Origin of the sequence: Mesorhizobium sp. AR07 (assembly GCF_024746815.1) — a bacterium.
GTDB lineage: Bacteria > Pseudomonadota > Alphaproteobacteria > Rhizobiales > Rhizobiaceae > Mesorhizobium.
Window position 1 is genome coordinate 1 of sequence record NZ_CP080525.1, and the last position, 110,183, is coordinate 110,183.

At 63.6% G+C, this 110,183-nt stretch carries 116 protein-coding genes (1 of these 116 running past the window's edge); 69 read left to right on the top strand and 47 right to left on the bottom strand.

The features are described from left to right. From lepB to BPNPMPFG_RS00090, 18 genes are all read left to right on the top strand, one after another. Nucleotides 1–750, top strand: a complete 750-nt coding sequence (gene lepB, locus BPNPMPFG_RS00005) for a signal peptidase I (RefSeq protein ID WP_258592650.1) — start codon at nt 1–3, stop codon at nt 748–750. Further along, nucleotides 750–1,496: a ribonuclease III gene (rnc, locus tag BPNPMPFG_RS00010; protein ID WP_258592651.1), complete on the top strand. Its 747-nt coding sequence runs from the start codon at nt 750–752 to the stop codon at nt 1,494–1,496. Before lepB ends, rnc begins: the two co-directional genes overlap by 1 nt. 171 nt (nt 1,497–1,667) lie before the next feature. Beyond that, nucleotides 1,668–2,594, top strand: coding sequence for a GTPase Era (era, locus tag BPNPMPFG_RS00015; protein WP_258592652.1), 927 nt, complete (start codon nt 1,668–1,670; stop codon nt 2,592–2,594). Nucleotides 2,595–2,679: 85 nt separating this feature from the next. Further along, nucleotides 2,680–3,447 (top strand): substrate-binding domain-containing protein, encoded by a 768-nt coding sequence (locus BPNPMPFG_RS00020; protein ID WP_258592653.1) that lies wholly within the window; start codon nt 2,680–2,682, stop codon nt 3,445–3,447. Between the two features lie 138 nt (nt 3,448–3,585). Further along, nucleotides 3,586–4,641, top strand: coding sequence for an ABC transporter substrate-binding protein (locus tag BPNPMPFG_RS00025; protein WP_258592654.1), 1,056 nt, complete (start codon nt 3,586–3,588; stop codon nt 4,639–4,641). A 3-nt stretch (nt 4,642–4,644) separates the two neighbouring features. Next, nucleotides 4,645–5,679 carry a FecCD family ABC transporter permease gene (locus BPNPMPFG_RS00030; RefSeq protein ID WP_258592655.1) on the top strand — a complete coding sequence of 345 codons (1,035 nt, stop codon included), beginning with the start codon at nt 4,645–4,647 and terminating at the stop codon, nt 5,677–5,679. After that, on the top strand, nt 5,670–6,449 hold the full coding sequence (locus BPNPMPFG_RS00035) for an ABC transporter ATP-binding protein (protein WP_258592656.1): 780 nt from the start codon (nt 5,670–5,672) through the stop codon (nt 6,447–6,449). Before BPNPMPFG_RS00030 ends, BPNPMPFG_RS00035 begins: the two co-directional genes overlap by 10 nt. Nucleotides 6,450–7,141: 692 nt before the next feature. Next, nucleotides 7,142–8,317 carry a porin gene (locus BPNPMPFG_RS00040; RefSeq protein WP_258592657.1) on the top strand — a complete coding sequence of 392 codons (1,176 nt, stop codon included), beginning with the start codon at nt 7,142–7,144 and terminating at the stop codon, nt 8,315–8,317. A 138-nt stretch (nt 8,318–8,455) separates the two neighbouring features. Then, a complete protein-coding gene (gene recO, locus BPNPMPFG_RS00045; protein ID WP_258592658.1) occupies nt 8,456–9,232 on the top strand; it encodes a DNA repair protein RecO in 777 nt (258 codons plus the stop codon). Next, complete coding sequence (locus tag BPNPMPFG_RS00050) at nt 9,229–9,747, top strand: PaaI family thioesterase (RefSeq protein WP_258592659.1); 519 nt, start codon at nt 9,229–9,231, stop codon at nt 9,745–9,747. Before recO ends, BPNPMPFG_RS00050 begins: the two co-directional genes overlap by 4 nt. Nucleotides 9,748–9,829: 82 nt before the next feature. Beyond that, the gene (locus tag BPNPMPFG_RS00055; RefSeq protein ID WP_258592660.1) at nt 9,830–12,577 is read left to right on the top strand and encodes a DUF2339 domain-containing protein; all 2,748 of its coding nucleotides are present in this window, start codon (nt 9,830–9,832) and stop codon (nt 12,575–12,577) included. A gap of 27 nt (nt 12,578–12,604) precedes the next feature. After that, nucleotides 12,605–12,850, top strand: coding sequence for a type II toxin-antitoxin system VapB family antitoxin (locus BPNPMPFG_RS00060; protein ID WP_319945967.1), 246 nt, complete (start codon nt 12,605–12,607; stop codon nt 12,848–12,850). 288 nt (nt 12,851–13,138) lie between these two features. Beyond that, nucleotides 13,139–13,657 (top strand): RNA polymerase sigma factor, encoded by a 519-nt coding sequence (locus tag BPNPMPFG_RS00065; protein WP_258592661.1) that lies wholly within the window; start codon nt 13,139–13,141, stop codon nt 13,655–13,657. Beyond that, a complete protein-coding gene (locus tag BPNPMPFG_RS00070) occupies nt 13,654–14,445 on the top strand; it encodes an anti-sigma factor family protein (RefSeq protein ID WP_258592662.1) in 792 nt (263 codons plus the stop codon). Before BPNPMPFG_RS00065 ends, BPNPMPFG_RS00070 begins: the two co-directional genes overlap by 4 nt. Next, nucleotides 14,442–14,591 (top strand): hypothetical protein, encoded by a 150-nt coding sequence (locus BPNPMPFG_RS00075; protein WP_258592663.1) that lies wholly within the window; start codon nt 14,442–14,444, stop codon nt 14,589–14,591. The genes BPNPMPFG_RS00070 and BPNPMPFG_RS00075 overlap by 4 nt, the downstream gene beginning before the upstream one ends. A 60-nt stretch (nt 14,592–14,651) precedes the next feature. Continuing rightward, nucleotides 14,652–15,749, top strand: coding sequence for a peptidase C39 family protein (locus BPNPMPFG_RS00080; RefSeq protein ID WP_258592664.1), 1,098 nt, complete (start codon nt 14,652–14,654; stop codon nt 15,747–15,749). 5 nt (nt 15,750–15,754) lie between these two features. Further along, the gene (locus tag BPNPMPFG_RS00085) at nt 15,755–17,218 is read left to right on the top strand and encodes a RimK family ATP-grasp domain-containing protein (protein ID WP_258592665.1); all 1,464 of its coding nucleotides are present in this window, start codon (nt 15,755–15,757) and stop codon (nt 17,216–17,218) included. 17 nt (nt 17,219–17,235) lie between these two features. Continuing rightward, nucleotides 17,236–17,508, top strand: a complete 273-nt coding sequence (locus tag BPNPMPFG_RS00090; protein ID WP_258592666.1) for a DUF3303 domain-containing protein — start codon at nt 17,236–17,238, stop codon at nt 17,506–17,508. Nucleotides 17,509–17,520: 12 nt separating this feature from the next. On the opposite strand, the gene BPNPMPFG_RS00095 is transcribed toward BPNPMPFG_RS00090, so the two are convergent. Beyond that, on the bottom strand, nt 17,521–18,444 hold the full coding sequence (locus BPNPMPFG_RS00095) for a LysR substrate-binding domain-containing protein (protein WP_258592667.1): 924 nt from the start codon (nt 18,442–18,444) through the stop codon (nt 17,521–17,523). Nucleotides 18,445–18,553: 109 nt separating this feature from the next. Here BPNPMPFG_RS00095 and BPNPMPFG_RS00100 point away from each other — a divergent pair, with 109 nt between their 5' ends. Next, nucleotides 18,554–19,444, top strand: coding sequence for a fatty acid desaturase family protein (locus tag BPNPMPFG_RS00100; protein ID WP_319945968.1), 891 nt, complete (start codon nt 18,554–18,556; stop codon nt 19,442–19,444). Between the two features lie 11 nt (nt 19,445–19,455). On the opposite strand, the gene BPNPMPFG_RS00105 is transcribed toward BPNPMPFG_RS00100, so the two are convergent. The 3 genes from BPNPMPFG_RS00105 to ygfZ all read right to left on the bottom strand — a co-directional run bounded on the left by BPNPMPFG_RS00105 (nt 19,456) and on the right by ygfZ (nt 23,173). Then, entirely contained in the window at nt 19,456–21,597 is a 2,142-nt protein-coding gene (locus BPNPMPFG_RS00105) for a putative bifunctional diguanylate cyclase/phosphodiesterase (protein WP_258592669.1), read from the bottom strand. Nucleotides 21,598–21,662: 65 nt separating this feature from the next. Then, complete coding sequence (locus BPNPMPFG_RS00110; RefSeq protein ID WP_258592670.1) at nt 21,663–22,298, bottom strand: HD family hydrolase; 636 nt, start codon at nt 22,296–22,298, stop codon at nt 21,663–21,665. Continuing rightward, entirely contained in the window at nt 22,298–23,173 is an 876-nt protein-coding gene (gene ygfZ / locus BPNPMPFG_RS00115; RefSeq protein ID WP_258592671.1) for a CAF17-like 4Fe-4S cluster assembly/insertion protein YgfZ, read from the bottom strand. The genes BPNPMPFG_RS00110 and ygfZ overlap by 1 nt, the downstream gene beginning before the upstream one ends. Before the next feature lie 73 nt (nt 23,174–23,246). Here ygfZ and BPNPMPFG_RS00120 point away from each other — a divergent pair, with 73 nt between their 5' ends. Beyond that, nucleotides 23,247–24,578, top strand: a complete 1,332-nt coding sequence (locus BPNPMPFG_RS00120) for a dihydroorotase (RefSeq protein ID WP_258592672.1) — start codon at nt 23,247–23,249, stop codon at nt 24,576–24,578. A gap of 117 nt (nt 24,579–24,695) precedes the next feature. Here BPNPMPFG_RS00120 and BPNPMPFG_RS00125 read toward each other — a convergent pair whose 3' ends face one another. The 4 genes from BPNPMPFG_RS00125 to BPNPMPFG_RS00140 all read right to left on the bottom strand — a co-directional run bounded on the left by BPNPMPFG_RS00125 (nt 24,696) and on the right by BPNPMPFG_RS00140 (nt 27,108). Continuing rightward, nucleotides 24,696–25,484, bottom strand: coding sequence for a hypothetical protein (locus BPNPMPFG_RS00125; protein ID WP_258592673.1), 789 nt, complete (start codon nt 25,482–25,484; stop codon nt 24,696–24,698). Between the two features lie 67 nt (nt 25,485–25,551). Continuing rightward, entirely contained in the window at nt 25,552–25,809 is a 258-nt protein-coding gene (locus BPNPMPFG_RS00130; RefSeq protein ID WP_008874920.1) for a hypothetical protein, read from the bottom strand. A 366-nt stretch (nt 25,810–26,175) separates the two neighbouring features. After that, entirely contained in the window at nt 26,176–26,553 is a 378-nt protein-coding gene (locus BPNPMPFG_RS00135) for a TIGR02301 family protein (protein WP_258592674.1), read from the bottom strand. Nucleotides 26,554–26,673: 120 nt separating this feature from the next. Next, the gene (locus BPNPMPFG_RS00140; protein WP_258592675.1) at nt 26,674–27,108 is read right to left on the bottom strand and encodes an NUDIX hydrolase; all 435 of its coding nucleotides are present in this window, start codon (nt 27,106–27,108) and stop codon (nt 26,674–26,676) included. Between the two features lie 132 nt (nt 27,109–27,240). Between BPNPMPFG_RS00140 and BPNPMPFG_RS00145 the strand changes: the two genes are divergently transcribed. Further along, nucleotides 27,241–28,002 carry an SOS response-associated peptidase gene (locus BPNPMPFG_RS00145; protein WP_258592676.1) on the top strand — a complete coding sequence of 254 codons (762 nt, stop codon included), beginning with the start codon at nt 27,241–27,243 and terminating at the stop codon, nt 28,000–28,002. A gap of 127 nt (nt 28,003–28,129) precedes the next feature. On the opposite strand, the gene BPNPMPFG_RS00150 is transcribed toward BPNPMPFG_RS00145, so the two are convergent. Further along, complete coding sequence (locus BPNPMPFG_RS00150; RefSeq protein ID WP_023812894.1) at nt 28,130–28,285, bottom strand: hypothetical protein; 156 nt, start codon at nt 28,283–28,285, stop codon at nt 28,130–28,132. Nucleotides 28,286–28,747: 462 nt separating this feature from the next. Here BPNPMPFG_RS00150 and cysS point away from each other — a divergent pair, with 462 nt between their 5' ends. From cysS to BPNPMPFG_RS00195, 9 genes are all read left to right on the top strand, one after another. Further along, on the top strand, nt 28,748–30,184 hold the full coding sequence (gene cysS / locus BPNPMPFG_RS00155; RefSeq protein WP_258592677.1) for a cysteine--tRNA ligase: 1,437 nt from the start codon (nt 28,748–28,750) through the stop codon (nt 30,182–30,184). A gap of 178 nt (nt 30,185–30,362) precedes the next feature. After that, nucleotides 30,363–30,770, top strand: a complete 408-nt coding sequence (locus BPNPMPFG_RS00160; RefSeq protein WP_258592678.1) for an endonuclease domain-containing protein — start codon at nt 30,363–30,365, stop codon at nt 30,768–30,770. Continuing rightward, on the top strand, nt 30,767–31,153 hold the full coding sequence (locus tag BPNPMPFG_RS00165) for a VOC family protein (RefSeq protein ID WP_258592679.1): 387 nt from the start codon (nt 30,767–30,769) through the stop codon (nt 31,151–31,153). Before BPNPMPFG_RS00160 ends, BPNPMPFG_RS00165 begins: the two co-directional genes overlap by 4 nt. A 6-nt stretch (nt 31,154–31,159) precedes the next feature. Then, complete coding sequence (locus BPNPMPFG_RS00170) at nt 31,160–31,651, top strand: GFA family protein (RefSeq protein ID WP_258592680.1); 492 nt, start codon at nt 31,160–31,162, stop codon at nt 31,649–31,651. Next, a complete protein-coding gene (locus BPNPMPFG_RS00175; protein WP_258592681.1) occupies nt 31,648–32,124 on the top strand; it encodes a GFA family protein in 477 nt (158 codons plus the stop codon). Before BPNPMPFG_RS00170 ends, BPNPMPFG_RS00175 begins: the two co-directional genes overlap by 4 nt. Continuing rightward, the gene (pip, locus tag BPNPMPFG_RS00180) at nt 32,121–33,080 is read left to right on the top strand and encodes a prolyl aminopeptidase (protein ID WP_258592682.1); all 960 of its coding nucleotides are present in this window, start codon (nt 32,121–32,123) and stop codon (nt 33,078–33,080) included. The genes BPNPMPFG_RS00175 and pip overlap by 4 nt, the downstream gene beginning before the upstream one ends. Nucleotides 33,081–33,277: 197 nt before the next feature. Continuing rightward, a complete protein-coding gene (cimA, locus tag BPNPMPFG_RS00185) occupies nt 33,278–34,894 on the top strand; it encodes a citramalate synthase (protein ID WP_258592683.1) in 1,617 nt (538 codons plus the stop codon). A 365-nt stretch (nt 34,895–35,259) separates the two neighbouring features. Next, the gene (gene rarD, locus BPNPMPFG_RS00190; RefSeq protein WP_258592684.1) at nt 35,260–36,177 is read left to right on the top strand and encodes an EamA family transporter RarD; all 918 of its coding nucleotides are present in this window, start codon (nt 35,260–35,262) and stop codon (nt 36,175–36,177) included. Nucleotides 36,178–36,186: 9 nt separating this feature from the next. Beyond that, entirely contained in the window at nt 36,187–36,888 is a 702-nt protein-coding gene (locus tag BPNPMPFG_RS00195) for a glutathione S-transferase family protein (protein WP_258592685.1), read from the top strand. Between the two features lie 17 nt (nt 36,889–36,905). On the opposite strand, the gene BPNPMPFG_RS00200 is transcribed toward BPNPMPFG_RS00195, so the two are convergent. Both BPNPMPFG_RS00200 and BPNPMPFG_RS00205 read right to left on the bottom strand, forming a co-directional pair. Further along, entirely contained in the window at nt 36,906–37,904 is a 999-nt protein-coding gene (locus tag BPNPMPFG_RS00200) for a transporter (RefSeq protein WP_258592686.1), read from the bottom strand. 250 nt (nt 37,905–38,154) lie between these two features. Then, a complete protein-coding gene (locus tag BPNPMPFG_RS00205; RefSeq protein ID WP_258592687.1) occupies nt 38,155–38,766 on the bottom strand; it encodes an LOG family protein in 612 nt (203 codons plus the stop codon). A 115-nt stretch (nt 38,767–38,881) separates the two neighbouring features. Here BPNPMPFG_RS00205 and BPNPMPFG_RS00210 point away from each other — a divergent pair, with 115 nt between their 5' ends. From BPNPMPFG_RS00210 to BPNPMPFG_RS00225, 4 genes are all read left to right on the top strand, one after another. Then, a complete protein-coding gene (locus BPNPMPFG_RS00210; RefSeq protein ID WP_258592688.1) occupies nt 38,882–40,414 on the top strand; it encodes a LysM peptidoglycan-binding domain-containing protein in 1,533 nt (510 codons plus the stop codon). Nucleotides 40,415–40,817: 403 nt separating this feature from the next. Further along, a complete protein-coding gene (locus BPNPMPFG_RS00215; RefSeq protein WP_413776820.1) occupies nt 40,818–41,165 on the top strand; it encodes an ArsR/SmtB family transcription factor in 348 nt (115 codons plus the stop codon). Between the two features lie 23 nt (nt 41,166–41,188). After that, a complete protein-coding gene (locus tag BPNPMPFG_RS00220) occupies nt 41,189–43,069 on the top strand; it encodes an ABCB family ABC transporter ATP-binding protein/permease (RefSeq protein ID WP_258592690.1) in 1,881 nt (626 codons plus the stop codon). 253 nt (nt 43,070–43,322) lie between these two features. After that, the gene (locus BPNPMPFG_RS00225) at nt 43,323–43,670 is read left to right on the top strand and encodes an antibiotic biosynthesis monooxygenase (RefSeq protein ID WP_258592691.1); all 348 of its coding nucleotides are present in this window, start codon (nt 43,323–43,325) and stop codon (nt 43,668–43,670) included. A 100-nt stretch (nt 43,671–43,770) separates the two neighbouring features. On the opposite strand, the gene BPNPMPFG_RS00230 is transcribed toward BPNPMPFG_RS00225, so the two are convergent. Further along, entirely contained in the window at nt 43,771–44,637 is an 867-nt protein-coding gene (locus BPNPMPFG_RS00230; protein ID WP_258592692.1) for an SMP-30/gluconolactonase/LRE family protein, read from the bottom strand. 89 nt (nt 44,638–44,726) lie between these two features. On the opposite strand from BPNPMPFG_RS00230, the gene BPNPMPFG_RS00235 reads away from it, so the two are divergent. The 3 genes from BPNPMPFG_RS00235 to BPNPMPFG_RS00245 all read left to right on the top strand — a co-directional run bounded on the left by BPNPMPFG_RS00235 (nt 44,727) and on the right by BPNPMPFG_RS00245 (nt 46,558). Next, complete coding sequence (locus tag BPNPMPFG_RS00235) at nt 44,727–44,897, top strand: hypothetical protein (protein WP_258592693.1); 171 nt, start codon at nt 44,727–44,729, stop codon at nt 44,895–44,897. 143 nt (nt 44,898–45,040) lie between these two features. Beyond that, complete coding sequence (locus BPNPMPFG_RS00240) at nt 45,041–45,739, top strand: phosphatidylserine decarboxylase (RefSeq protein ID WP_258592694.1); 699 nt, start codon at nt 45,041–45,043, stop codon at nt 45,737–45,739. Nucleotides 45,740–45,742: 3 nt separating this feature from the next. Beyond that, the gene (locus tag BPNPMPFG_RS00245) at nt 45,743–46,558 is read left to right on the top strand and encodes a CDP-alcohol phosphatidyltransferase family protein (RefSeq protein WP_413776821.1); all 816 of its coding nucleotides are present in this window, start codon (nt 45,743–45,745) and stop codon (nt 46,556–46,558) included. A gap of 67 nt (nt 46,559–46,625) precedes the next feature. Here the strand turns inward: BPNPMPFG_RS00245 and BPNPMPFG_RS00250 are convergent, their stop codons facing one another. Both BPNPMPFG_RS00250 and BPNPMPFG_RS00255 read right to left on the bottom strand, forming a co-directional pair. Beyond that, the gene (locus BPNPMPFG_RS00250) at nt 46,626–48,848 is read right to left on the bottom strand and encodes an AMP-binding protein (protein WP_258592695.1); all 2,223 of its coding nucleotides are present in this window, start codon (nt 48,846–48,848) and stop codon (nt 46,626–46,628) included. Between the two features lie 301 nt (nt 48,849–49,149). Continuing rightward, nucleotides 49,150–49,557, bottom strand: a complete 408-nt coding sequence (locus BPNPMPFG_RS00255; RefSeq protein ID WP_258592696.1) for a tautomerase family protein — start codon at nt 49,555–49,557, stop codon at nt 49,150–49,152. Between the two features lie 112 nt (nt 49,558–49,669). On the opposite strand from BPNPMPFG_RS00255, the gene BPNPMPFG_RS00260 reads away from it, so the two are divergent. Beyond that, nucleotides 49,670–50,533, top strand: a complete 864-nt coding sequence (locus BPNPMPFG_RS00260) for a LysR substrate-binding domain-containing protein (RefSeq protein WP_258592697.1) — start codon at nt 49,670–49,672, stop codon at nt 50,531–50,533. A gap of 131 nt (nt 50,534–50,664) precedes the next feature. On the opposite strand, the gene BPNPMPFG_RS00265 is transcribed toward BPNPMPFG_RS00260, so the two are convergent. Both BPNPMPFG_RS00265 and BPNPMPFG_RS00270 read right to left on the bottom strand, forming a co-directional pair. Continuing rightward, on the bottom strand, nt 50,665–51,573 hold the full coding sequence (locus BPNPMPFG_RS00265) for a DMT family transporter (protein WP_258592698.1): 909 nt from the start codon (nt 51,571–51,573) through the stop codon (nt 50,665–50,667). 60 nt (nt 51,574–51,633) lie between these two features. Continuing rightward, nucleotides 51,634–52,521, bottom strand: a complete 888-nt coding sequence (locus BPNPMPFG_RS00270) for a DMT family transporter (RefSeq protein WP_258592699.1) — start codon at nt 52,519–52,521, stop codon at nt 51,634–51,636. 229 nt (nt 52,522–52,750) lie between these two features. Here BPNPMPFG_RS00270 and BPNPMPFG_RS00275 point away from each other — a divergent pair, with 229 nt between their 5' ends. Further along, nucleotides 52,751–53,257 carry an OsmC family protein gene (locus tag BPNPMPFG_RS00275; RefSeq protein ID WP_258592700.1) on the top strand — a complete coding sequence of 169 codons (507 nt, stop codon included), beginning with the start codon at nt 52,751–52,753 and terminating at the stop codon, nt 53,255–53,257. A gap of 289 nt (nt 53,258–53,546) precedes the next feature. Here BPNPMPFG_RS00275 and BPNPMPFG_RS00280 read toward each other — a convergent pair whose 3' ends face one another. The 16 genes from BPNPMPFG_RS00280 to rpsF form a co-directional block, all read right to left on the bottom strand. After that, a complete protein-coding gene (locus tag BPNPMPFG_RS00280) occupies nt 53,547–53,765 on the bottom strand; it encodes a hypothetical protein (RefSeq protein WP_184871167.1) in 219 nt (72 codons plus the stop codon). Between the two features lie 169 nt (nt 53,766–53,934). Further along, a complete protein-coding gene (locus BPNPMPFG_RS00285; protein ID WP_258592701.1) occupies nt 53,935–54,564 on the bottom strand; it encodes a hypothetical protein in 630 nt (209 codons plus the stop codon). Nucleotides 54,565–54,645: 81 nt separating this feature from the next. After that, nucleotides 54,646–55,392, bottom strand: coding sequence for an SDR family NAD(P)-dependent oxidoreductase (locus BPNPMPFG_RS00290; RefSeq protein WP_258592702.1), 747 nt, complete (start codon nt 55,390–55,392; stop codon nt 54,646–54,648). 359 nt (nt 55,393–55,751) lie between these two features. Further along, complete coding sequence (gene purF, locus BPNPMPFG_RS00295; protein WP_258592703.1) at nt 55,752–57,221, bottom strand: amidophosphoribosyltransferase; 1,470 nt, start codon at nt 57,219–57,221, stop codon at nt 55,752–55,754. A 103-nt stretch (nt 57,222–57,324) separates the two neighbouring features. Beyond that, nucleotides 57,325–57,996 carry a CvpA family protein gene (locus BPNPMPFG_RS00300; protein WP_258592704.1) on the bottom strand — a complete coding sequence of 224 codons (672 nt, stop codon included), beginning with the start codon at nt 57,994–57,996 and terminating at the stop codon, nt 57,325–57,327. Between the two features lie 85 nt (nt 57,997–58,081). After that, a complete protein-coding gene (gene radA / locus BPNPMPFG_RS00305) occupies nt 58,082–59,485 on the bottom strand; it encodes a DNA repair protein RadA (RefSeq protein ID WP_258592705.1) in 1,404 nt (467 codons plus the stop codon). Nucleotides 59,486–59,737: 252 nt separating this feature from the next. Next, complete coding sequence (locus BPNPMPFG_RS00310; protein ID WP_258592706.1) at nt 59,738–61,228, bottom strand: replicative DNA helicase; 1,491 nt, start codon at nt 61,226–61,228, stop codon at nt 59,738–59,740. Between the two features lie 220 nt (nt 61,229–61,448). Next, the gene (locus BPNPMPFG_RS00315) at nt 61,449–62,678 is read right to left on the bottom strand and encodes an RNA polymerase sigma factor (protein ID WP_258592707.1); all 1,230 of its coding nucleotides are present in this window, start codon (nt 62,676–62,678) and stop codon (nt 61,449–61,451) included. Then, on the bottom strand, nt 62,675–63,040 hold the full coding sequence (locus tag BPNPMPFG_RS00320) for a YciI family protein (RefSeq protein ID WP_183453872.1): 366 nt from the start codon (nt 63,038–63,040) through the stop codon (nt 62,675–62,677). The genes BPNPMPFG_RS00315 and BPNPMPFG_RS00320 overlap by 4 nt, the downstream gene beginning before the upstream one ends. 28 nt (nt 63,041–63,068) lie before the next feature. Beyond that, the gene (locus tag BPNPMPFG_RS00325; protein WP_258592708.1) at nt 63,069–63,782 is read right to left on the bottom strand and encodes a DUF1428 domain-containing protein; all 714 of its coding nucleotides are present in this window, start codon (nt 63,780–63,782) and stop codon (nt 63,069–63,071) included. 145 nt (nt 63,783–63,927) lie between these two features. Further along, nucleotides 63,928–64,899 (bottom strand): small ribosomal subunit Rsm22 family protein, encoded by a 972-nt coding sequence (locus tag BPNPMPFG_RS00330; RefSeq protein WP_258592709.1) that lies wholly within the window; start codon nt 64,897–64,899, stop codon nt 63,928–63,930. A 2-nt stretch (nt 64,900–64,901) separates the two neighbouring features. After that, on the bottom strand, nt 64,902–65,225 hold the full coding sequence (locus tag BPNPMPFG_RS00335; protein WP_258592710.1) for a YnfA family protein: 324 nt from the start codon (nt 65,223–65,225) through the stop codon (nt 64,902–64,904). A gap of 175 nt (nt 65,226–65,400) precedes the next feature. Then, nucleotides 65,401–66,699 (bottom strand): cyclopropane fatty acid synthase, encoded by a 1,299-nt coding sequence (locus BPNPMPFG_RS00340; RefSeq protein ID WP_258592711.1) that lies wholly within the window; start codon nt 66,697–66,699, stop codon nt 65,401–65,403. Between the two features lie 287 nt (nt 66,700–66,986). Further along, nucleotides 66,987–67,571 (bottom strand): 50S ribosomal protein L9, encoded by a 585-nt coding sequence (gene rplI / locus BPNPMPFG_RS00345; RefSeq protein WP_258592712.1) that lies wholly within the window; start codon nt 67,569–67,571, stop codon nt 66,987–66,989. Between the two features lie 214 nt (nt 67,572–67,785). Continuing rightward, nucleotides 67,786–68,034 carry a 30S ribosomal protein S18 gene (rpsR, locus tag BPNPMPFG_RS00350; RefSeq protein ID WP_006203718.1) on the bottom strand — a complete coding sequence of 83 codons (249 nt, stop codon included), beginning with the start codon at nt 68,032–68,034 and terminating at the stop codon, nt 67,786–67,788. Then, nucleotides 68,034–68,534: a 30S ribosomal protein S6 gene (gene rpsF, locus BPNPMPFG_RS00355; protein WP_023761609.1), complete on the bottom strand. Its 501-nt coding sequence runs from the start codon at nt 68,532–68,534 to the stop codon at nt 68,034–68,036. The genes rpsR and rpsF overlap by 1 nt, the downstream gene beginning before the upstream one ends. On the opposite strand from rpsF, the gene BPNPMPFG_RS00360 reads away from it, so the two are divergent. Further along, a complete protein-coding gene (locus tag BPNPMPFG_RS00360; protein ID WP_258592713.1) occupies nt 68,517–68,984 on the top strand; it encodes a hypothetical protein in 468 nt (155 codons plus the stop codon). The genes rpsF and BPNPMPFG_RS00360 overlap by 18 nt on opposite strands. A gap of 47 nt (nt 68,985–69,031) precedes the next feature. On the opposite strand, the gene BPNPMPFG_RS00365 is transcribed toward BPNPMPFG_RS00360, so the two are convergent. Further along, complete coding sequence (locus BPNPMPFG_RS00365) at nt 69,032–70,960, bottom strand: LTA synthase family protein (RefSeq protein ID WP_258592714.1); 1,929 nt, start codon at nt 70,958–70,960, stop codon at nt 69,032–69,034. Between the two features lie 274 nt (nt 70,961–71,234). Between BPNPMPFG_RS00365 and fabD the strand changes: the two genes are divergently transcribed. The 8 genes from fabD (at nt 71,235) to gmk (ending at nt 78,055) form a co-directional block, all read left to right on the top strand. Beyond that, a complete protein-coding gene (fabD, locus tag BPNPMPFG_RS00370; protein ID WP_258592715.1) occupies nt 71,235–72,200 on the top strand; it encodes an ACP S-malonyltransferase in 966 nt (321 codons plus the stop codon). A gap of 150 nt (nt 72,201–72,350) precedes the next feature. Continuing rightward, the gene (locus tag BPNPMPFG_RS43080; RefSeq protein ID WP_413776822.1) at nt 72,351–72,488 is read left to right on the top strand and encodes a hypothetical protein; all 138 of its coding nucleotides are present in this window, start codon (nt 72,351–72,353) and stop codon (nt 72,486–72,488) included. Nucleotides 72,489–72,517: 29 nt separating this feature from the next. Next, nucleotides 72,518–73,255: a 3-oxoacyl-[acyl-carrier-protein] reductase gene (fabG, locus tag BPNPMPFG_RS00380; RefSeq protein ID WP_258592716.1), complete on the top strand. Its 738-nt coding sequence runs from the start codon at nt 72,518–72,520 to the stop codon at nt 73,253–73,255. Nucleotides 73,256–73,467: 212 nt separating this feature from the next. Further along, nucleotides 73,468–73,704: an acyl carrier protein gene (locus BPNPMPFG_RS00385; protein ID WP_006203723.1), complete on the top strand. Its 237-nt coding sequence runs from the start codon at nt 73,468–73,470 to the stop codon at nt 73,702–73,704. Nucleotides 73,705–73,738: 34 nt separating this feature from the next. Then, on the top strand, nt 73,739–75,001 hold the full coding sequence (fabF, locus tag BPNPMPFG_RS00390; protein WP_258592717.1) for a beta-ketoacyl-ACP synthase II: 1,263 nt from the start codon (nt 73,739–73,741) through the stop codon (nt 74,999–75,001). A gap of 102 nt (nt 75,002–75,103) precedes the next feature. Next, nucleotides 75,104–76,345 (top strand): endolytic transglycosylase MltG, encoded by a 1,242-nt coding sequence (gene mltG / locus BPNPMPFG_RS00395; protein ID WP_258592718.1) that lies wholly within the window; start codon nt 75,104–75,106, stop codon nt 76,343–76,345. A gap of 159 nt (nt 76,346–76,504) precedes the next feature. Further along, entirely contained in the window at nt 76,505–77,395 is an 891-nt protein-coding gene (locus tag BPNPMPFG_RS00400; RefSeq protein ID WP_258592719.1) for a YicC/YloC family endoribonuclease, read from the top strand. A gap of 3 nt (nt 77,396–77,398) precedes the next feature. Continuing rightward, nucleotides 77,399–78,055, top strand: a complete 657-nt coding sequence (gmk, locus tag BPNPMPFG_RS00405) for a guanylate kinase (protein ID WP_258592720.1) — start codon at nt 77,399–77,401, stop codon at nt 78,053–78,055. A 37-nt stretch (nt 78,056–78,092) separates the two neighbouring features. Here gmk and rsmA read toward each other — a convergent pair whose 3' ends face one another. The 7 genes from rsmA to BPNPMPFG_RS00440 all read right to left on the bottom strand — a co-directional run bounded on the left by rsmA (nt 78,093) and on the right by BPNPMPFG_RS00440 (nt 86,037). Further along, the gene (rsmA, locus tag BPNPMPFG_RS00410; protein ID WP_258592721.1) at nt 78,093–78,932 is read right to left on the bottom strand and encodes a 16S rRNA (adenine(1518)-N(6)/adenine(1519)-N(6))-dimethyltransferase RsmA; all 840 of its coding nucleotides are present in this window, start codon (nt 78,930–78,932) and stop codon (nt 78,093–78,095) included. Beyond that, nucleotides 78,929–79,975 (bottom strand): 4-hydroxythreonine-4-phosphate dehydrogenase PdxA, encoded by a 1,047-nt coding sequence (pdxA, locus tag BPNPMPFG_RS00415; protein WP_413776823.1) that lies wholly within the window; start codon nt 79,973–79,975, stop codon nt 78,929–78,931. The genes rsmA and pdxA overlap by 4 nt, the downstream gene beginning before the upstream one ends. 13 nt (nt 79,976–79,988) lie before the next feature. Continuing rightward, complete coding sequence (locus BPNPMPFG_RS00420; protein ID WP_258592723.1) at nt 79,989–80,924, bottom strand: peptidylprolyl isomerase; 936 nt, start codon at nt 80,922–80,924, stop codon at nt 79,989–79,991. A gap of 92 nt (nt 80,925–81,016) precedes the next feature. Then, complete coding sequence (locus BPNPMPFG_RS00425) at nt 81,017–83,452, bottom strand: LPS-assembly protein LptD (protein WP_258592724.1); 2,436 nt, start codon at nt 83,450–83,452, stop codon at nt 81,017–81,019. Then, nucleotides 83,452–84,537: an LPS export ABC transporter permease LptG gene (lptG, locus tag BPNPMPFG_RS00430; protein ID WP_258597023.1), complete on the bottom strand. Its 1,086-nt coding sequence runs from the start codon at nt 84,535–84,537 to the stop codon at nt 83,452–83,454. The genes BPNPMPFG_RS00425 and lptG overlap by 1 nt, the downstream gene beginning before the upstream one ends. Then, complete coding sequence (gene lptF, locus BPNPMPFG_RS00435) at nt 84,534–85,736, bottom strand: LPS export ABC transporter permease LptF (protein ID WP_258592725.1); 1,203 nt, start codon at nt 85,734–85,736, stop codon at nt 84,534–84,536. Before lptF ends, lptG begins: the two co-directional genes overlap by 4 nt. Nucleotides 85,737–85,848: 112 nt before the next feature. Then, the gene (locus BPNPMPFG_RS00440; protein WP_258592726.1) at nt 85,849–86,037 is read right to left on the bottom strand and encodes a hypothetical protein; all 189 of its coding nucleotides are present in this window, start codon (nt 86,035–86,037) and stop codon (nt 85,849–85,851) included. Nucleotides 86,038–86,088: 51 nt separating this feature from the next. Between BPNPMPFG_RS00440 and BPNPMPFG_RS00445 the strand changes: the two genes are divergently transcribed. The 8 genes from BPNPMPFG_RS00445 (at nt 86,089) to BPNPMPFG_RS00480 (ending at nt 94,370) form a co-directional block, all read left to right on the top strand. Beyond that, the gene (locus BPNPMPFG_RS00445; RefSeq protein ID WP_258597025.1) at nt 86,089–87,585 is read left to right on the top strand and encodes a leucyl aminopeptidase; all 1,497 of its coding nucleotides are present in this window, start codon (nt 86,089–86,091) and stop codon (nt 87,583–87,585) included. A 28-nt stretch (nt 87,586–87,613) separates the two neighbouring features. Next, on the top strand, nt 87,614–88,063 hold the full coding sequence (locus tag BPNPMPFG_RS00450) for a DNA polymerase III subunit chi (protein WP_258592727.1): 450 nt from the start codon (nt 87,614–87,616) through the stop codon (nt 88,061–88,063). Nucleotides 88,064–88,159: 96 nt separating this feature from the next. Then, nucleotides 88,160–89,149 carry a 3-oxoacyl-ACP synthase III family protein gene (locus BPNPMPFG_RS00455; protein WP_258592728.1) on the top strand — a complete coding sequence of 330 codons (990 nt, stop codon included), beginning with the start codon at nt 88,160–88,162 and terminating at the stop codon, nt 89,147–89,149. Continuing rightward, complete coding sequence (locus tag BPNPMPFG_RS00460; RefSeq protein ID WP_258592729.1) at nt 89,146–90,153, top strand: NAD-dependent epimerase/dehydratase family protein; 1,008 nt, start codon at nt 89,146–89,148, stop codon at nt 90,151–90,153. The genes BPNPMPFG_RS00455 and BPNPMPFG_RS00460 overlap by 4 nt, the downstream gene beginning before the upstream one ends. Next, entirely contained in the window at nt 90,150–90,974 is an 825-nt protein-coding gene (locus tag BPNPMPFG_RS00465; RefSeq protein WP_258592730.1) for an MBL fold metallo-hydrolase, read from the top strand. The genes BPNPMPFG_RS00460 and BPNPMPFG_RS00465 overlap by 4 nt, the downstream gene beginning before the upstream one ends. Beyond that, the gene (locus BPNPMPFG_RS00470; protein WP_258592731.1) at nt 90,971–92,233 is read left to right on the top strand and encodes a F390 synthetase-related protein; all 1,263 of its coding nucleotides are present in this window, start codon (nt 90,971–90,973) and stop codon (nt 92,231–92,233) included. The genes BPNPMPFG_RS00465 and BPNPMPFG_RS00470 overlap by 4 nt, the downstream gene beginning before the upstream one ends. Continuing rightward, complete coding sequence (locus tag BPNPMPFG_RS00475; RefSeq protein ID WP_258592732.1) at nt 92,230–93,366, top strand: GNAT family N-acetyltransferase; 1,137 nt, start codon at nt 92,230–92,232, stop codon at nt 93,364–93,366. The genes BPNPMPFG_RS00470 and BPNPMPFG_RS00475 overlap by 4 nt, the downstream gene beginning before the upstream one ends. Continuing rightward, nucleotides 93,363–94,370 carry a Rieske 2Fe-2S domain-containing protein gene (locus tag BPNPMPFG_RS00480; protein ID WP_258592733.1) on the top strand — a complete coding sequence of 336 codons (1,008 nt, stop codon included), beginning with the start codon at nt 93,363–93,365 and terminating at the stop codon, nt 94,368–94,370. The genes BPNPMPFG_RS00475 and BPNPMPFG_RS00480 overlap by 4 nt, the downstream gene beginning before the upstream one ends. A gap of 13 nt (nt 94,371–94,383) precedes the next feature. On the opposite strand, the gene BPNPMPFG_RS00485 is transcribed toward BPNPMPFG_RS00480, so the two are convergent. After that, nucleotides 94,384–95,541 (bottom strand): ATP-grasp domain-containing protein, encoded by a 1,158-nt coding sequence (locus tag BPNPMPFG_RS00485; RefSeq protein ID WP_258592734.1) that lies wholly within the window; start codon nt 95,539–95,541, stop codon nt 94,384–94,386. A 155-nt stretch (nt 95,542–95,696) separates the two neighbouring features. Here BPNPMPFG_RS00485 and BPNPMPFG_RS00490 point away from each other — a divergent pair, with 155 nt between their 5' ends. From BPNPMPFG_RS00490 to BPNPMPFG_RS00500, 3 genes are all read left to right on the top strand, one after another. Then, on the top strand, nt 95,697–96,308 hold the full coding sequence (locus tag BPNPMPFG_RS00490) for a hypothetical protein (protein ID WP_258592735.1): 612 nt from the start codon (nt 95,697–95,699) through the stop codon (nt 96,306–96,308). Continuing rightward, complete coding sequence (locus BPNPMPFG_RS00495; protein ID WP_258592736.1) at nt 96,305–97,159, top strand: 23S rRNA (adenine(2030)-N(6))-methyltransferase RlmJ; 855 nt, start codon at nt 96,305–96,307, stop codon at nt 97,157–97,159. Before BPNPMPFG_RS00490 ends, BPNPMPFG_RS00495 begins: the two co-directional genes overlap by 4 nt. A gap of 152 nt (nt 97,160–97,311) precedes the next feature. Further along, nucleotides 97,312–97,764: a hypothetical protein gene (locus BPNPMPFG_RS00500; protein ID WP_258592737.1), complete on the top strand. Its 453-nt coding sequence runs from the start codon at nt 97,312–97,314 to the stop codon at nt 97,762–97,764. Between the two features lie 164 nt (nt 97,765–97,928). On the opposite strand, the gene BPNPMPFG_RS00505 is transcribed toward BPNPMPFG_RS00500, so the two are convergent. Beyond that, entirely contained in the window at nt 97,929–98,240 is a 312-nt protein-coding gene (locus BPNPMPFG_RS00505; RefSeq protein ID WP_258592738.1) for a transcriptional regulator, read from the bottom strand. 386 nt (nt 98,241–98,626) lie between these two features. On the opposite strand from BPNPMPFG_RS00505, the gene BPNPMPFG_RS00510 reads away from it, so the two are divergent. Together BPNPMPFG_RS00510 and BPNPMPFG_RS00515 are read left to right on the top strand one after the other, a co-directional pair. Beyond that, nucleotides 98,627–99,103: a hypothetical protein gene (locus BPNPMPFG_RS00510; RefSeq protein ID WP_258592739.1), complete on the top strand. Its 477-nt coding sequence runs from the start codon at nt 98,627–98,629 to the stop codon at nt 99,101–99,103. Nucleotides 99,104–99,549: 446 nt separating this feature from the next. After that, a complete protein-coding gene (locus BPNPMPFG_RS00515) occupies nt 99,550–100,146 on the top strand; it encodes a glutathione S-transferase family protein (RefSeq protein WP_258592740.1) in 597 nt (198 codons plus the stop codon). Nucleotides 100,147–100,252: 106 nt separating this feature from the next. Here the strand turns inward: BPNPMPFG_RS00515 and BPNPMPFG_RS00520 are convergent, their stop codons facing one another. Then, nucleotides 100,253–100,912 (bottom strand): outer membrane protein, encoded by a 660-nt coding sequence (locus BPNPMPFG_RS00520; RefSeq protein WP_258592741.1) that lies wholly within the window; start codon nt 100,910–100,912, stop codon nt 100,253–100,255. Nucleotides 100,913–101,325: 413 nt separating this feature from the next. Here BPNPMPFG_RS00520 and BPNPMPFG_RS00525 point away from each other — a divergent pair, with 413 nt between their 5' ends. From BPNPMPFG_RS00525 to BPNPMPFG_RS00550, 6 genes are all read left to right on the top strand, one after another. Beyond that, nucleotides 101,326–102,090 (top strand): SDR family oxidoreductase, encoded by a 765-nt coding sequence (locus tag BPNPMPFG_RS00525; RefSeq protein ID WP_258592742.1) that lies wholly within the window; start codon nt 101,326–101,328, stop codon nt 102,088–102,090. Further along, entirely contained in the window at nt 102,087–104,153 is a 2,067-nt protein-coding gene (gene uvrC, locus BPNPMPFG_RS00530; RefSeq protein ID WP_258592743.1) for an excinuclease ABC subunit UvrC, read from the top strand. Before BPNPMPFG_RS00525 ends, uvrC begins: the two co-directional genes overlap by 4 nt. 499 nt (nt 104,154–104,652) lie before the next feature. Continuing rightward, the gene (gene pgsA / locus BPNPMPFG_RS00535) at nt 104,653–105,249 is read left to right on the top strand and encodes a CDP-diacylglycerol--glycerol-3-phosphate 3-phosphatidyltransferase (RefSeq protein WP_023673449.1); all 597 of its coding nucleotides are present in this window, start codon (nt 104,653–104,655) and stop codon (nt 105,247–105,249) included. A 1-nt stretch (nt 105,250) separates the two neighbouring features. Further along, nucleotides 105,251–105,508 carry a molybdopterin converting factor subunit 1 gene (gene moaD, locus BPNPMPFG_RS00540; protein ID WP_258592744.1) on the top strand — a complete coding sequence of 86 codons (258 nt, stop codon included), beginning with the start codon at nt 105,251–105,253 and terminating at the stop codon, nt 105,506–105,508. A 5-nt stretch (nt 105,509–105,513) separates the two neighbouring features. Then, on the top strand, nt 105,514–105,990 hold the full coding sequence (locus BPNPMPFG_RS00545; protein WP_258592745.1) for a molybdenum cofactor biosynthesis protein MoaE: 477 nt from the start codon (nt 105,514–105,516) through the stop codon (nt 105,988–105,990). A 97-nt stretch (nt 105,991–106,087) separates the two neighbouring features. Beyond that, on the top strand, nt 106,088–106,852 hold the full coding sequence (locus tag BPNPMPFG_RS00550) for a YbaY family lipoprotein (RefSeq protein WP_258592746.1): 765 nt from the start codon (nt 106,088–106,090) through the stop codon (nt 106,850–106,852). 73 nt (nt 106,853–106,925) lie between these two features. On the opposite strand, the gene BPNPMPFG_RS00555 is transcribed toward BPNPMPFG_RS00550, so the two are convergent. Together BPNPMPFG_RS00555 and ndk are read right to left on the bottom strand one after the other, a co-directional pair. Next, nucleotides 106,926–107,558: a class I SAM-dependent methyltransferase gene (locus tag BPNPMPFG_RS00555; protein ID WP_319945969.1), complete on the bottom strand. Its 633-nt coding sequence runs from the start codon at nt 107,556–107,558 to the stop codon at nt 106,926–106,928. A gap of 154 nt (nt 107,559–107,712) precedes the next feature. Then, the gene (gene ndk, locus BPNPMPFG_RS00560) at nt 107,713–108,135 is read right to left on the bottom strand and encodes a nucleoside-diphosphate kinase (RefSeq protein ID WP_027048827.1); all 423 of its coding nucleotides are present in this window, start codon (nt 108,133–108,135) and stop codon (nt 107,713–107,715) included. Between the two features lie 306 nt (nt 108,136–108,441). Here ndk and BPNPMPFG_RS00565 point away from each other — a divergent pair, with 306 nt between their 5' ends. Then, the gene (locus BPNPMPFG_RS00565; protein ID WP_258592747.1) at nt 108,442–108,702 is read left to right on the top strand and encodes a DUF2934 domain-containing protein; all 261 of its coding nucleotides are present in this window, start codon (nt 108,442–108,444) and stop codon (nt 108,700–108,702) included. 84 nt (nt 108,703–108,786) lie between these two features. Here BPNPMPFG_RS00565 and BPNPMPFG_RS00570 read toward each other — a convergent pair whose 3' ends face one another. Beyond that, on the bottom strand, nt 108,787–109,479 hold the full coding sequence (locus BPNPMPFG_RS00570; RefSeq protein WP_258592748.1) for a glutathione S-transferase family protein: 693 nt from the start codon (nt 109,477–109,479) through the stop codon (nt 108,787–108,789). Nucleotides 109,480–109,540: 61 nt separating this feature from the next. On the opposite strand from BPNPMPFG_RS00570, the gene BPNPMPFG_RS00575 reads away from it, so the two are divergent. After that, a complete protein-coding gene (locus BPNPMPFG_RS00575) occupies nt 109,541–110,053 on the top strand; it encodes a DinB family protein (RefSeq protein ID WP_258592749.1) in 513 nt (170 codons plus the stop codon). Between the two features lie 49 nt (nt 110,054–110,102). Here the strand turns inward: BPNPMPFG_RS00575 and BPNPMPFG_RS00580 are convergent, their stop codons facing one another. Continuing rightward, nucleotides 110,103–110,183, bottom strand: the end of a protein-coding gene (locus BPNPMPFG_RS00580) for a GNAT family N-acetyltransferase (protein ID WP_258592750.1). 516 nt of this gene lie beyond the right edge of the window; only the last 81 of its 597 coding nucleotides appear in the window; its start codon lies beyond the right edge, outside the window; it ends in the stop codon at nt 110,103–110,105.

Sequence of the window (110,183 nt, forward strand, 5' to 3'; positions counted from 1 at the left end):
ATGAGCGTGGCTGAAAAATCTGAGAAGAAATCCGGCGGCCTTGGCGAGACCGTCAGCGTCATCGTCCAGGCGCTTTTGCTCGCCCTGGTCATCCGCACGCTGTTGTTCCAACCCTTTTCGATCCCGTCGGGATCGATGCGGCCGACGCTTCTGGAAGGCGACTATCTGTTCGTCACCAAATGGTCCTACGGCTATTCCCGCTACTCGCTGCCTTTCGGCCCCGACATATTTTCGGGCCGCATCTGGGGCTCCGAGCCGAAGCGCGGCGACGTGGTGGTGTTCAAGTTCCCGCCTGATCCGTCTGTCGACTACATCAAGCGCGTGGTCGGCCTGCCGGGCGACAAGATCCAGGTCAAGGACGGCCAGCTGTTCATCAACGACGTCGGCGTGCCGCGCGTGAAAACCGGCCAGATCGACAATCCCGACATCACCGAGGAATCGCGCCCTATCGATGTCTATAGGGAGACCTTGCCCAACGGCGTCAGCTACGACACGCTCGACTTGAATCCGAACTCGATCGGCGACAACACCAAGGAATTCAACGTGCCGCCCGGTCATTATTTCATGATGGGCGACAACAGGGACAATTCCGCCGACAGCCGCTTCACCGTCGGCTACGTTCCCGCGGAAAATCTGGTTGGCCGCGCCAATCTTGTTTTCTTCTCGATCGCCGGCAAGGCGAGCCCGCTCGAAATCTGGAAATGGCCGTCGCTGATGCGCGCTTCGCGCCTCTTCCATTTCGTCAATTGATGGCTTTGAAGCGCCCGACAGGCGAAACACTGGCCGGTTTGGTGAAGGCCAAGACCGGCCATGTCTTCAAGGATATCCGCTTGCTTGAGACCGCGTTGACTCATTCCAGCGCGGTCAAGGCGGCCAGCAACAATCAGCGTCTCGAATTCCTTGGCGACCGCGTGCTTGGCCTTGTCGTCGCCGACATGCTTTTCGCAAAGTTCCCCGACGCGCCGGAAGGTGAAATCGCGCCCCGCTTCAATGCGCTGGTCGATGCCAAAACATGCTCCGAGATCGGCATCGAAATGCAGCTGGAGGATCTGGTTCGGGCCGACGCTGCCTTGAAGACGCGGTCGCGTGGCTCGGGCGGAAACTATCTGGCGGATGCGGTCGAAGCGCTGATCGCAGCGGTTTACGTTGACGGTGGCATCGACGCCGCGCGGCGGTTCGTCCTGCGTTACTGGGAGCCGCGCTCGCGCACGGTCGTGGCAAAGCCACTCAATCCGAAATCCGATTTGCAGGAATGGATTGCCAAGACCAGCGACGCGCGCCCCGAATATGTCATCGAAAAACGTGAGGGACCCGACCACCAGCCGGTCTTCACTGTATCCTTGCAAGTCAGCGGCTTTGCGCCTTCTATCGGAACCGGCGGCTCCCGCAGGACCGCGGAAGAGGCGGCGGCTTCGGCATTTCTTTTGCGCGAAGGCGTCTGGGCCACCGCATCGGCCCAAAAATCGGAGCCGATTTTTGGAAAGCACGATGCGTAGTTTCAAAGTTCCAGAGCGTCCTTTGCGCGTCCAAGAGGAGGCGCGGCGCTCTAGAGCAATTCCAGGAAAAGTGTGGAACGGTTTTCCGTCCGGAATTGCGTCGAAACAAAGAGATGGAGCGGTTCTGCGTTTCCGTGAAACGATGAACCGCTCTAATGAAGGGAGCGCGGCATGACCGCCACCGAAGAGCCGGCAGCCGAAGCTGCCGCCACGCATTCCGGCTTCGTCGCGCTGATCGGGGCGCCCAATGCGGGCAAGTCGACACTGGTCAACCAGCTGGTCGGCGCCAAGGTGTCGATCGTCACCCACAAGGTGCAGACGACGCGCGCAATCGTGCGCGGCATTGCCACCCATGACAATGCGCAGATCGTCTTTGTCGACACGCCCGGCATCTTCAAGCCCAAGCGGCGGCTCGACACGGCGATGGTGACCACCGCCTGGGGCGGCGCCAAGGACGCCGATATCGTGCTGCTTTTGATCGACGCCGAGCGCGGCATCAGGGGCGATGCCGATGCCATCCTCGAACGGCTGAAGGATGTGCGCCAGCCGATGGTGCTGATCCTCAACAAGGTCGACCGGGTCAAGCACGAGGCGCTGCTGGCTTTGGCCGCGGCGGCGAACGAAAAGGTGCCGTTCAAGCGCACCTTCATGATCTCGGCGCTGACCGGTTCCGGCTGCAAGGACCTGCTCGATTATCTCGCCGAAGCCTTGCCGGCTGGTCCCTGGTATTATCCGGAAGACCAGATCTCAGACCTGCCGATGCGCCAGCTCGCGGCCGAGATCACCCGCGAAAAACTCTATCTAAGGCTGCATCAGGAACTGCCCTATTCCTCCCATATCGAGACCGAGAAATGGGAAGAAAAGCCGGACGGCTCGGTGCGCATCGACCAGACCATCTTTGTCGAGCGCGACAGCCAGAAGAAGATCGTGCTCGGCCACAAGGGCGAGACCATCCGCGCCATCGGCCAGGCGGCGCGCATGGAGATAGCAGGCATCCTCGAACAGAAGGTGCACCTGTTCCTGTTCGTCAAGGTGCGCGAGAACTGGGGTGACGATCCCGAGCGGTACCGCGAGATGGGGCTGGAGTTTCCCCGTTAGGATCGATCAGTGCTTGCCGACCACGCGCGGACGACGTGATGTGGCCTCGGATGATCGGGTTTGAACTCTTGCTGAGATGACAGCCATGGCGACCCCGTCCGATTCGCCCGCGATCGAGATCTATGCCGCGGGCAGCTTGCGTCATGTGCTGCCGGCGCTGGTCTCGGCGTTTTCCGAGATGACGGGCGTTGCGGTGGAAACCCGCCATGGCCCCGCCGGCCTGCTGCGCGAACGCATCGAACAGGGCGATCGGCCCGACCTGTTCCTGTCCGCCAGCATCGATCATCCGGCGCGGCTTGCCGAGCTTGGCCTGTCCGGTCCGCCGGTGGTCTTTGCGCGCAACACCATGGCGGCAGTGGCTCGTCGCGCCGCAAATATGACATCAGGCAATTTCGTCGACCGGCTGCTTGATCCCGCGATCAGGATCGGCACATCGACGCCGCTCAAGGATCCGTCCGGCGACTATGCCTGGGCGATCTTTCGCCGCGTCGAACAGGTCGTGCCGGGCGCGTTCGACGTTCTCGACGCCAAGGCGATGAAGCTGGTCGGCGCCTCCGAGACGGCGCCAACGCCCAGGCCCTATGATCCGGTTGCCAATGGGTTGGCGGACGGATCGATCGATGTCTTTCTCGGCTATCTCACCGGACTGATGGGGCTCGTCGCCGAACTGCCTGATGTCGAGATCGTCGACATTCCGCAGGTGGTGAATGTCATGCCGGAATATGGCCTCGCGGCGATCGAGAATTGCCGCGCGGAGGCCTTGTCCTTTGCGCTGTTCGTGATGTCCGCCGCTGGCCAGCTTCTGTTGCGGCAGTTCGGCTTCACGCCGGTCGCCTTGCCGCAACAGGCCTGATCCCGACCCAACTCGAAAACATCGCTGTCGGTTTTTTCCGTCGGCCACGTCGCATTGCCGAGCGCCACCCAACGTTATATGCGTAAAAATATATCGATGGCGCGGGTCTTGCGCGTTTCCAGGAATCCGGGAGGTCTGATGTCTTTTCACCGCAGAATGGTCATGGCGTTGTGTCTGGCCCTGGCGTTCTGGCCGCTATCGGCCGCGACAGCGTTCTCGCGCACCGTCACCGACCAGCTCAACCGCAGCGTCACTGTTCCCGACAAGGTCGAACGGATCGTCGTGCTGCAGCACCAGACGCTTGATCTTCTGGTCGAGCTCGGCGCCGCCGACAGGATCGTCGGCGTGCTGCAAAAATGGCCGAGCCTCATTCCCGGTATCGACAAATACGCGCCGCGGCTCAAGGGCCTGCCGATGCCGGGGGACCTTTCCACCGTCAATGTCGAGGAAGTGCTGAGCCTCAAGCCCGATGTTGTCTTCGTCACCAACTATGCGCCGCCGGCGATGATCGACCAGCTTTCGAAGGCGGGACTGGCCGTGGTCGCCATTTCGCTGTCGAAGGGCGAGGGGGTCGAGGCGCCGAAGCTCAACCCGACCTTCGCCGACGACGACTATGCCTATTCCGAAGGCCTGAAGAATGGCGTCAAACTGATCGGTGAGATCGTTGGCGAAAGCGCACGCGCCGACAAGCTGATCGACTATGCCTTCGCCAAGCGCAAGATGGTCGAGGAGCGTGTCGGAGCGATCGGCGATGCAGACAGGGTGCGCCTCTATATGGCCAATGCCGACATGGGCACGTACGGTTCCGGCAAATATACCGGCGTCATCATGAAACGCTCGGGTGGCGTCAACGTCGCCGCCGGCGTGCGCGGCGCAACCAAGGTGTCGATGGAGCAGGTGCTGGCCTGGAATCCGCAGGTCATCTTCGTGCAGGATCGCTACGCGCCGGTGGCCGACGAAATCCGCAACGGTGCAGCTTGGCAGCATATCGACGCGGTGACCAAGGACCAGATCTACATCACCCCGGAATACGTCAAACCGTGGGGCTATCCGCTGCCCGAGGCTTTTGCGCTCGGCGAATTGTGGATGGCGAAAAAACTCTATCCCGACCGCTTCGCCGATATCGACATGCAGAAGGAAGTCGACGCCTACTACCAGCAATTCTATGGCCAGGCTTACACCGGTCCGAACTAGGGCATGAGCACCACCGAGATGGCTGAGCGGGCGCCTGCGAGCCGTTTGATGACGGTCGTCCTGATCGTGCTGCCGGTGCTTTTGTTCCTGCTGTCGTTTCTCATCGGCCGCTTCCCGGTGCCGCCGCTGACGGTCATCAAGGTGATTGCGGCGCAGATAGTCCCGATCACGGCCGATTGGCCGGCGGTCGTCGAGTCCGTGGTTTTCGATGTCCGGCTGCCGCGCATCCTGGCCGCCATGGTCGTCGGCGGCGGGCTGGCGATGTCAGGCGCCTGCTACCAGGGCGTCTTTCGCAATCCGCTGGTGTCGCCGTTCACGCTTGGCGTCTCGGCGGGCGCAGGTTTCGGCGCCGCCATCGCCATTCTCCTGTTCGGCCAACGCTACGCCACGCAGCTCTCGGCTTTCATCTTCGGGTTGGTTGCGGTGGCGTTCTGTCTCGGCATGAGCCGGCTCTACCGGCTGAACTCGACCATCGTGCTGGTGCTGGGCGGCATCATCGTCGGCTCACTGTTCTCGGCGCTGCTGTCGCTGCTCAAATATGTCGCCGACCCCAACTCGAAGCTGCCGGTCATCGAGTTCTGGCTGCTGGGCTCGCTGTCATCGGTGTCGATGGCCGATATGGTTGCGGTGCTCATCGTGGCGGTCCCGTCAGCCCTTGCGCTGCTCAGCCTGCGCTGGCGCATCAACATTCTTGCCATGGGCGACGAGCAGGCGCGCATCCTCGGCGTCGATGCCGACCGGCTGCGCATCGTCGTCATCGTGTTGTCGACGCTGATTGCCGCCTCGACGGTGTCGATCAGCGGCATCATTGGCTGGGTCGGGCTTGTCATCCCGCACTTTGCCCGCATCCTCGTCGGCCCGGATTTTCGCCGGTTGCTGCCGGCCACGCTGTCGCTCGGCGCCTGCTATCTCCTGGGCATAGACGATCTCGCCCGAATCATGACGGCGGCCGAGGTTCCGCTGGGCATTCTCACTGCCTTGGTGGGAGCGCCGGTGTTCATCCTCCTGCTCGGCCGCGGTGGACTGGGATGGGCGTGATCCTGGCCGCCGAGCGGATCGCTTTCAGCTATCCCGGCAAGAGCAGCCCGACCTTCCAAAATCTTTCCTTCGGCGTTTCGCCCGGCGAGATTATCTGCGTGCTCGGCCCCAACGGTGTCGGCAAGTCGACGCTGCTCCGCTGCCTGGCGGGTCTGGCGCCGACCAGCTCCGGAACCGTGCGGCTCGATGGCGAGCCGATCGCAACACTGCCGCGCGCCGAGGTCGCCAAGCGGCTGGCGCTGGTGCCGCAGAGCTACGAAACGGTATTTGCCTTCAGCGTCCGCACCGTCGTCGAGATGGGGCGGGCGCCGCATCTCGGCTGGTTCGACACGCCCGGACGCGAGGTTGCCGGACTTGTCCGCGACGCCTTGCACACGCTCGGCATCGCGCATCTTGCCGATGCCGCCTACACCGAGATCAGCGGCGGCGAGCGGCAACTCGTGCAGATCGCGCGCGTGCTGGTCCAGGCGCCGAAGCTGATGATCCTCGACGAGCCGACCGCGCATCTCGATTTCGCCAATCAGGCCCGCTTCCTGTCGCTGACGCGGCGCCTGGCGAAAGCCGGCCTTGCCGTCATCTTCACCACCCATGCGCCGGACCATGCATTCGGTCTCGCCGACCAGACCCTGATCCTGTCGCCAAACTACCCGCCGTCGCTCGGCGCGACCAGGGACATCCTGACCGAAGCGATGCTGTCCCGGACCTATGGCGTGCCGATCCGCCTGATCGGCGATGGCGGCCACATCGCCTGTATCGCCGAGGTCGATTGAAAGACCCGAGCCCCTACTTGTCGCCCAGGGACGTTGCGTCTCAATGGACGCGCGACCAGCTCACATTCTTGCAGACGAGACCGCCGATGCCCGCCATGGCGAGGGACAAGGCGATGGCGATGGCGGCAAGAAGGGTGAGGGGCGTCACGGAGGAATCGTCTTCAACGGTTGGCTGCTGTCACAATCAATAACGCGACAGCGCTTTGGGGAGTTTCGATCGCCGTCGCAAAATGCCCGCCAGCCCGGCTGGCGCCGTCGATGCCTCGTCGAGACGACAGAGCATGATCAATCGAACGCGCGTCATCTGGAGATGAGGGTGGCGGCAAGAATCAGGCCGTTTTCGGGGAAAACAAGGTAAATATTCCGCATTTTTCCTACCATAATAGAAATGTGATGCGTGGAAGTATAGTTAGCCGGGAAATTATTTGAGTATATATTGAATATATGACGCTGTGCCGATTGTGCCATTCGCCATGTCGATAAGTGTTATTTGTGCAACACGGCATTAATCTGTTCACGGAATCGCCGTTATTTCTGGAATCGTCATTGAAGCCAGATGATCGATGGGTATGTTCGCCGCTGAAAAGGGCGAGCGGTGCGAGCCTTTTTCGTTGTGGGGGTGAGGCGGAAAACATTGCCGCCGGCCACAAATCTGAAGCCATTTTTGAAACTATGACTGGAGAGGTCAGAAAATGAACATCAAGAGCCTCCTTCTCGGCTCAGCCGCGGCACTGATCGCGGTGTCCGGCGCGCGCGCCGCCGACGCTGTCGTCGTCGCCGAACCGGAACCGGCCGAATACGTCAAGATCTGCGACGTCTACGGCGCCGGCTACTTCTACATCCCGGGCACCGAGACCTGCCTGCGCATCGGCGGCTATGTCCGTTATGACATCGGCGCCGGCGATGCCGGCTCGTTCGATGGTGTCAACCATGTTCCGGACCACCGGAACGCAGGCGACACGCACTCGACTTACTACAAGAACACCCGCTTCACGCTGAAGACCTGGACTGGCCAGGAAACCGAGCTCGGCACCTTGAAGACCTACACCGAGACCCGCTTCAACTACGGCAACAGCAGCGGCGACTTTAGCAATCAAGCTGCGACCAATGCGAGCAGAGACGACTGGCAAGGCCGTAACAAGTCTCTCTCGCTGCGTTTCGCTTGGATTCAGCTCGGCGGCCTGCGCGTCGGCAAGGACGATACGGCTTTCGATACGTTCACCGGCTATGCCGGCAACGTCATCCAGGATACGCTGGTTCCGTATGGCGGGCAGGAGAGCAACGTCGTTCAGTACTACTTCGACGGAGGCAACGGCCTCACGGGGGTGGTCTCGCTCGAAGAAGGCGCTGGCAGCGTCGGCACCATCGACAGCTATGTTCCGCATGTCGTCGGCGGCTTGAAGTACAAGGGCGACTGGGGTGCGATCACGGGCGTTGTCGCCTATGACAGCAACTACGAGGAAGTGGCCGGCAAGGTTCGTTTGGACGTGATTGTCAGCAAGGAACTGTCGCTGTTCGTCATGGGCGGTTACGGCTCGGACAACAACCTCAAAGATCCGACCAACGCCCTCAATGCCAAAGGTCGCGGCTTCTACAAGCAGTGGGGCGGCAACTGGGCAGTCTGGGGCGGCGGCACCTACAAGTTCAACGACAAGACCGCGTTCAACGCCCAGGTCTCTTATGACGACTGGAAGAACCTCGGCATCGCCGCTAACATTGCCTATACCGTTGTGCCCGGCTTTACGGTCACGGCTGAAGTCGACTACCTCAATGCTGGAAAGTTCGGCGACCCCGACTTCAACAACTGGACCAAGGCCAACAAGAAGAGCAGCCTCGGCGGCATTCTCCGCTTCCAGCGCTCGTTCTAACGGATCGACTGACCTTACCAGGCCGCCCGCAGCATATGCTGCGGGCGGTTTTTTTTATGCACTGTCACGGTGCCGGTCTGTCAGGTGCCAAAAACCCATACCTTGATTTCGCCATCCAACCGGTGAAAAGCTCTGGAAATGGAATGGCGCGACGAGGGAATCATTCTCGGCACCCGCAAGCATGGCGAAACCAGCGCCATTCTCGAGGTGATGACACGCGCGCATGGCCGCCATCTCGGCCTCGTCCGTGGCGGTCGTTCGCGCAAGCAGCAGCCCGTCCTCCAGCCCGGCAATCGCGTCGACCTGTTGTGGCGGGCGCGCCTTGACGAGCATCTCGGCACGTTCCAGGCCGAGGCGATCGAGATGAACGCCGCCCGGCTGATGGACAGCGCGGTGGCCGTCTATGGGCTGCAGACCATGGCCGCGCATCTGCGCCTGTTGCCCGAGCGCGACGCGCATGAAGGTCTCTACGAAACGCTTGCCGTGATGATCGTCCACCTCGACGATGCCGACGCCGCCGGCGAACTGGTGGCGCGCTTCGAGCTTCTGGTGCTCGACGAACTCGGCTTCGGCCTCGATCTCAGTCAATGCGCCGCTACCGGCACGCGGCAGGACCTGGCCTATGTTTCGCCGAAATCGGGACGTGCGGTGTCGCGCGAAGCCGGTGCGCCATGGCGCGACAAGATGCTGGCGCTGCCGGCCTTCCTGCAGCGCGGCTCGGGCCTGCGCGCCGATCCGGCGGCGGTCGACGACGCCTTCCGGCTGACCGGCTTCTTCTTCACCCGCCACGTCTATGAGCCGCGCGGCATCGAGCCGCCGGACGCTCGCACCGGCTTCCTCGCGGCACTGCGCAAGCACCATGCGACGCGCAAGGCCATCGCCGGAGAAACGGCCGCCAGAGAAATCATCACATGAGCGAAGTCGAATTGTATCCGGGCCGGGTCTCGCCGCTCGGCCTCGGCACCATTCCGCATGCCGACATCTTGAAATACACTGGTCTGGACCTGCTGCAGCGCATCATCGACGGCAAGTATCCGGCGCCGCCGATCTCCTTCCAGCTCAATTTCGCGCTGACCGAAGTTTCGGAAGGCCGTGCGGTGTTCCGTGGCGTGCCCAACGAACGCCACCTCAACCCGCTGGGCAGCGTGCATGGCGGCTGGGCGGCGACGCTGCTCGATTCGGCACTGGCCTGCGCCGTGCAGACGCTGCTCGAAAAAGGCGAGGCCTATACGACGGCGGAGTTCAAGGTGAATTTGACGCGGCCGATCACGCCGAAGACCGGCGAGGTGGTCTGCGAAGGCAAAGTCGTCCACAAAGGCCGTACGCTGGCGGTGTCGGAAGCGACGCTGAAGGATGCCGGTGGCAAGCTGCTGGCTTTCGGCACCGAAACATGCTCGATCTTTCCTGCAGCCAACCTGGCGGCGCGTTGAGTTTGCGGCCGTTTGGCCGCCGCATTTGAATGTCAATGAGACTGGACGTCAGTGAAGGCTGGCCTGGTTTGGGGGAACCGCCATGTTTGAAAGCCTGATCGGCCTTGTCGCCATCATCGCCTTGTTCGTCATCATTTCGCGCCAGCAGAGCCGCATCGGCCTGGTCGAGCGCGAACTGGGTGCGTTGCGCAGCCTTGTCCTTTCCGGCGCCGTGCCGCCCGTGGCCAAGCCCTCCGAACAGGCCGCGGCCGACAGCGTGCTCGCCGATGTGACTCCCGCCGTCGCGGCGACGGCCGATGTCACCTCGCCAGCGGTGAGCGAGGAGGCCACCACGCAAGCACCGGGTACAGAGGCGGAAGCCCCAGCCGGCGAGGTCGTGTCCGGCCCATGGGCGGCAGGCGAGGCGGCGCCGAAGGCAGCGGAACCTGCGGGGCCGGCCGCAGTGGCGAAGGCCGCCCGCCAGTCCGATGTCGAGACCGCGCTCGGCACCCGCTGGGCGGTCTGGGTCGGCGGCATCGCGCTGGCGCTGGGCGGCCTGTTCCTGATCCGCTACACCATCGAGGCCGGCATTTTCGGCCCCGGCGTGCGACTGACCATGGCCGGGCTGCTCGGCCTGGTGCTGGTCGCCGGCGGCGAGTTCATCCGCCGCACCGGCTTCAAGGTGCCGGTGCAAGGTGCCGCCGGCGCCTATATTCCGGCGATCCTGACCGCGGCCGGCGCCTTCATCCTGTTCGGCACCGTCTATGCCGCGCATGGCATTTACGGCTTCATCGGCCCCGCACTCGCCTTCACGTTGCTCGGCGCCATCGGCGTGGCAACGATCGCAGCCGCCCTTGTCCATGGCCAGGCGCTGGCCGGCATCGGCCTTATCGGCGCCATGGTGACGCCGATGCTGATCGCCTCGCAGGCCCCCAATCCGTGGGCGCTGTTCGGCTATCTCTCAATCGTGCTTGCCGCCACCGGCGTCATCGCCCGCATGCGCGACTGGAAATTGCTGATGGCGGCAGCCTTTTTCGGCACCGGTGTCTGGACCATCCTCTACATGACCGATGCGCCGGGTGCGAACCTCTCCACCATCCTGTTCATCGACGCCGTCACGCTGGCCGTGCTCGCCCTCGTCTGGCTCGGCCGCCGTGGCAATGAGGCCGGACCAGCCAGGGCTTTCGACTGGCCGTCCATCGTGCCTGGCCTGTTCGTCGCGTTCTCGGCGCTGGGCCTGTCGGTCGACCCGGTCTTCGCTGCCGCCGGCGATGCCTTGCCGGGCGCCGTGCTGATCGCCGCAATGGTGGCCGTCGCGCTCTACCGCCCGCTGGCGCTGCCGCTGCTTCATGCGGCCGGGCTGGCGACGGTGCTGATCTATCTCGGCATCATTCCGCCGACCTCGATCGCCTCCGACTTTTCGGGCAGTGCCTTGAGCGTCAATGGCCTGCCAGTGGCCACGTCCAACGCGCTGACATTGCGCATCGGCATCGTGCTTGGCCTGGTGTTCATCGGCGCCGGCTTCTGGGCCGCCCGCAGGTTCGCCGCCGCGACATGGGTCCGCGCCGCCTCGTGGGCCGCATGGGGCGTCATCGCGCCGCTGGTCATCCTGCTGGCGCTCTGGTTCACCTTCGGCAATCTCGACCGTGACTTTGTCTACGCCGCCGTCGCGGCACTGCTGGTCGTGGTTTTTGCCGCCGGCGGCGAATGGATCGCACGCAGCGAGGAACCGCCGCTCAAGGGCGGCGTGGCGGTTTCGTTTGCCCTGAGCGGCGCGGCCATCGCCGGCCTCTTGATGCTGCATATGGCTTTCGATTCCGGCTGGACCACCATCCTGCTGGGTGCCGCGGCCATCGTGCCGGCGCTGGCCACGCGCTGGCGCTCCTATCCGGTGCTCGGCTGGATTTCGGTTGGCGCGGCGATCGCCGTGCTCGGCCGCGTCGCCTTCGACCCGACCATCGTCGGCACCGAACTCCTCTCCACGACGCCCGTCTTCAACTGGCTGCTGCCGGGCTATGGCATACCGGCGCTGGCCTTCGGCTTCGCTGCCTGGCAGCTTGCCCGCACCACCAATGGCCGGCCACGCCTCGCCATGGAAGCGGCTGCGGCATTGTTTGCGCTGCTCACGCTGGCCATGCTGGTTCGTCACGCCATGCATGGCGGCGTCATCAACAGCACTGCGCCGACGCTCGCCGAACAGGCGATCTACACGCTGATCGCCATCGGCGCCGGCGCCATCCTGGTGGCCATCGACAGGCGCTCGCCAAGCTCGGTGCTGCGCTATGGTTCGATGGCGGCCGGCGTGGTCTCGGTCGCCTTCGTCGTCATCCAGCATTTTTTGGTGCTGAACCCGCTGTTCACCGACGAATCGACCGGCCAGATCCCGGTCTTCAACCTTTTGTTCCTCGCCTATCTCCTGCCGGCAGTCGCCGCCGGCGGATTGGCGCTTTATGCCCGCGGCAAGCGGCCGAAATGGTACTCGGCAATGCTGGCGCTGGTGGCGGCGCTGCTTGCCTTCGCCTACGCCACGCTCTCCGTCAGGCGCCTGTTCAAGGGCGAGTTCATTGGCCTGTGGAGCGGTCTCGGCCAATTGGAAACCTACACCTATTCGGCGCTGTGGCTGGTGATAGGCGTGGCATTGCTCACCGCCGGCGTCTGGCTGAAGTCGCAGGTGCTGCGCGTTGCCTCGGCGGCGCTGATTGCGGTCGCGGTGCTGAAAGTCTTCATCTTCGACATGTCGGAGCTGGAAGGCGTGTTGCGGGCGCTGTCCTTCATCGGCCTCGGCGCGGTGCTGATCGGCATCGGCCTGTTCTACCAGCGGCTGCTGACACGGGCGGCGAAAGGGAGTTGAGGCGGCTGGGGTGTCGGGATATTCAAAATGGAATATTTGATGGACGCGCTGGCGACGCAACTGCAGCGCGAGACCAACGCTCCAAGCAAGACGGAAGCGGTGCGGACCGCGCTTTTGCACGAGCTCGAGCGCAACCGCGCCCGCAAGCCGCTGCGCGAGAGGATTTGCCGTTCTTCAAGCTCAGGCAGCTGCATTGGGACTATCCGATCCCAACTTCGACATGAAGGCGTTTATGGACGAGGCGTGGGAAGACTGATGTTCGTCGGTGCTTAGGTGATCGTTGCAGTTCTTGGCAAAGAACCGGGCAGCGAGGAATGCTCAAGCAGGTCGCCGGCTCCGGCGGTCCGCTACAGAGTTCCGCGCTTCTATGATTTTCTTCAGACGGATATGACGTAAGCCGGAGTTTCAACGATCGATAGCCGGGAATAAAACGGGCTCCTGCATCGTTATTGCATTGCTTGGGTGACCGGGGCGGCGGACCGCTTCGCGCTGGCCGCTTGCGCCGTGCCGAGAAGGCGCGTTCAATCGGGATCAACAAGGGCGACCTCAGAACCAGCGGTCATGGACGAAAAGAAGGCAGCAATCCTTGGTGAAATACCGCGCCTGCGCCGTTATGCGCGCTCGCTTTTGCGCGACCGCGACGCTGCCGACGATCTCGTTCAGGATTGCCTCGAGCGGGCGCTTGTCCGGCTCGACAACTGGCAGACAGGAGAAAGCCCCCGCAGGTGGCTGTTTACGATCATGCATCATTTGTTCATCGACCAGATGCGCAAGGTGAACCGTCGCGGCGAGGCGGCCATGCTGCCGCTGGAAGCGAGTGAGGCGGTTGCCCAGCCTGCCGAGCAGGTGGAGAGCATTGCGTCACGCGAGATCATCGACGCGTTGCAGGCGATCAGCCCCGACCGCCGCGCGGCTCTTGTGATGGTTGCCATCGAAGGGTTTTCCTATGCCGAAGCCGCCAACATTCTGGGCGTTCCGGCGGGTACGCTGATGTCACGCATTGCGCGCGGGCGTGAAGAACTGCGCGGGTTGCTGGACGACACGGCGCGCCGCCGCGCGATAAGGATCGTCGAGAAATGATCCGCCGCGACTTTTCCGAACGTGACATCCACATGGCGCTCGATGGCGAACTGCCCGGCGACGAGCGCGCCGCCTACGATACCTGGCTCGACGCCAATCCCGAGATGAAAGCCAGGAGCGCCCGCTTCACCGCCGATCGGGCGGCATTGCAGGCCACCTTCGCCGGCGTACTCGACGAAGCCGTGCCAGTGCGGTTGCGCAAGGTCGTGCTCGGCGAGACGCCGGTCAAGGCTGCGGTGTCACGCTCGCGCTGGTGGCTGGCCGCCGCGGCGGCCGTGCTTGTGGCCGTCGGTGGGCTTGGCGGCTATCGTGCCGGCATCGACGGCATCGGGCAGGAGAATCCAGCGGAAGATCGGCTGGCCGAACAGGCAATCGCAGCCCATGTCATCTATGCCGCCGAAAAGCGGCATGCGGTCGAAGTGCCGGCCAGCGACAAGGATCATTTGCAGACCTGGCTGTCCAACCGGGTAGGGCTGAAACTGGTGGCGCCTGACCTGACCGCGAACGGTTTCCAGTTGATCGGCGGCCGGTTGCTCCCGGCCGGCGACAGCAAGGCGGCGATGCTGCTCTACGAGGATGACAAGGGCGAGCGCATATCGCTCTTCGTTACGGCGGAATCGGCGGAGAGTGCCAAGGGAACCTACGCATCGGCGCAAGACGGTCCCCAGGCCGTCTACTGGCTGGACAAGGGCTATGGCTGCGCCGTGGTCGGCTCGCTGCCGCGCGAGCAATTGGCCGTCGTGGCAAAGAGCGCCTACATGCAACTTCTGACCGGCTTGGCCAGTTGAACAGCATCGCTTTCAAGGGTGACGCCAATCCACAAATAGTGATCCCGTACAAAGCGTTTTGCATCGCCGCGCTGCTGCCGAATCTGTCACAATTCGGCCCTATTCGAGGTGCGATAGCGCTTTATGGCCATCAGCGGTTCGGCTGATGTCCGGAACGTTTTCGAGTAGGGCATTTCCCACCAACAATCGGGGTTTTCTCAAGCCGCATGCCTGCCGAGATCCGCACGGCCCGCGCGTCTGACGTCGATGATCTCGCCGCCATTGAGAAAGCTGTTTTCCAAAGCGACCGAATTTCGCGTCGCTCCTTCCGCCTGTTCATCGAGCGCGAGACCGCCGAGACGCTGGTTGCCGAAATCGATGGCCGCGTGGCCGGCTATGCGATCGTGCTGTTTCGCAAGGGAAGCGGTGTGGCGCGTCTCTACTCGATCGCCACCGGTCCGTTCTTCGGCGGGCTGGGCGTTGGCCGCATGCTGCTTGAAGCGGCGGAAGACGCCGCCTTCGAGCATGGCCGCATGATGCTGCGTCTCGAGGTGCGCGAGGACAACAGCCGAGCCATCCACATCTACGAGCGCGCCGGCTATCGCAAGATCGGCCGCGAACTCGCTTACTATGAGGATGGTGAAACGGCGCTTCGCTATGAAAAGACCTTGCGCGGTGACATTCCGGTCGCCACCAACGTGCCGTTCTACCCGCAGACCTGCGAATTCACCTGCGGCCCATGCTGCCTGATGATGGCGATGGCCAATTTCGACCGCGGCTTCGTGCCGGATCCGGTCATGGAAATCCGACTGTGGCGCGAAGCGACGACCGTCTTCATGATGTCGGGACCCGGTGGCTGCGAGCCGTTCGGCCTCGCCGTCTCGGCGTACGAAAGCGGGCTGGCGACGGAGATCCATGTTTCCTTCTACGGCGCGCTGTTCCTGCAGTCGGTGCGCAGCGAGGACAAGCGTCGGGTGATGGAACTGGCCCAGGTCGACTTTCGCCGCCGCGCGGAACTTTACGGCATCCCGGTGAATTACCGTCCGTTCACAATCGACGACATACGCGCCGCGATCGCCGAAGGAAAACTGGTGCTGGTGCTGATCAGCGGCTTCATCATGTTCGGCAAGAAGGTGCCGCACTGGGTGCTGGCGATCGGCGATGACGGCGACCATATCCTGATCCACGATCCCTGGGTCGAGGACGAAAGACAGGAGACCATCCTTGATGCCGCCAACATTCCCGTGCCTTACGGCATCTTCATGAACATGGCGCAGTTCGGCCGCGACGGACTGCGTGCCGCCATCACTCTGGGAAAGCGCTGATAACAATGACCTGGGTTATTCTTACAGGCAGGCAGAGCGATCTCGACCAGGTGGCGACACCCCACAAGATCATCACCAACCGCGATTATCTCGCGCATCCGTCGCTGTTTCGCGGCCAGCGGCCGAAGGTCATCAACCTGTCGAACAATTACGCCTACCAGAGCCGTGGCTACTATGCCTCGCTGCTGGCGGGTTCGCGTGGCCACAAGGTCATCCCGACCGTCGAGACGATGATCGACCTGTCGGAACGCAAGCTCTACGAGCATGCCTTGCCGGAACTGGAGCTGGCGCTCAACAAATGCCGCAAGGATCTCGACGGCGCCTTTCCGACCAAGGTTTGCATCTTCTTCGGCATCGGCCCTTCCAAGGTCTGGGACCGTTTCGCCAAGCTGTTGTTCGACTGGTTCCGCGCGCCGGCGCTCGAAGTCCACATCAAGGACAGCGCCGAATGGGCTTCGATCCGCAAGATCGGCTTCCATCCGCTGGCACGGATGACCGAGGACGAAGAAAAGAGCTTCATCCAGTGCCTGGAGACCTACACCAACCGCGAGTGGCGCGACACCAAGGGCCGCACGCCGGCGCGCTATACTTTCGCCACGCTGGTCGATCCGCATGAGGAATTGCCGCCGTCGGAGATCTCGTCGCTGCGCTATTGGGCCAAGATCGCCGAAAAGATGGGTGTCGAAATCGAGCCGATCACCAAGCGGGATCTCGCCAAGCTTGCCAACTACGATGCGCTGTTCATCCGCGAGACGACCTCGATCTCCAACCACACCTATCGCTTCGCCCGCCGTGCCCAGCAGGAAGGCATGCCGGTCATCGACGATCCGCTGTCGATGATCCGCTGCACCAACAAGGTCTATCTCAACGAACTGATGGCCTACAACAAGGTGCCGGTGCCGCCGACGGTGATGATCGCCGGCGCCTCGGACCTCGAACTGGCGGCACAGACGCTGGGCTTTCCCCTGGTGCTGAAGATCCCGGATTCGTCGTTCTCGCGCGGCGTCAAGAAATGCGAGACCTTCGGGGAACTGAAAATGCTCGCCACGGAATGGCTGGAAGATTCCGACCTTTTGATCGCGCAGAAATTCATTCCGACCGAATATGACTGGCGGGTGGGCGTGCTCGGCGGCCAACCATTGTTTGCCGTTCACTATCTGATGGCCAAGAAGCACTGGCAGATCGTCAATCACAAGGCCAACGGCAAGCCCGATCAGGGCGGCATCAAGACCTTCACACTGAAGGAGACGCCGGCGCATGTCGTCGAGACGGCGGTGAAGGCGGCGCGCTGCATCGGTGACGGGCTCTACGGTGTCGACCTCAAGGAAACCAACGACGGCGTCTTCGTCATCGAAGTCAACGACAACCCCAATCTCGACCATGGCTGGGAGGATTCCGGCGAGAAGGATGAGGTCTGGGTGCGGTTGACGCAGTGGTTCCTGGAGCGGCTGGACCGGCCGGGGCGGTAAATCAATCGAGGGGGAAGATGCTTTTCATCGTGATCGAGGATTTTACCGGCTGCGATCGCAAGGAGATCTACCGTCGCTTTCGCGACCGGGGCCGCCTGAAGCCGGACGAGCTTGTCGTGCACCATAGCTGGATCGCGGCGGACATGAGCCGTTGCTTCCTGCTGGTAGAGGCCGATGATGTCCCGCTGCTGCAGCGCTGGGTCATCGAATGGGCGGATCTGGTGGAATTCGAGATCGTTCCGGTGGCGACGAACAAGGACATGGTGGAGGCATTGAGCGGCCATCTCTGATCATGGCCGTGGTCAGCGGAGTGCCGGCGAGCCTGCCGCGCGCACGCATTCCTCGATCAGCCACTGGCGAAAGGCGGCCACCACGTCACGCCTTGTGCTGCGCTCTGGTATCGTCAGGCAGTAGGGCTGGCGCAGCTCCAGCGCCTGGGCGAGGGGCCTGATCAGCCTGCCGTCCTCAATCGCCTCGGCGCAGAAGACCCCCTGGGCGAGCGCGACGCCGAGGCCCGAGATGGCGAGATCGAGTGCGGCCCGCGACGAATTCGCCGAAAGGCCGCGTTGCGCTGCCCGGCCAGGCTCGATGCCCGCCGCTTCGAACCAGTTGCGCCATGACGGAAACGATGCGCCCGTCGGCCCCCAGTCGGTATGGATCAGCGGCAAACCGGCGAGGGTGGCGGCGTCCAGAGATTTGATGGTCGCCGCGACATCCGGTGCGCAAACGGGGTAGACGGCATCCCTGACGATGTCTTCCGTTGCCTGGTCGCGGTAGTGCGAACGGCCGTAGGAAAGCCTGATATCGATCAGGTCGCGGTCGAACGATACCGGATCGTCTTCGCCCCTGAGCGATATGTCGACAGCGCCGTGGGCCGCGACAAAACCCACCAGGCGCGACGACAGCCAGCCCATCGCCATCGATGGCGGCACCGACACCACCAGCCGGGAGCGGAACTCGGCGCCGCCCAGTTCGCGCGACACGCTGCCGATCTCACCGAATGCCGTGGTCAGCCGAGGCAGTATTTCCCTGCCGGCGTCGGTGAGAACGACACGGCGGTTGACCCGGTTGAACAGCTTGCGGCCCATCTGGTCCTCGACGGTCCGGATCAGCTGGCTGACCGCCGCCGCCGAGATGGAAAGCTCGTCGGCCGCGGCGGCAAAGCTGCCGGAACGCGCAGCCGCTTCGAAAGCCTGGAGCCCGCGCAAGGATGGAAAAGCGATCATGATGCCCAATAGATAAGATGACCTTATCTAAATCGCAGAATTCCTCGTTTTCAGGAAGCTTTTTTGTTGCTTACTCTAGGCCTTCGACATTCCAGCTTGGATGACGCCCGTGGACCATCGCGACGTAATTGCATCGCTGACGCAGGAAGAGCGCAATCGCCTGACCGCCAAGTCGGATGTCTCGGGTCTCGTTCAGCTTGGTGCCCATTGGGGTGCGATCGTGGTCATCGGATCGCTGATTGCCGCGAAGGTGCCGTTCTGGCCGCTGCTGATGCTGCCGCAGGGCATCCTGATCGTGTTCCTGTTCACGCTTCTGCACGAGACGGTTCATCGCACCGCCTTCGAAACGCAGTGGCTGAACGATGCCGTGGCGCGGGTCTGCAGCCTGGCGATCGCGCTGCCGGCGGACTGGTTCCGTTACTTCCATTTCGCTCACCACCGATACACCCAGGACCCGGACAACGACCCGGAACTGGCTTTCCCCAAACCGGAGACATGGCGGCAATACCTCGTCCATGTCTCCGGCATTCCGACGTGGTGGGGCCACTTCAAGACGCTTTATGGCAATGCGATGGGCAGGGGCCGGGAAAGCTACGTTCCGCCAAAAGGCTACGACAAGGTGCGCATCGAGGCGCGTGCCATGATTGCCTTTTATGCCGTGGTCGCTCTGCTGGCCGTCTATTTCCGGCTCACGGTGCTTCTCTATGTCTGGATCGTGCCGGCTTTGCTCGGGCAGCCATTTCTGCGCCTCTATCTCCTGGCCGAGCACGGCCGCTGCCCGTTCGTCGCCAACATGCTGGAAAACACCAGGACCACGCTGACCAACTGGCTGGTCCGCAAGCTGGCGTGGAACATGCCGTTCCATGCCGAGCATCATGCCTATCCCGGCGTGCCATTTCATCAGCTGCCGGAGTTTCATGCGCTGATCGGGCGGCATTTGGAGGTAGTCGAGCCGGGCTATATCAGCTTCCACGAAAAATATATCGAGACATTGCGCTGATGCTGCCTGCCTCAGCCGGTCTGGCTGTGCAACGCGCGCGTTTTCAGCAGGCGCAGTATATCCGCTGCCCTTGACGGCACGCCGATCAGAAAGCCCTGCGCCTCGACACAGTCATTGCCGCGCAGAATGTCGAGCTGCACTTCGGTTTCGACACCCTCGGCGGTGACGGTGATGCCAAGTTCCGCGCCCAGCCCGATGATGGTGCGAACGATCGCTGCGGTGTCGCGATTGCCGATGTCGCGAATGAATGAACGGTCGATCTTGATCTTGTCGACCGGAAACCGCCTGAGGTAGCCGAGCGAGGAATAGCCGGTGCCGAAATCGTCCAGTGCGATGCGGATGCCCAGCGCGCGCAGCTCACGCAGCGTCTTCAGCACTGTCTCGCTTTCGTCCATCAGAACGGTCTCGGTGATTTCCAGTTCCAATCGGCTGGCGGACACACCGGAAAAGGCGAGAGCCGAGATGACGCCGCGGGCAAAGCCGCCGCTTTTGAGCTGCACGGCCGAGACATTGACTGCGATGCGCAGGCCGGGAGGCCAGCTCGCCGCCGCCGCGCAGGCCGTCCTCAACGCCCATTCGCCAAGCGGCACGATCAGTCCGATTTCTTCGGCGACGGGAATGAATTCGTCGGGCGCCACCGTGCCGCGCGCGGGCGAATGCCAGCGCATCAAGGCTTCCGCACCGACGATTTCGCCGGATTCTATATTCATGATCGGCTGGAAATCGAGATCGAATTCCTGGCGTGGCAGCGCTGTCTCGAGATCGATCTCAAGCGCCCGGCGTGCTTGCACCGTGGCGTCCATTCCGGGCTCGAAGAAGCGGTACAGGTTGCGCCCTTCGCGCTTCGCCCGGTAGAGCGCCGTATCGGCGTTCTTCAGCAGCGTATCGGCATCCCCGCCGTCGTCGGGGAAAATGGCGATGCCCAGGCTGACGCCGACATGCATGTCCCGGTTTTTGTCGCGAAACGGCTTTGCGACCACCTCGACGATGCGCTTCGCCAGTTTTTCCACCTCGGCCAGGCTTTTGAAATGGGACTGGATGATGACGAATTCGTCACCGCCAAAACGGGCGACGACGTCAGTTTCATTGCGCAGGCAACGCTGCAGCCTCTCGGCCACGCTCTTCAGCAGCCAGTCGCCAGCCGGATGTCCCCAAGTGTCGTTGACAGCCTTGAAGCGGTCGAGATCGAGCGAGAAGATTGCCAGCGGTGCCGCTACCGCGTCTTCCAGCGCAAGGTCGAGCCGTTCGCGAAACATCGAGCGGTTGGGCAATCCGGTCAGCGTATCGTGATGCGCAAGGTGCGTCATGCGCTCTTCGGTGCGGCGGCGTTCGGTAACATCGTCGAAAGTCGCCACCCAACCGCCGCCGCTCATCGGCTGGCGTGTGACCAGAACCGTCCTGCCGTCGGTAAGATACCGATATGTCGAATGCATTTTTGCCGCCACCAGGCAGGCTTCGGTTTTGGCGACTTCGCTGTCGACGTCGATCTTCGCATAGATGCCGAGTTCCAGCAGCCGTTCGAGCGCGTCGCGGTGGGCCGTTCCAAACGGAAAGTCGGCTGCGGTGACGTTGTAGAGTTCCAGAAAACGCTCATTGCGCACGATCAGCCTGCCGTCAGCATCATACATCAGCAGGCCTTGCGACATGTTGGCCAACGCCGCGTCGAAGCGGCGATGCTGCTCCTTGAGATCCTGTTGGGCGCGCCGCTGTTCGGTGATGTCCTCGTAGATCGAGACCCAGCCGCCCAAAGCCAGCGGGCGATGCGAAATGCTGATGATGCGACCATCCGAAAGCGTCTCCTCATAGGTCGAGGGTTTCGCCTGGTCGATATAGGGCTTGCGGATGGCATAGAGTTCGTCGGCGCTTTGCGAGGCGATGCCGATGTCGACGCTGTGCCGCAGGATGTCGAGGAACCGGATGCCAGGTCGCATCACCTTGGCGTCGAGACAGAAGATGTTGATGTAGTTGCCGTTGCAGATGATCATGCGCTCGTCGGCGTCGAACATGCACAGCCCATGCGACATGTTCTCGACCGCCGCCGAAAAACGTTCGTTCTGTTCGCGCAGTTCGTCTTCCATGCGGCGCGGCCGATCCACGCCTTCGGCCCCCGGTTCCGGGACGGCCGAACCATCCTTGGCATCAGCGACGGGCATAAGGCGCGCCTGCGGCTCGTGATTGAACAGGCTACTGTGGTCGCCGCCGGTTAATTTAGCGTTTTTCAGCCGGCCGCTTGCGCCGGAACCTGGCGCCGCGACTTCTCGATCGCCGAAAACCGCTCGAGGAACGCATTCTGCGCCCAGGTCACGGAGCGTGGCGTGAAATCGAAGCGATCGGCATTGAAGCCGCGCGGACGGCCGAAGAATTCGGTCGCCTCGGCGGTCGAAAAACCGGCAAGCAGCGTTGCTTCGAAATAGGCGGCGATCTGGTCGGCGCGCTTGATGTCCTTGCGCAGCGCCGCGGCCGGTTCCGGCGGCAGCGAAAAGCGCGAATGGATGGCGCGCTGCAATCGCAACTCGCAATCCTTGTAGCTGCCGCCCATCACCGATTTGAACGGCGAGATCATGTCGCCGATCACGTATTCGGGGGCGTCGTGCAGCAGGGCTGCCAGCCGGGCATCGGCCGAAGCCTCGGGCACCAGATCGCAGAACAGCGCCTCGACCAGCAGCGAATGCTGGGCAACCGAAAAGGCATGCTCGCCGCTGGTCTGGCCGTTCCAGCGGGCGACGCGGGCGAGCCCATGCGCAATGTCCGATATCTCGATGTCGAGCGGCGAGGGGTCGAGCAGGTCGAGCCGGCGGCCGGACAGCATGCGCTGCCAGGCGCGTGCCGGCGCGCCGACGCGATCGGCCGCCATCAGGCCTCCTCCGCGCTGACGGCTTCCTGCGGGAAGCTGAACTTCGCCCAGCCGGGAATGGCCATCGTAACCGGCACGTCTCCCGCCATGATCGGTTGGCCGGCGTCGAGCGCTGCCTTGACCCTGTCGATGCGCGCAATGGCAAGCCCGGTCGTGCCGGCGCTCGAGCCCAGCAAGCCGACCGGCCGCCCGTCGACGGTGAGTTCCGTCCCGGCGGCCGGCAGCGGCAGTCCGGCCTGGACGATCAGCACGCGCCGCCTGGCCGTGCCGCGGTGCTGCATGCGCGAGACGACCTCCTGGCCGACATAGCAGCCCTTCTTGAAACCGACACCGCCGGTCTCGTCCAGCAGCACGTCATGGGGGAAGGCATCGCCGAGTTGGTAGTCGCTGCCGCTTTCGGCAATGCCCCCGGCGATGCGGAAGGCCTGCCAGGCCGCGTCGTCGCTGCTCGCTGCCGCATCACCATAGGAGCGGCTCACATGATCGTCGGGGAAGCGTCGGTCGACCACGGCTGTTGATTGAGCCGCCGTTGAATCGGAATGTGAGGCCGTTGACTCACGTCCCCATGCCACGGTGACAAGCGCCTGATCCGCCTTGGCAATCTCGACCTTGGCGCGCAGCTTGTAGAGCGTCAGCCGGCGTACGAAATCATCTGAAATGTCGGCGCGGCATTCGAGGCGGAATGCACTTTCGCCGGCGCGCGAGACCAGGAAATCGAACAGGATCTTGCCTTGCGGCGAAAGCAGCGCTCCGGGCTTGGCTTCGCCGACGGCCAGTATGTCGAGATCCGTGGTCAGGATGTTCTGCAGAAAATGCTCGGCATCAGGACCCGAGACGGAGATGATTGCGCGGTCTTTGAGCTGGGCGAAGGGCATTGGCGAAAGCAGCCTGATCTTGCAAAACGGTCGGCCTTTACGTAAGCCGCTGGCACTCCCCCCGCAAGAGAGCATGACCATGACCTACGACCTCATCCTGACAGGCGGTACCGTGGTCAACCATGACGGCGAGGGGGCGCGCGACATCGGTGTGAAGGACGGGCGCATCGCTGCCATCGGCGACCTCGGCCGGGCCTCGGCCGGGGAGATGATCGACTGCCGTGGCCTGCACATCCTGCCGGGCGTCGTCGACAGCCAGGTGCATTTCCGTGAGCCCGGGCTTGAGCACAAGGAAGACCTGGAGACCGGCTCGCGGGCGGCGGTGCTGGGCGGTGTCACCGCCGTGTTCGAGATGCCCAACACCAATCCGCTGACCACCAGCGAGGCAGCGCTTGCCGACAAGGTCCGGCGTGGCAGTGGCCGCATGCATTGCGATTTTGCCTTCTGGGTCGGCGGCACACGTGAGAATGCGAAGGACGTCGGCGAGCTCGAGCGGCTGCCGGGGGCCGCCGGGATCAAGGTGTTCATGGGCTCGTCGACCGGCGACCTGCTGGTCGAGGATGACGAAGGCGTGGCATCGATCCTCAGAAACACGCGCCGCCGTGCCGCCTTTCACTCCGAGGACGAATTCCGGCTGCGCGAGCGTCTGGGCGAACGCATCGAAGGCGACCCGTCATCGCACCCGGTGTGGCGCGACGAGATCGCCGCCTTGCGTTGCACCGAACGGCTGGTGCGCATCGCGCGAAGCGTTCGCGCCCGCATCCATGTCCTGCACATCTCGACCGCCGAGGAGATCCTGTTCCTCGAACAGCACAAGGATGTCGCGACCTGCGAGGCGACGCCGCACCATCTGACGCTGAGCGCCGACGACTATGCGCGGCTCGGCACGCTGATCCAGATGAATCCGCCGGTGCGCGCCGCGCGCCATCGCGACGGCATCTGGCACGGCATTGCGCAAGGCATCGTCGATGTGCTCGGCTCCGACCACGCACCGCACACGCTGGCCGAAAAGGCCAAGCCCTATCCGGCTTCGCCGTCGGGCATGACCGGTGTGCAGACGCTGGTGCCGATCATGCTCGATCACGTCAACGCCGGCCGACTGACCCTGCAGCGCTTCGTCGACCTGTCCAGCCACGGCCCGCAACGCATCTTCGGCATGGCAAGAAAAGGCCGCATCGCGGCTGGCTACGACGCCGATTTCACCATTGTCGACATGAAGCGGCGCGAAATCATCACCAACGCACAGGCCGGTTCGAAAGCCGGCTGGACGCCTTATGACGGCAAAGAAGTGACCGGCTGGCCGGTTGGCACCGTCATTCGCGGTCATCGCGTGATGTGGGAAGGCGAAATCGTCACGCCAAGCCAGGGCAGGGCAGTGGAGTTTTCCGAGGCGCTGCCAGTCTAGGCTCCCTACCTCCCCCTTGTGGGGAGGTCGGACCGAAGGTCCGGGCGGGGGGGTTGGCGCTGACCCCCACCCCGCTGCTTCGCAGCGACCCTCCCCACAAGGGGGAGGGTAAGAACCTCAATCCCCGGCGACGAAGAACGTCCATTGCCCGGTGGGCGTGATGCCGACGCGGTAGAAGATGTAGGCGCCGAACTGCTTCATGTCGTCGAAATCGCCGGCGGTGACGATCTTGAACAGCTCGACCCGCTGCTTGGCATCGAGCTTGTCCAGCGGCAGCGCGAAGAAATACGGCCAGACATAGAGTTCTTCCGGTTTGCCGGCATCGAGGTGGACGTAGCCGGCATCGAGCACTTCCTCGAGGATGGCCAGAATCTCCTGGCCATCCTGATCGCCCGAAAGCCCTTTGAGGAAGGCAATGGCGTCGCCGTCTATATCGGTCAGCGACAATTGCGTCGTGCTGGCGCCCGTGCCGATCAAAGGCCGCAGTTTTTCGATGTCGCCGCTCTTGCAGGCTTCGACGATCAGGTCATGCATGCGCCGCACCGGTTCGGGCAGTTTGCCGAGATCGTAGACGACCTCAGGCAACGGCGTGTCCGGATCGACGCGCGGTCTGGTCGCGCCGCCGTCCGCCGGGCTGTCCGGCTCGGTCTCGGCCGGAGCCGCCGGCTGGCTGGTTGATGGTGGCGTTCCGACCGGGTCGGGTATCGGCACGGTGCTTCCGGGCGGCGACAGGTCGTCATCCGCCGATGGCTGGATCGGTGAGGGAAGCTCTTCGCGCTTGATCTCGCTCAACGCATGAGCGGGGCTGCTCGCGAGACACACAACCAGGGGAAACGCGGCGCAGCAGGCGGCGAGACAGATGCTAAGGATCAAGCCGTTCGGCTTGCCTGACATCGAAAATTTCACTGCCCGCTTCTCCTTGATTCCGGGCATTGTGCCCGAGCGGCATATGGTCAAAGAACCGGACGTCGGTTCAGTGCCGCAGCCGTTCAGGTTCGAAGGCGCCAGCAATCACCTTTTCACGCATACGGTCGAGCAGGGCAAGGGCCGAGGTCTCGCCATTGGCACGCAACATCTCGCCGAACGCCGTCTCGAGCGCTGCCTCGGCAATGATCTCGGGCTCTATGCCGGCGGAGAGACCCTCCGCCCAGGCTTCGCTGTGGCTCTCCACGGCGGTCAGGCGTTTCTCTTCCCTGACCAGCGCGTCGATGTCGTTGACACCATGTTCCATATGCGATGTCCACCCTTTCAAGCGGCGATCCGTCGATGTGGATCGGGCTTGATCTGTTCATTTCACACGCAGGGCCAATTAAGTATTTGTAAATACGACATTTTTTTGATCGTTTTTTACAAAGTCCGATCGCCTTGCGCGAAGCTGCGTTCAACTCGGGTCAAACTTAGCCGATTAGGGCGGCCCGCGGGGCGAAAACCTTCAGTTTGAGTTAATTCCGCATTCTCAGGGTAAGGTTTCATTAACACTGTTGCAGAAGTGCCACATAAGAATTGCATCAAGATATCGCCTGGCACAAGCCGGATGTGTCGGTCGCCGCCAGGGATGGTCCGGATATCTGTTGATGAGCAGGTCGGAATGGCCAGATCAGTTGCCGTAACGCGAGGCGATGTCGCGCGAAAGGGTCTCGCCTTCCTTCATATAGCGGCTGATGGCTTCGGTGGCCGACGGCGTGCACTGCGTGTAGATGCCGCCGAAGGAGCGATAGCCGCGATTGAAGCTGGCAATGAAGCGTGCGCGTCGTTCGGCGTCCGGATTCTCCGAATCGAGCAGCTTCGCCATCTCGACACGCCACTGGTCGCCTTTCTCACCGCATAGATTGCGCAGGAAATGCAGCGACCCCAGAACTTCCGCCAGCCGCATGAGCCCAGGCTCGAACGGCGACTCGGCGCTGAGCGCCGGCCGCGCCGGGACAGCCGCGCTGACGGCAAGACATACGGCGAGGAGCAGGGATGGACGGTTCATAAGCCTTCTCCGCCTAACGGCTTAAGCCGTTGTGGTCTGCCGAATGGCGTAGGCCGTTCTGGCTCTGCCAAACAGCATAAGCCTTTGTGGCGAAACAATTTGTCGCCCGCAAGGCGATTTTCAGGGCTGCTGCCCGGCGTTTCCGCCGGGATCCAACAAGTCTTCGGCGACGGCAAACACCGAGCCGGCGAGCGGCAGCGCCGCCATTTCGCTGAGCGTATAGAAGGCGGCCGTTTCGGCATCGTCGCTGGCCACCGCCTCGCCGCCGGCATGGGCGGCGCCGAACACCGTCAGCCGGTAGTCGACCGGATGGCCGTCATCCCTGCCGTCGATGTGGATTTCCCGAAGCGGGCGAAAATCGGTGGCCTGCAAGCCGGTTTCTTCCAACAACTCGCGACGTACCGCATCCTCCAGGGTCTCGTCAGGTTCGACCTTTCCCCCTGGAAAGGCATAGAGCCCTTGCGAAGGCTGCCGCGCCCGCTTGACCAACAGCACGGTGTCGCCGCGCACGACGGCGACCGAGACTGCCGGAAGTATCTTGCGTGTCTCTTTCATGGATTCTCGGTTCAGGCTCATTTGCAGGCAGGTCTGTTGTGGACCGCCCAGCATGCGGAAGCTTTAGCGGTTGCGCAACGCCGGTTCCATCGCCACTTTCAAACCGAACCATTCGAAGGGTGCCAGTCGACCATGTGCGGACGTTTCGCCTTGACCGCAACGCCGGACCAGACCGCCGCCTTTCTTGGGCTGGCGGAACTGGAGGATTTCCCAGCACGCTTCAACATCGCGCCGACGCAGCCGATCCTGATGGCGACCGCCGGCGCTCCGCGGGCGCCCGGCTCCAATCTGCCGGACCGCCAGTCGATGCTGGTGCGCTGGGGGCTGATCCCGACCTGGGTGAAGGATACCAGGGAGTTTCCACTGCTGTTCAACGCGCGCTCTGAAGGCGCAGCCGAAAAGGCTTCGTTCAAAGCCGCCATGCGCCATCGTCGTGCTTTGGTGCCGGCGTCCGGCTTTTACGAGTGGCGGCAAACCGGCGGCAAGAAGGGGCAACCTTACTGGATACGGCCCCGGCATCGTGGGTTGGTTGCCTTTGCCGGCCTGATCGAGACCTATGCCGAGCCGGGCGGTTCGGAAATGGACACCGGCGCCATCCTGACCGTCAACGCCAATGCCGACATCGCGCATATCCACGACCGCATGCCGGTGGTGATCGATCCCGGGGACTTCGCCCGTTGGCTGGATTGCCGCGCGCTCGAGCCGCGCGATGTCGCCGACCTGTTGCGGCCGGCGCGGCTTGATTTCTTCGAGGCGATTCCGGTCTCCGACCTCGTCAACAAGGTCGCCAACACCGGATCGGAGATTCAGGAGAGGGGCGAGATCGGGCCGGAGCCCGAGAAGGCCAAGCGCCAGAAGCCCGGCGCGGACGACAGTCAGATGACGCTGTTTTAGAGCCTGATCCTGAAAAGTGGCCCCGGTTTTCGGGAAAGATCATGCTCAAACAAAACGAAGCTGTTGTTATGAGGCGCGCATGTCAGCGCCATCATGTCCGGCGCCTTTGGTGCCGGCCGCGCACCACTCAGGCAGCGCGAGGCGATACGATCTTCTGCGCCGGCTTTTTCTTCTTCGCGGTGTGGAGGAGGGCGGCGACGATCGCGGCCGGGCCGATCGCGCGGTAGTGGTTGGCCAACGCCGGTTGCTTGGCGCGGTTTGATTCCTGCTTGCTTCGGAGCATGTCTCTCTTCCCAGGTAACGTTTTCGTGTCTGCGTTTGATGGCCGATTCTGACCAAATCGTGACGCCTGCTGAACTAGCCGACGAATGTCTCATGACTGTGCCGACATGTTTAATAAAATGTTTCACCGCGTCTTTACCTGTGATCCAGCGACGTTTTTGCCGAAACTAGCGACTTGACGGCAACACCGGCCAAGGCGATAAAGCCGCCCATGAAAACGTCTTTCGCCATTTGTGGCATTTGCATTATTGGCTAGCCTCGCGCTGGTCCGGACGTTTTCGCCTCATCTTTCCCCAGATTGGACAAACGCCCCGGCCAGCAGGCTGGAGTCTGAATTGCGCCTCGGCGCGTGCCCGACTCCAGTCAAAGCATGATCCCGAACCGAAGGTCCGCGAAGCGAAAGTAGGAACCGGTTTTCGGACCAGATCATGCTCGAACAAAGTAACGAACCGGGAAGGCACGAATGTCTGACGCATCGCAGGGCTTGCGCCTCTACAACACGCTGACGCGGACGAAAGAGGATTTCGTCGCGATCGATCCGTTGAACGTGCGCATGTATGTCTGCGGTCCGACCGTCTACGACTTTGCCCATATCGGCAATGCGCGGCCGGTGATCGTCTTCGACGTGCTGTTCCGCCTGTTGCGCCATCTCTATGGTGAGACGCACGCCACCTATGTGCGCAACATCACCGACGTCGACGACAAGATCAACGCGCGCGCCCTGAGGGATTTCGGCGGCGAGATCGCCTCAGGCGCGCTTTCGCTCAACGAGGCGATCCGGCGGGTCACCGAAAAGACCGCCGACCAGTTCCATAGGGATGTTGCGGTTCTCGGCTGCCTGGAGCCGACGGTCGAGCCGCGCGCCACCGAATTCGTCGAGCCCCGCGCCGACGGCAAGGCCGACATGATCAGCTTGATTCAAAGCCTGATCGAACGCGGTCATGCCTATGTTGCCGCTGGCGAAGTGCTGTTTGATACGGCGTCGATGCCGGATTATGGCCAGCTGTCGAAGCGCAATCTCGACGAGCAGCAGGCCGGTGCCCGCATCGCCGTCGACGTGCACAAGAAAAGCCCGCAGGATTTCGTCCTGTGGAAGCTGTCGTCACCGGAGGAGCCGGGCTGGAATTCGCCCTGGGGCAGGGGCCGGCCGGGCTGGCACATCGAATGCTCGGCGATGTCGGCCGCCTATCTCGGCGAAGTCTTCGACATCCATGGCGGCGGCCTCGACCTCATCTTCCCGCACCATGAGAACGAGATCGCCCAGTCGCGTTGCGCCCACGGCACCGACGTTATGGCCAACATCTGGATGCACAACGGCTTCCTGCAGGTCGAGGGGCAGAAGATGTCGAAGAGCCTGGGTAATTTCTACTCGATCAACGAACTGCTGGAGACGGAGACCTTCGGCGGCCGCAAATGGCCGGGTGAGGTGCTGCGGCTGGCAATGCTGATGACGCATTATCGCGAGCCGATCGATTTTTCGGTGCGCAAGCTGGAGGAGGCAGAGAACATGCTGCGCAAATGGAAACGCGCGGCGGACCTGGCGCCGGCGGCGGTGGGGCGGTTGCCCGGTGAGGTCATCGGTGCGTTGTCGGACGATCTCGCGACCTACGCTGCCTTCCAGGTCCTGACGCAGCTGGCCGGCGAGGCCGCGGACGGCAACGAGGCGGCCGCTGCGCTGAAGGCATCGCTGCTGTTTCTTGGCTTCGATGTCGCGTCGGCCGAAATCGATGAAGGTGGCGTTGCCAAGGCGATCGCCAATCGCCTCGCGCTCATCGCCGCGAAGAACTGGACCGAGGCCGACCGTATCCGCGACGACCTTTTGGCACAAGGTGTACAGTTGAAGGACGGCAAGGATCCCGTCACCGGCGAACGTGTGACGACCTGGGAGGTGAAGCGGTGAGGGCGGCGCGAAACACCCCCCTCTGTCCTGCCGGACATCTCCCCCTCAAGGGGGGAGATTGGACGTCACTTCGGCTTTCGCCAATTGTCAACGTTGATAGTTGGGCACCTCCGGTGAGGTTGCCGATCTCCCCCCTTGAGGGGGAGATGCCCGGCAGGGCAGAGGGGGGCGAACCGCGATGACGCATTATCCAGTGCCCGCCAACAACCGCAGCAATGCGCGCAAGATGCGCAAAGCTATGACCGATGCCGAACTGAAACTCTGGAATGAGATTCGCGCACATCGGCTCATGGGGCTGGCGTTTCGACGCCAAATGCCGATAGCCGACTACATCGTCGATTTTGCCTGCTCCAGCAAGAAGCTGATCGTCGAGTTGGATGGTTCTCAGCATGCTCAGGCTGAAGCTTCGGCATCCGACGCCATGAGAACTGCCAAGCTCGAAGCGCTTGGCTGGACCATCCTGCGCTTCTGGAACGACGACGTCATTCGCGATATCGACAATGTCTGCCAGCACATCGTGATCGTGGGCGGTTCGGCTGATGCGGTGATGCTGGCGCGTGAACCAGCAAGGGAGGCAGTTCAATGATCGACCATCTCGGCATTACTGTTGCCGATTTCGACGCTTCGAAGGCTTTCTACGACAAGGCGATGGCGCCGCTTGGCGCGGCGCTGCTTTACATGGTGCCGCAGGAGTATACCGGCGGCGTCAAGGTTGGCGGTTACGGACGCGAGCGGCCGGTGTTCTGGCTGAGTTCCGGCAAGGACAAGCCGAAAGACCACCAGCACGTCGCCTTCACCGCGCGCAGCCGCGCCGAGGTCGATGCCTTCCATGCCGCCGCGCTTGCGGCCGGCGGCAAGGACAATGGCGGGCCGGGCCTGCGCCCGCACTATCACCCGAATTATTATGGCGCCTTCGTCTTCGATCCCGACGGCAACAATGTCGAGGCCGTTTGCCATGCCGCGGAGTGACCGGCGATGAGCCTCGACAACCGGCCGATCTACACCGGCGGCTGCCAGTGCGGCGCGGTGCGCTTTCGCGTCGAGGGCGCGCTCGGCGACGCGTCGATCTGCCATTGCCGCATGTGCCAGAAGGCGTTCGGCTCGTTTTATGCGCCATTGGTGTCCGTGGGCGACGCCAGGCTCGAGTGGACGCGTGGCGAGCCGAAATATTTCCGCTCGTCAAACCATGTCGATCGTGGCTTCTGCCCGCATTGCGGCACGCCGCTGACCTTCACCGCGCCCGATGGCGTCGGCCTGGCCATCGGCGCGTTCGACAATCCGGCTGAAATCGTGCCGATGGTCCAGTGGGGCATCGAGGCAAAACTGCCCTATGTCGATACGATCCCGCAATTGCCGGGCGAGGACACGATGGCCGACATGTCGTTCGCTTCCTATCTGGCCGATCTCGTCTCCTACCAGCACCCGGACCACGACACCGAACAATGGCCGCCAGAGGAAAAATCATGACCGAGACAGTAAGAACCGGTGGCTGCCAGTGCGGCGCCGTGCGTTTCCGCATTCATGGGGCGCTCGGCCGTCCGTCTATCTGCCATTGCCGCATGTGCCAGAAACAGTTTGGCTCGTTCTTCGGGGCGTTGGTGACCGTGCCCAAGGACGGCGTCGAATGGACCCATGAAGAACCGAGCTATTTCCAGTCGTCGGTCAACATCGATCGCGGCTTCTGCGCCCGCTGCGGTACGCCGTTGACCTATCGGCAACCCGGCGGACTGGAGATCGCCATCGGCGCCTTCGACGATCGCTCCGATCTCGCCCCACAAATCCAGGTCAATTACGACGCGCGGCTGCCCTGGGTGGAGACGATCTTCGATCAGCCCGTCCACCAGGACCCCGACTACTATGCCCGGCAGGAAGCGATCATCTCCTTCCAGCATCCCGACCACGAAACGGCGGACTGGCCGACCAAAGGTTTGCAGCTATGAGCAGTCAATTGCGCACCCTCTATCCCGAGGTCGAGGCGTTCGATTCCGGCATGCTCGATGTCGGCGACGGCCATCAGGTCTATTGGGAACGCTCCGGCACCAAGGGCGCCAAGCCGGCGGTATTCCTGCATGGCGGGCCGGGCGGCACCATCTCGCCAAAACACCGGCGGCTGTTCGACCCAAAGCTCTACGACGTCATCCTGTTTGACCAGCGCGGCTGCGGAAAATCGACGCCCAACGCCTCGCTCGAGGCCAACACCACCTGGCATCTGGTCGCCGACATCGAACGCCTGCGCGAGATGGCCGGCTTCGACAAATGGCTGGTCTTCGGCGGCTCCTGGGGCTCGACCCTGGCGCTGGCCTATGCCGAAACGCACCCTGATCGCGTCAGCGAACTGGTGGTGCGCGGCATCTACACGCTGACGCGTGCGGAGCTCGAATGGTATTACCAGTTCGGCGTCTCGGAAATGTTCCCGGACAAATGGGAGCGGTTCCTGGCACCGATCCCCGAGGCCGAGCGCGGCGACATGATGGCCGCCTATCGCAAGCGGCTGGTGGGCAGCGATCGCAAGGCGCAGATCGAGGCCGCCCGTGCCTGGAGCCTTTGGGAGGGCGAAACGATCACGCTTTTGCCCGAACCCGAGACCAGCGGTCCGTTCGGGCAGGATGACTATGCCATCGCCTTCGCCCGCATCGAGAACCACTATTTCGTCCATGCCGGATGGCTGGAAGAGGGGCAGTTGCTGCGCGATGCCTGGAAGCTCGGGAATATCCCCGGCACCATCGTCCACGGCCGCTACGATATGCCGTGCCCGGCGCACTACGCCTGGGCGCTGCACAAGGCCTGGCCAAAGGCGGATTTCCACCTGATCGAGGGCGCCGGTCACGCCTATTCAGAACCGGGTATTCTGGATCGGCTGATCCGGGCGACGGATCGGTTCGTGGGGAAGGTATAGTCGATGCTCGGCGATCCTTCCCACCCCCCTCTGCCCTGCCGGGCATCTCCCCCGCAAGGGGGGAGATTGGCCGTCATTACCGTTTTCGCCAATCTGCGACGCTGCAAGAAAGGCTACTTCGCAGAAGCTGCCGATCTCCCCCCTTGCGGGGGAGATGTCCGGCAGGACAGAGGGGGGTGCTCAAGCACCTTGCTTTCATGAAAAAGGAAAGACTGTTCCTCTTCGACACCACCTTGCGCGATGGCCAGCAGACGCCGGGCATCGACTTTTCCGTCGAGGACAAGATCGCCATCGCAAAATTGCTCGACGCTTTCGGCCTCGACTATGTCGAGGGCGGCTACCCCGGCGCCAACCCGACCGACACCGCCTTCTTCCAGGAGAAGCGCACGGCGCGCGCCAAATTCGTGGCCTTCGGCATGACCAAGCGGGCAGGGGTGTCGGCGTCCAACGATCCTGGGCTTGCGGCACTGGTGCAGTCGAAATCGGACGCCATCTGCTTCGTCGCCAAGAGCTGGGACTATCATGTCCGCGTCGCGCTCGGTTGCACCAACGAGGAAAACCTCGAATCCATCAAGGCCTCCGTCGAGGCGGCGATCGCCGCCGGCAAGGAGGCGATGGTCGACTGCGAGCATTTCTTCGACGGGTTCAAGGCCAATCCCGACTATGCGCTGGCCTGCGCCAGGACCGCCTATGATGCGGGCGCGCGCTGGGTGGTGCTGTGCGACACCAATGGCGGAACGCAGCCATCGGAAGTCCGCGCCATCGTCGAGAGCGTCATCGCCTCCGGTATTGCCGGCAACAATCTCGGCATCCATGCCCATGACGACACCGGCCAGGCGGTCGCCAATTCGCTGGCCGCGGTCGAGGCCGGCGTGCGCCAGATCCAGGGCACGCTCAACGGCATCGGCGAGCGCTGCGGCAACGCCAATCTGATCTCGATCGTGCCGACACTGGCGCTGAAGCCGGCTTTCTCGACACGCTTTATGACAGGTATTTCGGCGGAGGCTCTCACCGGCGTCTCCAGGCTGTCCCGCGCCTTCGATGAACTCTTGAACCGCGCGCCGGAAGCACAGGCGCCCTATGTCGGCGCCTCGGCCTTCGCCACCAAGGCCGGCATCCATGCCTCCGCGCTGGCCAAGGAGCCGGCGACCTATGAGCATGTGCCCCCGGAAACGGTCGGCAATCGCCGCCGCGTCATGGTCTCGGACCAGGGCGGCAAGGCCAATTTCCTCGCCGAGCTGAAGCGGCGCGGCATCGATGTGCCCAAGGACGACCACCGGCTCGATGCGCTGATTGCCGTGGTCAAGGAACGCGAGGCCGAGGGCTATGCTTATGAAGGGGCCGATGCCAGTTTCGAGCTGTTGGCGCGCAAGATGCTGCACGGCCTGCCGGAATTCTTCAACGTGACCTCGTTCCGCTGCATGGTCGAGCGCCGCTTCGACGCCAACGGCCAATTGAAGACGGTGTCCGAAGCGATCGTGAAAGTGCTGGTCGACGGCGAGGAGAAGATGTCGGTGGCCGAGGGGCATGGCCCGGTCAACGCACTCGACATCGCGCTGCGCAAGGATCTCGGCAAATTCCAGGGCGAGATCGCCGACATGGAGCTTGCCGACTTCAAGGTGCGTATCCTCAATGGCGGCACCGAGGCGATCACCCGCGTTCTGATCGAATCGCATGACGGCACCGGTGCGCGCTGGTGGACGGTCGGCGTGTCCGAAAACATCATCGACGCCTCGTTCCAGGCGCTGATGGATTCCATCGTCTACAAGCTGATGAAGAACCGCGAGATGGCTGGCCTGGTCGCGGCGGAGTGATGCTTGGGTTCCTCGCCCCTGCGGAGCGGGGGAGAGGTGGCCCGGCGTAGCCGGGACGGAGAGGGGAACGACATTCGCGAAGCCAGAGCCCGGTGAAGAACAGGGCGCGAGACTGGCCATGATATGAAGTCCAATTGAGGTTGTTGAACAGCGAGTTCCCAGCCGTCCCGAAGTCCCGAAGACCCCTCTCCGTCCCGGCTTTGCCGGGCCACCTCTCCCCACTTCCGTGGGGCGAGGAACCGAGCTCTGCGAAGGCGGTTGCCGAGTAGAGCCGCCAGGGCCCCTTGAACCATCAGCGAAAGTCCATTGATCCATCAGAAGTTTGCGATGGTCTTGGCAAGGTGGCTGGGCCATAGCGTTGGCCCATGGCCACTGACGCACTTACCCTGGACGCCGATTCAAAGGCCCGTCGCGGCTTCCTGCTGGCACTGGGCGCCTATCTCCTGTGGGGGCTGCTGCCCTTCTACATGAAGGCGGTCGCGCATTTGCCGCTCGCCGAAGTCATTGCTCATCGCATCGTCTGGTCGGTGCCGATCGCCGCGGCGGTTCTGGTCTGGGCCGGCCGCACGGCGGATTTCAAGGCCGCACTTCGCTCGCCCCGCACCATCGCCATGGCCGCGCTGACGGCGGCGCTGATCTCGGTCAACTGGGGCATCTATGTCTGGGCGATCGCGGTCGACCGCACCGTCGAGACCGCGCTCGGCTACTACATCAACCCGCTGGTCAGCGTCGTCGTTGGCGCGCTGCTGCTTGGCGAGCGTCTCGACCGGCTGCAGATCGCGGCGGTGGTGCTGGCGGCGGTCGCCGTCGCGGTGCTGACCATCGAGGGCGGCAAGCTGCCCTGGGTGTCCCTGGCCCTGGCGTTTTCCTTTGCCGCCTATGGTTTCTTCCGCAAGACACTGCCGATTGGCCCGAGCCAGGGTTTTTTGCTCGAAGTGCTTTTGCTGTCGGTACCGGCCCTAGGCTACATCGCCTACCTGATCGCGACCGGGCAGGACCATATCGTCTCCGGCAATGCCACCGACACGGCGTTGCTGATCGGCTGCGGACCGGTCACATCGATACCGCTGCTGCTGTTCGCCTTCGGTGCCAAGCTGCTGCGCCTCTCGACCATCGGCATCATGCAATATATCGCGCCGACCATGGTGTTCCTGATCGCCGTCCTGATCTTCAACGAGCCTTTCGGCACCACCCAGGCCGTCGCCTTCGCCTTGATCTGGGTTGCATTGGCGATCTATTCCTGGTCGATGCTGACGAGCGCGCGCAAGGCTTCCGTCCGATAAGGAACTTCGATGTACCTGCTCCACATTGGCAACAAGAACTATTCCTCATGGTCGCTGCGGCCGTGGGTCCTCATGCGCGAACTGGACATTCCGTTCGAGGAGCGGCTGACGCCATTTCCGACCGGATCGAGTTGGGATCTCTACCGACCGTTCTCACCCAGCGGCCGGGTGCCCTGCTTGATAGACAACAGCCTGATCGACGATGGCTGGGCGGTCTGGGATTCGCTCGCCATTGTCGAATATCTGGCCGAACGCCACCATGGCGTGTGGCCTGCCGAGGCCAAGGCGCGTGCCTGGGCGCGCTCGGCGGCTGCCGAAATGCACTCGAGCTACACGGCGCTGCGCGGCGCATGCCCGATGAATTGCGGCGTGCGGATAAAGCCGTCCCCGATGTCCGATGCGCTGAAGCAGGATCTCTTCCGCCTCGGCGATCTGTGGAACGATGGCCTTGCTCGTTTCGGCGGACCGTTTCTCGCCGGCGCTCATTTTACGGCCGTCGACGCCTTCTTTGCCCCGGTGGCGTTTCGGGTCCAGTCCTATGGGCTCTCCTTCGAGGGAGCGGCTGCCGGCTATCCGGCACGGCTGCTTGCCTTGCCGGCGATGCGCGAATGGTACGCTGCAGGCCTTGCCGAGACGTGGCGCGAGCCCGACCACGAAGCGGAAGTCCTTGCCGCCGGCACCCTTGTCGAAGATCTTCGCGCTTCGGCGTAGAAATCGCTGGGCTGCTGTCACAATCCCCGGCCAAGCCGTCTGACGAACAGATAGGTGGCGGCCGCGATAACCAGTGATACCGCGGTCACCACCCAGAAGCCCATGGGCGTGTCGACCAGCGGCAGCCCGCCGACATTCATGCCGAAAAGGCCCGAAATGATGGTCATCGGCAGCAGCACCGCCGTCATGACAGAGAGAACATAGAGCAACTGGTTCGACTGCATGGTCAGCTTGGCCATCAGCTCGTCCTGCAACAGCCTTGTGCGCGCCTGCAACTGCTCGCCGTCATGATAGAGAGTATGCGCCCGTTGCGAGAGCCTGGCCGCCATGTCGTTGATCGGGTCGGGCAGTTCGTCGCGATGCGAATGGTCGAGATGCCGGAACAGATTGGTGAGCGTTGCCATCTGCCGGTGGATCACCACCAATTGCCGGCGCGCCTCGACCAGTGCTTGTCGCTCATTGTGCCATGCATCGCGCACGACCCGGTCCTCGATGCCGTCGAGCGTGTCGCCCAGCTTGCCGAGTTCTGCCGACATGCCGTCGAGCGACTGGCCGGTGACCGCCTCGATCAGTTCCGCCGGCGAACGGAATTTCCGCGATCCATTTTCAACCGTCTTGCGGACGGCGTCGACCGATTCCAGCGGCTGCTTGCGAGCGCCGATGAGCATCGTGTCGTTGAAGGCGAAGCGGAAATGGACGAGCCCGCGCGCCTCCGAAAAGTCGTGTCTGAGATCCGGCAGATCGCCATAGAGCCAGCCATCCTCGAAGTCGATGTGGCAGCCATGGCTGGGGGCAAGGAAGGCGTCGCGCACCGGTCCCGGCAAAGCCCTTTCGGCGCCGATCTCCTGGCGTGCGTGCAGGTCGGTGACCTGATAGCTGCGCCAGGTCCAGCGCGCCTGTGCCAGGTCCTTGGTGCGCAGGCCCTCAGTGGTGAAATGGTAGACGAAGAACAGCCCGTGCTCGTCGGGCAGATAGGGCGAAAGGTCAGTGCCTTGCTGATTGGGAGCGATGTTCATTGTCGCTTCTCCAGATGCAGGTTCAATCCACGACCCGCGCCGCGGCGCAATTGCGAAGTCCTAGCATGGGGGAACCCGGTTTCGTGTGACAGTTTCTTGACGTCACGACCGCCGTGCGGCAGGCAGCTGGGGAAGAGGGTAGGGCAGTAGGGCAGTAGGGCAGTAGGGCAGTAGGGCAGTAGGGCAGTAGGGAGAGGGCCACACTCCAGGCAATTCACATACTGCCTTACTGCCCTATTCCCTTATTCCCCTAGAGTTTGTCGATCACCGACTGCACGCCCTCGGTCGGCGCGTCGACGGAGGAGCCTGCCACCATGATGGCGGCGACGATTGCTTCGGGGTCGTTGACCACCAGCGGCTTGACCCGCTGCGCGGTGTGGATGAAGCCCTCGGTCGTCATGTGATCGAGCAGCGCCAGCATCGGATCCCAGAATCCACCGACATTGCCGAAGACGATCGGCTTGCGGTGATGGCCGAGCTGCGCCCAGGTCATGACCTCGACGATCTCCTCGACCGTGCCGATGCCGCCGGGCAGCGCCACAAAGGCGTCGGATTTTTCGAACATTCTGTGTTTGCGCTCGTGCATATTGTCGGTGATCACGAGCTCGTCGAGCCGGTCAAGCGCGGTTTCGGTCGCCTCCTTGTTGATCAGGAAGCGCGGAATGATGCCCGTCACCTTGCCGCCGGCACGCAGGGCGCCCTCGGCGACGGCGCCCATGATGCCTTTGGTGCCGCCGCCATAGACCAGCCGCAGACCAGCTCGCGCAATCGAGCGCCCGAGCAGGTGTCCGGCCTTGGCATAGGTTTCATCACGGCCCGGAGACGAGCCGCAATAGACGCAGACGGATCGAATCGTGTTCATGCCGATGATTGGTGATTGGGTCTGAAAGCGTGGTCAAGCCCCGGGACGGGCTTTTTCTTGTCGGTCTTGGCAAAACAGGCTAGACCGGCATTAGGTGGCTAAGGGGTAGGTTAATATGGCAATTAATCCATTGAAGGCGTTCTTGTTCGCGGCGGGTGGGACCGTCGCGGCCGCAGGAACCGCCTATGTATCGGGCGCACTCGACCCATATCTCAACCGCACGCCGCCTGCGGAAGTAGCGGCGCTGACACCGCCCGCGGCGCCGAAACCGGCCGCTCCCGGCACGGAAGCGCGGCTGCCGCCAGCGGCGGTGCCGGCCGCTCCAGCCGCTGCGCCCCAGGCAACGGCGCCAGCGGCGCCCGGCACCAATGCGATGGCACCGGCGACGGGTACGGCGGTACCCGCTGCGCCGGCCACGGCCGGTCCGATCGCGCCGTCCTTCGATGTCGTGCGTGTCGAGAGCAATGGTTCCATCGTCGTCGCCGGCAATGCGGCGCCCAACTCGAAAGTCGAGATCCTCAGCGGCCAGCCCGTGCTCGGCTCGACCATCGCCGGGCCTGACGGCGCCTTTGTCATCGTCCTCGACGATCCGCTGAAGCCGGGCGACTATACAATTGCACTGCGCGCGACCACTGGTGGTGTCGTGACCGCCTCGCCGCAGACCGCCGTCGTTTCGGTTCCCAAGGATGCGGCCGGCCAGGTGCTGGCCATGGTCGAGGAGCCGGGCAAGCCGGCCCAACTGCTTACCGTTCCGGCGCCCGAGACAAAGCCAGCCGCGCCGGCGGCCGGCAACCAGGCTGCCGCGCCAGCTGCCCCGGCAACCGCAGCGCCTGCGACTGCTGCTGCGGCGCCAGCCGCACCGGCGGCAACGACACCAGCGCCGGCCGTGGTTGAAGCAACGCCGGCTCCGGCAGCACCGGCAACGCAGCCCGCTGCATCCGTGGCCGAACCCAAGATCGTCGTCGAGGCGGTCGAGATCGACGGCCACAAGATCTTTGTTGCCGGCCTCGCCGATGCCGGTCGCAAAGTGCGCGCCTATGCCAACGACATCCTGCTCGGTGATGCGCGGACGTCGCCGGACCGCCACTTCCTGGTCGAAGCGACGCGCGACATTCCGGTCGGCAGCTACACCATCCGTGTCGACGGCCTCGATGCCGACGGGGTGAAAGTGGTGGCCCGCGCCGCCGTACCGTTCGAGCGCGAGCCGGGTGAATCGGTCGCCGCCGTGGCGCCGGCAGAGCTCAAGCCCGCTGAGGCAAAGCCGGCCGCGCCTGCTGTTGTCGCGGCTGTCCCGGCGGCACCGGCCACCGAGGCGCCAGCCTCGGCCGCAGCCCAAGCTCCGGCCGTTGTGGCGGCGGCAACGCCGCCAAGCGATGTCCCCGAGACCGTGGCGCCCAAGCTCGAGCATGCCGACGGTGCCGTCATCATCCGCCGCAACGACACGCTCTGGCGGATTTCACGGCGCGTCTACGGCCATGGCGTGCGTTATTCGACCATCTACCTCGCCAACCGGGACCAGATCAGCGATCCCGATCGCATCTGGCCGGGACAGGTGTTCAAGGTCCCGGAAAAGTCGAAGGAAGGCGAAGCCGCCGACCTCAAGTCGATGGGCGAGCAGGCGACAACAGCGCCGACCAAGACCAACTAACGCATTGCCTGGCTCGCCTCGGACTCGATCTATATTTCGCAAGTTCTGCCCCATCAGGGCAATTGCTTCAGGTTCCGAACGTCAGTGGCGCCCCTCACCTGCCTGCCGGCATCCTCTCCCCGTATAGTGACGGGGAGAGGGGCGCTGTCATCGACGATTTCGCCAATTGTCGGTGCTCAAATTGTCAGTGCTGAAGAAAAGGCGCCAGCGTTGCGGCCAGCTTCTTTCTCCCCGTCACTATACGGGGAGAAATGCCCGGCAGGGCAATGAGGGGCGGCGCCAACTTCGACAAATGGTGATCTCCCCACAAATTGGAAACTGTCGTTGGTCTGAAGCGATTGTCCTGCTCTACCCATCGGGTTAGCTTGCCCTCGACACGGTCATCGTTTATCGCCGATGGACGATGACCGAATCCCTCTTTGAAGCAGGCGGAAGCTGCCGCGCGCCGGAAAACCCCGCCGTGGACAGCCGCGCTATCGCCGCCCGCATCGCAGCACTTTCGCATCCGGCACGCATCGAAATCCTGAAATATCTGTCGGGCAGCAACTCCTGTTGCTGCCGTGAGGTGGTCGATCATCTCGATCTGGCCCAGTCCACCGTTTCCCAGCACTTGAAGATACTGGTCGAGGCCGGCCTGGTTCGCTTCGAGCCCGACCGGCAGCGCTCGCGCTACGAGGTCGATCGTGCAGCGCTCGCCGGTGTGTCCGCATCGGTTGCCGCGCTCGTCAATTCCTGCTGCTCCGGCCGCTGAAAAATAAGAAGAAGGCACAAAAAATGGCCGAAAAAACTGTCTCCGACTCCTCGACCTTCAAGACGCTGCTCAATCTGTGGCCTTACATGTGGCCGGCCGATCGCGCCGATCTCAGGGCACGGGTCACCTGGGCGACGCTTCTGCTGGTTGTCGCCAAGCTGACGCTGGTCGCCGGTCCCTATTTCTTTAAATGGGCGACCGACGCGCTGGCCGGCGACGCCAAGTCGGTGCCGCCGCTGCCGACCTTCCTTTTGGCGCCGGTCATGCTGGTCGTCGCCTACAATGTCGTGCGCCTGGTGCAGCTTGGCTTCAACCAGCTGCGCGACGCGCTGTTTGCCCGTGTCGGCCAGTACGCGGTGCGCCAGCTCGCCTTCCGCACCTTCGTTCATATGCACGAACTGTCACTGCGCTTTCATCTCGAGCGGCGCACCGGCGGCCTGTCGCGCATCATCGAGCGCGGCACCAAGGGCATCGAGACGATCGTGCGCTTCATCATGCTCAACACGGCGCCGACCATCCTCGAATTCGCGCTGACCACCGGCATCTTTGCCTTTACCTATGGCTGGAAATATGTGGTCGTCGTCGCCGTCACCGTCTGGATCTATGTCTGGTTCACGGTCCGCGCCAGCGACTGGCGCATCTCGATCCGCCGCGACATGAACGACAGCGACACCGACGCCAACACCAAGGCGATCGACTCGCTGCTCAATTACGAGACGGTCAAATATTTCAACAACGAAGGCATGGAGGCCGAGCGTTTCGACCGTTCGATGGCGCGTTACGAGATCGCGGCGACGCGCATCTGGACCTCGCTCGGCTGGCTGAATTTCGGCCAGGGCATTATCTTCGGCCTCGGCACCGTCATCGTCATGTGCATGTCGGCGCTGGAAGTGCAGGCCGGCACGCAGACGGTCGGCGATTTCGTCTTCATCAACGCCATGCTGATGCAATTGTCGGTGCCGCTCAATTTCATCGGCTTCATCTATCGCGAAATCCGCCAGGGACTGACCGACATCGAGCAGATGTTCGATCTTTTGGATGTACCGCAAGAGATCGTCGACAAACCCGACGCAAAGCCGCTCGTCGTCAAGGCAGGCACGGTCGAGTTCCGCGATGTGCATTTCTCCTATGACCCGAACCGCAAGATCCTGAAAGGCATCAGCTTCGAGGTGCCGGCCGGCAAGACGGTCGCCATCGTCGGGCCGTCGGGCGCCGGCAAGTCGACCATCTCGCGGCTTCTGTTCCGCTTCTACGACGTCCAGGCCGGCCAGGTGCTGATCGACGGCCAGGATGTCCGTGACGTGACGCAGGAAAGCCTGCGGGCTGTGATCGGCATGGTGCCGCAGGACACCGTGCTGTTCAACGACACCATCGCCTACAACATCCGCTATGGCCGCATCGGCGCGAGTGAGGACGACATGCGCAAGGCGGCCGAACTTGCCCAGATCGGCCCGTTCATCGAGCGGCTGCCCGATGGCTACAAGTCGATGGTCGGCGAACGCGGGCTAAAACTCTCCGGCGGCGAGAAGCAACGCGTGGCGATCGCCCGCACCATCTTGAAAGCACCGCCGATCCTGATGCTGGACGAAGCGACGTCGGCACTCGACAGCCACACCGAACAGGAGATCCAGGCCGCGCTCGATCTGGTCAGCCGTGGCCGCACCACCATCGTCATCGCCCATCGGCTGTCGACGGTGATTTCCGCCGACGAGATCATTGTGCTGCATGACGGCCAGATCGCCGAGCGCGGCACCCATGCCGAGCTGATGCGCAAGCATGGTCTCTACGCCTCGATGTGGGACCGCCAGCGCGAAGCGACCGAAGCCGAGGAGCGGCTGCGCATCGCCCGCGAGGGCGACGAGCTTGGCGTCATCGTTCGCCGCCGCACGTCGGAGGTGTCATAGCGTTTTACCTTCTCCCCCTTGTGGGAGAAGGTGGATCGGCGCGGAGCGCCGAGACGGTTGAGGGGTGCTGGAAGAAATGTCGTCATTGCCAAGCTGGAACACCCCTCATCCGACCTCGCTTCACGAGGCCACCTTCTCCCACAAGGGGAAAGGGAAAGGTGTCGAAAATTTCCACTTGACCTCAACTTAAGTTGAGATCGTACGCCGTTCTTGGAGCCCGCAAACGCCATGATCCAAGAACGGAACAGTTGAAATGAACGACATAAATCAGAATGTTAACGACGGCAGCGTGTTCAGGGTGGACAAGTTCGTCGTCCCGGCCGCCGCCCGCGAGGAGATCCTCACCAAGGTCAGGACAACGCATGAGCTGCTGCGCCGGCAGGATGGCTTCGTGCAGGACTTCCTGCTCGAGCAATTCTCGGGGCCGGGTGAGTTCAACCTGGTTACGATCGTCGAATGGGAGAGCCAGGCGGCCGTCGACAAGGTCGTGCCGATCGTCAAGGCCGCGCATGAACGGATCGCCTTCAATCCGCGGGAGACGATCGCCCGGCTCGGCGTTCGGGCCGACATCGCCAACTATCAGCGGATTCCCGGGCTCTAATGCATGTCGCCCAAAAGTGCGCAGCGGTTTTGGGACAACGACATGCACAAACAAAAAAGCTTAAAGCGCGTCGACTGGATCCGTTTCAACGCGACGCGCTTTAGCCAGGCCAGCCGACGCCAGGCGCCGGCGCTTCAACGCCGAGCACCTGGCCGGTGCGGGCATCCCCGGTCATATGCTCGAAGCCGCGCCATTCGGCGGCGGCGATGAACAGCGTTCTTCTGTCCGCGCCACCCAGCATGCAGGCAAAGCAGCCGCGGTCGACATCGACCGTCTGCAGCACCTCACCGCCTTCGAGCACCCGCACGCAGCGCTTGTTGGGCACATCCGCATACCAGGCGGCGCCTTCGGCATCGAGGCAGATGCCGTCGGGAAAACCGTCGAGATCGGCCCAGACCCTGCGGTTGGCGAGGCTGCCGTCAGCGGCGATGTCGAAGGCGGTCAGCCGGTTGGCGTGCGATTCGGCAACGATCAGCGTCTTGTTGTCCGGGGTTACCGCCATGCCGTTGGCAAAGGCGATATTCTCCGCCACTTGCCGGACCGCGCCATCCGATGTGATCAGCACGATGGTGCCGGGGCCGAAATGCTCGCCGGGAGCCGGCGCCGGGCCGCCGCCATTGACATAGATGTTGCCGCGCCCGTCGACGACGATCTCGTTCCACGGGCTTTTCGACAGGCCGCGCAAATCGGCGTGGGTGACGAGTGCGCCGTCGGCTTCCTGCCTGAGCAGCAGCCCTTCGCGACCGGAGACGACGAGCAGGCGGCCATCCGGCAGCCAGTCGATGGAATAGGGCAGGACAGCCGGCACAGTGAGCACGATCTCGCGATTGCCGTCGGCATCGACGGCGACGATTTCGCCCGTGCCCCAGTTGCAGACCCACAGACGCCCATCATGCCAGCGCGGCGATTCCCCGAAGGCGAGGCCGGCTGTAATGAGGCGCGCTTGGGGGACCGATTGTTTCTGCATTTGCGGGAACTCCTTGTGTTGCGGGCGTCATCATGGCCGAAAGAGGCCATGAACGACGCTGTCTCACCAAGGACGGGCGAAGGGGCGGTTTGCCGACAGCAGCCCTACTTTTCGCTCAGGAAGAAATTTCCATCGGCATGGCCATTGGCGCCGCAGCCTTGGCAGGCAGCCCATCGACTGTCATCAAGGTGCGCCCCGCTCAGATGTCGGATCATGAGCGACTGACCTTTTCCACGCGCTGTGAACCGGCGGTGGCCTGAATTCCGATGGCAATGACGCTGACAGCAAGCACATCACCGCTTCTGCAAGTTGCGGCCAATGTGGCCATGCCGATTGTTGCGTTGCGGCGAAGGGGGCTTTCGGCTATTGAGGCCGGACTTGAAACGGAGCCCGCCCCAGCCCGATGAGCCTTGTCGATACGGTCAAGAACGCGTTCGTACCGATCCATCGCGAAGGCTATCCCTTCATCGCGGCCTTCGGCGCGGCAACGCTGTTCCTCGGCTATTTCTCCTCGATCCTGTTCTGGATAGGCCTTATCCTGACCGCCTGGTGCGTCTATTTCTTCCGCGATCCCGAGCGCGTCACGCCGGTCGACGACCGCCTGGTGGTGAGCCCGGCCGACGGCATCATCTCGGCGGTTGGACCGGCCGTGCCGCCGCGCGAACTCGGCCTCGGCAATGTCGAGATGACCCGCATCTCGGTGTTCATGAACGTCTTTTCCTGCCATGTGAACCGCGCCCCGGTGCGCGGCCGTATCGCCAGGATCGAACATCGGCCCGGAAAATTCCTCAATGCCGAGCTCGACAAGGCCAGCACCGAGAACGAGCGCAATGGTCTGGTCATCGAGAGTCCCAACGGCACGGTCGCCGCCGTGCAGATCGCGGGCCTGGTGGCGCGCCGCATCGTCTGCTGGGCCGAGGCCGGCGGCACGATCGGCACTGGCGAGCGTTTCGGCCTGATCCGTTTCGGCTCACGCGTCGACGTGTTCCTGCCGCTGACCGCCACGCCGCGCGTTGCCGTTGGCCAGACGGCGGTCGGTGGCGAAACCGTGCTGGCCGAATTCGGCGGTGTCGCCGGCACCCCTCTCGTGCGGATTTCCTGACCGGTGGGCACGCAATACAAGAAGTTCGAAGCCCATGGCAGCGGCGGCCCGCGCATCCGCGAAATCCCGATGCGCATGGTGCTGCCCAACCTCGTCACCGTGCTTGCCATCTGCGCCGGCCTGTCCGGCATCCGCTTCGGCTTCGAAGGCCGCTTCGAGCCGGCGGTGGTGATGGTGCTGCTGGCGGCGTTCCTCGACGGCATCGACGGCCGCCTGGCGCGGATGCTGAAGGCGACCTCCAAATTCGGCGCGCAGATGGATTCGCTGGCCGACATCGTCAACTTCGGCGTGGCGCCGGCTCTGGTGCTCTATGCCTTCCTGCTCGATCGTGCGGGATCGCCGGGCTGGATCGCGGCACTTCTGTTTGCCATCGCCTGCGGGCTCAGGCTTGCCCGCTTCAACGTGCTGGACGAGGATACCGATCGCCCCGTGTGGCAGTCCGAATATTTTGTCGGCGTGCCGGCGCCGGCGGGCGCCGTGCTGGTGATGCTGCCGCTCTATCTCTATTTCCTGCGCACCGGTCTGGAACCCAGTCGCCCAGCCGCCTTCATTGCCACCGGCTTCACGGTCCTGGTCGCCTTCCTGCTGGTCAGCCGGCTGCCGGTCTATTCCGGCAAGAGTCTGAAGATACCGGGCGACAAGGCGCTGCCGATCATCCTTGGCGTCGTGCTCTACGTGCTCTTGCTGATGACCTATCCCTGGTACACGCTGACCGCTTCGGTCGCCGGATATCTGCTCTTCCTGCCATTCAGCGTGCGCGCCTATTCGAAGCGCGCCAAGCAAGAGGGCGAGAAAGTGCCGCCTTCCGATATAGGGTAGGGTTGCTCGAAACCTCGAGAGGGGGGCGCTGTCCCACGGCGTGGGACGGGACCGCTTTCTTTCTATCCTAAGCCGCCACACCCAGTCCCAGCCTGTCGATCGCCAGCTTTCTCGTCGTCGCATAGTCGGTCTTGCCGGAACCCAGGACCGGAATTTCCTCCACCTTGACGATGTCGTTCGGCACCATCAGTTCGGCGGCACCCGCCTGTTTGCCGAACTTGCGCAACTCGTCGGGATTGGCATCGTCGGCGGTGGTGACCAGCACGATGCGCTCGCCACGCTTCTTGTCCGGCACCGCCACCGCCGCATGGCGTTCTTCCGGCCACAGCGACTGCACCAGCATCTCGACAGCCCCCAGCGACACCATCTCGCCGGCGATCTTGGCGAAGCGCTTGGCGCGGCCGCGAATAGTGATGAAGCCTTCGCGATCGACAGCGACGATATCGCCGGTGTCGTGCCAGCCGGTCAGCGGCTGCAATTCGCCCGGGCGATCCGCGGTCATGTAGCCCATCATCAGGTTGGGTCCGTCGAGCCACAGCTGGCCGGCGTCGGAGATGCCCTCGACAGGCTCCAGCTTCATGCGCATTGCCGGCAGCAGCCGGCCGACCGTGCCGTCACGGCCATGGATGGCGGTGTTGACGGCAACCACGGGTGCCGCCTCGGTCAGCCCGAAACCTTCGATGATCTCGGCCTGGAAGCGCTCGCGATAGACGCGGCGTGTCTCCGGCTTCACCGCCTCGGCGCCGGCAACGACGAAACGCAGGCTGGAAAAATCGCCGTCCTTGGCGGTGCGCGCATAATTGGCGAGGAACGTGTCGGTGCCGAACATGATGGTCGGCTTCACCTTGCGCGCGACCTCGGGGATGATCTTGTAGTGCAGCGGCGAGGGGTAGAGGAACAGTTTCACTCCGGTGACCAGCGGCAGGATGGTGCCGCCCGTCAGGCCGAAGGAATGGAACACCGGCAACACGTTGAGCAGAATGTCGGCCGGCGAGATGGTGATACGCGCCTCGGCCTGCATGGCGTTGGCGAGCAGGTTCCTGTGCGACAGCACAACTGCCTTGGGCGTCCCTTCCGAACCCGAGGTGAACAGGATCACCGCCGGTTTTGCCGCATCCTGCCGTTGAAGCGGCCAGCGCCACAGCAAGGCGGCGGCAAACTTGTCCAGCGCAGTGACGCTCTCCCGCACATCTTCCAGCCATAGCAGCCTGGCGCCACCCTTTTCGACCGCCGCGACGATATCGGCAAGGTCGGCCTTTTCGACGAAGGCGCGCGACGAGATAACGGTACGGATCATCGCCGTGCGCACGGCGGCCGTGACGCTGGCCGGCCCGGCGGTGTAGTTGATCATCGCCGCCACGCGGCCGGCAGACAGCAGGCCGACAAACGACAGCACCACGCCATTGGCGTTGGGCAGAAGCAGGCCGACCGCTTCGCCCGGCGCCGTCACCGCCTCGAAACGGCGGCCCAGGACGCGGGCGCCAATGAACATCTTGCGGTAGCTCAGCGCCCCGGAAATGACGTCCTCGATGATCGGGTGCGAGGCGCCGACACGGGCTGCGGCATCGCGCATGGCCAGGAACAGCCCACGATCGAGGTCGGTGCCGAAAAGCCGGGCCTCGGCGACACGGTCGAACAGCGCGTTGGTGTTCGAGGCCTGGTCCGGGTTGCGCGCCACCAGTTCGGCAACGGTCATCGGCTCCAGCACGCTGATCGACAGTTGCGGAAACCAGCGCCGTGGCGCCTTGTCCGCCGGCGTCAGCGACACTGGCAGGCTGCGCGCGCCGGCGACGAAGATCGGCACGATGCGGGCGTCGGCCTGCATGGCGATGCGGGTGACGGCGCGAAACAGCCGAAACGTCTTGACGTCGGGCTCGACCGCATCCGGCAAATAGACGGCCAGCCGTCCCTTGCCCTTCAGCACGCGCACCAGCCGGCGGCTGACGAAAACATGTTCGGCGTTGAAGGCGATGGTACGGCCAAGCTCGCGCCACGGTTCAAGCCATGGCGACCGCGCCGAGATGTCGTCGAGTATGTGCAATGTGTCGTCCGGCAGCAGCGACAGCATCAGCGCCGGCTCGAAACGCGATTGATGCGAGATGACATAGATGACAGGGACCTGCGCCTTGCGGGCGATCCTGATGCGGTTGTCGCCGATCCGATAGGCGAGCTTGAACGGCACATAAAGCAGCGCCTGGGTGAAGCGCAGGCCGAGGCGGAATTTTTCCACCACGCCGATCAGCAGCCAAGCCACAACGAGACCCGCAAGCAGCGCCAGTGTCAGGATCATGCCGCATCTCTCCCAACGATTTTAGCATCGCGGCTCTTTAGCGGCCGCTTCAGCCAGAGCCTAGACGATGTGGGAGCAAGGTCAATGCGGATGAATGCGACCTTGCCTTCCCCCTTTGTGGGGGAAGGTGGATCGGCGCGCAGCGCCGAGACGGATGAGGGGTGTTGGAAGGAATGCAGCGTAAAAAATCAAAGGATTTGAGGCGCTTGAGTCAGCAACGTTGCACTTGGTCCAACACCCCTCATCCGACCGAGCTTCGCTCGGCCACCTTCTCCCGCAAGGGGCGAAGGTGAAGAAGGCGCTATGCCGCCTTCAATCGCCCACTGATGAAACGAAACTCCTGCGTCTTGCCGCCATAGCCATAGGCGGCGGCAGGCACCTCATGCACGAAGGCATAGCTTTCCTCGTGCACGCCGCCCAGCAGGCGGCCGAAGGCGTCGAAGATCGCCTTCAGATAGGCTTCCAGCTCGAGCTTGGTGTTGGTGCCGTCGACCACCTTGATATCGAGCCAGAACGTGTTGCTGCCGTGCTCGGCCAATGACCTGCCGCCGGCGAACCAGTGCTGCGGATCGATGTAGGATACGGCGACGGCGGTGATCGTCGGATCCTTGCGCAGCTGCGTGGCGGTGATCTCGGTCACTTCCCTGGCGATGCTGGCGGACAGGGCGGCATCAGGCTTGCCGGTGACGCTGACGGTGATGATGGGCATTTTCGTCTCCTTGGTTTACGCGGCGTCCGATCGCCGTTGGAGGGACCATGCCATCACAGTCGAATCAAAAAAATCGAATTGTTTTTAATTGAAGGTTCGATATCATCGAATTGTGGAAACGCTCGACCCCGACCTGCTAAGGACCTTCCTCGCTTTCGTCGACAGCGGCTCGCTGGCGCAGGCGGCGTCAACCGTAGGCCGTTCGCCCTCCGCGGTCACCGCTCAGATGCAGCGGCTGGAGGAGGTTGTTGGCGAACCGCTTCTGGTGCCGCAGGGCAGGGGGCGCGGCCTGACGCCTGCCGGCGAGGACCTCATCAGCCATGCCAGACGCATCCTTGCCGCTCATCGTGAGGCATGGCTGGCGCTGAAGGGGGCACGCGCTGCCGGGCATGTTGCGATCGGCACGACGCAGGATTTCGCCGACAGCGGCCTGCCCGGGCTGCTCCGCGCCTTCGCCGTCAGCCATCCGCGCGTCAGGATTGAATTGCGTGTCGGCCGCTCCGCCGAACTGGCGCAAACGCTCCGGTCCGGCGGGCTCGATCTGGCGATCGTCATGCGTCAGACGGCTGCGCCGGACGAGGTCGGCGTGCTGCGCGAGCCGATGATCTGGCTGTGTTCGCAAAAGGGACTGGCCTCGCGGCAGGATGAACTGCCGCTGGCGCTGCTCGATCCGTATTGCGGCTTTCGCGAAGCCGCGCTTGCCGCGCTCGATACGGCCGGCCGCAATTACCGCATCGCCGCCGGCAGCGCCAGCCTGGCAGGCCTGCGCACGGCCGTGAACGCGGGTGTTGCGCTGACGCTGCGGACGCCGCGCTTTGCCCATTCCGGCATTGTCGAAGCCCCGCGCGACCTTGGCCTGCCACAGGTGCCGGTGGCTGAGTTCGCCATCCGGTTGCGCGCCGGTGCCGATGGTCCGGCAGCCGACCTGGCTGCACTGCTCGGCGGCAACCTTGCCTTGTCGGTTGCCTCCGGCTGAGCACCAAAGAAAAAGCCGACCTTGCGGTCGGCTTGGAGGTAGGACGGGCCGAGGGGTTTGGGGGGACTTGGGGTGGCCCGTCGCACCAACAATGCCTGACCGGGATGATGGTTCCGTGACTGTCTCACTTTTTAAGAAACATTTGACGCCGTGCGTTGGGCGCGGGCCGTCCGCCAGTCGCGGCCGGCATGGGCAAACACCGCGCAGAGCACGATGGCGCCGCCGATCATGCTGGCGGCGGGAGCGATCTCGCCCAGGAACAGGAAGGCAAACAGGATCGCGAACGGCACTTCGGCCGAGCCGAGCAGCCCGGATTCGGCTGCCGGAATGAGCCGCGCGCCTTCCGTCCACAGGATCGAGGACAGCGCGAACGAGGCACCAAAGCTGACGAGTAGAACGGCGTCCCTTGGTGAAACCGCCAGCGGATCGGTGACGAACCAGCCGAGCACGAACAACAGGAAGGCCGACACGGCGCCGGCCCAGACAACGGGCGTGTCGCGGAAGGCGCGCACCATGATCATGTAGAGCGCGCTGCCGATGGTCATCAGCAGCGCCAGCCCGTCACCGAACAGATTGCCGGTGCCGAAGCCGGACCAGACCATGATCGCGACGCCGCACAGTGACACGGCGGCGGCGACCATCGTCTGCAAGCGAAAGGGTTCACGTGTCAGGACCCAGGCCAGCAGCGCGGTGACGAAAGGCGCCGTGGCATAGATGACCGCGACATTGGCGACGAAGGTGAACTTGAAGGCCGAGATGAAAGCGATGCTGGCCAGAGCCCCTTCCACCGCCAGCAGCCAGCCGCGCCAGCCCAATCGCAGGGTCTCGCGCCCGCCCGAGCGGTGCCGCCGCCACAACACATAGAGCGCGACCAGGATCGAGCCGACAAAGCCTCGCCAGCAGATGATGGTCAGCGGGTCGGCGTGGATCGACTTGGTCAAGACGCCGGTGAGGCCAAACACGGCCGCCGATGACGACACCAGGATGATGCCAAGCGTACGCTCCGCGGCGGTGTCGGTGGTGGCTGCCACATCAGTCATGCCGCCAGCCTACGCCGTTTGCTCCTGACATCGTAGCGTCAGCAGTGATAGCGATCCACATCATAGCCGCTTGCGAAAGTGCTCGCCGCCGACGATCAGCAGCCCGGCGGCAACGATGAGTGCGGCGCCCAGGAACACTTCGCGGCGCGGCACATCACCCCAGATCGCAAAGCCGAGCGCGAATGCCCACAACAGCGAGGTGTATTCGAGAGGCGCCAGGACAGAGGCCGGCGTGCGCTTCATGCCCTCGAACAGAAGATATTGCGCAAGCCCGCCGAGCGCACCGACGCTGGCAAGGAGCAGCAACTCGGGCCAGTCCGGCGTCTGCCACCAGAGCAGCGCCGGCACCGCCGAAAACACCAGGAAATAGAAATTATTGAGCAGGAGCTGGATCATCGAGCGCTCGGCAAGCGCGGTCTTGCGCAAGAGCACGATGGCGATGCCCCACAAAACGGCGGCCGCCAGCACCAGCAGCACCGGCACGGACAGGCCGAGATGGGTCGGATCGCAGGCGACGAAGACGCCGGCAAAGCCGATCAGCACCGCCAGCCAGCGCAGCATCGGCACCTTTTCGCCGAGCATGACCACTGAAAGCACGGTGACGATGATCGGCGCTGCGTAATAGACGGTGGTCAGTTCGGCGAGCTGCAGGCTGCGGGCGGCATTGTAATAGCAGAGCCACGCGGCGAGCGTGAAGGCGCTGCGCACCAGCATCGGCCGCACGATCGGCGAGCGCGCCGTGTCTGCAAACAGCTGCCGTCCGCCGATCGCCACGCAGGCGCCCAGAATGGTGATGCTGCGGAAAAACATGATCTGCCAGACGCTCATGCCGGCGACCAGCAGCTTGATCGAAGCGTCCTGCGTCGAAAACAGGAAATAGGCGGCGCCGGTCAGCAGGATTCCGGCGAGAACCCTTTCGCGTGTTTCGAGAATGGCGATATCGGCCATAAGGCGCGGGACCAAAATTGCGGGAAGCGACAGCATGCTGTGAAGCGACGCGAGGGGAGTGGAAGGTAAGCCCTCTTATCAAGCTATACGGATGAAAGTCAGGGTAGCGCTACGCCAGCCCGATGCTTGCGTTGGGGCAGGGAATGGCGATCTTGCTTCCAGGAAGCAATCGGCACTTATATCTGACAAAGCCGCGCCGCTGGCCGGCCACGAGAGCGAAGGAACGGAAATGGATGCGACAGAATTGAAAGCCATGCAGGCGCCTCTGAAGCAGGCCTATCGCGACGACGCTTCGCAAGCCCTGATCACGCTTCGCGCCAAAGGCTCGATCGACGACCAGTCGGTCGCTTGCAAGGTGGAGACGGGTAGGGCGATCGCAATTGCCGGGCTGCATCCGGCGACCGGTGGCTCGGGTCTCGAGCTCTGCTCAGGTGATATGCTGCTGGAGGCACTGGTGGCCTGCGCCGGGGTGACGCTGAAGGCGGTGGCGACGGCGCTCGAGTTCAAGCTGGGTGCCGCCACGGTGGAAGCCGAAGGCGACCTTGATTTTCGCGGCACGCTCGGTGTCGCCAGGGACGCGCCTGTCGGCTTTCGCGCCATCCGGCTCAATTTCAGTCTCGACACCGATGAGCCCCAGGAGCGGATAGACTCGCTCATAAAGCTGACCGAGCGCTATTGCGTGGTGTTTCAGACCATCAGCCAGAAGCCGGAACTGACAGTGAGCGCACGGCGCTGACGCTGCCACTCTCCCCAGGGGCAGGGCAATCGCATATGGATTCTTGCGAAGAAGGACCCCCACCCTAACCCTCCCCACAAGGGGGAGGGAATGCGGCCGCGCGCCTTTACCCATCATCCCTGGCGTCGTGCTTGGCCAGTTTGCGGAGATTAGCGTCTACAAGAGTCTCCCTCCCCCTTGTGGGGAGGGGTTAGGGGTGGGGGTACTCGTAGGGCGAAAACCTCGGCTTCCCATATGCGATTGCCCTGCCCCTTGTGGGGAGATTGGCAGCCGCAGCGCCGTCCGATGCTTACTGCGCGGCCGGCTGTTCGGCGTCGCCCTCGTCGGTGAAGGGCGAGGCGCTCGGTACGCACTGCACCGACCAGCCGGTCGGTGTCGGCTGCTTCTGATATTCGGTGATGGCGGCGGTGCATTGTTCGCGCTTGTCGAAGGTGCTGGGCAGCACGACCATGCCGCCCTGTGGGCCGGCGATTACCAGATACCAGACCAACGCTACGGTCGAAGCCATGGGGAATTTCCTTGTTCTGCCCAGCCAGGGCGCTTGTTGCGGGAGTCGTTTCTTCTACCAACTCCGCGGAAATGACGAAAGCATGACCGCAGCGCACCCTTTCCCCCTCGGATCACAGCCGCGTGATGATATGGCGGATCTTAGTCCCAATTTTTGAAACCCAATCGGCTCAGTTGGTTGCAAAACAATAGAACAGGCCGTCGCCACCGGTGCCCTTCAGCGCCGCCTGGCTGCAGCCGCCGCGCGAGGCATGCGAGGAATTCCAGGATTTGGCGGCCGCCGAATCGTCGAGGCCGGTGCGGTCGTGATGGCCCATCATGGCTGCGCCTTCGGCCCCGCTCAGCGTCCAGTCGCCGCAGGTCTGGTCGGCGATCCTCGTGCCGTCGGGCTTGGAGCCGGTCAGCATGTCATGGCGGTTTGGCGTGTCGCCACGGCCGTTGACCACTTCGCCCTTTTCATTCAGCGCCATCTGCTTGGTGATGCCGTTGGCATCGCTGTGCAGGGAAGCGACGTCGTTGGCGATCTTGACGCCCTTGGCATTCACCCACGGCCCCTTGCCGATGCGGTCGCGCGCATCGGTGTCGCTGGTCGACAGATAGGCGGCCCAGCTCTTGCCGGTGACGCCGGCGGCTTCCGCCAGCGAGGCGCAGTGCGCGTCCGCACCCTTGAGGCCGCCGAGATCGGCACCCTTGCCGGAGCCGACGCTGGTGACGAAGAAGCTCATCGTTGCGTCTTGCGAATAGGCGGCGCCCGAGGCTGCGATCATGACGGCGGCGGTGGCGAGAAGCAGTCTGCGCATGGTGGTTCCTCCGTTCAGGGCTCGAATGTCAGACATTCGAAGAACGTAGGTAGTGCCGAAAATCTTCCGGCAAAAGAACAGCTATTCCGGCTGACGATAGGTCACGAATCGATTGTGCTTGGCCTGGAAGATCAGTCCGGTCTCTTTCAGGTCCGGGCTGGCCAGCGGCACGATGCGTTTGGCGATTTCCGAAGGATGTGGCAGCGCTTCCGGATCCTCGCCGGGCACCGCCTGGGCACGCATGGCGGTGCGGGTGGCGCCGGGGTCGGCGGCGTTGACGCGCAGCGGCAGGCTTTGCGTTTCATGCGCCCACGAGCGCATCATCGTCTCGACCGCCGCCTTGGAGGCCGCGTAGGGCGCCCAGAAGGCACGCGCCGAGTGTGCTGCGTTGGAGGACAGCACAATGGCGCGGCCGGCGTCGGAGAGCCGCAGCAGCGGGTCGACCGAGCGGATCAGCCGCCAGGTCGAGGTGACGTTTATGGTCATCACCTTCTCGAAGGTCTTGGCCTCGACATGGCCGATCGGCGAGATGACGCCGAGCACGCCGGCATTGGCGACGAGAATGTCGAGCTTGCCCCAGCGCTCATGGATGGCGCCGCCCAACCGGTCGATGCCGGCCATGTCGGCGAGATCGAGCGGCACCAGCGTCGCCTGGCCACCGGCCGCCTTGATCTGGTCGTCGAGTTCCTCAAGGCCGCCGACGGTGCGCGCTACAGCGATGACATGCGCGCCGGCGGCGGCAAGCTCCTTGGCGATGAAATAGCCGATGCCGCGCGAGGCGCCGGTGACAACCGCGACGCGGCCGGCAAGGTCGAGGGCAGGGGTCACCGGGATACTCCGAAAGCTAGCGTTCTATGTCGCTCTTGCCGAGTTCGGCCCCCGCTCTTCAGCCCCTGCCATTGGCGAAAGCTGAGATGGGGGCGCAATCTCCCCCCTTGCGGGGGAGATGTCCGGCAGGACAGAGGGGGGTGGGAAGGATCGCCGCCTCGCAACTCAATGGAGAATTCAGCAGGCAAGGGTCTAAAGGCGTGCTTTTGATTGATTGACAGGCCGGAGGGACAGCACCCCCCTCTGCCCTGCCGGGCATCTCCCCCGCAAGGGGGGAGATCGGCTGCTTCGAGGCTGGCGCGCCAAAGCGAACGCGACGAAATTTGCAAATCGGCGAAGTTCACAGTTGCCGCAAGAGCCTACGACCCGCTCGTCGCCAGCAGCGACAGCGTGCGCACATTGTCGTGGCCTTCGAAGTCGAGCAGGCGGGTCGGGTACTGGCCGGTGAAGCAGGCGTCGCAGAATTGCGGCTGGTCGTTGTCGCGGCTGGCCTCGCCGACGGCGCGATAAAGGCCGTCGATGGTGAGGAAGCCGAGCGAATCGACCCGGATGAATTCGGCCATTTCCTCCACCGACATGCGCGATGCCAGAAGCTTCGATTTTTCCGGCGTGTCGACGCCATAGAAGCAGGAGGCGCGCGTCGGCGGCGAAGCGATGCGCATGTGCACTTCCCTGGCGCCGGCGTCGCGCACCATCTGCACGATCTTCTGGCTGGTGGTGCCGCGCACGATGCTGTCGTCGACCAGCACCACGCGCTTGCCCTCGATCATGCGGCGGTTGGCGTTGTGCTTCAGCTTGACGCCCATGTGGCGGATCGAATCGCCGGGCTGGATGAAGGTGCGGCCGACATAGTGGTTGCGGATGATGCCGAGCTCGAAGGGAATGCCGGCGGCCTGTGAAAAGCCGATCGCCGCCGGGGTGCCCGAATCCGGCACCGGCACGACGATGTCGGCCTCGACGGGGCTTTCCTGCGCCAGTTCGGCGCCGATGCGCTTGCGCACTTCGTAGACATTGCGGCCTTCGACCGACGAATCCGGCCGCGCGAAATAGACATATTCGAAAATGCAGAAGCGGGTCTTCTGCGGCTCGAACGGAAACAGGCTCTCGATGCCCTTGGCGGTGACGACGACCATCTCGCCGGGCTTCAGGTCGCGCACGAAACGCGCGCCGATGATGTCGAGCGCGCAGGTTTCGGAAGCCAGGATCCAGGCGCCGTCGAGATCGCCGAGCACCAGCGGGCGAATGCCGAGCGGGTCGCGGCAGCCGATCATCTTCTTGGATGTCATCGCAACCAGCGAGAAGGCGCCCTCGACCTGGCGCACCGCGTCGATGAAACGCGAGTTCAAATCGCGCTCCTTGCTGGTGGCGACGAGGTGCAGAAGCGTCTCGGTATCGGAGGTGGAGGAGAAGATCGCGCCCTGTTTCTGCAGCGCGCGCTGCACGGTCATGGCGTTGGTCAGGTTGCCGTTGTGGGCGACGGCGAAGCCACCATCGGCCAGTTCGGCGAAGAACGGCTGGATGTTGCGCATGCCGGCGCCGCCCGTCGTGGCGTAGCGCGTATGGCCTATGGCGCGGTTGCCTTGCAGGCTGTCGATGACGCGCTGCTTGGTGAAGGTGTCGCCGATCAGGCCGATATGGCGTTCGACATGGAACTGCGTGCCGTCATAGGAAACGATGCCGGCCGCTTCCTGGCCGCGATGCTGCAGCGCATGCAAGCCCAGTGTGACGATGGCTGCCGCATCCTGCCGGCCGAAAATGCCGAACACGCCGCATTCATCGTGGAAATGGTCGTCGGCCTCGGCGGAAAGCACGTCGTCTGCGTCTGCCATCTTAAGCTCCGCTAAAATCGCCATATAATGCGGGTTCGCGTCGAAAGCAACGCGTGCCGTGAGCCGTTCACACCATCGTCAGTTCCCAGCGCCTATTCCGGCGTCAGTTCGCCGGTGCTGCCGGTGCTGGATTGGCCGGGGCGTTGTCGGCCGGCGGCGGTGCGGCTTCATTGTCGTCGGGAGCGGGCGTGTTGGCATCGTCGCCGCCTGCTGGAGCATCCGCCGCCGGTGCATCGGGAGCCGCGGGCGTCCCAGTCGCCGGCTGATTCGGATTGAGCTTCTTGAGGATGGCGTTTTCCGAATCCTTGGGCAGCAGGCTTTCAAGCTTGGCGCCGATCTGCTCCAGCAACGGCCGCGACTTGGCATCCATGACCCAGGCCGGTGCCTTGGCGCCGGCCAACCAGTTGAAGAACAGCAGCGCGACGGCAACGACCAGAATGCCGCGCGCGGCGCCGTACAGGAAGCCCAGCGTGCGGTCGAGCGCGCCGATCCTGGAATCGATGATCCAGTCGGCAAGCTTCATGGTGATGACCGAGACGACGATCAGCGCGATGACGAAGACGACGCCGGCGGACGCCGCCATGGCGATCTTTTCATTCTCGATGTAGGGCTTGAGGTAAGGCAGGACCGGCTTGTAGAAGAAGAACGCCGCCGCTGCGGCTGCTGCCCAGGAGACGACGGACAGGATCTCGCGCGAGAAGCCGCGAACCATGGCGAGCATCGCCGAGACCAGGGTGAAGCCGACGAGAATTCCGTCAAGCAGCGTAATCGGCATGTCTTTCGCCCCACTCCATGAGCCGCATTATAGCGCGGAGCATCGGGTTTTCCCAAAACCGGTTCCCACTTTTGGGTCCGATGCTCTAGTCTTGCTCGTCCACGCGGCTTCGGCGTGAGCCGGCTATGCGTGCCACGAGGTCGGCAAGCTCGGTCGGCTGGAAAGCACCGGCTCCGATCCCCCCGGCAAGTTCCTCGCTGCCCAAGGGCAGAACCGCGCTTCCAAAACCCAGCTTTTCGGCTTCCTTGAGGCGCTGTTGCGCATGCGCAACCGGCCTCACGGCGCCCGAAAGGCTGATTTCGCCGAAATAGACGCAATCGGCGGGAAGGGCAAGACCGGTGAGCGAGGAAACCAGCGCCGCCGCCACCGCCAGATCCGCCGCGGGCTCCGAAATGCGATAGCCGCCGGCGACGTTGAGGTAGACATCGTGGCTGCCGAAGCGCACGCCGCAATGGGCTTCGAGAACCGCCAGGATCATCGACAGCCGGGCGCCGTCCCAGCCGACGACGGCGCGGCGCGGCGTGCCGAGCGAGGAGGGCGCGACCAGCGCCTGGATCTCGACCAGCACCGGCCTTGTGCCTTCCATGCCGGCGAAAACCGCCGCACCCGGCGATTTCGCATGGCGTTCGCCAAGGAAAAGTTCGGATGGGTTGGCAACCTCGCGCAGACCCTTGTCCGACATCTCGAACACGCCGATCTCGTCGGTCGGTCCAAAGCGGTTCTTCACCGTGCGCAGGATGCGGAAATGATGGCCGCCTTCGCCCTCGAAGTAGAGCACGGCGTCGACCATGTGCTCGACGACGCGGGGCCCGGCGATCTGGCCTTCCTTGGTGACATGGCCGACCAGCACGATCGCCGCGCCTGTGGATTTCGCATAGCGGATCATCGCCTGGGCGGCGGCACGCACCTGGGTGACGGTGCCAGGCGCCGAATCGGCGAGGTCCGTCCACAGCGTCTGGATCGAATCGAGGATCACCAGGTCTGGCCGCTTGCCGTCGGCTATTGTGGCCAGGATGTCCTCGACATTGGTCTCGGCGGCAAGCTCCACGGGTGCCGAGGCAACGCCGAGCCGCTGTGCCCGCAGCCTGATCTGCGCTACGGCCTCTTCGCCCGAGACATAGACGATGCGGTGGCCCTTGGATGCCAGCGCGGCCGCGGCCTGGGTGAGCAGCGTCGATTTGCCGATTCCGGGATCGCCGCCAACCAGCAGCGCCGAGCCGCGCACGAAACCGCCACCGGTGGCGCGATCAAGCTCGCCGATGCCGGAGATGATGCGCGGCGCGTCCTCGATGTCGCCGGACAGCGTGGTCAGCACCACCGCGCGCCCCTTGCGGGCGTTGCGCGTGTTGGCCGGTCCCGAGCCGATACCGCCGGACGTGCCTTCCTCGACCAGCGTGTTCCACTCGCCGCAGGCATCGCATTTGCCGGCCCAGCGCTGGTGCACCGATCCGCAATTCTGGCAGATGAACTGAACGCGGGATTTGGCCATGCTCTTACCGTCTCGCCTGCTGGCAAGCGCAGTGATCCTTCGCGCCCCCCTCTGTCCTGCCGGACATCTCCCCCACGAGGGGGGAGATCGGACGGCGCGTCGGGTATCGCCAATTTTCAAGGTTGCAGGAAAGAGCGCCGGCATGAGCGACAGCCAATCTCCCCCCAAGTGGGGGAGATGTCCGGCAGGACAGAGGGGGGCGCCGTAGAACGCCATGATCCCGCATCTTGGTTGCGACGCCGATCAAAAAGCTCACTCGAACCTTTCCGGCAGGTGATGTTCCTCGGCAAGGTCGGAGAAACGGGTGAACTCGCCCTGGAAGGCAAGGCTGACAGTGCCGGTCGGTCCATGGCGCTGCTTGGCGATGATCACTTCGGCCTTGCCCTGGACTTCGACCATCTTCGTTTCCCAGGCGAGATGCTCGGGCGTGCCTTTCTCCGGCTCCTTGTTCTTAATGTAATATTCCTCGCGGTACACAAACAGCACCACGTCGGCGTCCTGCTCGATCGAACCCGATTCGCGCAAGTCGGACAGCTGCGGATGTTTGTCGTCGCGGCTTTCGACCTGACGCGAGAGCTGTGACAGCGCGATGATCGGCACGCCGAGTTCCTTGCCGAGCGCCTTCAGTCCGGTGGTGATCTCGGTGATTTCCTGGACGCGGTTCTGCGACGCCTTGGCGGACGAACCCTGCATGAGCTGGATATAGTCGATGACCATCAGATCCAGTCCGCGCTGGCGCTTAAGGCGGCGGGCGCGGGCGGCGAGCTGGGCAATCGAAATACCACCCGTCTGGTCGATGTAGAGCGGGCGCTTGTGGTTCTCCTGCGTGTAGGCGACAAGCTTGCCGAAATCGGCTTCCGTCAGGTCGCCGCGCCTGATTTTCGACGATGGAATTTCGGTCTGCTCGGAGATGATGCGGGTGGCCAGCTGCTCCGACGACATTTCGAGCGAGAAGAAGCCGACGACGCCGCCATTGGCCGCCTTGACCGAGCCGTCGGCCTGCTGGGCAGGCTCGTAGGCGGCAGCGATGTTATAGGCGATGTTGGTGGCCAGCGACGTCTTGCCCATGCCTGGACGACCAGCGATGATGATCAAATCCGATGGCTGCAGGCCGCCCATGCGGTGGTCGAGATCGCGCAGGCCGGTGGCGATGCCGGACAGGTGGCCATCGCGCATATAGGCGGCACTGGCCATGTCGACGGCGTTCTTCAACGCATCTGAAAAACTTTCGAAACCGCCGTCGTAGCGGCCGTTTTCGGCCAGCTCGAACAGCCGCCGCTCGGCATCCTCGATCTGTTCGGTGGGCGCCATGTCGACCGGCGCGTCATAGGCGATGTTGACCATGTCCTCGCCGACGGTGATCAGCGCGCGGCGCGTCGCAAGGTCATAGATGGCGCGGCCATAGTCGGTGGCGTTGACGACGGTGACGGCTTCCACCGCCAGCCGCACGACATATTGCGCCATCGTCATGTCGCCGACCTTCTCGTCGGCCGGCAGGAAGGTTTTCAGCGTGATCGGCGTCGCCACCTTGCCCATGCGGATGAACTCGGACGCCACCTCATAGATTTTGCGATGCAGCGGCTCGTAGAAATGGCTGGCTTTCAGGAAGTCCGAGACGCGGTAGAAGGCGTCGTTGTTGACGAGGATGGCGCCGAGCAGCGCCTGCTCCGCCTCTATGTTGTTTGGCGCTTCGCGATAAAGCGGTGTTTCCGCGACGCCGAATTTTCGCGCTGCCTCTGCCATGATATCCCCGATCTTGATCCCGACCCGTCGCTAGCAGAGGCGATTGATCGGGCATAAGTAAACTTTGACTTATCCCGCTTGTGCACACGATTCACAGCGTCGAAAAAATAACTGCCTGGCTGGGTGCGAAATTCGATTGACGAATCGAGCATCGACGATACCGCCAGGAAAAGAACGAAACAAGAAAATAGAGGACGTCTGTCGGGCAAAAGTGGTTGGGTTAGAGCTGACCGAGGCGCGCCTCGATGAACCGGCGCTCCGCCGGTTGCCGCGTCAGTTCAAGCGCCCGCCGATAGGAGGTTTTTGCCGCATAGGCCAGGCCAAGCCGGCGCTGCATGTCGGCGCGCGCGGCGTGCGCCAGGTGGTAGCCGTCCAACCCGCCTTGTCCCATGACCGTCTCTATTGCCGCCAGCCCGGCCTGCGGTCCGTCGCGCATGCCTATGGAAACGGCGCGGTTCAGTGCCACAACCGGCGAGGGGTCGACGCGGCCGAGCACATCATAAAGCGCGACGATCTGCGCCCAGTCGGTCTCGGCCGTGCCTGCCGCCTCGGCGTGAACGGACGCAATCGCCGCTTGCAGGATATAAGGTCCGATGCGGCGCGAGGCGATCGCCTGGCCGATCAGGCCATCGGCTTCGGCGATCAGCGCACGGTCCCACAGCGCGCGGTCCTGGTCCTCCAGCAGAACAAGGTCGCCGGCAGCGTCGACCCGCGTCGCGCGCCGTGCCTCGTGCAGCAGCATCAGCGCCAGCAGGCCCTGCGCCTCGGGCTGGTCGAGCAGTTCAACCATCAGCCGGCCGAGCCGGATCGCCTCGGTGCACAGGTCGGCCCGCGTCAGGCTTGGTCCCTGGGTTGCCGCGTAACCCTCGTTGAAGATCAGATAGATCACCTGCAGCGCACTCTCGAGGCGCGCCGGCAGTTCGCTTCGGTCGGGCACTTCGTACGGAATGGCCTCGTCGCGGATCTTCGCCTTGGCTCGCACGATGCGTTGCGCGATGGTCGGCGCCGGCATCAGATAGGCGCGGGCGATCTCTTCGGTGGTCAAGCCACCCACTTCGCGCAAGGTCAGAGCGATGCGCGCATCCGGCGCCAGCGCCGGATGGCAGCAGACGAAAATGAGCCGCAATTCATCGTCCTGGATGTCTTCGGGCATGGCCGGCTCCGGGATCGGCTCGGCCAGAGCCGTGAGCTCAGGCAAGGCGCCGGTCAGCCGCGCTTCGCGGCGCCAGCGGTCGATGGTCCTGAAGCGGCCGGCCGAGACCAGCCAGGAATAGGGATTGGCTGGCACCCCCTGGCGTGGCCATTGTTCGGCGGCTGCGGCGAAGGCCTCATGCAAGGCCTCCTCCGCCGCGTCGAAACCGCCGAGCAGGCGGATCAGCGTCGCCAGCACACGCCGCGCCTCAGTGCGGTAAACCGCCTCCAGGGCGTCGTGCGGGCCGGCGGTGCTCACAGAACCGGCGGCGGCTGGCTGAAATCGACGACCGGGCGGACTTCGACAAAGCCGATCGTTGCCAGCGGATGGCCGCTCGCCACCCGCACCGCTTCGTTGAGATCGCGGGCTTCGATGACGATGATGCCGCCTAGGATTTCCTTGGTCTCCATGAACGGGCCGTCGACAGACGACATCTTGCCGTCGCGGACCTGCACGGTCATCGCCTCTTCGGGCAGCACCAGGGCCTCGGCGGTAACGAAATGGCCGCTGGCCTTGAGAACCTCGTCATATCCGGCGCATTCGGCAAGTGCTGCATTGGCCTCAGGGCTGCCGCCGAACAGCGTCTTGGGGTGATAGTAGATGAGACAGGCATAACGCATGGTGGGGTTCCTTATCTTGGTTCCTGGATCAGGCGTCGAGGATCGGCGCGAAGCCGCCATGCACCCGGCGCTGGTTGTCGTAGGGCATGATGTCGGCATACATGCGCGGATCGGCAATCACCTTTTTCCAGGCGTCGTCGCGCACCTGCTTCGACGGCCATTCGATCCAGGCATAGACGACAGCCTCGTCGCCCGTCGCTTTGACGGCGCTTCGGTAATCGGTGACCTTGCCGTCGGCAACATCGTCGCCCCACGCTTCGACGACGCGGGTTGCGCCATGTTCCTTGATCACCGCCGCCTGCTCTGCCGCCATGGCAAGGTAGGCCTGCTTGTTGGCGGCCGGCACTGGCACCAGCGAGCCATCGACATAGCCGGTCTTGCCACGCGTCCCCAGGTCGATGAACGGCGTGAAACCGCCGATGATCATGCGCTGGCCGTCAAAGGGCATGGACGCACCAATCTCCGCCATGCGCGGATCGCTCATCATCGTCCGGTAGGCAGCGTCCGCCGCTGCCTTGTCGGCGTATTCGTGCCACGAAAAGGTGATGACTTCATCCGGTTTGGCCTTCACCGCACCCTTGAAGTCGGTGATCTTGCCGCCGGGCACGTCATCGCCCCATCCTTCGACCATGCGGGTGACGCCGAATTCCTTCAGCACCGATGCCGCCTTGGCGACATGCCTGCGATAGGCTTCCTTGTTGGCGGCGGGCACCGCGGCGACGAATCCTGCGATATAGCTCATTGCGTTTCTCCTGCTGGCTGATGTCGTTTGACGTCTCGAAAGGTCCGAGAACGCCAATGGTCGAACAGCACAGCCCGGATTCGACATCGCTCCTGAATTTTGCTCCTGAATTTTTCTTGGGCGCGGCCGAAACGCCGCTGCCGGCCTATTCGGAAGCCAGCCTGTCGCCCCAGTCCAGTCGCCGGGCCAGCTTGAAATCAGCGCCGTCGCGCTTGGTGAACAATCGCTCGCTGGCGGTGCCGTCTTCCTGGCAAAGCTTGAGCAGAACCTTGCCGGAGCCGGATTTCGGTGGCGCAAGAACCCGTGCCTGGCTGGACATGGGCACGTCTCGGGAGGCCGCGACATAGATGAACTTCTCATCCTCCCACGGCACGTCGGCGTCCTTGGCCAGCCGGTGCAGGCGCGAGCGGGCGACGCGTCGGGAAAAATGGCACCAGTCGGGCGAGGCGAGCGGGCAGGGCACTTGGTGCGGGCAAGGCGCTAGCACATGGGCGCCCGCCTCGATCAGTTGCCGGCGCGCGGCAAGAATGCGTTGCCAGCCGGCCGGTGTGCCCGGCTCGACGATCAGCAGCGTGTCGGCGGTGAGCTGCCAGAGCCGGTCGATGAGCTTCGGCAGGGACGCCGGGACAATTTCGTCGAGCACGTAGGCGCACGTGACCAGATCGGCTGGCTCGAGGTCGGCAAGGTCGATGGTGGCGTCGCCGGCAAGCCATCTGGTTCGGGTTCGGATGGTGTCGGCCGCAAGCGTCTCGCCGACCTTGCGCACCGCGGTGCTGGCTTCGAACAACACCGCCTGTTCGAGATCGGGCCACAGGTCGGTCGTGGCCCAAAGCACCGTACCAGGGCCGGCGCCGACATCGAGCAGGCTCTTGGGTTGAAAGCTGGGCTTGGCGTCGCTCAGCGCGTCGAGGCTGGCGCGGACCGCGGCGTAGGTCGCAGGCAGCCGCGTCGCCAGATAGGCTTGCACGGCCACGCCCTCGGCCATATGCAGCCGGCCGTCGCGCAACTCGGCGCGGTAGCGGTCGGACAGCGTCTTTGCCGCCTGCTTCAATGTCGCCAGCGGAACGTTTTCGAGCAGGCGCTCGATACCCTGGCGAAGTGGGGCGGGCAACTCCATGCTCAGGCTCCGCGCGGCGCGATGAGGATCACCGAGGCCCCGACAATGCAGAGCGCGGCACCGGCGAGGTCCCAGCGGTCGGGGCGCACGCCTTCCACCAGCCATAGCCAGCCAAGCGACGCCGCGATGTAGATGCCGCCATAGGCGGCGTAGGCACGGCCGGCGGCATTGGCGTCGACCAACGCCAGCAGGAAGCCGAACAGGGCAAGCGAAGCGAGGCCGGGAAGCAGCCACAGCGGCGACTTCTCCAGGCGCCACCAGGCCCAGAACGAAAAGCAGCCGGCGATCTCGGCCAGAGCGGCAGCGATGTAGAGGACGTAGGTCATGAAAAAGGTCCCGTGGCGATCACGGGACCTTTTTCAGTGCAGGGGCGGGCAATGGCAAGCGGCAAACCTGTTTCCAATGCATGTCGCCCAAAAGTGGCCCTGGTTCTGGGAGAACGACATGCACAAAACAAAGACCTAAAGCGCGTCGCATGGGTCCGTTCAAACGCGACGCGCTTTAATCCGCAACCTTGCGGCGGCGAGCCGGCTTGGCAGCCGGGCTCTTTTTGACGGCAGCCGTCTCACGGTGCCCCATGTCGCGCATCTCAAGCGCCTTCTCGCACTTGGCCATGTAGTCGCGCGTCATCGGCAGCGTGTCGTTCTTCTTGGCAATCTGGATCTGGAAGATGACGAGATCCTGCCAGCGGAACGCGGCTTCCGAGGCGGCCAGGTAGAACTCCCACATGCGGCAGAAGCGCTCGTCGTAGATCGCCTTGGCCTTGTCGCGGTTGGCGGCGAAGCGCTCGCCCCAGTGCTTCAGCGTGTCGGCATAGTGAAGCCGCAGGATTTCGACGTCGGTGACGACCAGGCCCGACTTCTCGATCGCCGGCATGACCTCGGAGAGCGAGGGGATATAGCCGCCCGGGAAGATGTATTTGCGGATGAAGGCGCTGGTCGCCCACGGCACGCCCGAGCGGCCGATCGTGTGCAACAGCATGACGCCATCCGGCTTGAGCAGCGTCGCGCTCTTGTCGAAGAAGGTGCGGAAGTGATTGACGCCGACATGCTCGAACATGCCGACCGAGACGATGCGGTCGAAACGTTCGTTGAGTTCGCGGTAGTCCTTGAGCTCGAAATGCACGTGGCTTTCCAGCCCTTGCGCGTGCGCCCGGTCGGTGGCGACGCCATGCTGTTCGGTCGACAGCGTCACGCCTTGCACGTCGACGTCGAACGCCTTGGCCAAATAGAGGCCGAGCCCACCCCAGCCCGAGCCGATGTCGAGCACCGTCTGGCCGGCCTTCAGCCTGAGCTTGGCGGCGATGTGACGCTTCTTGGCGGCCTGGGCTTCATCGAGTGTCATGTCCGGCTGCTCGAAATAGGCGCAGGAATACTGCATGTCCTCATCGAGGAAGAGCCGATAGAGATCGCCCGACAAATCGTAGTGCCGCTGCACGTTGCGGCGCGAGCGCGATGCGGTGTTGATCTGCTGCAGGCGGCGGAAGGCGTGGCGCAGGCCTTCGATGGCCTTCGACCAGGTGGCATCGATGCCGCCGCTGCCCATATTCTGGAAGGCGATGCGCATCACACCCAGCACGCCACCTTCGAGAATGTCGAGTTCGCCGTCCATGTAGGCTTCCGGCACCGCCAACATCGGATCGAAGGTGATAGCGCGCTCGGCGTGCGCGGTCTTGATGTGCATGTGCACCGGCTCGCCGCTGCCGTCGCCAAAAACCACTGTCGCGCCCTTGGGGCCGGTTACCTTGAGATTGCCCGTGCGCACCAGGCGGTCGAGAACGCGCTTCAAGAGAATATTCATGACCAAATGTCCCCTCTCGGTCAGACAAGCTGTCTCGACGCATGATCCCGAAAATCGAAATCGATTTTCGGAAGGATTATGCGCCAACCAAAGCTCCACAGCGTCCTTGCGCGTCCAAAGGACGCGCGGCACTGTAGTCTGCATCAATATATAGAGGTTCGAAAAGTTCCATTTGGCACAAAAATGCCCGGGCGAGAGGCCCGGGCATTGGTCCAGTACGGCTGAGGCCGGCTGAAATCGAAGCTGGGTGCGGCAGGCCCGGCAGGGCGCGCCGACACCTCAAATCGTCAGGCGTTGTCTTCGCCGCCTTCGAACTCGGTGTTCGGGTCGAAGAAGTTTTCCGGCCGGGCGTTGTCGTTGATGTCGTCGCCATAGATGGCTTCGGCGGTGGTCAGCGTCTCGCCCTTGGCCTGACGCTCGGCCTCGTCGGCCGTGCGGGCGATGTTGAGCGCAATGGTGACTTCGACTTCCGGATGCAGCGCGATCGCCACATTGGTGAGACCGATGGTCTTGATCGGCTGGTTGAGCAGGATCTGGTTGCGGTTGACCGTGAAACCTTCCGCCGTCAGCAGATCGGCGATGTCGCGGGTCGACACCGAACCGTAGAGCTGGCCGGTTTCGCCAGCCGAACGCACGGCGATGAAGCTCTTGCCGTCGAGCTTTTCGGCAACTTGGCCGGCTTCCGACTTGCGCTCTAGGTTGCGGGCTTCGAGCTGCGCGCGCTGGCCTTCGAACTTCTTCTTGTTGGCTTCGTTGGCACGCAGCGCCTTGCTCTGCGGCAGCAGGAAGTTGCGGGCAAAGCCGTCCTTGACCTTGACGGTATCGCCCATCTGGCCGAGGCGGGAAACGCGTTCGAGAAGAATGACTTCCATGGTTTTGTTCCTTCGGTTGGGCGCTGATCGGAGGGATCGACGCCGAATGTCTTGGGAACAGGTCAGGAAGCTTGGGCGCCTTGGCGCCGGTGTCGCTGTCCTGCCTGTCCAGGCAGTTAGAGGTTTGACCTCAACTCGGGATTTGAAAGCGAACCTGCGGCGCCCGTCGCCAGAGGACAGAAGCGGGCGGCGAACCGCCCGCTTGGGGTAAGATTTAGCGAACCACGTAGGGCAGCAGGCCGAGGAAGCGGGCGCGCTTGATCGCCTTGGCGAGTTCGCGCTGCTTCTTCTGGCTGACGGCGGTGATGCGCGACGGCACGATCTTGCCGCGCTCGGAAATGTAGCGCTGCAGCAGACGCACGTCCTTGTAGTCGATCTTGGGCGCGTTGGCGCCGGAGAACGGGCAGGTCTTGCGGCGGCGATGGAACGGGCGCCGGGTCGGGATCTGGTTGATGTCGACCATTATTCTGCACCCCCTTCAAAGCCTTCGCGCGGACGGCGCGGACCACGATCGGCACCGGCGTCGCCGAACGAGCGCGGCGGACGATCGCCACGGTCGCCGCGATCACGGTCGCCGAACGAGCGCGGACCACGATCGCCACGGTCGCGGTCGCCGAAGCCGCCGCGCTCCGAGCGCTCTTCGCGCTTCTGCATCATGGCCGACGGGCCTTCCTCATGCGCCTCGACCTTGATGGTCAGGAAACGCAGCACGTCCTCGGACAGGCCCATCTGGCGCTCCATTTCGTTGAGCGCGGCCGGCGGGCAGTTCAGGTCCATCAGCGTGTAGTAAGCCTTCCGGTTCTTGTTGACCCGGTAGGTGAGGGACTTCAGTCCCCAGTTCTCGACCCGGCCGACGGACCCGCCATTCGCGGAGATGACACCCTTGTACTGTTCGACAAGCGCATCGACCTGCTGCTGCGAGAGGTCCTGCCGGGCAAGAAACACATGTTCGTAAAGAGCCATTATGGTTCTGTGCCTTTCTTCGTTTCTCTCCCGGTTCCCGGCGGCAAAAGCCTCTGCAACTTCTCTGACCCGCCGTTCCCGGTAAAAGAGGGGCGGGGAAGAAAGGAGCATCACGAGACGGTCGAGAGCGGAGACACGGGAGGCGGAAGCGCTTCTGGCTTCACACGAAGGTCTTGGAAAACCTCCGGCCCTCCGTTCAGCCCCCAGCAAGGACCGGCAGATTGCGGGCGTCTATACAGCAATCCGGCCGCAACGCAAGGGCAGACGGGCATTTCGTGTCGCAGGCGGCGGAAAAACCAAGCAGCAACAACGGCCAAGCCTTGTGGTTTCCGGCAACCAGCCCTCGCCTCGGATCCGAGCGGCTATTATGCCGTCAACGAACCGACCAAGTTGCCCAACGTGTTCGAGCAGATCGCCAACAAGTTCTCGAAGCTGCAACTGACGAATTGAAACTACGGCCCGAGAGCGTCGGGCCGGTCCTGAACGGATCGGTCCGCTCAACTCGTGTGGGCGACAACCTTGTCGACCGTTTCGGGGAAGAAGTCGGGCGCCGCGAGGCGTTTGCCGAACATCATGTCGTATTGCAACAAGCGGAAATCGCGGATCGCCGGGTCGATCTCCTTCTGCCTTGCCCAGTCGGGCGTGGCCTCGCCCGTCGGCATCAGCAGCAGGTTGCGGTCGACGACGCGGTAGCGTTCGCGCACCTCGCCCAGGAAGCCCGTGTAGTAAGGGTGGGTGATGCCGGCGGTGGTGAGGATATGATAGGGCAGGAACGCAGGGCTCACCGCGCCCAGGTTCTCGACCGGACCGGAGCGGTTCGACCAGATGACCAGCGGCGTCTGGTGATGGTCGAGTGCTGCTTGCGGCGTCGGTTCCTTGCGTGGCGCGACGTTGTCCTTCAGGAAGCCGGTCTCGACGTAGACCGGACCCAGCGGCGGCAGATGGTCGCCGAAGAAGGCGATCACCGTGGGACGGGAGCGCTTCTTTGCCCATTCGACCAGCCGCTCGAGGCCGCGATCCGCATCGGCCGAGCCCTCGGCGTAGCTGAGCAACGATGCGCGCGCCCTCTGGCTGATCGGCGCCTGCACCGTGTGGGTCGGATTGGAGTAGCGGTTCGGCTCGTAGGGGCCGTGGTTTTGCAGGCTGACCGCAAAGAAGAATACCGGTTCTTCGCTTTCGTCGGCCTCGCTGATGATCTCGTCGGTCATCGCCGCGTCGGAAGCCAGCGGCCCGCGCTTTTGCATCGGCGGCAGCGTCTCTTCGGATTTGAAATCGTCGAAGCCGAAATCAGCGTAGACCGCGCCGCGGTTCCAGAACCAGTTGGTGCCGGGGTGGATGGCGCGCGCCCGATAGCCCTCGCTCTGGAGGAAGGTCGCGAGCGAAGGTGTCGGCGTGCGCACATATTGCTGATAGGGGATGCTGCCGGCCGGCAGGAACGCGTTGGAGAAGCCGGTCAGCGCCTCGAACTCGATGTTGGCGGTCATGCCGCCGAATTCGGGCGAGAACATCGAGCCCGAGCGCAGCGCCCGCACATTGGGGATCGGATCGGGGGTGATGGTGACGCCGGGCAACTTGGTCGGATCCCAGAAGGATTCGCTCATGACGACGATGATGTCGGGCTTCTCGGCCGGCACCGATGCGGTCACATCGGGCTTGTCGATCGCCGCGATTGCCTTGTTGGAATAGCCAGGCGGCGCCGAGACATGCGCCATCGGCACGTTAAGGGCAAAGGCCAGCGCAAAGCCGTTGGAGGCATAGTTTTCCTTCTGATCCCACATGATCGGCATGATCTGCAGCCGGTCCCTGGTCCACGAGAAGGTGGCATAATCCATGATCGAAACGAAGAAGGCGAGCAGCGGCACCGCCAGCGTCAGCCGTGCAAGGCGACCCTTGTGGCTGAGTGCGGGAACCTTGCGGCGCCACAGTCGCCAGCCATAGACGAGCAGCGACAGGCCGGCGACGATGCCGACCACCATGGCGAGCGCGGTCATCGGCCGCTCGCGCACCAGCAGCGGCAGCAGCGCGAAGATCTGGCGGGCATAGAGGAAATCGGTCGGATAGAGCGGATCACCGAGATAATGCGACTTCTGATGACCGACAAATGCAAGAGACAGGGTCAATGGCGCGACGATCATCAGACTCTGGTGGCTGCGCCCGAGCACGGCATCGAGGCCGACCAGGATCAGCGCAAACACGACGATGGTGGTCCAGCCTGGCTTGAGCGGCTGCAGGAAGAAGGAGACCGTGCCGGCAAAGTCGCCGCGCACGATCAGTTCGACGGCAAACACCAGGACGGCCGCAATCGCCAGGCTGATTAGCCCATAACGCACGACCGGCCATCTCCGGCCCGGCAGATAGCCGGTGGACGGGTCGTCCTCCAGAAACTGTGGCACGGCCTTGCCGGCGCGTTTGGAACTCTTTGTCACTTAACTTCCCCACCCAGCGACAAACACGTCACTCGACTGTCATAGAATTGTTACGCAAAGCTAGCGCCTGTGGCAGAAATAAGAAGAGCCAGCAAATGAATCGTGAGCGATTTTCATCAGGAGTGATTGCCAAAAAGCCTTTCGGAACAGGCACTCGGCCGGCGATGTTGGCTCCAGACAAGGTCGAAGTGGCTTGACTTGGCGGCCCGCCTTGCGTCACAGGCAAGAAAAACTCGTCTATAAGGCAAGCAAAACCAGCCCTTGGAGCCCTCGCATGGCCGTTGCATTCACCTTTCCCGGACAAGGCAGCCAGGCTGTCGGCATGGGCAAGGATCTCGCCGACGCCTTTCCGGAGGCGCGCAGGATCTTCCAGGAAGTTGACGACGCGCTCGGCGAAAGCCTGTCGAAGCTGATCTGGGAAGGGCCGGAGGAGACGTTGACGCTGACCGCCAATGCGCAGCCGGCGCTGATGGCGGTGTCGCTGGCCGCGATCAGGGCGCTGGAATCGCGCGGCTTTTCGCTGAAGGACAAGGTCACTTATGTTGCCGGCCATTCGCTGGGCGAATATTCGGCGCTCGCGGCCGCCGGCTTCGTTTCGGTTGCCGATGCCGCCCGGCTGCTGCGCATCCGGGGCAACGCCATGCAGGCGGCGGTGCCGGCCGGCGAGGGCGCCATGGCGGCGATCATCGGACTGGAACAGGCTGACGTCGAAGCCGCCTGCGCCGAGGCCGCCCAAGGGGCTGGCCCAGGGGCTGGCAAGGACTCGGTTTGCCAGATCGCCAACGACAATGGCGGCGGCCAGCTGGTGATCTCCGGCACCAAGGCCGCGGTCGAACTGGCGGCAAGGCTCTGCACGGAAAAAGGCGCCAAGCGCGCGCTCATGCTGCAGGTCTCTGCGCCTTTCCATTCGGCGCTGATGGCACCGGCCGCGAACGTGATGCGGGAAGCCCTGGCCGGCGTGACCAAGAATGTGCCGGTCGTCCCAGTCGTCTCCAACGTGTCGGTGACGCCCTCGATCGACCCCGACGAGATTGCCCGGCGTCTGGTTGAACAGATTACCGGCCGCGTACGCTGGCGCGAAACGGTGGAATGGTTCGGCGCAAACGGCATCACCACGCTTTACGAGATCGGCGCCGGCAAGGTGCTGTCGGGCCTGGCGCGGCGCATCAACCGCGACATCGTCACCGCGTCGGTCGGCTCCGCGGCTGATGTCGAAGCGGCGCTCGCGGCGCTTGGCTGAACCTGTTGACTTGAATTCACCAACGCGCGGCCACATGAATCCGTGCATCGCAGCTAAGGTGCGGCATGCCCACATCGATCCGTCTTTCTCCAGAAATTGGGCAGCGCCTCGACGCTCTTGCGTCCAAGACCGGCCGCAGCAAGGCCTATTTTGCGTGAGTTCATTGAGCGCGGCCTTGAGGACATGGAGGACTACCACCTTGCCGCCGAGGTGTTGGCGCGGATCAGGAGCGGCGAGGAAGGTATCATGAAAGCCGACGACTTCTGGCGCGGCGATGTTTACAGATAGCCGTTGTCGGGTTTGAGAGAGGAAAAGACATGTTCGAATTGACTGGTCGCAAGGCGCTCGTCACCGGCGCATCCGGGGGCATCGGCGAGGCGATCGCCAGGGTGCTGCATGCGCAAGGCGCCATCGTCGGCCTGCATGGCACGCGCGTCGAGAAACTGGAAGCGCTGGCCGCCGAGCTTGGCGACCGGGTCAAGCTGTTCCCCGCCAACCTGTCCAACCGCGACGAGGTCAAGGCGCTCGGCCAGAAGGCGGAGGCCGATCTCGAAGGCGTCGACATCCTGGTCAACAATGCCGGCATCACCAAGGACGGGCTGTTCGTGCGCATGTCGGACGCCGACTGGGACACCGTGCTCGAGGTCAACCTGACAGCCGTGTTCAGGCTGACACGCGAACTCACCCATCCGATGATGCGCCGCCGTCACGGCCGCATCATCAACATCGCCTCGGTGGTCGGCGTCACCGGCAATCCCGGCCAGACCAACTACTGCGCCTCCAAGGCCGGCATGATTGGTTTTTCCAAATCGCTGGCGCAGGAGATCGCCACCCGCAACATCACCGTCAACTGCGTCGCCCCGGGCTTCATCGAATCGGCGATGACCGGCAAGCTCAATGACAAGCAGAAGGAGGCGATCATGGCCGCGATCCCGACGCGCCGCATGGGTACCAGCGTTGAAGTCGCGTCCGCCGTCGCCTATCTCGCCTCCAACGAAGCCGCCTACGTCACCGGCCAGACCATCCATGTGAACGGCGGCATGGCGATGATTTGAACGAGGTCCGGCCGAGTTGTGGCCGGCTTGTGAAAAGCGACCATTTCACCTTGGACCTTAGCCGATTTTCGTGTAATGCGGCCCGCAACCCGACGGTTCGGGCAAAAACCGGTCCGTTGCCGTTGCGTTTCCGGCAGGACCATCTTTCAGCTTGATTAGCGGCATTCTGCCCGCTAACGAAGACAGACAAACAAAAGACGAGGATGCCCCAAATGAGTGACACCGCAGAGCGCGTCAAGAAGATCGTCATCGAGCACCTTGGCGTCGATGCCGACAAAGTGACGGAGCAGGCGAGCTTCATCGATGACCTGGGCGCTGACAGCCTCGACACGGTCGAACTCGTCATGGCGTTCGAAGAAGAATTCGGCGTCGAGATTCCGGACGATGCGGCCGAGACCATCCTGACCGTAGGCGATGCGGTCAAGTACATCGACAAGGCTTCGGCCTGACGCTTTCCGCAGTCATCACCGGGGAGAACCTGCGATGAGGCGTGTCGTCGTCACGGGCCTTGGGTTGCTGTCGCCGTTCGGCATGGGCTTCGAGCACAGCTGGAAGGAACTTTTGACCGGCCGCAGCGCTGCCAAGCGCATCACCGAGTTTGAAGTGGAGGATCTTGCTTGCAAGATCGCCCACGTCATTCCGCGTGGTGATGGCAGCAATGCCACCTTCAATCCCGAGGCCGTGCTCGAGCCGAAGGAATTGCGCAAGATCGGCGACTTCATCCTGTACGGGATTGCCGCAGCCGACGAGGCGCTGAAGGATTCCGGTTGGGAACCCAAGACCCATGCCGAGCAGTGCGCCACCGGCGTGCTGATCGGTTCCGGCATCGGCGGCATCGAAGGCATCGCCGAGAACGCGATGATCCTCAAGGAGCGCGGCCCGCGCCGCATCAGCCCTTTCTTCATCCCGGGCCAGATCATCAATCTCGTCTCCGGACAGGTTTCCATCCGACACGGGCTGAAAGGCCCGAACCATGCCGTCGTCACGGCCTGTTCGACCGGTGCGCATGCCATTGGCGATGCTGCCCGGTTGATCATGTGGGGCGATGCCGACGTCATGGTTGCCGGTGGCGCCGAAGCGCCGGTAACGCGGCTGTCGATCGCCGGCTTCGCCGCGTGCCGGGCGCTGTCGACCGATCGCAACGATGCACCGCAAACCGCGTCGCGCCCCTATGACCGCGACCGCGACGGCTTCGTCATGGGCGAGGGCGCCGGCGTCGTCGTGCTTGAAGAACTCGAACATGCCAAGGCGCGCGGCGCGAAGATTTACGCAGAGGTGACCGGTTACGGTCTCACCGGTGATGCCTATCACATCACCGCGCCCGCTGAAGACGGCGACGGTGCCTTCCGTTGCATGACGGCGGCGTTGAACCGGGCCAAGCTTACGCCTGCCGATGTCGACTACATCAACGCGCACGGCACCTCGACCATGGCCGATACGATCGAGCTCGGTGCCGTCGAGCGGCTTGTCGGCAATGCCGCGTCGAGGATTTCGATGTCGTCGACCAAGTCGTCGATCGGCCATCTGCTGGGGGCGGCGGGTGCTGCCGAGGCGATCTTTTCGATCCTCGCTATCAGAGACAACGTCGCGCCTGCGACCATCAATCTCGACAACCCGGAGCGCGAAACCGCGATCGACCTGGTGCCCCACAAGCCGCGCGCTCGCCAGATCGACGTGGCGCTGTCCAATTCCTTCGGCTTTGGCGGCACCAACGCATCGCTCGTCTTCCAGCGCTACAATGGCTGACCGTCCGACTGCCGGGCGACGCTTCAGCGTGCCGTCAATTTTGCCATATTCGCCCGTACTCTGCCGCAGGGGATTCGTTGAGCGATCAGACGGTAGGGCGAAATGAACACAAATCCGGCGGGCAACGGAGAATTCGGGCAACGGCCGGCGACATCTGGGCCGATCGTGCCGAAGACGGCTAGCGAGGCCCTGCGGCCGGAAGCCGGCACGCCACCGCCGAAGCGCTCGCGCGCTTCACGCAGCCAGGTGGTCGTGTTCATGAACTTCGTCATCTCTTTGGTGATGCTGATGGTTCTGGCGGCGGGCGTCGCACTCTATTTCGGCAAGCAGGAATTCACTGAAGCCGGCCCCTCGGCCAATGGCGACACTTTCCTGGTCAAGCCTAACACCGGCGTCCAGGACATTGCCGACCAGCTCGAACGCCGCGGACTGATCAGCGACGCCCGGGTATTCCGCCTTGGCGTGCGCGCCTTCGGCAATGATTCGGCGCTGAAAGCCGGCGAATATGAGATCAAGCCCAGGGCTTCCATGCGCGACATCATGGAGCTTTTGAAGAGTGGCAAGTCGGTGATGTATTCGCTGACCATTCCAGAAGGGCTGACGGTCGAGCAGGCGCTGGAGCGCATCGCCGGCGAGCCTGCGTTGAGCGGCGATATGCCTGCGACCACTCCACCCGAGGGCAGCCTCGCCACAGACACGCTGCGCTTCACCCGGGGCGCGACGCGCAAGCAGATGGTCGACAAGCTGCTGGCGGATCAGAAGAGGGTGGTCGAGGATGTCTGGCAGCGGCGCGCGCCGGACCTGCCGCTGGCCAACGTCGAAGAATTCGTCACGCTGGCCTCGATCGTCGAGAAGGAAACGGGCAAGGGTGACGAGCGTTCACGGGTTGCCGCCGTCTTCCTGAACCGGTTGGCCAAGGGCATGCGCCTGCAATCCGATCCAACCATCATCTACGGTCTGTTCGGCGGCAAGGGCAAGCCCGCGGACCGGCCGATATATCAGTCGGACATCCAGAAGCCGACGCCCTACAACACCTATGTGATCAACGGCCTGCCACCGACGCCGATTGCCAATCCGGGCCGGGCGGCACTGGAGGCGGTGGCCAATCCGTCGAAGACCGACGACCTCTATTTCGTCGCCGATGGCACCGGCGGACACGTCTTTGCCGCGACGCTGGACGAGCACAACGACAACGTCGCCCGCTATCGCGCGTTGCAGAAGAAGCAGGCCGATGACGCCGCCAAGGCCGCCAACACCACCGGTGCCGGCGACAATACCGCCAAGCCGGCTGACGCTGGCGGCGGCAATGGTGATGGCGGCGGCGATGCGGGCGCTGCCCAGTAAGATGAAGAAGGGCCTTGCCCACAAGGCAACGCCCTGACATTTGGAAGAGCGCCGCGCGTCCGATTTCGACGCGCCTGCGGCGCAATAATTTTCAAGCCGCACTTGCTCCTCTCCGGAAAAACCGGCTTCGGGGTGATGCGCCAGGGACTTGTGGGCGATATGAATTTGCAGAGCATGACCGGTTTCGCACGTGCCGTCGCCGAGCATGAAGGCACCTCGATCGCCTGGGAGGTCAAGTCCGTCAACGGCAAGAGCGTCGAGGTGCGGCTGCGGCTGCCGCAAGGCTTCGAGCGGCTGGAACCGGCCGTCAGACAGACGCTTCAGAAACGTTTTGCACGGGGCAATTTCCAGGCGACGCTGACCATTGGCCGTGCCGCCGGCGCGCAGGCGCAGCCAGTCGTCAACGAAGCCTTTCTGAAGGACCTGGCGGGGCTCGCCAAGCGGCTGCAGGAGCAGTTCGATGTTGCCCCCGCGACAGCAGACGGATTGCTTTCGCTGCGCGGCGTGCTCGACATTCCCGAGACTGCCGAAACCGAAGAGGTGCGCGCCGCGCTCGATGCCGCGATCATGGCCGCGCTCGAGGTGGCCCTGAAAGGACTGGAACAGGCACGACAAAGCGAGGGGGCGGCGCTGGCTTTGCTGCTGGCGGGCCATATCGACACAATCGAGGCGCTGACACTGAAAGCCGAGGCGGATCCGTCGCGCGAGACGGTGGCGATCCGCGAACGCATCGCCGAGCAGGTCAAGCTTCTGATGGACGCTTCCGCCAATCTGGACGCAGGCCGGCTGCACATGGAGGCGGCATTCCTGGCCACCAAAGCCGATATTCGCGAAGAGATCGACCGGCTGAAAACCCATGTCGCATCGGGTCGGGCACTGCTTGAGGGCGGCGGCGCGGTTGGCCGCAAGCTCGATTTTCTGGCACAGGAATTTAACCGCGAATCGAATACGTTGTGCTCGAAGTCGAACGCCGCAACGGTCACCGCGATCGGGCTGGAACTGAAGGCCGTGGTCGACCAGTTTCGTGAACAGATCCAGAATCTGGAGTAGCCAATGGTTGCCAAGGATTTAGGGTCCCGCATTCGCCGCCGGGGCCTGATGCTCGTCCTGTCGTCGCCGTCCGGCGCCGGCAAGTCGACGATCGCGCGCAACCTTCTGGAAAGCGATTCCAGCCTCGAACTGTCGGTCTCGGTCACCACCAGACCGCGCCGCGGCAGCGAGATCGAGGGCGTTCACTACCATTTCCGGACGATGCGCGATTTCGAGCGGCTGCGCGATTCCGACGCGCTGCTTGAATGGGCCGAAGTGCACGGCAATTGCTATGCGACACCGCGCGAGCCGGCCGAACTGGCGCTGGCTCAAGGGCGCGACATGCTGTTCGACATCGATTGGCAAGGCGCCCAGCAGCTCAAGGAGAAGATGCGCGCCGACATTGTCTCGATCTTCATCCTGCCGCCGTCGATGAAGGAATTGAAAGCGCGGCTGAAGCGCCGCGCCGAGGACCAGGAGGCGGTGATCGAGACGCGGCTGAAGAACGCCCGCAACGAGATCGAACACTGGAAAGAGTATGATTTCGTCATCGTCAATGACGATCTCGACCGCGCCTTCGCCGAAGTGCGCGGCATCGTCGTCGCCGAGCGGCTAAGACGCGATCGCCGGCCGGGCCTGTTCGATTTCGTCTCGGGACTGCTGGACGAGAAGACGGAGTGACGCTTCTTCCTTCTCCCTATAAACGGAGAGAAGAGAGCTACACCGCGTTGGTCAACCGCACGAATTCCTCGACGCTGAGCGTTTCGGCGCGGCGTGTCGGATCGATGCCGGCGCGTTCGAGCAGGGCCTCGCCGCCGAGGCTTTTCACGCTTTGCCGCAGCATCTTGCGGCGTTGGCCGAAGGCGGCTTCGGTGACGCGGCCGAGTTTTTTCACATCGGTGGGCAGGGGTGTCGCGCGCGGCTCCAGGTGGACCACCGAAGAGGTGACTTTGGGTGGCGGCGTGAACGCCTGCGGCGGCACGTCGAAGGCGATCCTGGCCTGCGTGCGCCAGCCGGCCAGCACGCCAAGCCGGCCATAGGCATCGCTGCCGGGTGTGGCGACGATGCGCTGGGCCACCTCACGCTGGAACATCAGCGTCATCGATGCATAGAAGGGCGGCCATTCGCCGACCGTCAGCCAGCGCACCAGCAGCTCCGTGCCGATATTGTAGGGCAGGTTGGCGACGATCTTTACCGCGCCGCCAATGGCGGTCGCGCTGCCCGCAAGCCCCGCAAAGTCTGTTTTCAGCGCATCGCCGGCAATAATCTCCAGCCGGCCCGGATAATGGTCCGACACTTCGGCCAGCGCCGCAAGGCAACGCTCGTCGCGTTCGATGACGATGACGCGGCGAGCGCCATGCAACAACAGCGCCCGGGTCAATCCGCCGGGTCCCGGCCCAACCTCGATCACCGTGGTGTTTGTCAGGTCGCCCGCGGCACGTGCGATCTTGCCGGTCAAATTGAGGTCGAGCAGAAAATTCTGGCCGAGCGCCTTTTTCGCCTGCAACTCATGGCGCTCGATGATTTCGCGCAGCGGCGGCAGTCCGTCGATGCTCATGCGCCCAGGCTCAAGCGGGAAGTGCTCATGCGGCCGCGGGCCTTTGTGTCGCTGTCGGCAAGCCGTCTGGCAAGCTTCAGCGCCGCCATCAGGCTGTCGGGCCGCGCCACGCCCTTGCCGGCTATGTCGAAGGCGGTGCCGTGGTCGGGCGAAGTGCGGATGAAAGGCAGGCCGAGCGTGACATTGACAGCCTCGTCGAAGGCCAGCGCCTTGGCCGGGATCAGCGCCTGGTCGTGATACATGCACAGCGCTGCGTCGTAGCCGGCCCGTGCCCGGGCATGGAACAGCGTGTCGGCGGGCAGGGGGCCGAAAGCGTCGATGCCATCGGCACGCAGGATGTCGACCGCGGGGCGTACGATCCGCTCGTCCTCGAGACCCATGGCGCCGCCTTCGCCCGCATGCGGATTGAGCCCGGCAATAGCCAGCCGTGGCCTGGCGATGCCGAAGCGGTTGGTAAGATCGGCGGCGGTGATGCGCGCGGTGGCGACGATCAACTCGGTGGTCAGCGCCTTCGGCACTTCCGCCAACGCGATGTGGATGGTGACGGGAACGGTGCGCAGATCGGGGCCGGCCAGCATCATCACCGGCATCGCCTCGACGCCGCTGTGCCGGGCTGCCAAATGCGCCAGATATTCGGTGTGACCGGGAAAGCGAAAGCCGGCATCGTAGAGCGGTTTCTTGGCAATCGGGCACGTGACGACGGCCGACGCTTCGCCGGCAAGGCAGTCGGCAACGGCACGATCGATGGCCTCGATGGTGGCGGCCGCATTCGCTGGGTCCGGCCGGCCGGGGCTGTCGATGCAGCGGGCGGCCAGCGGAACGATCGGCAGGGCGCGGGCAAACACTTGCGCCGCTTGCGCCGGCGTCGTTTCGACAACCGGCAGCGAAATGCCGAGGAGCCGCGCCCGTGAAGCAATCAGTGCCGGATCGGCGAGCAGGTAGAAGGGAGGCAAGCCGGCCGCGTCACGCGCCATGAAGGCGCCAACCGCGATCTCCGGCCCGATGCCGGAGGGGTCGCCGGCGCTCAACGCGAGCGCAATCACCGCGCGCTCCACGTCAACGCTTGACGATGCGGGCTTTCGCCTTCAGCTCGTCGACGTACTTCTTGCTAAGTTCGTCGGCGTTCTTGTCGCCGGAACTTTCGCCCTGGAACACCATCTGGGCGACCTTGTCGTCGGACACTTCGCGCGACGAGCAGATACCGATGAATTCGACGCCGCGCTCGGTCTCGCGCGTGACGGTGGCGCCGCCGACCTTGGTTGCCTTGATCTGATCGGCCCAGTCCGGCGGCAGTTGCGGTGCCAGTACCCGGCCCAGATCGCGAACGGTGACGTCGATCAGGCCCTTGGCGAATTCGCGCGTCGTGTTGCAGCCGTTGAAGCGGGCACGCATGGCGTCGGCCTCGCGCTTGCGCTTGGCCAGCGTCGCGCTGCGCTCGGCCGCTGGCACCACGAAGATGACCTGCTGCAGCATATACTCGGTGGCGCTCGGCTTGGCGCCGCCCTTTTCGAGCATTTTCCTGACAATATCCTGTTCGCTGACCGCGCCAGTGCCATCGCCGGAACGGTAACGCGCACTCAAGGCCTGGTTCCAGGCCATCTGGGCGCGGATGAATTCCTTGAAGTGGCCCTTGCTGACGCCTGACTTCTCCATGACGCCGTCGAGCTGGCTGAGCTGCATCTTGTTGCTCGAGGCGAAGCGCTGGTAGGCCGCCTCGACCTGCGCGTCGCTGACGCGGATACCAAGCCGCTTGGCTTCGGCCATGCGCAGCGTCTGGTCGATCATTTCCTGGGCGGCGTCGCCCTTCTTGCGCTGCAGCTTCAAAAAGGCGGCGCGATGCGCGATGTCGCCGGTGGTGACCGGAATGTCGTTGACGACGTACTTGATCTCGCTGGCGAAAGCCGGCGGCGTCATCACGGTCATCGACACGGACGTCGCCGCGATAAGCAACGCGAACCCTGCTGAAAAAAGATATTTCCTCATCGTTGGCATTCCCAATTCTATCCCGGTTCCGCCCAATTTTACCTTTTCCGGGTACACGAAATCCGTGCCAGCCCTATGCGGCGAAACGATGTCGCCGGCTGTTACTGGGTGGTGGCGAAGGCACTGCTCGACGAGCCGAAATCGCCGAGGGTGCGGAACGACAGGTTGAAGCCGATGGTCTGCGACACTTGCCTGGTATTCAGGTCGCGCGACTGCGAGAACGTCATCAGATAGGTGAAGCAGGAATCATTGTAGGCGAAGCCGACCCCGTCGCTGACCAGAACGCTTTGCTGGATGTCGTAGGTCCCGGACCCGAAGACGCGCCAGTTCTGGTTGAGATTTGTCGACGCACCAAGCGTGACCTCGTGGCGATCGGTCGTGAAACCGTAAAGCGGCTGTGCCTGGATGAAGGCGTATCTGGCGGTCAGCGACACCGGCAGGCCGTAATAGGCGGCCTTTAGCTCGGCGCGGCGCATCTCAAAGCTCCGTTCGTCGAAACGGCCGCTGACCGAGGCCGCGAATCCGTTGGGACTGTTGACGCCGAACAGGCCGACATAGTCCGATGTGCTGGTCTGGAGGCCCGAATAGGCACCGACATTGACCAGATCTGGCGCGGCGAAGGAATTCTCGCCGCCGAGCTGATAGGATTGGCCGAAAATGGCATTGGTGCCCCAGCCATTGTTATAGGAGCCGGAATAGCGCAGGCCGACATTGGCGCGCGAACCGCCTTCGACACGGTCGTAGCCGGAGAACTTGTCGCGTTCGAACAATGTGGTCGCGTCGAAGACCATGCTTTGCGCGTCTTCGTTGGGGACCGCGAGACCGCCGACATATTGCTCATTCGGGCGCATGAAGACTTGCGCCATCGGCTCGAACACATGGCTCGAATTGGCACCCGAAAACAGCACGGGCCAACGCATCTCAAGCCCAGCGGTCGCCATGTAACGGGCAAACGACGAGCGCATATCGTCCTGCTGGCCCAAATTCGTTGCCATCTGGTTGACGGCGGTAAGCGAAGCCGACGATGCATTGACGTAGTCGGTGTCGCCCTGCAACGCCAGCAATGGCGTCAGCACCAACCCGTCATCGGTGACGAAGCTCCGCTTCCACTCGGCCTCGGCGGTAAGACGTCCAGATTCGCCTTCGATACCGCGGACACGTTGGACACCCGACGATGGTGTGTAGGGGGTGAAGTAGGTCTGATCGAGATCGTCGCGGCGGATGACGCGGGCGTTGACATTGAGCGACAACTGGCCGCCGGCCACCGACACGTCGGGAATATAGGCATAGTCGAGCGACGGCAGCACCCAGGGCTGCTGGTTGCTGCGTGAGGCGATATTGCTGTTGGGCGTATTTTCCTGCACCTCGAAGTGCATGGCGCGCAGGTCGAAATAGTTGCGGCCGTTGAGACCCGTCAGGTAGAGCGACGACTGATGGACGCTGTCGTTGTAGTTGTTGATGTTGTAGGTGTTCGAGAAGTTCTTGTCGGTCTGCAGCAGCACATCCCAGCCGAAATTCCAGCGCGGATTGATCGCGAACTGGCCCTTGGTGCCCATCATGCCGCGGAATTTGTTCGGATCGCCAACTTCGCCCGAATTGATGTTGTGGCCAAAGGTGCCGGGGAAAGAAGCCGAGTCAATAAGGGCATCGGGATCCCGCTGCTGAATCCCGGCGATCTTCAAACTGTATGCGCCATTGTCGAAGCGCTGGCGCCACTCGGCCTCACCGAGGAAGCCCTGCTTGGTATAGCCCGTGCCGGTGACCGTGAGGTCATAGGTCGGCGACAATGCGAAATAATAGGGAACCTTTACGCCGACGCCGAGATCGCTCTTGTAGACGATGCTGGGGATCAGGAAGCCGCTCTTGCGCTTCACCGTCGGGTCGGCAATCTCGAACGCAGGCAGATAGGCGATCGGGAAGCCGAAGAACTCGAAATTCGCGTTCTCGAAGCGAACCGTCTTCTTCTCGCCGTTCCAGATGATCTGCTTGGCCTTGACGCGCCAGGTCGGCGCTTTGTCGGGCTTGTCCTCGCACGGTTCGCAGGCGGTGTAGACGCCATTGTGGAACGTGGTCAGCACGCCGCCCATGCGCTCGGCGCTTTCGGCGGCGAAATAGGCCTTGTCGACGGTTTCGACGCGCAACGCGTTGACGAAGCCGTCGGCAAAATCATCGGTGATGTCGATATGTTGCGAATTGATCTTGGTGCCGTCGCTGTTGATGACCTCGACATTGCCGCTCGCCACCATTCGCTTGGTGTTGCGGTCGTATTCGACCCGCTGGGCGACAAGGCGATTGCCACCGTAATCGATCTGCACGCCACCGACGGCGGTCACCGTCTGGTTGTCGTTGTTGTAGACAAGCGTGTCGGCGGCCAGCAGCATCTGCGAGCCGGCCGGAACCTTCGCCGCCATGTCGCCAACGTCCTGCGCAAGTGCCGGCATCGCAACGGCACAGGCAAGCACGCACGCCAAGGCGGTCGCCGCATAGAGGCGCGCCAAACCGGCCTGCCTGTTGCTGGGCAAAAACGCCTCCCTCACTAGCCGTCTTCCTTGTATAGCAGGAAAGTCACCCCAAAGAACATAGCCACCACGACCGGCACCCAGGCTGCCACGACAGTCGGCACGAACCCCGCCACGCCGAATGCCTTCACCAGCACCGAAACGACATAAAGCAGAAACCCGGCGACGATGCCACCCAGAATCATCGTCGCCGACTGCCCCATCCTAGCAAATCGCATTGAAACCGTTGCCGCAATCAGCGTCATGGCGACGAGGAGAAACGGCAACGCCACCAACGAATCAAACTGCATGGCAAAGGCATTTGCCTTGAGGCCGAAGGAGCGGGCAACCTCGATCTTTCCGGGCAGGTCATAGAAGGGGATGGTTTCGGGGCGCGCCAGCCGCTCCTGCACGAATTCGGGCTTCAGATTGGTCGGCACGCGATCGCTAGCCGACGCCTGGATCGTGCCGTTCTGGAACGTCTTGACGTCCTGCAATTCCCAATAACCGTCGCGCAGGAAGGCACGCGCGGCGTCCTTGCGCTCAACGATGTTGCCTTGCGGGTCGAGAACGAAAAAGACGACATCGGCCATCTCCAGGCCCTGGTTGAGGATGGCCCGCGCGCCGATGATGGTGTCCCCGGAACTGGTTTTCTGCCGAATCCAGGGCGCGGCATCGGCCGAAACCGTGTTCGACTTGCCGGAGCGCAGCTCGGTTTCGATCTGCTCGGACCAGGAAAAGGCGTGCGCGGCGAGCGGGTTGATGACGCCGACCGACAGGACGCCGAACAGCAACGCTCCGATGCAGCACGGCAGCAGGAATTGCCAAGCGGAAACGCCGGCGGAACGCGCGATGACCAGCTCGTAGCGCCGGTTGAGTGACACCAGCGTCGCCATCGCCGAGAAGAGACCGACAAACGGCACAGTCTGCAGCATGATCATCGGCATCCGCAGCGCGGAAATGGCCACTGCCGTCCCGTAAGTGAAGCCGGGCAGGCCGGTGGTGCGGCCGGAAAGCTCGGTGAAATCGATCAGGAACACCAGCGCCAGCAGGCCGAGGAAGAACCAGACGGTGATCGTCACATAGCGGAAGAAGAAATAGCGGCCCAGCGTCCAGCCCATCAGCTGACCCCTTGCCCTGAAGCACCGCTCCTGGACAAACGCAGTTTCAGCGCGGTCCAGCTATCACCGATGCGGGTGGCGAAGTTCGTCATCCAGTCCGCCCAGGCTATCGGCAGTTCCATGGTCCGGTTGGAGACGATGAACCAGATCGCCACCGCCGAAGCCACAATTGGCACGCCATAGACCATATAGGCATATTCCGGAATCTCATCGGCCTTGCTGGCTGCGAAGAAGCCCAGCCAGCGCACGAACAGCGATATGGCGATCGCCGTGATCAGCGGATTGATGCGCGCCTCGCGGTGCGAGCGCGCGTCGCCGGCGACCGCGAGCGCGATCAGCGCGAAGACCATGGAATAGGTCCATTCCGAAAACCGCTGGTTGAGTTCGGCCCGGAATTCGTTGGGAATTTGCTGGTAGCTCTTGTCGTTGGGGTTTGGATTGAGCAGGTACTGGGTCGTCTGGTCCTTCGGCAGGAGCGTCACCTCCGAAGCCGCAGCCATGAAGGCCGACATGTCGAAGGCATAGGATGTGAACCGGATGACCGACAGGTCGCCGGTCAGCGTTTTGCGATGGATGACGCCGTCATTCATCATCAGCACCTTTTCGCCGCCGCGTTCGATGATGTTGCCGGTCTTGGCGTAGTAGACAAGGTTGACCCCTTCTTCGCGCGAATCCGCTACGAAGATGCCGCCCAGCCGATTGTCGGGAAGCCGCTCGCCGATCTGCAGGAACAGCCCGTCCTCGATCTTGCGGAAGGTGCCTTCCTGGATGATCAGCGACAACAGATCTGCGTGCGACGCCGCCACCAGGGCGCGGTTTTTCTGCCGTGCATAGGGGTCGATGCCGTTGTCGACGGCAAAGGAGAAGACGCTTGCCGCGAGGGCCAGAAGCATGATCGGCCGCACGATCGTCCAGCGCGAGGCGCCCGCGGCATTGACGACGGCAAGCTCGGAATCCGAATTCATGACGCTGAGTGTCTGTGCCACCGCCACCACCAGCGCAAAGGGCACGACGATCGGGATGATGGAGGGAAGGATGAGAGCGGCGACCTCGAAGAAGGTCAGCGACGACTGGCCGCTGTCGGTGACCAGATCGATCTTGGCCAGCACCTGCGTCGTCCACACGATGGCCAGCGTCCACACCAGAGCGGCCATGAAGACCACGAAAGTGCGGCGCATGATGTAGCGTTCAATGACCTTCATGAAGGCTTTTCTCGATCTTTTCGAACGGCATCATGCCACCACGCAAGGGTAGCTGTCCGGCGGCGCCTGCACAACTGGCTCCATCAGGTGATCGGTCCGGTCCCGACCCAAGTCACCCGCCCCGGCGTGCCGGAGTGTCGTTGCGAATGGATAAGAAAGGGCGAACATCGATGGTTAACAACAGGTTGCGGCAAAGAGCGGAGCCGTGCCGCGACGAATCGTCATCGATTCCGTAGGTGATATGGGATGCGAATTCGGCAAAGTCTTGCCAAATGCCGGAAAACGACCAAATGTCGCGCATCGCTTCGAACCGCTTCCCCAAAAGCTATGCATTCCCCGAAAGCAGGACATGATGAGCCAGAGACCGTCGATCGCCTTCGCCAAATTTTCCGCGCCCAAGAAGGGCAGCGTCTTCGTGCTGTCGGCGGATGAGGACGGCCTGAGCGACGCCGCCAAGGCTTGCGATCCCGGCAAGACGCTGGAGCGGGCCTTTCCGGTGGCCGAGTTCACCGGCAAGTTCGCCAGCGTGGTGGAAGTGCTGGCACCCGAAGCAACGTCGCTCGACAGGCTGGTGGCGGTCGGCGCCGGCAAGGTGTCGGGGCTCGACGAATATGCCTGGCTGAAGCTTGGCGGCACAATCGCCGCGTCGCTGCGCAAGGCGACAGATGCAGCGGTGGTGCTCGAAATTGTCGGCGCCTCGCCGAGCGGCAAGGACGCGGCAAGCCTTGCGGCGGGCATTCTTCTGCGCAGCTATTCCTTCGACAAGTACAAGACCAGGAAGGACAAGGATAACGGCAAGGCGGAGCCGAAAAAGCCCGTCAAGGTCACAATCCACACCGCCGATCCGGCCGCTGCGAAAAAGGCCTTCGCGGACGCCGAGGCGGTGATCGACGGCGTACTTCTGGCGCGTGACCTGGTCAACGAACCGGCAAACGTGCTGGGGCCGGTTGAATTCGCCGCCCGCGCCAAGGAACTCGAGGCGCTCGGCGTCAAGGTCGAGATCCTGGCCGAGAAGGAGATGAAGAAGCTCGGCATGGGCTCGCTGCTCGGCGTCGCGCAAGGCTCGCCGCGCGGCGCCCGCATGGCGGTCATGCAGTGGAACGGCGGCAAGCCGAAGGACAGCCCGGTCGCCTTCGTCGGCAAGGGCGTCACCTTCGACACCGGCGGCAATTCGATCAAGCCAGCCTCGGGCATGGAGGACATGAAGGGCGACATGGGCGGCGCCGCCGCCGTCACCGGTCTGATGCATGCGCTGGCCGCCCGCAAGGCGAAAGCCAACGTCGTCGGCATTATCGGGCTGGTGGAAAACGCCGTCGACGGCCATGCCCAGCGCCCCGGCGACATCGTCACTTCGATGTCGGGCCAGACCATCGAGGTGCTCAACACCGACGCGGAAGGGCGCCTCGTGCTGGCCGACGCGCTGTGGTACTGCAACGACCGCTTCCAGCCGAAATTCATGGTCAATCTGGCGACGCTGACCGGCGCCATCATGGTGGCGCTTGGCCAGCACTATGCCGGCCTGTTTTCGAACAATGACGAATTGGCTGAGAGGCTGACGGCGGCTGGCCAGGCGACGCAGGAGCGGCTGTGGCGCATGCCGCTCGGCGCCGAATACGACAAGCTGATCGATTCCAAGAACGCCGACATGAAGAACATCGGCGGCCGCTATGGCGGCGCCATCATCGCCGCGCAGTTCCTGCAGCGCTTCGTCAAGGAGACGCCGTGGGCGCATCTCGACATCGCCGGCACGGCGATGGGCTCGCTGTCGAATGAGATCAACCAGTCCTGGGCTTCCGGTTTCGGTGTCAGGCTGCTCGACCGGCTGGTGCACGACAATTATGAGCAGTGAGCTGATACAACCGGTATAGACTGCAGCGATGGCCGACGTCCTGTTCTACCACCTGACCGAATCGACGCTCGAGGATGCATTGCCCGGCCTCCTGGAGCGCAGCGTCGATCGCGGTTGGCGCGCCGTGGTGCAGACCGGCACCGAGGAGCGCCGCGATGCGCTCGACCAGCATCTGTGGACTTTCCGCGACGATTCGTTCCTGGCGCACGCGACCGATCGCGAGGCCTATCCCGGTGAACAGCCGATCCTGTTGACCACCGGCGACGGCAATCCGAACGATGCGAAAATCCGCTTCCTGGTCGACGGCGCGGTACCGCCCGAGCTTGGCGGCTATGAGCGTGCCGTGTTCCTGTTCGACGGCCATGACGCCGCCCAGGTCGAGGCGGCGCGGGGGCACTGGAAGACGATGAAGGATGCCGGCCATGCCGTCACCTACTGGCAGCAGACACCGGACCGCCGCTGGGAGCGCAAGGCGTAAAAGGGGCATCGGCGCCCGTCTTGTAAACGACACTGTTGTGGCCGAACGATCCGATTTAAGTGTTGGAAAAAGCGCAACTCACGCGGCGGGCTGAGAATGCGGATCAAGATCATCGGGACCGGGCGCGCCGTGCCGGCAGCATGCGTGACGTCGCGCGCGCTCGACGAGCGGCTGGGGCTCGGCCATGGCCAGCTCGAAGCCGCCACCGGCGTCATCGAGCGCTATGTCTGCGAGGCGGAATCGCAGGTCGACCTAGCCTGTGCGGCGGCGCGTCTGGCGCTCGCCGATGCCGGGATCGAGGTCGGCGATATCGATCTTATCGTCGGTGGCTGCGGTGTACCTTACCAGCCATTGCCGTCGACCGCGCCGCTGGTCATGCAGCGGTTGGGCATGGCCGATGGCTCGGCCGCGGCTTTCGACGTCAACAGCTCTTGTCTCGGCTTCCTCACTGCCTTCGAGACCGCCGGGCGCATGATCGAGGCCAGGCAATGCGAACGGGCGTTGGTCTTCTCCTCGGAAATCGCCTCACGTGCCTTGCCGTGGAAAGACCAGCCGGAAATCGCGGCCCTGTTTGGCGACGGCGCGGCGGCGGCTGTCTTGTGCCGGTCGGCGCCCGGGGAAAGCGAGGTGGTGGCCAGTCTGATGCGCACTTATCCGTCGGCCTATGAGGCCTGCGGCATCGGTTCCGGCGGTACCCGCTTCGATTTCCATCGCCAGCCGCAGGAATTTGCCAGCCACGCTTTGTTCCACATGGACGGCAAGGAGCTGTTTCGCGTGACCTCGCGCCATTTCAACGGCTTCGTGACGGACCTGCTGGAACGGGCCGGCTGGCGGCATGAGGATGTCGACCTCGTCGTGCCGCACCAGGCCAGCCCCTTTGCCTTGGCTCACATGGCGCGCCAGACCGGATTTGCGCCGGAAAAGCTCGTCGACATCGCGGCGCATTACGGCAACCAGATCGCAGCCTCGATTCCCTTCGCGCTCGACATTGCCCGCCGAGAGCGGCGCATCGCGCCGGGCACAAAAGTGCTCTTCCTTGGAACATCGGCCGGCGTGTCGTTCGGCGGCATGGCGTTGCGGGCATGAGGCGCGTGCTCGTCACAGGCGCCAGCGGCTTTCTGGGCGCGCATGTCGCGGCGCGGCTGGCAGCAGTCGGCATGTCGGTGCTGGCACAAGGCCGCGATGCCGGGCGCTGTGCGGCGCTCGAAGCCGCCGGCCATGCGGTCGTCCGTATTGACCTGTCGCAACCGTTCGATGCGGCGGTCGACGCCGCTTTCGGCGAACCCGATGCCATCGTCCACTGCGCGGCGCTTTCGGCACCCTTCGGCAGGCCGGCGGACTTCGAGACGGCCAATGTCACGGCAACCCGCAATCTGGTCGATTTCGCGCGGCGGCAGGGCGTGCGCCGCTTCGTCCAGATCTCCAGCCCCTCGGTCTGCTTCGCCTTTCGCGACCAACTCGGCGTGTCCGAGGACATGGCCTTGCCCGAGCCGGTCAACGCCTATGCCCGCACCAAGCGGCAGGGCGAGGGGATCGTGTTGGCGATGTCCGGGATCGGGCCGGTTGTGCTGCGGCCGCGCGGCATCTATGGCGCCGGCGACCGCGCGCTGCTGCCGCGCCTGCTTGGCGCGGCGCGGCAGCGTCCGCTGCCGCTGTTTCGCGACGGCCAGGCGCGCATCGACCTCACCCATGTCGATGATGTCGTCGACGCGGTGTTCGCGGCCCTCGCGGCCGGCAGCGCCGCCGACGGCCAGATCTTCAACGTCTCGGGTGGCGAGGTGCTGCCGGTGCGCCGCATCGCCGAGGACGCCTGCGCCCGCTCAGGTCTGACAGCGCGATGGCGAAAAATGCCCTTGTGGCCGGCGATGCTGGCGGCGGGCGTGATGGAGGCGGTGGCGCTGCGCTTGCCGGGCCAGCCTGAACCGCCGGTCACCCGCTACGGCCTCGGCCTGTTCGCCTATGCCCAGAGCCTCGATATTGCCAAGGCCGGCCGCATCCTTGGCTGGGCGCCGAGAGTGTCGTTCGAGGAGGGGCTCGATCGCACATTTGGTAAGACGGAAAATCAGGGCGCAATCGGGAGGGCAGCGTGAAAATCGTCTTCGCCAACAGCGCCTGGGTCAGTGCCGCCGAAAGGCTGATCCTGCGCGGCGGCAGCTGGACGAGCGTGCGGCTGCGCGTCCGCTATGGGCTCATCATCCATCCCCGGGCCGGCCCGATGCTGATCGATACCGGCTATACGCCGCAAGCGATCAGCGGGGACGGCCGCAGCGCCGCATTGCGCCTCTATGGCGCGGTGCTGAAGCCTCGGCTCAATGCGGCGGAGCAACCGTTGCCGGTGCTGGCACGGTTCGGCCTGACGCCGCAGGATGTGCGCACGGTCATCGTCACCCATTTTCATGCCGATCACATGTCCGGCCTGTCGCTGTTCCCCAATGCGCGCTTTATTGCCAGCGATGCCGCGTGGTCGCGGTTGAAGGCGCGCACGGCCTGGCAGAATTTGCGCCACGGCGTGTTCACCGAGCTGTTTCCAGCGGATTTCGAGGACCGGCTCGACGGGCTGTCCACGAAGGCACGGATCGCGCCGCGCGGCGGCATTCCTGGCGGCGCCGATCTGTTCGGCGACGGCAGCGTGGTCGCGGTCGACTTGCCCGGCCATGCCGATGGCCAGTTCGGCCTGTTGTTCACCGAAACGGAGCGTCCTTTGCTTTACGCGGTCGATGTGCAATGGCTGCTCGCAGCCCTTGTGGAGAAGCGTACGCCCGGTTTTCCGGCGAGCCTGCTGGCCGAGGATTTCGCCGCCATCGAGCCGACCAGCGACGGGCTGCGGCGTTTTCTTGCGGTCGGCGGCGAGGTCATGTTCTGCCATGATCCGCAGCCGACGCCATACGATCTGGGCAGCGAGGGCGGATGAACGGGCTCGGCGAAGCGCTCAAATCGTTTGCCGTCACCCGATGGGTGTCGCGCAAGAGCCGCAAGGACTTCGAGCGCTGGCAGGCGCGCGCCTTGCGCCGCTGGCTCGACCGCGACTTGCCGCTGGCGCCCTTCTATGGCAAGGCGCCGCGCCATCTCGGCGATTTGCCGGTGACCGACAAGGCGCTGCTGATGGCGAATTTCGAGCGCTTCAACATCGGCGGCGTGTCGGCTCGCGATGCCTGGGCCGCCGCTTCCGCCGATGGCCGCCTCGGCGAGCTGACCGTCGGCGCCAGCACCGGGACATCGGGCAATCGCGGCCTGTTCGTCATTTCCGAGGCCGAGAAATACCGCTGGCTGGGTGCGATCCTGGCAAAAGCCGTTCCCGATCTGCTCTGGCGAAGGCAGCGCGTGGCGGTGATCCTGCCGCAGAACACCGAGCTCTATGACAGCGCCCGCCAATCCCGGCGCATCGAGCTCGGCTTCTTCGACCTGACGCTCGGTCCGGAAAGCTGGCGCGAGGCACTCGAGGATTTCGCGCCGACGGTGGTCATCGCACCGCCCAGGATGCTGCGGCACTTCGCGACCGAAAACTTCCGGCTGGCGCCGGTCCGCGTCTTCTCGGCGGCCGAAACGCTGGACCCGGTCGACCGGCCGGTCATAGAGACGTTCTTCGGGCACAAGCTCGACCAGATCTACATGGCGACGGAAGGGTTGTTCGCGGTCACGTGCCGGAAAGGCGGGCTGCATCTGGCGGAAGATTCGGTGTTCTTCGAGTTCGAGCCGATTGGCGACGGCCTGGTCACGCCGCTGGTCACCGCCTTTCGCCGGCAGACGCAGATCATGGCGCGTTATCGGATGAACGATCTGCTGCGCCTGTCCAGGGCGCATTGCCGCTGCGGCTCGCCGCTGCGCACGGTGGACGAGATCGTCGGCCGCATGGATGACGCCTTCCGGCTCGCTTCCGTGCATGGACCGATCCTGGTCACGCCAGACATTTTGCGCAACGCGGTGCTGAAGGCTGATCGCCGTATCGACGACTTTCGGCTGATCCAGACCGTGCCGGAAACCGTCGAACTGCGGCTGGCGCCCGACCTTGCAGACGACGCGGCACAAGCCGCATTGGCGGCGGTGTGCGCGCTGTTGGCTTCGCGCCAGGCGATCGCCGCGGTCAAACTCGTGCGCGCGCCACTGTCGTTGGAGACCACCCGAAAACTGCGCCGCGTCGAATGCCGGCTGACGCCGGAGGCGGCGCCGTGAGCCTCGCAATCGTCGACGAAAGTCAGGCCGACCGGGTCGAGAACAGCGCGCGCCAGGTCGAGGCCTTCGTCGGGCTTTTCAATGAGGTTCCGGTGCGCGACCTCGTGCGCAACCTGTCGGTCAAGGTCGAGGCTTTCGAGGTCGCCGGGCGCGCCTTTCCGCTGACATTGAACGACGCCAGCGAAGCGCCGAACTGCTACATCTGCTGTCCATCCAGCGCCTACATCGACTATGCCATCGACGAGACGCGCAACTTCGCTGCAAGCCCGTTGCTGCAGCGGACGGTTCGCGCGCTGATCCGTGCCTGCGCGCCGCTGGTCAAGGCGAGCGGCCTCGATCACCAGGTGCAGGTCAACAACTGGCTCTTTTCGACCAATCCGGTGCCACGACTCGAGCGGCCTGCGATCGCCGCGATACGGGCAGGCCTGACGGCGTGCTTCCCCGACCGCGCCATTGTCATCCGTTCGCTCAATGAGATCGCTGATCCCTCGACCATCACGGCACTGTGGGCTGAAGGTTTTCGCATGCTGGCGGCGCGGCAGATTTATATCTTCGCCGATCGAAGTGCGGCGCCGCCGATGACGCGCGACATGAAGCGCGACCGCACCCGGCTGCGCACCACGCCTCTGAGCGTCGTCGGTGACAGTGACTTCAGCGAAGCCGACTACATCCGGAGCGAAGAGCTCTACGCCATGCTCTATCTCGACAAATACACGCCGCTCAATCCGCACTACACGGCCCGATACATCGGCGAGATGCATCGCCGTGGCATCCTCCGGCTTGCCGGCCTGCGAGACGGCGGCGGCAGGCTCGTCGCCGTTACCGGCCTGTTCGAGAACGGCGGGACGCTGACCCAGCCCATCGTCGGCTACGACACCAGCCTGCCGATCAATGACGCGCTTTACCGCATGGTAATGGCAATGGCACAGGACCACGCCACGGCGCGCGGCCTGTTCTTCAACATGAGCGCCGGTGCCGCCGACTTCAAACGCCGGCGCGGCGCCGTGCCGGCGATCGAGTACAATGCCGTCTATGTCGGTCATCTGCCACTTGGCCGTCGCCTTGCGGTGCGGATCATGGAAACGGTGCTGGCGCTGATCGGCATACCGTTGCTTCGGAGATTTGAGCTTTGAGCGGACGCCAGGAGAAGAGCGGGTCGAAGGACCACTGGCAGGCGGTGGCGCTGTCCGCTGATGTCGGCCGCAAGCCAAAGCGCATCCTGCTTGATGGCGCGCCGGTCGTGCTGTTCCGCTCGAGCACTGGGATATCAGCCCTGTTCGACCGCTGCGCTCACCGGCTGGTCGAACTGTCGACCGGCAAGATCGTCCAGGGCGATATCGAATGTCCCTATCACGGCTGGCGCTTCGACGGCGACGGCCGCTGCACCGCCATTCCCGGCCATTTCGGCGCGATGCCGCACCACCGGGTGCGGCGCTATCATGCGATCGAGCGCGATGGCGTTGTCTTCGTCGCGGTCGGCTCCCCCGTGGGCGAACCCTATCTCCACTGCATGCAGGGCCAGGATGTGATCGTGCGGCGCGTGCGCTCCTCGACGCAATCGACGGTCATCGACGCCGCGGAAAACATTCTCGACGCCACGCATACGCATTTCACCCACAAGGGCCTGCTGCGCGGCCTCAGCGCCAAACGCCATCTGGTCCGTGTCGAGGTCACCGGCGGCGAGGGCTGGGTCGAAGCCTGCTATACCGGCGAAGAGCGCCAGCAAGGATTGATAAGCCGGCTCCTGGAAGGCGAGCGCACCAAGACCATCGGCCGCTTCCGCCACCCCGGCATCGCCGAGCTGGAGTACTGGGGCAAGGGTGGCCTCGTGCTGGCAACGACCTTCCATCTGCGCCAGGCCGATGAGCGGACCGTCGAGGGCGTCGGCTGGCTGATCGGCCAGCGCCGGGGCGGGCTCGGCCACCTCAAGGCGCTCGCCTTCAAGCCGTTGTTCAACATTGCGCTGGAGCAGGATCGCAAGGTCTTGAAATCGGCGAGCGACAATGCGCGTTTCCCGCCTGAAGTGTTGCCGGCCATCGGTCCGCTGGATTTCCTGCGCCGCGACATCGCGGCCATCATGGACGGCAAGATGCCGTCGGCCGCCGCAGCCCCCCAAATCCACCAGATTGAACTCTAGGATTCAACGGGGATCAGCCCTGAAGCGGCCCGTTCCATTCGATGTCGCGCGTCGACGCGGTCTGCAGGCTGATGCGCTGGCGCAGCGCGATGCCGGCGACCTCGGCCAGCGCGCGCCACTGCGCCCGTTTCGGCGCGGGATCGCCGGGCCAGTCGAGCAATTCGCCGGCATCGCGCATGGCCTGGGCAAAGCGCCCGATCTGCCGAGATCGCAGGGCCGCCGGCAATCCGTAGATCCACATCGCCAGCCGCACGGTCTGCTGCGTGGTGATGTCGGGCCTTACCTCGTCGCCGCCATCGAGCACCGCATCGGCGAAGCGCTGTGGATCGCGGAAGAAATGCAGGCCGCTGGTGGCGCGCGGATTGCACTCCAGCGGCAACACCCGGCCGTCCTGTTCGCGCATCAGGTCGAAGGAGATCTGGCCGGTCCATTTTGTGCCGGCAACGAAGCGCTCGACAAAGTGCCGCGCTGCGGCGTCCTCGACCAGCTCGAAACAGATGCCGGCGCCCTTGCCGGCGCGGTAGAGAGAGCTATAGAGCGCCAGCGCCTTGAGCTTTCCGTTTAGCGCCACCGCATAGGCGCTGATCTCGTCGCCGATGACAAAACGCTGCGCCACCCACGGGACCGCGGGTGAAGGGGTGATGGCGTCGAGTTCGTCCGGTGACGGGCGCAGCAGGACGTGACTGGCAAAGCGCGACCAGACCGGCTTGAATACCAGCTCGCGCGACTGGCCGCGCACGGTTTGCAGATCGTCCTTGCTTTGCAGCAGCGTTGTCTCCGGCACGGCGAGGCCGAGGCTTTGCGCCAGCCGAATGAAAGTGTGCTTGTCGTGCACCTGCGTCAACAGCGCCATGCCGGGCGCAAACAGCCGGGCCGGCATGGCGCGGTCGCGCCAGATCTGGCCGAGATGGAAGATCTCCTCGCAGGTCGGGATGACGAGGTCGACGGCTTCGGCGCGCACCAGCGCCTCCACGGCATCGGCATGGGCATCCCCGGCGAAACGCGGTGGTGGCAGGCGGTGATAGGCCGCGCATGCCTTGCTCGCCGCCGCGATCGGCCGGGCAGGGCTGTCGGCCAGGATCACCCGCCACCCTGCGCCGTCAAACAGGCGCGCCAGGTGCAGCGCCACCGGCGCCCGGGCTCCGGTGACCAGCACGGTCCTATTCGGCATGGCACATCAAGGGAATGTCGCGATCGTTTCAGTCGCAGCGAGCGTTGCGCGAAATCGCAAGCATTGGCAACGCAGTCCCGCTGACTTCATCTGGCCATCGCCTTTTGATCGTCGGGACGCTATTGGCAGTGTTTGCGTTACCTGTGGTGATATGCATGCGCTTTCTCTTTGTCCTGATCCTGCTCGCCGGCATCGGCGCCAGTTTCATCTATCCCTTTGCGATGAGCAATTTCTCCGGCCATGAGATCGGTACGTGGCGGGTCTACGAGCAGGGTCGCTTCAAGCCGGTGACGGTGCCGCTCGCCGGCCGCGACGCACCGGTGCGGGTGCTGGTCGATCTGACCGCGAGGGCCGAGCGCATCGTTTCGCAGCAGCGCACGGTGCTGACGCTGACATCGGCCACCAATGGCCGCACGGTGCTCGCCTCGACGCTGCGGTTCAACCATTCGGACAACCCGCGCCAGGCCAGCCCGCAACTGCCCGACAAGATTTTTCGCGATGAGGCCGGCCTCATTCCAACAGTCAGCCCCGGTCAGTATCTCTTCACCGTCGGCCCGGGCGATGCCGAGGACATTCCGATGCGCGCGGTCGATCTGATCCTGCGCTCCGGTGCCGGCGAGATCGACAGCCGCGCGCGGCCGGTCGGCTTCGCGCTGATGGCGATTGGCCTGATCGGGTTCTTGCTGACCTTGCGCTTTGGCGGCGGCCGGCCGGAAAATCCGAACTCGCAGCCGCCACCGCCGCGCTGGGGCAGGGGCACCACGTGAACTACCGCCACGCCTACCACGCCGGAAATTTCGCTGATGTCGTCAAGCATGTCGTGCTGACGCGGCTGCTCGACTATCTCAAGCAGAAGGACAAGGCGTTTCGCGTCATCGACACCCATGCCGGCATCGGCCGCTACGATTTGTCGTCGATCGAGGCGCAGAAGACCGGCGAGTGGCAAGGCGGCGTCGGTCGTCTGATCGATGCCTCGTTCGCCGCGCCGGTGGCGGCACTGCTCGCGCCTTATCTGGAAACCGTGCGGTCGCTCAACCCAGATGGCGGCATCCAGAAATATCCGGGCTCGCCGCTGATCGCACGCCATCTCATGCGCAAGCAGGATCGGCTGTCGGCGATCGAACTGCATCCCAAGGATGCAGGCAGGTTGAGGACGCTGTTTGCCGGCGATTTCCAGACCCGTGTCATCGAGCTCGATGGCTGGCTGGCGCTCGGCGCGCATCTGCCGCCGAAGGAAAAGCGCGGCCTGGTGCTCATCGATCCGCCGTTCGAGGAAGCGGGCGAGTTCGACCGCCTCGTCGACGGGCTCATAAGGGCGCACAAGCGCTGGCCCGGCGGCATCTATGCGCTGTGGTATCCGATCAAGGACCGCAAGGCGATCATCGCCTTTCGCAAGGCGCTGAAGCAATCCGGCATTCCGAAGTTGCTCGACATAGAGTTCGAGATCAGGCCCGCGTCTTCGGAACCCAGCCTCGACGGCAGCGGCCTGCTGGTGGTCAACCCGCCTTTCACGCTGGAGGGCGAACTGCGGACGCTGCTGCCGGCCCTGCACAGAGTGCTCGCCGTGGGAAAGCCGGCGCACTGGTCGCTGGAATGGCTGGCCGGCGAGCAGGCTTGATCGCCAGGGACAGCAAGATGCGTTGCGGGCATGCCGGGGTGGCGAAAAAGCTGCGGACGCCAGGTCAAGGCTGTTCACCATCGTCAGAGCAACCGCTTGACCGCCGCCAAGCGAATCCGCACAGTGCGCGCAACCGACCATATGAGGCTGCCATGACTCGCTTCGCCAAATCCGCACTTGCTGCTCTGATTTCGCTCTGCACGCCGCTAGCCGCGCCTCTCGGCGTCACGCAAGCGGTCCAGGCCGCCGACCTTGGCGTCTATTCCGACGACGATGGCGGCGTCTGCGGCCAGCCCTGGGTGCTGAACAAGATCACCAGCCGCTTCTCCCACCAGGTGCATAATGTGCCGCATCTGCCGGACGTGCAGATCACCGATTTCCGGCGCATCCACCAGCATCGTTATCTGGCGGCCAACGAAAGCTGGCCGATCGGCCGCCGCTACTGCGGCGCCACCGTCAGCCTGTCCGATGGCCGCAATCGCACCATCTGGTACCTGATCGAAGAGGGCCAAGGTTTTGCCTCGATCGGCGACAATGTCGAATTCTGCGTCTCGGGATTCGACCGCTGGATGGTCTACAACGGCCGCTGCCGCGTCCTGCGCTAAACGCGGCTTTCCCGTTTCGTTTCCTTTTCGCGCCCGCAACTCGATCGGCGGCGGGCGCCTTCCTGGTAGCAGCGAGCCGGGTCAACCGCGCGGCGGGCGGTGTTATGATCGGCGCCGCGTCGCAGTGTTTGCCGCGCGCTGAGGAGTTTCACGCAATCGCAGCGCTATTTTCTGCGCGGCTTCGCCTCGGCCTGATCGAAAATTTTGCGCAGGAAACCGACGTGACCGCGGAATGCGCGCCGTCCACTCGTCGTCGCCCTGACCCGCGTCTGCGGCCGGCGGCCGACGAACAGTTTTTCGACATCGATATAGCCAGCCCTGGCCAGCGTATCGAGATGCGCGCCGAGATTGCCGTCGGTGGCGCCCACGATGGCCTTCAGCCGGGTGAAGTCCAGCACCTCGCGCCTTTCCAGCGCGTTCAGGGCGGCCATGATCCTGAGCCGCGTGCTCTGATGGATGATTTCGTCGGCGCTCATGAATTGGCTCCGATGCAGCGAAGCCAGAAACGATCACCGATGAGGTCGATGCCATGGGACGCCGTCCCGGCGATCTCGGACAGCGACAGCGTCGCTTGCTCTTGTGCGATCGACATCGAAGCACTCCGCATCTCTCGTAGAATACTCTGCGATGTAGAGTCATCTGTCAATTCTTCGTGGCGAACGGGCGATGAGACCATGCTTGACAAGGTGATGCAGCAATCGGTCGTCGCCTTGCTCTCGTGATCCGTGTAGATCGTCCGCTGTAACCAAAGTTTAAGCTGCGAAAATCAGTTTATTGCTTCGCTGGCTAGAGAGCCGCGAGTCAGATATGCATTGCCCGCCGAGGTCATTCACGGCCGTCGGCGTAACGCAAGGGGCATGACATGGCGAAGCAGTCGTCTAAGGCGCCGGCATCCAAGACACCGGCAAAGAAAGCACCCGTGAAAGCCGCGACGGCGAAGGTCGCGGCAGCAGTGAAAAAGGCAGCGCCCGCGGCCAAGCCGAAGGCAGCGCCCGCGAAGGCAGTGGCAAAGCCTGCTGCGAAGGCCGCACCGGCCAAGAAGCCGGCAGCAGCAAAGGCCGCGGCAAAACCGGCAGTGAAGAAGGCAGCGCCCGCGAAGGCAGCGGCAAAGCCGGCTGCAAAGGCAGCAGCACCGGCCAAGAAGCCGGCAGCAGCCAAGGCGGCGGCGAAACCCGCTGCCAAGAAGGCGGCGCCTGCTAAGGCAGCGGCAAAGCCGGCGGCCAAGGCAGCACCGGCCAAGAAAGCGGCGGCTGCTGCGACAAAGCCCGCCGTGAAGAAAGCCGCGGCCCCCAAGGCCAAGGCAGCACCGGCAAAGGCGAAGGCGCCGGCCAAGAAGTAGACCAGGACTTGTTGGAGCCTGCGTGTCCTGCTGGATGCGCAGAGAAGGCTCCGACTTCTGCAAACGGCACATGTTCATTCCGGAAATCGCAAGCGGTTTTCGGGCTATGCGCAGCATCGTGGAGGAAGAGGACCAGGGCAGCAAAGCGAGGCGCCGGACAGGCTGCCTCGTTTGCTCGCGCGGTTCGGGTTTCCTTCGCGCCTGGTCATGATACGAATGCCCCGCCGCGAGGCCGGGGCTGCAAGGCATTGAAGCAGGGCCGGCCGTTCCGCTCTGTTGCGGTTTTCTTGATCCCGTGTGGATCGCGTATTCGCCCGTAGCCTGGTCACGATGGTCATGGCAGGAAACCATCGCCGGTTTTCTGGCAGCTGGTTTTTTCGTCGCCTGGCCATTGCCGGCCAGTCGCTCCCGGTTGAAAGTGCCGGCCGGCGAACAGGAACCCGATCATGCCCAGACTGCTCTATGCCTCTTCTTCTCCCTATAGTTCCAAGGTGCGCATGGCAGCAGCCTATGCCGGCATCGCCATCGATCTCGTGCCGGTCAAGACCGAGGACAAACCGGCCGAACTGATCGGCGCCAATCCACTGGGCAAGATTCCGGTTCTGATGCTCGATGATGGCCGCTCGATCCATGACAGCCGTGCCATTACCCAGCACCTCAACCGTGTTTCGAAGAGCGCGCTGTTTCCGCGCAATCCCGACAAGCGGCTCGAGGCGGAGATGCTGGAGGCACTGGCGGACGGCATTTGCGACTGCGCGCTGTCGATGGTCTATGAGCGGCGCACGCGGCCGGAGGAAATAGTCTACCAGCCGTGGCTCGACCGGCAATGGGCGAAGATCACGGCAGCGCTCGATCTGCTCAACGCCAACCCGCCAAAGCTGCCGAAGAAGATCACCGCTGGCCACATGGCCTTGCGCGCCTGCCTTGGCTATCTCTCACTGCGCTTTGCCGGAAAGTGGGAAAAGGGCCGCGCCCGCTTGACGCGCTGGGCGGCACGCTTCGACGAGAAGTTTCCGGAGCTGAAAGGCTGTATTCCCGGATGATCGCTTGATCATCCCCGGGATGATCGCTTGATCACCCATTGACCCATCGGACACAAAAAAAGCCGGGCGCAAAGGCCCGGCTTTTTCGTGTCGTGGCTTGAACGACTTAGAACTTCATGCCGACGCCGAAGGTGACGCGGTTGTCGGTGGCCTTGACCTTGCCGATACCGCCACCGAAGTCCTTGCTGCCGAAATCGGTGTAGCGATACTCGACGCGGCCGAACACATTGTCGGTCAGCTTGATGTCGGTGCCGACACCCGCGGTCCAGCCGAGCATGGTAGCTTTATCGCTGGCGCCCAGGACGGTATCCTCCACCTTCAGGCTCTTGCCGGCGAGACCGCCGGTGCCATAGAGCAGGATTTGCGGGGTCACGGCGTAGCCAAGGCGGGCACGCAGCGAGCCTTCGAAGCCGCCCTTGGAGTTGATGCCGTTGTCGCTACCCTTGACGCCGTTGTAGCCAAGTTCGGCTTCACCGCCGTACACAAAGTTCTCCTGCTGCCACTGGTAGCCGCCGAAGACACTGCCGACGAAGCCCTTGGTAGTGGTGTCAATGCCGAAATCCTTTTCCTTGGTACGGCCACTGAAGCCATAGCCAACATTGAGACCGGCATAGGGGCCTGCCCACGAAGCGACCGGAAGTTCGGCAACCGGCGCGGGTGCCGGCGGCTCTTCCTGGACGACGTCCGCGGCATAGGCGGTTCCACTGAGGGCGAAGAGCCCGAGCGCCACGGCCAGCGGCCGTGCGAATTTGAAATTGGCTTGCATTGTTCTTTACTCCTTAAGCCACAGGACACAGGCTTGTTTCTCACGATCGCCATCGACCCGTCCGGGGGGTGAAACGGATCTGGCGTTCGTCGGTTCTAAATGTCGTGTCAAAATACGGCTGAAGCGAACCTGAACTTGGGTCATTCCCCGGCGCGAATGAGGCGGAACCTTGACGTTGCATCTTCGCAACAGCGAAATGGCAGGAGCCGTTCCATGCTGCGCTGCACACCGCTTGGTGCAAGGAGTCCAGCGTCCTATATTGCGCTTGGGTGGTTCCGAGTCCAAGACGAGTCGGGAGCCCGGATCGGCCGCTTCGCCACAATGCTGCCCCAGGTGCGAACGCCATTTAACGCATGCCGGGCCATATTTCGCCGGCACCGTTTTTTCGGACCGAAATTGAGGATTGACACCATATGAGCAAAGCCACTGCCACGGCTCTGGTGACCGGCGGGGCGAAACGGATCGGCAGGGCGATCGTCGAAGATCTCGCCGCCCACGGCTTTGCCGTCGCCATCCACTGTAACCGTTCACGCAATGAGGCGGATGCGTTGGCCGGCCTGGTCAACCGGGCCGGCGGCCGCGCCGCCGTGGTCGCCGCCGACCTGACCGATATGGACGCCGTCAGCGACCTCGTCGGCCAGGCCGATGCGGCGCTTGGACCGATCTCGCTGCTGGTCAACAATGCGTCCCTGTTCGAGGACGATTCGGTCCTGGACTTCGACTGGCGGGCCTGGGACCGGCACTTTGCCGTTCATGTGAAGGCGCCGGCGCTGCTGGCGCAGAATTTTGTCCGGGCATTGCCGGCAGGGCAGGAGGGTCTGATCGTCAATATGATCGATCAGCGCGTCTGGCGGCCGACGCCGCGCTATTTCTCCTACGCGCTGTCGAAGTCGACGCTGTGGACGGCCACGCAGATGATGGCACAGGCTCTTGGGCCGCGCGTCCGCGTCAATGCCATCGGCCCAGGGCCGACCCTGAAGAATGTTCGCCAGGACGACAGCGATTTTGCCGCACAGCTCGATGGCCTGATCCTCAAGCGCGGCCCCGAATTGCCGGAATTCGGCGCCACCATCCGCTATCTCTGGGAAGCGCGCTCCGTCACCGGCCAGATGATCGCGCTCGATGGCGGCCAGCATCTTGCATGGCAGACGCCCGATGTGACAGGCATGGCGGAATGAGTCCTGTAGACCACAAAAGCAAGCCGCGCGGCGCCGCCGACGATCTGCCCCCCGATATCGACCTTGAGGACGAGGCGGCGGAAGAGATTGTTGCGCCTGCTGGGCCTGATGTCGCCTTCACCGCCATCGACTGGGCGCCGCATGCCGGCGACGCCGAAGGCATGGTCGGTGCCGAGGTGATCCAGACGCTGGTCAAGCGGCTGCCCAATGCGCCCGGCGTCTACCGCATGATGAACGCCGCCGGCGACGTGCTCTATGTCGGCAAGGCGCGCAGCCTGAAGAAGCGCGTCACCAATTATGCCCAAGGCCGGTTCCACACCAGCCGCATCGGCCGCATGGTGCGCGAGACGTCGACGATGGAGTTCGTCGTCACCCGCACCGAGATCGAAGCGCTGTTGCTCGAAGCCAATCTTATCAAGCGCTTGCGGCCGCGATTCAATGTTCTGATGCGCGACGACAAGTCGTTTCCCTATATCCTCTTGACCGGCGACCATGTCTCGCCCGGCATCTACAAGCATCGCGGCGCGCGGTCGCGCAAAGGTGATTATTTCGGCCCCTTTGCTTCGGCTGGCGCCGTCGGCCGCACCATCAACTCGCTGCAGCGCGCCTTCCTGCTGCGCAGCTGCACCAACTCCTTCTACGAGAACCGCACGCGGCCGTGTCTTCTGTACCAGATCAAGCGCTGCGCCGGCCCCTGCACCGGAGAGGTTTCGGCCGCGGACTATGCCGAACTGGTCGGCGAGGCGAAGGACTTCTTGTCGGGCCGCAGCCAGAAGGTGAAGACGGAAATCTCGGCCGCCATGCAGCAGGCCTCGGAGACCCTCGATTTCGAGCGCGCCGCCATTTATCGCGATCGGCTGGCGGCCCTGTCGCATGTGCAGAGCCACCAGGGCATCAACCCGGCGACCGTCGACGAGGCCGATGTCTTCGCCATCCATCAGGAGGGTGGTCAGGTCTGTATCCAGGTGTTCTTTTTCCGCACCGGCCAGAACTGGGGCAACCGCGCCTATTTCCCCAAGGCCGATCCGGCGCTGGAAGCCGCCGAGGTGCTGGGCTCGTTCCTGGCGCAATTTTACGACGACAAACCGACGCCGCGCGCCATTCTTCTGTCGCACGCCGTCGAGGATCAGGAATTGTTGGCCGAGGCGCTGTCGACCCGCGCCGGCCGCAGGGTCGCGATCTCGGTGCCGCAGCGCGGCGAGAAGAAGGACCTGACCGACAACGCCTTGCAAAATGCACGCGAGGCGCTCGGCCGCCGGCTGGCCGAGACCTCGACACAAGGCCGGCTGCTTGCCGGTTTTGCCGAGACTTTCGGTCTTGCCAAGCCGCCGGTGCGCATCGAGGTCTACGACAATTCGCACATCATGGGCACCAATGCCGTCGGCGCCATGGTCGTCGCCGGGCCGGAAGGGTTCGTGAAGAACCAGTACCGAAAATTCAACATCCGCTCGACCGAGATCACGCCTGGCGACGATTTCGGCATGATGCGCGAGGTGATGGAGCGACGCTTTTCGCGGCTGCTCAAGGAGCATGGCGATGTCGCGACCGACGACGCGGCTGCGGCGCAAGCGGGTGACGACATCGAGGACGACATTTCCGGCAGTTTTCCGGCCTGGCCCGACGTCATCCTGATCGACGGCGGCCAGGGCCAGATGACGGCGGTACGAAAAATCCTCTCCGATCTCGGCATCGAGGACCGCGTCGTGGCCATCGGCATCGCCAAGGGGCAGGACCGCGACGCCGGCCGCGAGCGCTTCTTCGTCAGGGGCAGGGACTCGTTTTCGCTGCCGGTCCGCGATCCCGTTTTGTATTTCGTGCAGCGGCTGCGCGATGAGGTGCACCGTTTCGCCATCGGCTCGCACCGTGCGCGCCGCAAGAAGGAGATGGTCAAGAGCCCGCTCGACGAGATCAGCGGCATCGGTCCCGGCCGCAAGCGGGCGCTGCTCATGCATTTCGGCACCGCCAAGGCGGTCAGCCGTGCCGCCATCGAGGATCTGAGGAAGGTGGACGGTATTTCCGAACAGGTGGCGAAACTGGTCTACAATCATTTTCATGAGAGTTGAAAATGTATGGGAGTCAGGTCTGCCTGTTGGTCGGACGGCCTGCGCCGTCCGGGCGTTTCGGGATTGGCATCCAATGGCATACGGCGCGGCCTATGTCGCACCAAAGCGTGCTAAAGCGGCATAGATGCCTAGGAAGCCGAAGCCGCCGAGACCACCCTTGTCGTGCGTGATCTGCGATAAGCGCATGAAGCGAACGCGCCACAATGGCCAGAAGCTGTATTGCGGAAAGCGATGCACGAAACGTGCTGCCGAGTTGCGCGCGGCGGCGCGGTTGCAGGCTTCGGGACATTGCGACGTTCGTAGGTATCCGCCGATGTTTTAGCGAGGCGGCGGGAAAGTTGCGCAATTTGTCGTGAATAATTATTTCGACGGGAGCTGATGCATGTCCCCAAAAGTGCGCGGCGGTTCGTGCTTTTCGGCTGGCCAATCGATTTTGGCCTGTTGACCCCCTACAACAGCTTCTGATTTGAGTAGGCAGGCAGAAAGAAGTTCCCCAGACATGGCCAAGCGCGCATTCAACCTGCCCAACATGCTCACCTACGCCCGCATCGTCGCGGTGCCGCTGGTGGTGCTGTGCTTTTTTCTCGAGGGACATCTGAAGTCGAGCGATTTCGCGCGCTGGTCGGCGCTGATCATCTTCCTGCTCGCAAGCATCACGGACTACCTGGACGGCTATCTGGCGCGCGCCTGGCAGCAGACCTCCAACATCGGCAAGATGCTCGACCCGATCGCCGACAAACTGCTGGTCGCGACCTGCCTGCTGCTTTTGGCTGCCGACACCGACCGCCATGCCGGTATTGCGGGATGGTCGCTGTGGGCGGCGATCATCATCCTGTGCCGCGAAATCCTGGTTTCGGGCCTGCGCGAATATCTGGCGGCGCTCAAGGTCTCGGTGCCGGTGACGCAGCTGGCAAAATGGAAGACCGCCATCCAGATGGTCGCCATCGCCTTCCTGCTGGCGGGGCCTGCCGGCGACAAGATCTTCCCGCTGACCACCCAGACCGGGCTGGTGCTGCTGTGGATCGCGGCTCTGGTCACGCTCTACACCGGCTACGACTATTTCCGCGCCGGCCTCAAGCACATCATGGACGAGTGAGATGACGACCCGGCTCATCTATTTTGCCTGGGTGCGCGAGCGGATCGGCCTGCCCGAGGAAGACGTCGACTTGCCTGCGGGCATCGAGACCGTCGCCGACCTCCTGCGCTGGCTGAAATCGCGCGGCGAGGGCTACGAGCACGCGCTGCAATATCCGGAAGTGATCCGCGTCGCCATCAACCAGGAACATGTCGACCACCGCGAGAAGATATCAGGCGCCCGCGAGATCGCGCTGTTCCCGCCGATGACCGGGGGCTGACCCACATGTCGGCCGCAATGGTGCCGACGGTGCGCATCCAGCGCGAAGATTTCGACGTCGCTGCCGAGATCGCCGCACTGACGCAGGGTCGCGCCGACATCGGTGCGGTGGTTTCTTTCTCCGGCCTATGCCGCGACGAGCAGGGCACGCTCTCGGCGCTCGAACTCGAGCATTATCCAGGCATGGCGGAGGCCGAGATCGCCCGCATCGCCACAGAAGCGGCTCAGCGTTGGCCGCTGCAGGGCCTCACCGCCATCCACCGCCACGGCAAGATCGCGCCCGGCGAGAACATCGTGCTGGTGGTGGCCGCCTCGGCGCATCGCCAGGCGGCGTTCGAGGCGGCGAACTTTCTCATGGACTACCTCAAATCGCGCGCGCCCTTCTGGAAGAAGGAGCATCGCGCCGACGGCTCCGACGGTGGCTGGGTCGAGGCCAGGGAAGCCGACGCCAAGGCCGCACAGCGCTGGAAACCGTCCGAATAAATCCTGCCGCAGCCATGCATTGACCGCAATCCTTTGGCCAATTGACCGCGGTTGGTCAGCCCAGGGCATTAGCCAGCCCCGGGCAAGGGAGATGGTCATGCTGGACAGGATCGCCGAGTTCTTCGTCTTCGGTTTCGTGCCTTTGATCGTCGGCATGTTGGCCGTGCCGGAACTGTCCGTCGCCGCCGAAAGGGCCGTGCGAGGCGAGGTGATCTACCGCGAGCGCATCGCCTTGCCGCCCAGCGCCGTGCTCTCCGTCCAGCTTGCCGACGTCTCGCTGGCCGACGCGCCGGCCACGATCATCGGCGAGCAGAAAGTGAAGCCGGCCGGCCAGGTGCCGATCAGCTTCGAGATCAAATTCGATCCTTCCGTCATCCGGTCGCAAATGACCTATGCGTTGCAAGCCCGGATTACCGTCGACGACAAGCTCCTGTTCATCTCCGATATGCGCCATCAGGTCGATCCGCTGACCGACGCGCCGCAGACCATCATGCTGAAGATGGTCGCGCCGAGCACCGAGCCGACGGCTTCCGTCTTCGGCCAGGTCTGGCTGGTCGACTATGTCGACGGCATTGGCGCCATCACCGCGCCGCAAGCGACGTTCAGGGTCAGCGAGGCCGGCAAGGCAGGCGGCAGCGGCCCCTGCAATACCTATTTCGCCACCGCCAAGGTCGATGGCCAGGCGATCGCCATCAGCGACATCGGCTCGACCTACAAGGCTTGCGCACCGGAGGTGATGGCCGAGGAAAAGGCGCTGTTCGATGCACTGGCCAAGGCTGCGTCATACAGGATCGATGCCGGCAAGCTCGTCATATCGGGCAAGGATGGCCACGAGATCCTGCGCTTTAGCGCCGCGAGCTGAGGCACCTTGAGGCCCGGGCGCATGGCCTGACGATGCATCTCGATACGCTGATGCCGGGCTGAAACAGATGCTCTCACCCGGCTCGTTCGAACACGGCGCCGTAGTGATAGGGCGGCACCTCGACCAGTTCGGCAAGCCTGAGGCCACCCGCCTCGGCGGCCGCGATGGTCTGTTCCGGCGACAGCCTCAATTCGGTCTTGGGTCCGCGAGGCTCGCCCTGGACGATCGTTGTTTCGCGCGGACGCTGGTGCCAGTTGACGATGGCGAAACGGCCGCCTCGGCTGAGTGCGGCCCGCACCGCGCGCGCCAAACGCGGCCGGTCCGGAACGCCGTGAAAGGCGTTGGCCATGAAGATGAAGTCGGCGAGTCGAGGCACCAGGCTTGCAAGCTCATAGGCGTCGCCGGCGACGAAGTCGCAATTCGTCGCGCCGCTTTCGACCAACCGGCGTCGGGCGGCTTCGAGCAGATCGGCATCGATATCGATAGCGACGACATGACAGCCCACCTTGGCGATCGGCAGCGTGAACCAGCCGTCACCGCAGCAGAGATCGATCACCTCCATGCCTGACTTGATCCCCGTTGCCGAAAGCACGGCGGCCGGGTCTGGCCACAGCGCCTCCCACCAGTCGCTGTTCGGCATCTCCGTGCCTTGGAAGAAACCCGGAATGGCACTGGTCATGTAGAGCTCGGCTCCATTGTCGGTCACTTCAGTTCGATGTCTCAACCCTAGCGCATGTCGCCCCAAAATAGTCCCGGTTTGAGAGAACGACGTTGCATTCGTGCGCGACACCTGACCACTGCGTAATGAAAAAGGCCGGCGAAAACGCCGGCCTTTCTGGATCAGACTTTGTGATGTCTGCTCAGCCGACGATTTCGGTGTCCGAGAACCAGTACTTGATCTCTTCGGCGGCGGTCTCCGGCGCATCGGAGCCGTGCACCGAGTTTTCGCCGATCGACAGCGCATGCACCTTGCGGATGGTGCCTTCGGCGGCATTGGCCGGGTTGGTGGCGCCCATCACTTCGCGGTTCCTGGCAATGGCATTCTCGCCTTCCAACACCTGCACGATGGTCGGTGCCGACGACATGAACTCCACCAGTTCGCCGAAGAACGGGCGGTCCTTGTGGACGGCATAAAAGCCTTCCGCCTCACGGCGGCTCATCCACACCCGGCGCGAGGCGATGACGCGCAGGCCGGCCTCTTCCAGCATCCTGGTGATGGCGCCGGTGAGGTTGCGCCGGGTTGCGTCCGGCTTGATCATGGAAAAGGTGCGTTCGAGCGCCATGGGTCGTCCTTGTCTGTGAATGGAATTGAGAGTGGCGGGCTCTATACAAGCCGCCCGGCCCATTGCCAAGGGGTGAGGCCAAAGGGGTGAGGGATGGTCCGCGAAGCGGATGGAAAGCCAATTGCTTGGCTTTCAGAGTAACGAACGCCCGGAGCGATGCGAAGGGCCGGAACGCTGAGCGTTTCCGCGCCGGGCCGGCGCCGATGGGGCGGACCGGCAAGCGAGATCGGATGGCTGTAATGCGGTGCTTTGCTTGCTATAGTCGCGTGTCGGCGCCGCGCTGAAGTCGGCCCGAATGGAGACACCATGAGCATGACAGACGATCGTCAGGAACGCATTCGCAACCGCGCGCATCAGATCTGGCTGCAAGAGGGGCAACCGGCTGGCCAGCATGATCGCCATTGGCATCAGGCGGCAGCCGACATCGACCAGGAGGATGCCGCGGGGAAATCGGCAGCCAAGAAGCCCGCCAAGAAGGAAGCCGGCGCCGGCAAGGCAAAAGCCGATGCCAAGGAGGCGAAGGCCGCCAAGCCGAAGACCAGCAAGCCAAAAAAGGCGGCCAAATAAGGCCTGGCTGTCTCGCTGCGGACCTTCCTCGCAAAGGGTTGACGGCTGTCGTGCTGGCCTTGTGTAGGGCCAAGCGCTACGGCGTCATGCCGCTGCCGCCACCTTTCGTGCCAACCCGCCGTGCAGGTCGAGGCAGCGGGCGAACCACTGCGCCACCACGTCGCTGTCGTCGAGCAACTGGTAGGGCGAGGCTATGCGCGCCCATTGCAGGGCACCGAAGACGATGTAGTCGGCAAACAGCGGTGACCTTCCGCCGATGAATGGCTGATAGGAGAGCATCGAGCGCAACGGTTCCAGTGCGGCTCGAAACGCTGCCAGCCCGGCGTCGCGAGCGGTGACGACGTCCTCCAGCCGCTTGCCGAGGCGCTGCTCGCGGCTCCGGCGGAAATAAGCGGCGTTCTCCTCGTCCTGCATGGCATGGAGGTCGATTATCGCGGCGGTGGTCACATAGGGATGGATGGTCAGTTGCGACCAGCGCTCGACGAAGCGCGCCATCGCCTTGCCGCCTTCGCCGCCAAACAGCGTCGGCCGATCGCGATAGGCTTCGTCGAGATAGAGTGCGATGGCGAAGGAATCGGCGACGACCTTGTCGCCGTCGCGGATCACCGGAACGGTTTTCGAAACACCGCCTTCGACAGCGGGCACCTCAAGAAAACGCGTCGGCGCGGTTGAGATGTCGAGCCCTTTGTGGGCAAGCGCCATCGCCACCTTCCAGCAATGGGGGCTGAACGGACGTGCGGTGTCGCGTCCGACGAGGTCATAGAGCAGAATGGTCATTGGCGTCGGCCTCCTCGCGGGTTAGGTAGGCGCCCGCATCGACGCGAGCCGAGGGGAAACCATGAGACAGCATTTCATGATGTTTGCGGCCTATAATCAATGGGCCAACAACCGCATCTATGATGCCGCCGCCTTGCTCGACGAAGAGGAATTCAACCGCGACGTCGGGGCCTTCTTCGGCTCGATGATGGGTACGCTCAACCACCTGCTGACAGCCGATCGCATCTGGATGAAGCGCTTCACCGGCGAGGGCGACGCGCCGACGACGCTGGACGCCATTCTGCACCGGGCCTTGCCTGGACTGCGGATGGCGCGTGAAGCCGAGGACAAGAGGATCATCGACTGGGTCGGCGGTCTCGGCGACAAGGCGTTGGCGGGCCGCTTCACCTATATGACTGTCTCCGACATGCGCACGGTCTCGCAAAGGCTGGCGCCGGCGCTGGATCATGTCTTCAACCACCAGACCCACCACCGAGGCCAGGCGCATACGATTCTGACCATCCTGGGACGGCCCAGCCTGGGTCTGGACCTCATGCTGTTCCAGCGAACCGAGGAGGGCAGGTCTTTCGCCTGATCCGGGTGATGTTTTCGTTGCAGTCCGAAAGTTGAGCGGCCGGCGCTGACTATCGCTGCATTTTGTGCTGCAGCATTGTCTTTACGTCCGGCCACTCGGAATCGATGATGCTGAACCGGACGGAGTTGCG

Coding starts and splice junctions, on each gene's coding strand:
- BPNPMPFG_RS00200 (WP_258592686.1), bottom strand. CDS start 37,904: ATGAACATCGCTCCCAATCAGCAAGGCACTGACCTTTCGCCCTATCTG.
- radA (WP_258592705.1), bottom strand. CDS start 59,485: ATGGCCAAATCCCGCGTTCAGTTCATCTGCCAGAATTGCGGATCGGTG.
- BPNPMPFG_RS00035 (WP_258592656.1), top strand. CDS start 5,670: ATGGGCGTGATCCTGGCCGCCGAGCGGATCGCTTTCAGCTATCCCGGC.
- cimA (WP_258592683.1), top strand. CDS start 33,278: ATGAAAAAGGAAAGACTGTTCCTCTTCGACACCACCTTGCGCGATGGC.
- BPNPMPFG_RS00050 (WP_258592659.1), top strand. CDS start 9,229: ATGAGCGAAGTCGAATTGTATCCGGGCCGGGTCTCGCCGCTCGGCCTC.
- ndk (WP_027048827.1), bottom strand. CDS start 108,135: ATGGCGCTCGAACGCACCTTTTCCATGATCAAGCCGGACGCAACCCGG.
- BPNPMPFG_RS00085 (WP_258592665.1), top strand. CDS start 15,755: ATGACCTGGGTTATTCTTACAGGCAGGCAGAGCGATCTCGACCAGGTG.
- rarD (WP_258592684.1), top strand. CDS start 35,260: ATGGCCACTGACGCACTTACCCTGGACGCCGATTCAAAGGCCCGTCGC.
- BPNPMPFG_RS00095 (WP_258592667.1), bottom strand. CDS start 18,444: ATGATCGCTTTTCCATCCTTGCGCGGGCTCCAGGCTTTCGAAGCGGCT.
- BPNPMPFG_RS00470 (WP_258592731.1), top strand. CDS start 90,971: ATGAACGGGCTCGGCGAAGCGCTCAAATCGTTTGCCGTCACCCGATGG.
- purF (WP_258592703.1), bottom strand. CDS start 57,221: ATGGCAGACGCAGACGACGTGCTTTCCGCCGAGGCCGACGACCATTTC.
- BPNPMPFG_RS00225 (WP_258592691.1), top strand. CDS start 43,323: ATGAACGACATAAATCAGAATGTTAACGACGGCAGCGTGTTCAGGGTG.
- BPNPMPFG_RS00280 (WP_184871167.1), bottom strand. CDS start 53,765: ATGGCTTCGACCGTAGCGTTGGTCTGGTATCTGGTAATCGCCGGCCCA.
- BPNPMPFG_RS00300 (WP_258592704.1), bottom strand. CDS start 57,996: ATGCCGATTACGCTGCTTGACGGAATTCTCGTCGGCTTCACCCTGGTC.
- pip (WP_258592682.1), top strand. CDS start 32,121: ATGAGCAGTCAATTGCGCACCCTCTATCCCGAGGTCGAGGCGTTCGAT.
- BPNPMPFG_RS00255 (WP_258592696.1), bottom strand. CDS start 49,557: ATGCCCATCATCACCGTCAGCGTCACCGGCAAGCCTGATGCCGCCCTG.
- BPNPMPFG_RS00160 (WP_258592678.1), top strand. CDS start 30,363: ATGACGCATTATCCAGTGCCCGCCAACAACCGCAGCAATGCGCGCAAG.
- BPNPMPFG_RS00325 (WP_258592708.1), bottom strand. CDS start 63,782: ATGAGCTATATCGCAGGATTCGTCGCCGCGGTGCCCGCCGCCAACAAG.
- uvrC (WP_258592743.1), top strand. CDS start 102,087: ATGAGTCCTGTAGACCACAAAAGCAAGCCGCGCGGCGCCGCCGACGAT.
- lptF (WP_258592725.1), bottom strand. CDS start 85,736: ATGAAGGTCATTGAACGCTACATCATGCGCCGCACTTTCGTGGTCTTC.
- BPNPMPFG_RS00080 (WP_258592664.1), top strand. CDS start 14,652: ATGCCTGCCGAGATCCGCACGGCCCGCGCGTCTGACGTCGATGATCTC.
- BPNPMPFG_RS00205 (WP_258592687.1), bottom strand. CDS start 38,766: ATGAACACGATTCGATCCGTCTGCGTCTATTGCGGCTCGTCTCCGGGC.
- cysS (WP_258592677.1), top strand. CDS start 28,748: ATGTCTGACGCATCGCAGGGCTTGCGCCTCTACAACACGCTGACGCGG.
- BPNPMPFG_RS00065 (WP_258592661.1), top strand. CDS start 13,139: ATGGACGAAAAGAAGGCAGCAATCCTTGGTGAAATACCGCGCCTGCGC.
- BPNPMPFG_RS00545 (WP_258592745.1), top strand. CDS start 105,514: ATGTCGGCCGCAATGGTGCCGACGGTGCGCATCCAGCGCGAAGATTTC.
- BPNPMPFG_RS00310 (WP_258592706.1), bottom strand. CDS start 61,228: ATGGCAGAGGCAGCGCGAAAATTCGGCGTCGCGGAAACACCGCTTTAT.
- BPNPMPFG_RS00210 (WP_258592688.1), top strand. CDS start 38,882: ATGGCAATTAATCCATTGAAGGCGTTCTTGTTCGCGGCGGGTGGGACC.
- BPNPMPFG_RS00150 (WP_023812894.1), bottom strand. CDS start 28,285: ATGCTCCGAAGCAAGCAGGAATCAAACCGCGCCAAGCAACCGGCGTTG.
- BPNPMPFG_RS00105 (WP_258592669.1), bottom strand. CDS start 21,597: ATGCCCGTCGCTGATGCCAAGGATGGTTCGGCCGTCCCGGAACCGGGG.
- BPNPMPFG_RS00055 (WP_258592660.1), top strand. CDS start 9,830: ATGTTTGAAAGCCTGATCGGCCTTGTCGCCATCATCGCCTTGTTCGTC.
- BPNPMPFG_RS00175 (WP_258592681.1), top strand. CDS start 31,648: ATGACCGAGACAGTAAGAACCGGTGGCTGCCAGTGCGGCGCCGTGCGT.
- BPNPMPFG_RS00145 (WP_258592676.1), top strand. CDS start 27,241: ATGTGCGGACGTTTCGCCTTGACCGCAACGCCGGACCAGACCGCCGCC.
- BPNPMPFG_RS00565 (WP_258592747.1), top strand. CDS start 108,442: ATGAGCATGACAGACGATCGTCAGGAACGCATTCGCAACCGCGCGCAT.
- BPNPMPFG_RS00420 (WP_258592723.1), bottom strand. CDS start 80,924: ATGCCAACGATGAGGAAATATCTTTTTTCAGCAGGGTTCGCGTTGCTT.
- BPNPMPFG_RS00040 (WP_258592657.1), top strand. CDS start 7,142: ATGAACATCAAGAGCCTCCTTCTCGGCTCAGCCGCGGCACTGATCGCG.
- BPNPMPFG_RS00265 (WP_258592698.1), bottom strand. CDS start 51,573: ATGACTGATGTGGCAGCCACCACCGACACCGCCGCGGAGCGTACGCTT.
- BPNPMPFG_RS00270 (WP_258592699.1), bottom strand. CDS start 52,521: ATGGCCGATATCGCCATTCTCGAAACACGCGAAAGGGTTCTCGCCGGA.
- lepB (WP_258592650.1), top strand. CDS start 1: ATGAGCGTGGCTGAAAAATCTGAGAAGAAATCCGGCGGCCTTGGCGAG.
- BPNPMPFG_RS00500 (WP_258592737.1), top strand. CDS start 97,312: ATGACTCGCTTCGCCAAATCCGCACTTGCTGCTCTGATTTCGCTCTGC.
- BPNPMPFG_RS00090 (WP_258592666.1), top strand. CDS start 17,236: ATGCTTTTCATCGTGATCGAGGATTTTACCGGCTGCGATCGCAAGGAG.
- BPNPMPFG_RS00360 (WP_258592713.1), top strand. CDS start 68,517: ATGTTCGTAAAGAGCCATTATGGTTCTGTGCCTTTCTTCGTTTCTCTC.
- fabF (WP_258592717.1), top strand. CDS start 73,739: ATGAGGCGTGTCGTCGTCACGGGCCTTGGGTTGCTGTCGCCGTTCGGC.
- era (WP_258592652.1), top strand. CDS start 1,668: ATGACCGCCACCGAAGAGCCGGCAGCCGAAGCTGCCGCCACGCATTCC.
- BPNPMPFG_RS00490 (WP_258592735.1), top strand. CDS start 95,697: ATGCGCTTTCTCTTTGTCCTGATCCTGCTCGCCGGCATCGGCGCCAGT.
- rpsR (WP_006203718.1), bottom strand. CDS start 68,034: ATGGTCGACATCAACCAGATCCCGACCCGGCGCCCGTTCCATCGCCGC.
- BPNPMPFG_RS00510 (WP_258592739.1), top strand. CDS start 98,627: ATGGCGAAGCAGTCGTCTAAGGCGCCGGCATCCAAGACACCGGCAAAG.
- BPNPMPFG_RS00450 (WP_258592727.1), top strand. CDS start 87,614: ATGGCCGACGTCCTGTTCTACCACCTGACCGAATCGACGCTCGAGGAT.
- BPNPMPFG_RS00575 (WP_258592749.1), top strand. CDS start 109,541: ATGAGACAGCATTTCATGATGTTTGCGGCCTATAATCAATGGGCCAAC.
- BPNPMPFG_RS00135 (WP_258592674.1), bottom strand. CDS start 26,553: ATGAACCGTCCATCCCTGCTCCTCGCCGTATGTCTTGCCGTCAGCGCG.
- rsmA (WP_258592721.1), bottom strand. CDS start 78,932: ATGAGCATCGACGGACTGCCGCCGCTGCGCGAAATCATCGAGCGCCAT.
- BPNPMPFG_RS00165 (WP_258592679.1), top strand. CDS start 30,767: ATGATCGACCATCTCGGCATTACTGTTGCCGATTTCGACGCTTCGAAG.
- rplI (WP_258592712.1), bottom strand. CDS start 67,571: ATGGAAGTCATTCTTCTCGAACGCGTTTCCCGCCTCGGCCAGATGGGC.
- BPNPMPFG_RS00275 (WP_258592700.1), top strand. CDS start 52,751: ATGGATGCGACAGAATTGAAAGCCATGCAGGCGCCTCTGAAGCAGGCC.
- BPNPMPFG_RS00120 (WP_258592672.1), top strand. CDS start 23,247: ATGACCATGACCTACGACCTCATCCTGACAGGCGGTACCGTGGTCAAC.
- recO (WP_258592658.1), top strand. CDS start 8,456: ATGGAATGGCGCGACGAGGGAATCATTCTCGGCACCCGCAAGCATGGC.
- BPNPMPFG_RS00170 (WP_258592680.1), top strand. CDS start 31,160: ATGAGCCTCGACAACCGGCCGATCTACACCGGCGGCTGCCAGTGCGGC.
- BPNPMPFG_RS00570 (WP_258592748.1), bottom strand. CDS start 109,479: ATGACCATTCTGCTCTATGACCTCGTCGGACGCGACACCGCACGTCCG.
- BPNPMPFG_RS00445 (WP_258597025.1), top strand. CDS start 86,089: ATGAGCCAGAGACCGTCGATCGCCTTCGCCAAATTTTCCGCGCCCAAG.
- BPNPMPFG_RS00250 (WP_258592695.1), bottom strand. CDS start 48,848: ATGATCCTGACACTGGCGCTGCTTGCGGGTCTCGTTGTGGCTTGGCTG.
- BPNPMPFG_RS00110 (WP_258592670.1), bottom strand. CDS start 22,298: ATGGCGGCCGATCGCGTCGGCGCGCCGGCACGCGCCTGGCAGCGCATG.
- BPNPMPFG_RS00070 (WP_258592662.1), top strand. CDS start 13,654: ATGATCCGCCGCGACTTTTCCGAACGTGACATCCACATGGCGCTCGAT.
- pgsA (WP_023673449.1), top strand. CDS start 104,653: ATGGCCAAGCGCGCATTCAACCTGCCCAACATGCTCACCTACGCCCGC.
- BPNPMPFG_RS00130 (WP_008874920.1), bottom strand. CDS start 25,809: ATGGAACATGGTGTCAACGACATCGACGCGCTGGTCAGGGAAGAGAAA.
- BPNPMPFG_RS00320 (WP_183453872.1), bottom strand. CDS start 63,040: ATGCGTTATGCCTGTCTCATCTACTATCACCCCAAGACGCTGTTCGGC.
- BPNPMPFG_RS00520 (WP_258592741.1), bottom strand. CDS start 100,912: ATGCAAGCCAATTTCAAATTCGCACGGCCGCTGGCCGTGGCGCTCGGG.
- fabD (WP_258592715.1), top strand. CDS start 71,235: ATGGCCGTTGCATTCACCTTTCCCGGACAAGGCAGCCAGGCTGTCGGC.
- BPNPMPFG_RS00215 (WP_413776820.1), top strand. CDS start 40,818: ATGACCGAATCCCTCTTTGAAGCAGGCGGAAGCTGCCGCGCGCCGGAA.
- BPNPMPFG_RS00385 (WP_006203723.1), top strand. CDS start 73,468: ATGAGTGACACCGCAGAGCGCGTCAAGAAGATCGTCATCGAGCACCTT.
- BPNPMPFG_RS00060 (WP_319945967.1), top strand. CDS start 12,605: ATGGAATATTTGATGGACGCGCTGGCGACGCAACTGCAGCGCGAGACC.
- BPNPMPFG_RS00020 (WP_258592653.1), top strand. CDS start 2,680: ATGGCGACCCCGTCCGATTCGCCCGCGATCGAGATCTATGCCGCGGGC.
- BPNPMPFG_RS00525 (WP_258592742.1), top strand. CDS start 101,326: ATGAGCAAAGCCACTGCCACGGCTCTGGTGACCGGCGGGGCGAAACGG.
- BPNPMPFG_RS00550 (WP_258592746.1), top strand. CDS start 106,088: ATGCTGGACAGGATCGCCGAGTTCTTCGTCTTCGGTTTCGTGCCTTTG.
- rpsF (WP_023761609.1), bottom strand. CDS start 68,534: ATGGCTCTTTACGAACATGTGTTTCTTGCCCGGCAGGACCTCTCGCAG.
- BPNPMPFG_RS00515 (WP_258592740.1), top strand. CDS start 99,550: ATGCCCAGACTGCTCTATGCCTCTTCTTCTCCCTATAGTTCCAAGGTG.
- BPNPMPFG_RS00220 (WP_258592690.1), top strand. CDS start 41,189: ATGGCCGAAAAAACTGTCTCCGACTCCTCGACCTTCAAGACGCTGCTC.
- BPNPMPFG_RS00240 (WP_258592694.1), top strand. CDS start 45,041: ATGAGCCTTGTCGATACGGTCAAGAACGCGTTCGTACCGATCCATCGC.
- BPNPMPFG_RS00330 (WP_258592709.1), bottom strand. CDS start 64,899: ATGGAGTTGCCCGCCCCACTTCGCCAGGGTATCGAGCGCCTGCTCGAA.
- rnc (WP_258592651.1), top strand. CDS start 750: ATGGCTTTGAAGCGCCCGACAGGCGAAACACTGGCCGGTTTGGTGAAG.
- BPNPMPFG_RS00030 (WP_258592655.1), top strand. CDS start 4,645: ATGAGCACCACCGAGATGGCTGAGCGGGCGCCTGCGAGCCGTTTGATG.
- BPNPMPFG_RS00335 (WP_258592710.1), bottom strand. CDS start 65,225: ATGACCTACGTCCTCTACATCGCTGCCGCTCTGGCCGAGATCGCCGGC.
- BPNPMPFG_RS00400 (WP_258592719.1), top strand. CDS start 76,505: ATGAATTTGCAGAGCATGACCGGTTTCGCACGTGCCGTCGCCGAGCAT.
- BPNPMPFG_RS00340 (WP_258592711.1), bottom strand. CDS start 66,699: ATGAATATTCTCTTGAAGCGCGTTCTCGACCGCCTGGTGCGCACGGGC.
- BPNPMPFG_RS00455 (WP_258592728.1), top strand. CDS start 88,160: ATGCGGATCAAGATCATCGGGACCGGGCGCGCCGTGCCGGCAGCATGC.
- BPNPMPFG_RS00025 (WP_258592654.1), top strand. CDS start 3,586: ATGTCTTTTCACCGCAGAATGGTCATGGCGTTGTGTCTGGCCCTGGCG.
- BPNPMPFG_RS00485 (WP_258592734.1), bottom strand. CDS start 95,541: ATGCCGAATAGGACCGTGCTGGTCACCGGAGCCCGGGCGCCGGTGGCG.
- BPNPMPFG_RS00505 (WP_258592738.1), bottom strand. CDS start 98,240: ATGAGCGCCGACGAAATCATCCATCAGAGCACGCGGCTCAGGATCATG.
- BPNPMPFG_RS00285 (WP_258592701.1), bottom strand. CDS start 54,564: ATGCGCAGACTGCTTCTCGCCACCGCCGCCGTCATGATCGCAGCCTCG.
- mltG (WP_258592718.1), top strand. CDS start 75,104: ATGAACACAAATCCGGCGGGCAACGGAGAATTCGGGCAACGGCCGGCG.
- BPNPMPFG_RS00230 (WP_258592692.1), bottom strand. CDS start 44,637: ATGCAGAAACAATCGGTCCCCCAAGCGCGCCTCATTACAGCCGGCCTC.
- BPNPMPFG_RS00140 (WP_258592675.1), bottom strand. CDS start 27,108: ATGAAAGAGACACGCAAGATACTTCCGGCAGTCTCGGTCGCCGTCGTG.
- BPNPMPFG_RS00195 (WP_258592685.1), top strand. CDS start 36,187: ATGTACCTGCTCCACATTGGCAACAAGAACTATTCCTCATGGTCGCTG.
- BPNPMPFG_RS00460 (WP_258592729.1), top strand. CDS start 89,146: ATGAGGCGCGTGCTCGTCACAGGCGCCAGCGGCTTTCTGGGCGCGCAT.
- moaD (WP_258592744.1), top strand. CDS start 105,251: ATGACGACCCGGCTCATCTATTTTGCCTGGGTGCGCGAGCGGATCGGC.
- BPNPMPFG_RS00440 (WP_258592726.1), bottom strand. CDS start 86,037: ATGCGCGACATTTGGTCGTTTTCCGGCATTTGGCAAGACTTTGCCGAA.
- gmk (WP_258592720.1), top strand. CDS start 77,399: ATGGTTGCCAAGGATTTAGGGTCCCGCATTCGCCGCCGGGGCCTGATG.
- ygfZ (WP_258592671.1), bottom strand. CDS start 23,173: ATGCCCTTCGCCCAGCTCAAAGACCGCGCAATCATCTCCGTCTCGGGT.
- fabG (WP_258592716.1), top strand. CDS start 72,518: ATGTTCGAATTGACTGGTCGCAAGGCGCTCGTCACCGGCGCATCCGGG.